Annotated in this window: 94 protein-coding genes, 1 tRNA gene and 5 pseudogenes (1 of these 100 only partly in view); 46 read left to right on the top strand and 54 right to left on the bottom strand. The window is 71.7% G+C overall.

The genetic code is table 11. The features are described from left to right. Positions 1-1,378: the 3' portion of a PAS domain-containing sensor histidine kinase gene (locus ACFYYH_RS03995; protein WP_388546315.1), read on the top strand. 116 nt of this gene lie to the left of the window's left edge; only the last 1,378 of its 1,494 coding nucleotides appear in the window; its start codon lies beyond the left edge, outside the window; it ends in the stop codon at positions 1,376-1,378. A 278-nt stretch (positions 1,379-1,656) separates the two neighbouring features. Here ACFYYH_RS03995 and ACFYYH_RS03990 read toward each other — a convergent pair whose 3' ends face one another. Together ACFYYH_RS03990 and ACFYYH_RS03985 are read right to left on the bottom strand one after the other, a co-directional pair. After that, positions 1,657-1,914, bottom strand: coding sequence for a WhiB family transcriptional regulator (locus ACFYYH_RS03990; protein WP_004937597.1), 258 nt, complete (start codon positions 1,912-1,914; stop codon positions 1,657-1,659). 316 nt (positions 1,915-2,230) lie between these two features. Beyond that, positions 2,231-3,199 (bottom strand): diacylglycerol/lipid kinase family protein, encoded by a 969-nt coding sequence (locus ACFYYH_RS03985; RefSeq protein ID WP_388545564.1) that lies wholly within the window; start codon positions 3,197-3,199, stop codon positions 2,231-2,233. A 94-nt stretch (positions 3,200-3,293) separates the two neighbouring features. Here ACFYYH_RS03985 and ACFYYH_RS03980 point away from each other — a divergent pair, with 94 nt between their 5' ends. Further along, entirely contained in the window at positions 3,294-3,728 is a 435-nt protein-coding gene (locus ACFYYH_RS03980; RefSeq protein ID WP_388545563.1) for a hypothetical protein, read from the top strand. Positions 3,729-4,011: 283 nt separating this feature from the next. On the opposite strand, the gene ACFYYH_RS03975 is transcribed toward ACFYYH_RS03980, so the two are convergent. The 3 genes from ACFYYH_RS03975 to ACFYYH_RS03965 form a co-directional block, all read right to left on the bottom strand. Continuing rightward, complete coding sequence (locus tag ACFYYH_RS03975) at positions 4,012-4,995, bottom strand: RNA polymerase sigma factor SigF (RefSeq protein ID WP_388545560.1); 984 nt, start codon at positions 4,993-4,995, stop codon at positions 4,012-4,014. Next, positions 4,992-5,405 (bottom strand): anti-sigma regulatory factor, encoded by a 414-nt coding sequence (locus ACFYYH_RS03970; RefSeq protein ID WP_066950067.1) that lies wholly within the window; start codon positions 5,403-5,405, stop codon positions 4,992-4,994. Before ACFYYH_RS03970 ends, ACFYYH_RS03975 begins: the two co-directional genes overlap by 4 nt. A gap of 246 nt (positions 5,406-5,651) precedes the next feature. Next, the gene (locus tag ACFYYH_RS03965; RefSeq protein ID WP_388545557.1) at positions 5,652-5,912 is read right to left on the bottom strand and encodes a UBP-type zinc finger domain-containing protein; all 261 of its coding nucleotides are present in this window, start codon (positions 5,910-5,912) and stop codon (positions 5,652-5,654) included. Between the two features lie 35 nt (positions 5,913-5,947). On the opposite strand from ACFYYH_RS03965, the gene ACFYYH_RS03960 reads away from it, so the two are divergent. Further along, positions 5,948-7,549, top strand: coding sequence for a Na+/H+ antiporter (locus ACFYYH_RS03960; RefSeq protein WP_388545555.1), 1,602 nt, complete (start codon positions 5,948-5,950; stop codon positions 7,547-7,549). 116 nt (positions 7,550-7,665) lie between these two features. Here the strand turns inward: ACFYYH_RS03960 and ACFYYH_RS03955 are convergent, their stop codons facing one another. Both ACFYYH_RS03955 and ACFYYH_RS03950 read right to left on the bottom strand, forming a co-directional pair. Further along, positions 7,666-8,685: a 1-aminocyclopropane-1-carboxylate deaminase/D-cysteine desulfhydrase gene (locus tag ACFYYH_RS03955; protein ID WP_388545553.1), complete on the bottom strand. Its 1,020-nt coding sequence runs from the start codon at positions 8,683-8,685 to the stop codon at positions 7,666-7,668. Positions 8,686-8,719: 34 nt separating this feature from the next. Continuing rightward, positions 8,720-9,310 (bottom strand): N-acetylmuramoyl-L-alanine amidase, encoded by a 591-nt coding sequence (locus ACFYYH_RS03950; protein ID WP_388545550.1) that lies wholly within the window; start codon positions 9,308-9,310, stop codon positions 8,720-8,722. A 450-nt stretch (positions 9,311-9,760) separates the two neighbouring features. On the opposite strand from ACFYYH_RS03950, the gene ACFYYH_RS03945 reads away from it, so the two are divergent. The 4 genes from ACFYYH_RS03945 (at position 9,761) to ACFYYH_RS03930 (ending at position 13,629) form a co-directional block, all read left to right on the top strand. Next, positions 9,761-11,167 carry a family 2B encapsulin nanocompartment shell protein gene (locus ACFYYH_RS03945; protein WP_388545547.1) on the top strand — a complete coding sequence of 469 codons (1,407 nt, stop codon included), beginning with the start codon at positions 9,761-9,763 and terminating at the stop codon, positions 11,165-11,167. A 129-nt stretch (positions 11,168-11,296) separates the two neighbouring features. Beyond that, positions 11,297-12,361 carry a family 2 encapsulin nanocompartment cargo protein polyprenyl transferase gene (locus ACFYYH_RS03940; protein ID WP_388545544.1) on the top strand — a complete coding sequence of 355 codons (1,065 nt, stop codon included), beginning with the start codon at positions 11,297-11,299 and terminating at the stop codon, positions 12,359-12,361. Positions 12,362-12,434: 73 nt separating this feature from the next. Continuing rightward, complete coding sequence (locus ACFYYH_RS03935; protein WP_388545542.1) at positions 12,435-13,031, top strand: GNAT family N-acetyltransferase; 597 nt, start codon at positions 12,435-12,437, stop codon at positions 13,029-13,031. A 151-nt stretch (positions 13,032-13,182) separates the two neighbouring features. Then, a complete protein-coding gene (locus ACFYYH_RS03930; RefSeq protein WP_388545540.1) occupies positions 13,183-13,629 on the top strand; it encodes a DUF6304 family protein in 447 nt (148 codons plus the stop codon). Positions 13,630-14,357: 728 nt separating this feature from the next. On the opposite strand, the gene ACFYYH_RS03925 is transcribed toward ACFYYH_RS03930, so the two are convergent. Both ACFYYH_RS03925 and snpA read right to left on the bottom strand, forming a co-directional pair. After that, a complete protein-coding gene (locus ACFYYH_RS03925) occupies positions 14,358-15,053 on the bottom strand; it encodes a hypothetical protein (RefSeq protein WP_388545537.1) in 696 nt (231 codons plus the stop codon). Positions 15,054-15,180: 127 nt separating this feature from the next. After that, complete coding sequence (snpA, locus tag ACFYYH_RS03920; RefSeq protein WP_388545534.1) at positions 15,181-15,840, bottom strand: snapalysin; 660 nt, start codon at positions 15,838-15,840, stop codon at positions 15,181-15,183. A 191-nt stretch (positions 15,841-16,031) separates the two neighbouring features. Here snpA and ACFYYH_RS03915 point away from each other — a divergent pair, with 191 nt between their 5' ends. From ACFYYH_RS03915 to ACFYYH_RS03895, 5 genes are all read left to right on the top strand, one after another. Then, positions 16,032-17,201, top strand: a complete 1,170-nt coding sequence (locus ACFYYH_RS03915; protein ID WP_388545532.1) for a LysR family transcriptional regulator — start codon at positions 16,032-16,034, stop codon at positions 17,199-17,201. A 374-nt stretch (positions 17,202-17,575) separates the two neighbouring features. Then, positions 17,576-17,974 carry a RidA family protein gene (locus ACFYYH_RS03910; RefSeq protein ID WP_388545530.1) on the top strand — a complete coding sequence of 133 codons (399 nt, stop codon included), beginning with the start codon at positions 17,576-17,578 and terminating at the stop codon, positions 17,972-17,974. Positions 17,975-18,080: 106 nt separating this feature from the next. Beyond that, complete coding sequence (locus ACFYYH_RS03905) at positions 18,081-18,863, top strand: metallophosphoesterase family protein (protein WP_388545528.1); 783 nt, start codon at positions 18,081-18,083, stop codon at positions 18,861-18,863. Positions 18,864-18,922: 59 nt separating this feature from the next. Continuing rightward, on the top strand, positions 18,923-19,255 hold the full coding sequence (locus ACFYYH_RS03900; RefSeq protein ID WP_388545525.1) for a hypothetical protein: 333 nt from the start codon (positions 18,923-18,925) through the stop codon (positions 19,253-19,255). Between the two features lie 698 nt (positions 19,256-19,953). Continuing rightward, the gene (locus ACFYYH_RS03895) at positions 19,954-24,771 is read left to right on the top strand and encodes a hypothetical protein (RefSeq protein ID WP_388545523.1); all 4,818 of its coding nucleotides are present in this window, start codon (positions 19,954-19,956) and stop codon (positions 24,769-24,771) included. A 154-nt stretch (positions 24,772-24,925) separates the two neighbouring features. On the opposite strand, the gene ACFYYH_RS03890 is transcribed toward ACFYYH_RS03895, so the two are convergent. Continuing rightward, positions 24,926-25,456, bottom strand: coding sequence for an NUDIX domain-containing protein (locus ACFYYH_RS03890; RefSeq protein WP_388545520.1), 531 nt, complete (start codon positions 25,454-25,456; stop codon positions 24,926-24,928). A 1-nt stretch (position 25,457) separates the two neighbouring features. Beyond that, a pseudogene (locus ACFYYH_RS03885) lies at positions 25,458-26,230 on the bottom strand (tetratricopeptide repeat protein); the annotation flags it as partial. A gap of 54 nt (positions 26,231-26,284) precedes the next feature. Between ACFYYH_RS03885 and ACFYYH_RS03880 the strand changes: the two are divergent. Beyond that, positions 26,285-26,453 (top strand): annotated as a pseudogene (locus ACFYYH_RS03880) (site-specific integrase); the annotation flags it as partial. A gap of 7 nt (positions 26,454-26,460) precedes the next feature. Here the strand turns inward: ACFYYH_RS03880 and sodN are convergent. Further along, positions 26,461-26,856 carry a superoxide dismutase, Ni gene (sodN, locus tag ACFYYH_RS03875; protein WP_388545518.1) on the bottom strand — a complete coding sequence of 132 codons (396 nt, stop codon included), beginning with the start codon at positions 26,854-26,856 and terminating at the stop codon, positions 26,461-26,463. 161 nt (positions 26,857-27,017) lie between these two features. On the opposite strand from sodN, the gene sodX reads away from it, so the two are divergent. Then, positions 27,018-27,434 carry a nickel-type superoxide dismutase maturation protease gene (sodX, locus tag ACFYYH_RS03870; RefSeq protein WP_388545516.1) on the top strand — a complete coding sequence of 139 codons (417 nt, stop codon included), beginning with the start codon at positions 27,018-27,020 and terminating at the stop codon, positions 27,432-27,434. Here sodX and ACFYYH_RS03865 read toward each other — a convergent pair. Continuing rightward, positions 27,338-27,967: a CGNR zinc finger domain-containing protein gene (locus ACFYYH_RS03865; RefSeq protein WP_388545514.1), complete on the bottom strand. Its 630-nt coding sequence runs from the start codon at positions 27,965-27,967 to the stop codon at positions 27,338-27,340. The two genes, sodX and ACFYYH_RS03865, sit on opposite strands and share 97 nt — an antisense overlap. Before the next feature lie 89 nt (positions 27,968-28,056). Here ACFYYH_RS03865 and ACFYYH_RS03860 point away from each other — a divergent pair, with 89 nt between their 5' ends. Next, positions 28,057-28,818: a class I SAM-dependent methyltransferase gene (locus tag ACFYYH_RS03860; protein ID WP_388545512.1), complete on the top strand. Its 762-nt coding sequence runs from the start codon at positions 28,057-28,059 to the stop codon at positions 28,816-28,818. A gap of 523 nt (positions 28,819-29,341) precedes the next feature. Here ACFYYH_RS03860 and ACFYYH_RS03855 read toward each other — a convergent pair. The 3 genes from ACFYYH_RS03855 to ACFYYH_RS03845 all read right to left on the bottom strand — a co-directional run bounded on the left by ACFYYH_RS03855 (position 29,342) and on the right by ACFYYH_RS03845 (position 32,161). Further along, entirely contained in the window at positions 29,342-30,103 is a 762-nt protein-coding gene (locus ACFYYH_RS03855; protein ID WP_388545509.1) for an amino acid ABC transporter ATP-binding protein, read from the bottom strand. Beyond that, positions 30,100-31,014: an amino acid ABC transporter permease gene (locus tag ACFYYH_RS03850; RefSeq protein ID WP_388546313.1), complete on the bottom strand. Its 915-nt coding sequence runs from the start codon at positions 31,012-31,014 to the stop codon at positions 30,100-30,102. Before ACFYYH_RS03850 ends, ACFYYH_RS03855 begins: the two co-directional genes overlap by 4 nt. 181 nt (positions 31,015-31,195) lie before the next feature. Then, on the bottom strand, positions 31,196-32,161 hold the full coding sequence (locus ACFYYH_RS03845) for an ABC transporter substrate-binding protein (protein ID WP_388545506.1): 966 nt from the start codon (positions 32,159-32,161) through the stop codon (positions 31,196-31,198). 529 nt (positions 32,162-32,690) lie between these two features. On the opposite strand from ACFYYH_RS03845, the gene ACFYYH_RS03840 reads away from it, so the two are divergent. The 4 genes from ACFYYH_RS03840 to ACFYYH_RS03825 all read left to right on the top strand — a co-directional run bounded on the left by ACFYYH_RS03840 (position 32,691) and on the right by ACFYYH_RS03825 (position 36,021). After that, on the top strand, positions 32,691-34,055 hold the full coding sequence (locus tag ACFYYH_RS03840; protein WP_388545505.1) for an NADP-dependent malic enzyme: 1,365 nt from the start codon (positions 32,691-32,693) through the stop codon (positions 34,053-34,055). 140 nt (positions 34,056-34,195) lie between these two features. Further along, positions 34,196-35,158, top strand: a complete 963-nt coding sequence (locus ACFYYH_RS03835; protein WP_388545503.1) for a zinc-binding dehydrogenase — start codon at positions 34,196-34,198, stop codon at positions 35,156-35,158. Positions 35,159-35,242: 84 nt separating this feature from the next. Next, positions 35,243-35,452 carry a helix-turn-helix domain-containing protein gene (locus ACFYYH_RS03830; protein WP_388545500.1) on the top strand — a complete coding sequence of 70 codons (210 nt, stop codon included), beginning with the start codon at positions 35,243-35,245 and terminating at the stop codon, positions 35,450-35,452. Then, entirely contained in the window at positions 35,452-36,021 is a 570-nt protein-coding gene (locus ACFYYH_RS03825; protein ID WP_388545497.1) for a Clp protease N-terminal domain-containing protein, read from the top strand. Before ACFYYH_RS03830 ends, ACFYYH_RS03825 begins: the two co-directional genes overlap by 1 nt. A 28-nt stretch (positions 36,022-36,049) precedes the next feature. Here the strand turns inward: ACFYYH_RS03825 and ACFYYH_RS03820 are convergent, their stop codons facing one another. Continuing rightward, a complete protein-coding gene (locus ACFYYH_RS03820; protein WP_388545494.1) occupies positions 36,050-37,009 on the bottom strand; it encodes an NAD(P)-dependent alcohol dehydrogenase in 960 nt (319 codons plus the stop codon). A 103-nt stretch (positions 37,010-37,112) separates the two neighbouring features. Here ACFYYH_RS03820 and ACFYYH_RS03815 point away from each other — a divergent pair, with 103 nt between their 5' ends. Further along, a complete protein-coding gene (locus ACFYYH_RS03815; protein ID WP_388545492.1) occupies positions 37,113-37,784 on the top strand; it encodes a TetR/AcrR family transcriptional regulator in 672 nt (223 codons plus the stop codon). A gap of 288 nt (positions 37,785-38,072) precedes the next feature. Then, the gene (locus tag ACFYYH_RS03810) at positions 38,073-39,983 is read left to right on the top strand and encodes a DUF305 domain-containing protein (RefSeq protein WP_388545491.1); all 1,911 of its coding nucleotides are present in this window, start codon (positions 38,073-38,075) and stop codon (positions 39,981-39,983) included. A 55-nt stretch (positions 39,984-40,038) separates the two neighbouring features. On the opposite strand, the gene ACFYYH_RS03805 is transcribed toward ACFYYH_RS03810, so the two are convergent. Next, complete coding sequence (locus ACFYYH_RS03805; RefSeq protein WP_388545488.1) at positions 40,039-41,073, bottom strand: helix-turn-helix transcriptional regulator; 1,035 nt, start codon at positions 41,071-41,073, stop codon at positions 40,039-40,041. 1 nt (position 41,074) lies between these two features. Beyond that, complete coding sequence (locus ACFYYH_RS03800) at positions 41,075-41,953, bottom strand: DUF4097 domain-containing protein (RefSeq protein WP_388545485.1); 879 nt, start codon at positions 41,951-41,953, stop codon at positions 41,075-41,077. 182 nt (positions 41,954-42,135) lie between these two features. Between ACFYYH_RS03800 and ACFYYH_RS03795 the strand changes: the two genes are divergently transcribed. Then, positions 42,136-43,026 (top strand): hypothetical protein, encoded by an 891-nt coding sequence (locus ACFYYH_RS03795; RefSeq protein ID WP_388545483.1) that lies wholly within the window; start codon positions 42,136-42,138, stop codon positions 43,024-43,026. On the opposite strand, the gene ACFYYH_RS03790 is transcribed toward ACFYYH_RS03795, so the two are convergent. Beyond that, complete coding sequence (locus tag ACFYYH_RS03790; protein ID WP_014048295.1) at positions 42,950-43,129, bottom strand: DUF6104 family protein; 180 nt, start codon at positions 43,127-43,129, stop codon at positions 42,950-42,952. The genes ACFYYH_RS03795 and ACFYYH_RS03790 overlap by 77 nt on opposite strands. Positions 43,130-43,300: 171 nt before the next feature. Between ACFYYH_RS03790 and ACFYYH_RS03785 the strand changes: the two genes are divergently transcribed. The 13 genes and pseudogenes from ACFYYH_RS03785 (at position 43,301) to fxsT (ACFYYH_RS03725) (ending at position 65,877) form a co-directional block, all read left to right on the top strand. Beyond that, positions 43,301-43,840 carry a CU044_2847 family protein gene (locus tag ACFYYH_RS03785; RefSeq protein WP_388545480.1) on the top strand — a complete coding sequence of 180 codons (540 nt, stop codon included), beginning with the start codon at positions 43,301-43,303 and terminating at the stop codon, positions 43,838-43,840. Continuing rightward, positions 43,837-45,936 carry a trypsin-like peptidase domain-containing protein gene (locus ACFYYH_RS03780; protein ID WP_388545478.1) on the top strand — a complete coding sequence of 700 codons (2,100 nt, stop codon included), beginning with the start codon at positions 43,837-43,839 and terminating at the stop codon, positions 45,934-45,936. Before ACFYYH_RS03785 ends, ACFYYH_RS03780 begins: the two co-directional genes overlap by 4 nt. 151 nt (positions 45,937-46,087) lie before the next feature. Continuing rightward, positions 46,088-47,113 (top strand): AAA family ATPase, encoded by a 1,026-nt coding sequence (locus ACFYYH_RS03775; protein WP_388545476.1) that lies wholly within the window; start codon positions 46,088-46,090, stop codon positions 47,111-47,113. A 7-nt stretch (positions 47,114-47,120) separates the two neighbouring features. Beyond that, positions 47,121-50,543: an SAV_2336 N-terminal domain-related protein gene (locus tag ACFYYH_RS03770; RefSeq protein ID WP_388545473.1), complete on the top strand. Its 3,423-nt coding sequence runs from the start codon at positions 47,121-47,123 to the stop codon at positions 50,541-50,543. A 37-nt stretch (positions 50,544-50,580) separates the two neighbouring features. Then, positions 50,581-50,772, top strand: a complete 192-nt coding sequence (gene fxsA / locus ACFYYH_RS03765; protein ID WP_388545470.1) for an FxSxx-COOH cyclophane-containing RiPP peptide — start codon at positions 50,581-50,583, stop codon at positions 50,770-50,772. 362 nt (positions 50,773-51,134) lie between these two features. Continuing rightward, positions 51,135-52,337, top strand: a pseudogene (locus tag ACFYYH_RS03760) (FxsB family cyclophane-forming radical SAM/SPASM peptide maturase); the annotation flags it as partial. 197 nt (positions 52,338-52,534) lie between these two features. Then, positions 52,535-53,920 (top strand): aKG-HExxH-type peptide beta-hydroxylase, encoded by a 1,386-nt coding sequence (locus ACFYYH_RS03755; protein ID WP_388545467.1) that lies wholly within the window; start codon positions 52,535-52,537, stop codon positions 53,918-53,920. Positions 53,921-53,998: 78 nt separating this feature from the next. After that, the gene (gene fxsT, locus ACFYYH_RS03750) at positions 53,999-57,019 is read left to right on the top strand and encodes an FxSxx-COOH system tetratricopeptide repeat protein (protein WP_388545465.1); all 3,021 of its coding nucleotides are present in this window, start codon (positions 53,999-54,001) and stop codon (positions 57,017-57,019) included. 119 nt (positions 57,020-57,138) lie between these two features. After that, positions 57,139-57,633 carry a CU044_2847 family protein gene (locus tag ACFYYH_RS03745; protein WP_388545462.1) on the top strand — a complete coding sequence of 165 codons (495 nt, stop codon included), beginning with the start codon at positions 57,139-57,141 and terminating at the stop codon, positions 57,631-57,633. A gap of 140 nt (positions 57,634-57,773) precedes the next feature. Next, positions 57,774-58,730, top strand: coding sequence for an AAA family ATPase (locus ACFYYH_RS03740; protein WP_388545460.1), 957 nt, complete (start codon positions 57,774-57,776; stop codon positions 58,728-58,730). Between the two features lie 7 nt (positions 58,731-58,737). Beyond that, on the top strand, positions 58,738-60,675 hold the full coding sequence (locus ACFYYH_RS03735; RefSeq protein WP_388545458.1) for a hypothetical protein: 1,938 nt from the start codon (positions 58,738-58,740) through the stop codon (positions 60,673-60,675). Continuing rightward, positions 60,656-62,023, top strand: a complete 1,368-nt coding sequence (locus ACFYYH_RS03730) for a CHAT domain-containing protein (protein WP_388545456.1) — start codon at positions 60,656-60,658, stop codon at positions 62,021-62,023. The genes ACFYYH_RS03735 and ACFYYH_RS03730 overlap by 20 nt, the downstream gene beginning before the upstream one ends. A gap of 875 nt (positions 62,024-62,898) precedes the next feature. Further along, positions 62,899-65,877, top strand: a complete 2,979-nt coding sequence (gene fxsT, locus ACFYYH_RS03725) for an FxSxx-COOH system tetratricopeptide repeat protein (protein WP_388546310.1) — start codon at positions 62,899-62,901, stop codon at positions 65,875-65,877. A 138-nt stretch (positions 65,878-66,015) separates the two neighbouring features. Here fxsT (ACFYYH_RS03725) and ACFYYH_RS03720 read toward each other — a convergent pair whose 3' ends face one another. From ACFYYH_RS03720 to ACFYYH_RS03675, 10 genes are all read right to left on the bottom strand, one after another. Further along, entirely contained in the window at positions 66,016-69,888 is a 3,873-nt protein-coding gene (locus ACFYYH_RS03720; RefSeq protein ID WP_388545454.1) for a multifunctional oxoglutarate decarboxylase/oxoglutarate dehydrogenase thiamine pyrophosphate-binding subunit/dihydrolipoyllysine-residue succinyltransferase subunit, read from the bottom strand. Positions 69,889-70,241: 353 nt separating this feature from the next. After that, on the bottom strand, positions 70,242-71,297 hold the full coding sequence (locus ACFYYH_RS03715) for an ATP-binding protein (protein WP_388546307.1): 1,056 nt from the start codon (positions 71,295-71,297) through the stop codon (positions 70,242-70,244). Positions 71,298-71,572: 275 nt separating this feature from the next. After that, on the bottom strand, positions 71,573-72,310 hold the full coding sequence (locus ACFYYH_RS03710; RefSeq protein WP_388545451.1) for a response regulator transcription factor: 738 nt from the start codon (positions 72,308-72,310) through the stop codon (positions 71,573-71,575). 105 nt (positions 72,311-72,415) lie between these two features. Further along, complete coding sequence (locus ACFYYH_RS03705) at positions 72,416-73,237, bottom strand: spermidine synthase (RefSeq protein ID WP_388545449.1); 822 nt, start codon at positions 73,235-73,237, stop codon at positions 72,416-72,418. Positions 73,238-73,418: 181 nt separating this feature from the next. Continuing rightward, the gene (locus ACFYYH_RS03700) at positions 73,419-74,084 is read right to left on the bottom strand and encodes a hypothetical protein (RefSeq protein WP_388545446.1); all 666 of its coding nucleotides are present in this window, start codon (positions 74,082-74,084) and stop codon (positions 73,419-73,421) included. Further along, positions 74,081-75,478, bottom strand: a complete 1,398-nt coding sequence (locus ACFYYH_RS03695; protein WP_388545445.1) for a hypothetical protein — start codon at positions 75,476-75,478, stop codon at positions 74,081-74,083. Before ACFYYH_RS03695 ends, ACFYYH_RS03700 begins: the two co-directional genes overlap by 4 nt. After that, positions 75,475-76,371 carry an ABC transporter ATP-binding protein gene (locus tag ACFYYH_RS03690; RefSeq protein ID WP_388545442.1) on the bottom strand — a complete coding sequence of 299 codons (897 nt, stop codon included), beginning with the start codon at positions 76,369-76,371 and terminating at the stop codon, positions 75,475-75,477. Before ACFYYH_RS03690 ends, ACFYYH_RS03695 begins: the two co-directional genes overlap by 4 nt. A 139-nt stretch (positions 76,372-76,510) precedes the next feature. Further along, positions 76,511-77,527 (bottom strand): zf-HC2 domain-containing protein, encoded by a 1,017-nt coding sequence (locus tag ACFYYH_RS03685; RefSeq protein ID WP_388545440.1) that lies wholly within the window; start codon positions 77,525-77,527, stop codon positions 76,511-76,513. Continuing rightward, positions 77,524-78,108, bottom strand: coding sequence for an RNA polymerase sigma factor (locus ACFYYH_RS03680; protein ID WP_388545437.1), 585 nt, complete (start codon positions 78,106-78,108; stop codon positions 77,524-77,526). The genes ACFYYH_RS03685 and ACFYYH_RS03680 overlap by 4 nt, the downstream gene beginning before the upstream one ends. 156 nt (positions 78,109-78,264) lie before the next feature. Beyond that, complete coding sequence (locus ACFYYH_RS03675) at positions 78,265-78,837, bottom strand: hypothetical protein (protein ID WP_388545436.1); 573 nt, start codon at positions 78,835-78,837, stop codon at positions 78,265-78,267. Between the two features lie 398 nt (positions 78,838-79,235). On the opposite strand from ACFYYH_RS03675, the gene lon reads away from it, so the two are divergent. Beyond that, positions 79,236-81,653 (top strand): endopeptidase La, encoded by a 2,418-nt coding sequence (gene lon / locus ACFYYH_RS03670; protein ID WP_388545433.1) that lies wholly within the window; start codon positions 79,236-79,238, stop codon positions 81,651-81,653. Positions 81,654-81,919: 266 nt separating this feature from the next. On the opposite strand, the gene ACFYYH_RS03665 is transcribed toward lon, so the two are convergent. After that, positions 81,920-82,771 carry a lysozyme gene (locus tag ACFYYH_RS03665; RefSeq protein WP_388545431.1) on the bottom strand — a complete coding sequence of 284 codons (852 nt, stop codon included), beginning with the start codon at positions 82,769-82,771 and terminating at the stop codon, positions 81,920-81,922. A gap of 220 nt (positions 82,772-82,991) precedes the next feature. On the opposite strand from ACFYYH_RS03665, the gene ACFYYH_RS03660 reads away from it, so the two are divergent. Next, positions 82,992-83,486 (top strand): MarR family winged helix-turn-helix transcriptional regulator, encoded by a 495-nt coding sequence (locus tag ACFYYH_RS03660; RefSeq protein ID WP_388545429.1) that lies wholly within the window; start codon positions 82,992-82,994, stop codon positions 83,484-83,486. 85 nt (positions 83,487-83,571) lie between these two features. Here ACFYYH_RS03660 and ACFYYH_RS03655 read toward each other — a convergent pair whose 3' ends face one another. Then, the gene (locus tag ACFYYH_RS03655; RefSeq protein ID WP_388545426.1) at positions 83,572-84,354 is read right to left on the bottom strand and encodes a hypothetical protein; all 783 of its coding nucleotides are present in this window, start codon (positions 84,352-84,354) and stop codon (positions 83,572-83,574) included. Between the two features lie 406 nt (positions 84,355-84,760). Between ACFYYH_RS03655 and ACFYYH_RS03650 the strand changes: the two genes are divergently transcribed. The 5 genes from ACFYYH_RS03650 to ACFYYH_RS03630 all read left to right on the top strand — a co-directional run bounded on the left by ACFYYH_RS03650 (position 84,761) and on the right by ACFYYH_RS03630 (position 91,027). Further along, positions 84,761-88,147 (top strand): nitrate- and nitrite sensing domain-containing protein, encoded by a 3,387-nt coding sequence (locus tag ACFYYH_RS03650; protein ID WP_388545424.1) that lies wholly within the window; start codon positions 84,761-84,763, stop codon positions 88,145-88,147. Then, the gene (locus ACFYYH_RS03645) at positions 88,144-88,626 is read left to right on the top strand and encodes a roadblock/LC7 domain-containing protein (RefSeq protein ID WP_388545423.1); all 483 of its coding nucleotides are present in this window, start codon (positions 88,144-88,146) and stop codon (positions 88,624-88,626) included. The genes ACFYYH_RS03650 and ACFYYH_RS03645 overlap by 4 nt, the downstream gene beginning before the upstream one ends. Then, positions 88,623-89,039, top strand: a complete 417-nt coding sequence (locus ACFYYH_RS03640; protein WP_388545421.1) for a DUF742 domain-containing protein — start codon at positions 88,623-88,625, stop codon at positions 89,037-89,039. Before ACFYYH_RS03645 ends, ACFYYH_RS03640 begins: the two co-directional genes overlap by 4 nt. Positions 89,040-89,130: 91 nt before the next feature. Beyond that, positions 89,131-89,742 carry an ATP/GTP-binding protein gene (locus ACFYYH_RS03635; protein WP_388545419.1) on the top strand — a complete coding sequence of 204 codons (612 nt, stop codon included), beginning with the start codon at positions 89,131-89,133 and terminating at the stop codon, positions 89,740-89,742. A 43-nt stretch (positions 89,743-89,785) separates the two neighbouring features. After that, positions 89,786-91,027 carry a styrene monooxygenase/indole monooxygenase family protein gene (locus tag ACFYYH_RS03630; protein WP_388545417.1) on the top strand — a complete coding sequence of 414 codons (1,242 nt, stop codon included), beginning with the start codon at positions 89,786-89,788 and terminating at the stop codon, positions 91,025-91,027. A 280-nt stretch (positions 91,028-91,307) separates the two neighbouring features. Here the strand turns inward: ACFYYH_RS03630 and ACFYYH_RS03625 are convergent, their stop codons facing one another. From ACFYYH_RS03625 to ACFYYH_RS03585, 9 genes and pseudogenes are all read right to left on the bottom strand, one after another. Continuing rightward, positions 91,308-92,858, bottom strand: a complete 1,551-nt coding sequence (locus ACFYYH_RS03625) for an NlpC/P60 family protein (protein WP_388545415.1) — start codon at positions 92,856-92,858, stop codon at positions 91,308-91,310. 160 nt (positions 92,859-93,018) lie between these two features. Beyond that, on the bottom strand, positions 93,019-93,297 hold the full coding sequence (locus ACFYYH_RS03620; RefSeq protein ID WP_388545413.1) for a hypothetical protein: 279 nt from the start codon (positions 93,295-93,297) through the stop codon (positions 93,019-93,021). A 157-nt stretch (positions 93,298-93,454) separates the two neighbouring features. After that, positions 93,455-94,192: a TetR/AcrR family transcriptional regulator gene (locus ACFYYH_RS03615; RefSeq protein ID WP_388545410.1), complete on the bottom strand. Its 738-nt coding sequence runs from the start codon at positions 94,190-94,192 to the stop codon at positions 93,455-93,457. A gap of 209 nt (positions 94,193-94,401) precedes the next feature. Then, positions 94,402-94,788 (bottom strand): annotated as a pseudogene (locus ACFYYH_RS03610) (amidase family protein); the annotation flags it as partial. A 153-nt stretch (positions 94,789-94,941) separates the two neighbouring features. Further along, positions 94,942-95,885: pseudogene (locus ACFYYH_RS03605) on the bottom strand (amidase family protein); the annotation flags it as partial. A 19-nt stretch (positions 95,886-95,904) separates the two neighbouring features. Next, on the bottom strand, positions 95,905-97,362 hold the full coding sequence (locus tag ACFYYH_RS03600) for a penicillin-binding transpeptidase domain-containing protein (RefSeq protein ID WP_388545407.1): 1,458 nt from the start codon (positions 97,360-97,362) through the stop codon (positions 95,905-95,907). Further along, entirely contained in the window at positions 97,359-98,744 is a 1,386-nt protein-coding gene (locus ACFYYH_RS03595; protein WP_388545405.1) for an FtsW/RodA/SpoVE family cell cycle protein, read from the bottom strand. Before ACFYYH_RS03595 ends, ACFYYH_RS03600 begins: the two co-directional genes overlap by 4 nt. Positions 98,745-99,065: 321 nt before the next feature. Further along, complete coding sequence (locus ACFYYH_RS03590) at positions 99,066-99,497, bottom strand: SH3 domain-containing protein (protein WP_388545402.1); 432 nt, start codon at positions 99,495-99,497, stop codon at positions 99,066-99,068. A gap of 154 nt (positions 99,498-99,651) precedes the next feature. Then, a complete protein-coding gene (locus ACFYYH_RS03585) occupies positions 99,652-99,948 on the bottom strand; it encodes a zinc-ribbon domain-containing protein (protein WP_388545400.1) in 297 nt (98 codons plus the stop codon). A 461-nt stretch (positions 99,949-100,409) separates the two neighbouring features. Here ACFYYH_RS03585 and ACFYYH_RS03580 point away from each other — a divergent pair, with 461 nt between their 5' ends. Further along, a complete protein-coding gene (locus tag ACFYYH_RS03580) occupies positions 100,410-101,420 on the top strand; it encodes an NERD domain-containing protein (RefSeq protein WP_388545397.1) in 1,011 nt (336 codons plus the stop codon). Positions 101,421-101,490: 70 nt separating this feature from the next. On the opposite strand, the gene ligD is transcribed toward ACFYYH_RS03580, so the two are convergent. Further along, positions 101,491-102,381: a non-homologous end-joining DNA ligase gene (gene ligD / locus ACFYYH_RS03575; protein ID WP_388545395.1), complete on the bottom strand. Its 891-nt coding sequence runs from the start codon at positions 102,379-102,381 to the stop codon at positions 101,491-101,493. 50 nt (positions 102,382-102,431) lie between these two features. Between ligD and ACFYYH_RS03570 the strand changes: the two genes are divergently transcribed. Both ACFYYH_RS03570 and ACFYYH_RS03565 read left to right on the top strand, forming a co-directional pair. Continuing rightward, positions 102,432-103,388 carry a Ku protein gene (locus tag ACFYYH_RS03570; protein ID WP_388545393.1) on the top strand — a complete coding sequence of 319 codons (957 nt, stop codon included), beginning with the start codon at positions 102,432-102,434 and terminating at the stop codon, positions 103,386-103,388. Positions 103,389-103,485: 97 nt separating this feature from the next. Next, a tRNA-Arg gene (locus ACFYYH_RS03565) sits at positions 103,486-103,557 on the top strand. A gap of 210 nt (positions 103,558-103,767) precedes the next feature. Here ACFYYH_RS03565 and ACFYYH_RS03560 read toward each other — a convergent pair. From ACFYYH_RS03560 to ACFYYH_RS03510, 11 genes are all read right to left on the bottom strand, one after another. Then, complete coding sequence (locus tag ACFYYH_RS03560) at positions 103,768-105,153, bottom strand: tyrosine-type recombinase/integrase (RefSeq protein WP_388545390.1); 1,386 nt, start codon at positions 105,151-105,153, stop codon at positions 103,768-103,770. Continuing rightward, complete coding sequence (locus tag ACFYYH_RS03555) at positions 105,150-105,320, bottom strand: helix-turn-helix transcriptional regulator (protein WP_388546304.1); 171 nt, start codon at positions 105,318-105,320, stop codon at positions 105,150-105,152. Before ACFYYH_RS03555 ends, ACFYYH_RS03560 begins: the two co-directional genes overlap by 4 nt. Next, on the bottom strand, positions 105,320-106,738 hold the full coding sequence (gene repSA, locus ACFYYH_RS03550; RefSeq protein WP_388545387.1) for a replication initiator protein RepSA: 1,419 nt from the start codon (positions 106,736-106,738) through the stop codon (positions 105,320-105,322). The genes ACFYYH_RS03555 and repSA overlap by 1 nt, the downstream gene beginning before the upstream one ends. Positions 106,739-106,901: 163 nt before the next feature. Then, on the bottom strand, positions 106,902-107,132 hold the full coding sequence (locus ACFYYH_RS03545; RefSeq protein ID WP_388545384.1) for a hypothetical protein: 231 nt from the start codon (positions 107,130-107,132) through the stop codon (positions 106,902-106,904). Next, positions 107,132-107,311 carry a hypothetical protein gene (locus ACFYYH_RS03540; RefSeq protein ID WP_388545381.1) on the bottom strand — a complete coding sequence of 60 codons (180 nt, stop codon included), beginning with the start codon at positions 107,309-107,311 and terminating at the stop codon, positions 107,132-107,134. The genes ACFYYH_RS03545 and ACFYYH_RS03540 overlap by 1 nt, the downstream gene beginning before the upstream one ends. 93 nt (positions 107,312-107,404) lie before the next feature. After that, complete coding sequence (locus tag ACFYYH_RS03535; protein ID WP_388545379.1) at positions 107,405-107,689, bottom strand: hypothetical protein; 285 nt, start codon at positions 107,687-107,689, stop codon at positions 107,405-107,407. Positions 107,690-107,694: 5 nt separating this feature from the next. Beyond that, a complete protein-coding gene (locus ACFYYH_RS03530; protein WP_388545378.1) occupies positions 107,695-107,892 on the bottom strand; it encodes a mobile element transfer protein in 198 nt (65 codons plus the stop codon). A gap of 21 nt (positions 107,893-107,913) precedes the next feature. Then, the gene (locus ACFYYH_RS03525) at positions 107,914-108,645 is read right to left on the bottom strand and encodes a DUF2637 domain-containing protein (RefSeq protein WP_388545375.1); all 732 of its coding nucleotides are present in this window, start codon (positions 108,643-108,645) and stop codon (positions 107,914-107,916) included. Between the two features lie 72 nt (positions 108,646-108,717). Continuing rightward, a complete protein-coding gene (locus ACFYYH_RS03520) occupies positions 108,718-108,918 on the bottom strand; it encodes a hypothetical protein (protein ID WP_388545373.1) in 201 nt (66 codons plus the stop codon). 85 nt (positions 108,919-109,003) lie between these two features. After that, on the bottom strand, positions 109,004-110,368 hold the full coding sequence (locus ACFYYH_RS03515) for an FtsK/SpoIIIE domain-containing protein (protein ID WP_388545372.1): 1,365 nt from the start codon (positions 110,366-110,368) through the stop codon (positions 109,004-109,006). Positions 110,369-110,372: 4 nt separating this feature from the next. Further along, complete coding sequence (locus ACFYYH_RS03510) at positions 110,373-110,702, bottom strand: hypothetical protein (RefSeq protein WP_388545369.1); 330 nt, start codon at positions 110,700-110,702, stop codon at positions 110,373-110,375. A gap of 234 nt (positions 110,703-110,936) precedes the next feature. On the opposite strand from ACFYYH_RS03510, the gene ACFYYH_RS03505 reads away from it, so the two are divergent. Then, the gene (locus ACFYYH_RS03505; RefSeq protein WP_388545366.1) at positions 110,937-111,695 is read left to right on the top strand and encodes a GntR family transcriptional regulator; all 759 of its coding nucleotides are present in this window, start codon (positions 110,937-110,939) and stop codon (positions 111,693-111,695) included. Between the two features lie 6 nt (positions 111,696-111,701). Here the strand turns inward: ACFYYH_RS03505 and ACFYYH_RS03500 are convergent, their stop codons facing one another. Further along, positions 111,702-112,334 (bottom strand): nuclease-related domain-containing protein, encoded by a 633-nt coding sequence (locus ACFYYH_RS03500; RefSeq protein ID WP_388545364.1) that lies wholly within the window; start codon positions 112,332-112,334, stop codon positions 111,702-111,704. Positions 112,335-113,940 lie beyond the last annotated feature (1,606 nt).

Raw genomic sequence — 113,940 nt, 5'->3', positions numbered from 1 at the left:
CTGGGTCCCCACCCGGGACGGCACCCGCTATGTGTCCGTCGCCCAGATGCGCCCCAACACCGGTCCCACCTCCTACCAGGACGACATGGTCGGCCATCTCGTCCCCCGGGGCCGCAGACCGCTGCTGGACGCCGCGCTGGACGAGGGGCGCATCGTCAGGGAGGGCGACCCCGAGTGGCGCGAGGAGGTGCCGGTACGGGTCGAGTCCATCCCCGTACGGCGGGAGGGCCGGGTCCTCGGAGTCATCGCCCGCAACACGAACCTGCTCACGGTCCGCACGCCCAGCCGGCTGGAGCTGACCTATCTCCAGTCCGCCTCAGACCTGGCCCAGATGATCGCTGCCGGATCGTTTCCCTTCCCCGGCCAGCAGGTCGACATGGACGCCTCCCCGCGGGTGGGCGACGGACTGATCCGGCTCGACGCCGAGGGCGTCGTCCAGTACGCGAGCCCCAACGCCCTCTCCGCGTACCACCGGCTGGGGCTCGCCTCCGACCTGGTCGGCCATCACCTCGGCAGGACCACCGACGAACTGGCCCCGGCGCGCGGCCCGGTGGACGAGGCGATGGTCAAGCTCGCCAGCGGTTACGCGCCCCGGGAGACCGAGGTCGAGGGCAGCGGCGGGGTCATCCAGCTCCGCGCGATCCCGCTCAAGCCCAAGGGCGTCCGGATCGGCTCGCTGGTGCTGCTCCGGGACGTCACGGAACTCCGGCGCCGCGAGCGTGAGTTGATCACCAAGGACGCCACCATCCGGGAGATCCACCACCGGGTCAAGAACAACCTCCAGACGGTCGCGGCGCTGCTGCGCCTCCAGGCCCGGCGGATGGACTCGGAGCAGGGCCGCGAGGCCCTCAACGAGGCCGTACGGCGCGTCGGTTCCATCGCGATCGTGCATGAGACGCTGTCCCAGAATCTGGACGAGCGGGTGGAGTTCGACGAGATCGCCGACCGGGTGCTGGCGATGGTCGCCGAGATCTCACCCGGCACGATCGCCTGCCGCCGCACCGGCCGGTTCGGCATTCTCGACGCCGAAGTGGCCACCCCGCTCTCGATGGTGCTCACGGAGATTCTCCAGAACGCGCTGGAACACGCTTTCGCGCCGGGGGAGCAGGGCCGGGTCGATGTCTCGGTGGTCCGCAACGGCGAACCGCGGAAGAAGCGGGGCGACGGGCCGCGTTCGGACGCCCGGCTGCTGATCACGGTCCAGGACGACGGACGCGGGCTGCCCGAGGGATTCGATCCGCGGCGGGGCGGCAATCTGGGGCTCCAGATCGTACGGACCCTGGTGGAGGGCGAGTTGGGCGGCGGTTTCAATATGGTGCCGGCGCCGGTGCGCGGCACCCGGGTGGTGCTCGACATCCCGGTGGAGCCGCAGAAGTAGCCGTACGGATGGTGGGCGGGGCGCCGCATTGACATATCCGGCGGCGAGTTGACGCGGACCGCGGGGCGCGGGCCGCGGGCCGCGGGCCCGGACCGCGGGGCGCGGGCCGCGGGCCGCGGGCCGGACAGCAGCGAGCCCCGGACCGTGGTGACGGTCCGGGGCTCGGTTCGAAGCTCACTGTGCGATGCGCATCGGGGGGTACTGCGCGCTGCGGTTCGGGGGCGGGGCTATGCGTACACGCTGTACGCTCCGCCGGGCTCAGGCTCGTGCAGGGTGCTTCAGGCGGTCGCGTTACGCGCCCGGTTGCGAGCGGCGCGGCGCTTCATAGCGCGGCGCTCGTCCTCGCTGAGGCCACCCCAGACACCCGAGTCCTGGCCGGACTCGAGCGCCCACTGCAGGCACTGCTCCATGACGGGGCAGCGACGGCAGACGGCCTTGGCTTCCTCGATCTGCAGCAGCGCAGGACCGGTGTTGCCGATGGGGAAGAACAGCTCGGGGTCTTCCTCGCGGCAAACGGCGTTGTGACGCCAGTCCATGGCTGCTACCTCTCTTGGTATTACGTGCAGATTGCTTGTGAATGTGAACGCTTTCACGAATCCCTCGACAAGGGAAGGGCCGACCGCCAGATGGACTGGTGTGGTCCTTGGAATGAGGAGGGGTTCTGGTTCTCAGGGAGGCCGATGTTGCGGGCCGTCCCGATCGCCATGTAGAGATTCGCAAACCTCGGCGGCGGATACAACCCCTTCTGGAAAGTTTTTTTTGATTCCTCGGTGTCGACTAGGTCACAGCCGTACTTCCATGGGGTGGATCCCAGCCTAAACGTTCGAGTGAAAGGACTTTGGCCCCTTCTACTCACACAATCACACGCAGTGCACGGCGTACGCCTGTGAACGTCACGCTCGTGCGCAGTCCGAGGTGGTCTCCGTCCATCTGGAGTGGGAGGGGTGCCTTGGAATGCAAGGTGAAGTCGGTCAGATCATGAAGAGACACCGCATGCCGTCCGTGAGGCCCCCGATCGGGGCTCGACGTGAGCAATTGCGTCGCATATCTGGCCACCGCCGTTGTCGACAATCTGGTCAGCCCGAGAATGTCCAGGGCCGCGTCGAAGGATGCCTCCGGAGACGCGTACAGCGGACGATTGCCCAGGTAGGTCCAGGGGGCGGTGTTGCAGACTATGGAGAGCACGAGATCCTCGACCGGGTCCGCGCCGGGGCGTTCCAGTGTGATGAGCCCCTGTCTGCGATGGGGCTCCTCCAGGAACTGGCGGACCACCTGCCGCACATACAGGGCGTGTGTCGAACGCTTTCCGCGTTCCCGTTGCTGTTCGACCCGGCCGATCACGCCGGCGTCGAAACCGAAACCGGCGCAGAAGGTGAACCAGCGGGACGGCACGGCCTCGTCCTCGGTCCCCGGAGTTCCGGCCGCCAGTCCCAGACCGACCGTACGTTCGCTCCGCAGGGCCAGCGCGTCCAGGATCGCGCCCGTCGCCTCCACCGCGTCATTGGGCAGCCCCAGCGCGCGGGCGAAGACATTGGTCGAGCCGCCCGGGACCACCGCGAGGCGCGGCAGCCGGTCCGGATCCGGGCCGTTGTGCAGCAGGCCGTTGACGACCTCGTTGACGGTGCCGTCCCCGCCGAGGGCCACGACCAGCTCGATGCTGTCCGAGTCGGCGGCCCGTCTGCCCAGGTCACGGGCGTGCCCGCGATACTCCGTGGTCACCACTTCGAGCTTCATCTCGCTGGCGAGCGCGTGCATGAGTACGTCGCGGGTGCGTGCACTGGTGGTGGTTGCTGCCGGATTGACCACAAGGAGTGCGCGCATGCCCAGCAGATTACCGGCCGGACGCGGAGGGGTCGTCTCCGGGACGTCCGGCCTACCGGGGAGTACGCGGGACGCCAGTGGTTACCCTGCAGGGGTGAGCAGCAGTGAAGAGACCACCGCCCCCGCGTCGTCCCCGCGCCCCGCGCGCCTGACCGCGGCGGCCGCCGTCTGTGGGCTCGAAGCCCTGGCGCTGGTCGTCGGCGGTGTGTATCTGCTGGTCATGGGCGTGCTCGGGCGGCCGGACAGCCCCCAGCAGGCGGAGATGGGGGGCATCACCCTGGTCGTCCTCGGGGTCATCCCGCTGCTCGCGGCCCGTGGGCTGCTGCTGCGCAGAGGCTGGAGCCGGGGGCCGGCGCTGATCACCCAGATCATGGCCCTGCCGGTCGCCTGGACCCTGCTGCGGGCCTCGGGGGGACTGATCCCGGCCGGGATCGCGCTCGCGGTGGTCGCCATCACGGGACTGGTCCTGATCGTCAACCCGACGACCACGGAGGCCCTCGGTATCCGGGGCCCGGCCCGCGACGCCTGAGCGGAACGGCACCGCGGCGGAACGCGGCAACACGGCACGTACACACTCCGTGCGATTCCGCACACACGTCGTGTGCGTTTCACACGTACGGTGTGCGCGTCCGGACAACCCGGACGGCAGTGCTCGGGACGGCAGTGCTCGGGACGGCAGTGCTCGAAACGACAACGCATCCGGACGACAACGCATCGGGGCGGCGCACCCGGACAAGCGCATCCGTCAACACGTCCGCGCGGTGTCCCGGCGACAGCAGAGCCCGTCCACCCCGGGCTCCCGGCCGGTGCGTCTACTCCTCCACCAGCAGCCGCTCGCGAAGCTGCGCCAGCGTACGGGCCAGCAGGCGCGAGACATGCATCTGTGAGATGCCGACCTCCTGCGCGATCTGTGACTGCGTCATATTGCCGAAGAAGCGGAGCAGCAGAATCCGCTTCTCTCTCGGCGGCAGGTCCTCCAGCAGCGGCTTGAGCGACTCGCGGTACTCGACACCCTCCAGTGCCTCGTCCTCCGCGCCCAGTGTGTCCGCCACCGCCGGGGACTCGTCGTCCGTGTCCGGGACGTCCAGCGAGAGTGTGGAGTACGCGTTGGCGGACTCCAGCCCCTCCAGGACCTCCTCCTCCGAGATGCCGAGCCGCTCCGCCAGTTCATGGACCGTGGGCGAACGGCCGTGCTGCTGGGAGAGTTCGGCCGTGGCCGTCGTCAGCGAGAGCCGCAGCTCCTGGAGCCGGCGCGGCACCCGCACCGCCCAGCCCTTGTCCCGGAAGTGCCGCTTGATCTCCCCGACCACCGTCGGGGTCGCGTACGTCGAGAACTCGACGCCGCGCTCCGGGTCGAACCGGTCCACCGACTTGATCAGGCCGATGGTCGCGACCTGGGTCAGATCGTCCAGCGGCTCGCCGCGGTTGCGGAACCGTCTCGCCAGATGCTCGACCAGCGGCAGATGCATCCGTACGAGCTGGTTCCTGAGGTCCGCCCGCTCGGGCGAGCCGTCGGGCAGCTCGCGCAGCTCGACGAACATCGCCCGTGCGCCGCTGCGGTCATGTGGATCGTGGTGCTTGTCGTTGTGCTGCTCGCTCATAAAGGCCGCCCGCTCTGCCTGCGCCTGCTCCGCCGCGGCCGTCTGGCCGTCAAGTCCGTCCTCCGGGTGGGGACGGGCCTGCTGCTCCGGGATGCCCGCGGGGGCGGGCACCAGCTCCTCCGGAGCTTCGTGCCCTCCCCGCGGTTCCCGTGGGATGCGCCCCTCGTCACGCACCGGACCGTCCCCGTTCCTCACGCCGGCCCGGGTCCCGCGCCGCGCTGTTTGTAGAGGCTGATGGTGACCGTACGGTCCTCCGCCACCGTCGAGTCGACCTTGCCGGCCAGCGCCGAGAGCACCGTCCAGGCGAAGGTGTCACGCTCCGGCGCGCGCCCGTCGGTGGTGGGAGCCGAGACGGTCACTTCGAGCGCGTCCTCGACAAGGCGGAAGACACAGCTCAGAACGGAGCCCGGTACGGCCTGCTGGAGCAGGATCGCGCAGGCCTCGTCCACCGCGATGCGCAGGTCCTCGATCTCGTCGAGGGTGAAGTCCAAGCGCGCCGCGAGGCCGGCCGTGGCCGTACGCAGCACGGACAGGTAGGCACCCGCAGCGGGCAGCCGGACTTCCACGAAGTCCTGGGTCCCGGGCTCGCCTGCGATCTGGGACACCCTCACCTCCAAGGTGGCACAAGCTCTTCAGGGCTCCGGGACGGGGGATGTCCCGGAGCCTCGCGGTACGTAGTCGGTACGTAGCCGGTCTGGACTGGCGACGCTATCGCGATTCCGTGGTGCCGTGTCGCCGGGGACCCCCGTCCGGCGACTGTCACTCATGGTAAGCACATGGGCACGGAAAGTGCCTAGAGGTCTACGGTGCTCAATTGCGAGCAACCGGCGGAGGGTTGACGTACCCAGCCCTCAGACGATCGAACCGTCGACATAGCACCAGCGCCAGCTCTCACCGGGCTCGAAGCTCCGCATCACCGGATGCCCCGTTTCCTTGAAGTGCGCCGTGGCGTGCTGGTACGGGGAGGAGTCGCAGCATCCGACCACTCCGCAGACCAGGCAGAGCCGCAACTGGACGGGGTGGCCGCCGACCGCGAGGCACTCCGCGCAGGTCTCACCCCGTGGGGCGGGCTCGGGGCGCGGCAGTACCGCTACATGGGGGCACTCACTCATGATGACCAGGTTACGACGTGTGTGAGGACGGTGGGATGGACGTATTGCCCCTGGTGGCACTGGTGGCGGTGAGCGCGGCGATCGCGGGGGCCGCGCGCAGGACACCGGTCGCGGCGCCGCTGCTGCTGGTGACCGTGGGACTGATCGCCTCGTATGTGCCGGGCGTACCCAGTTACTCGCTCGATCCGCATATCGTGCTGCCCCTGCTGCTGCCGCCCCTGCTCTACACGGCGGCGGTGGACAGTTCGTATCTCGATCTGCGGGCGAACATCAGGCCCGTGGCCCTCCTCTCGGTCGGCTATGTCCTCTTCGCCACGGTCGCGGTGGGCTGGCTCGCCTATCTGCTGGTGCCCGATCTGCCGCTGACCGCCGCCCTGGTGCTGGGCGCGGTCGTCGCGCCGCCGGACGCGGTGGCGGCCACCGCCATCGCCCGCAGGCTGCGGCTGCCGAACCGGATCACCACCATCCTCCAGGGCGAGTCGCTCGTGAACGACGCCACCGCGATCACCGCGTTCAAGGTGGCGCTGGGCGCGGCGGTCGGCGCGGGCGCCACCTGGGCGGGCGGGCTCCGGGAGTTCGCGCTGGCGTCGCTCGGCGGCATCGGGGTCGGTCTGGTGCTGATGGTGCCGCTGCACTGGCTGCGGACGCATCTGAGGGACGCCCTGCTCCAGAACACCCTCTCGCTGCTCATCCCCTTCGTCGCCTACGCGCTGGCCGAGCAGGTGGGCGCCTCGGGCGTGTTGGCCGTCGTGGTCGTCGCGCTCTATCTGGGGCACCGCTCCTGGCAGGTGGACTTCGCGACCCGGCTCCAGGAGCACGCGGTGTGGAAGATGATCGCGTTCGTCCTGGAGTCCACGGTCTTCGCGCTGATCGGACTCCAGTTGCCGTTCGTCCTGGAGGGGCTCGGCGCGTACGGGGTCGGGGAGTCGCTCCTCTACGCCGTCGGGGTCTTCGTGGCGGTGGTGGTGGTCCGGTTCCTGTGGGTCTACCCGGCGACCTTCCTGCCGCGCGTGATGTTCCGGCGGATCAGGGAGCGTGAGCCGGACACCAACTGGACCGCGCCGCTGATCGTCGGCTGGGCGGGGATGCGCGGAGTGGTGTCGCTGGCGATCGCCTTCTCGATCCCGGTGGCGCTCGACGACGGCCGGCCGTTCCCCGGGCGCAATCTCGTGCTGTTCCTGACCTTCACGACGGTGATCGGCACCCTGGTCGTCCAGGGGCTCACCCTGCCGGTGCTGATCCGGATGCTGAGACTGCCGGCCCGCGACCGCCACGCCGAGACCCTGGCCGAGGCGCAGGCGCAGAGCGAGGCGTCCGCGGCGGCCGAGCGGCGGCTCGCCGATCTGCTGGCCGACGAGCGCAACGCGCTGCCCGCGCCGCTGGCCGAGCGGCTGCGCGCGGTCCTGGACCGCCGCCGCAACGCGGTCTGGGAACGGCTCGGCGCGGTCAACGCGGTGACCGGGGAGTCGGCCGACGAGACATACCGGCGGCTGTCCGGAGAGATGATCGAGGCGGAGCGCGCGGTCTTCGTGGAGCTGCGGGACCTGCGGCGCATCGACGACGAGATGATGCGGACGCTGCTGCGCAGGCTGGACCTGGAGGAGGCGGCGGCGTACCGGGAGGACGGCACGCCCTGACCGGCTCGGGGAGGAGGCCGGCGGGGGAGGATGTCCGCGCGGAACGGGAGCGGGGTCGGGGACGGTGCGGGGGCGGCACGGGGTGCGGGGTGCGGTCGGGGCGTCGGCCCCGGCGGCTAGGGTCCCGGCCGCCGCCCCGACTGCGGCCCAGGCTCAGGCTCAGGCCCCGGCTGTGACCCTGGCCCCCGCTGGGGCGGCGGCGCCGGGGTTTCGCGGGGTTCCGGGCCGCCGGTGATGACGGCGGCCACCGTCGTACCGCGCGGGAAGTGGCCCTCCTCCGCGAGGACCGTCAGCCCGTACAGCATTTTGGCGACATAGAGACGTTCCACCGCGAACCCGTGCCGGTCCTCGAAGTCCTCGGCGAACGCGTCGAGGGCCGGTGACGTACGGGCGAAGCCGCCGAAGTGGAAGCGGTCGTCCAGCCGCCACTCCCCGGCGGGCCCGCCGAACGCGGCGCGCTGGAGCTCCCGTATCTCACGCTCCAGGAACCCGCCCCTCAGGACGGGGAACCCCAGCGCCCGCTGCCCGCTGCCGAGCCCCGCCGCCAGCCCCGCCAGTGTGCCGCCGGTACCGCAGGCGACCGCGACGGTCCCGGCCGCGCCGCGCAGCTCCCGGCCGAGGTCCGCGCATCCCCCTACGGCGAGCGCGTTGCTGCCGCCCTCGGGCACGACCTGGACGGAGCCGGGCTCCAGCCCCTCCCGCGCGAGCAGGGCACGGACGGCCGCGGGGTCGGCCTTGTCGCGGTAGGCCGCGCGGTCCACGAAGCACAGCCGCATCCCGTCGGCCGCGCACCGGGCGAGCGACGGGTTGAGCGGACGGCCCGCCAGCTCCTCGCCCCGTACGACACCGACGGTGTCGAAGCCCAGCAGGCGTCCGGCCGCCGCGGTCGCGCGCAGATGGTTGGAGTAGGCGCCGCCGAAGGTCACCAGGGTGCGCCGGCCGGCGGCAGCGGCGGCGCGCAGATTCGGCATCAGCTTGCGCCACTTGTTGCCCACCAGTTCGGGGTGGATCAGATCGTCCCGCTTGAGGAGCAGCCGTACGCCATGACGGGTGAAGCGCTCGTCCGCGGCAGGCCGCAGCGGCGACGGGAGCCGTGGCCGCAGGTCCCCGGGATCGAGTGCTTCGTAGGAGGTCACCCCGCCATTGTCCGACGCGCGGCCGGGCCGGGCCTCACGTGAGCCGGTCGTGGACACGGTCCCGCAGGGAGGCCATCGTGAAGCCCCGGGGATCGATCTTGCCCGGCTGCCACTCCAGATGGCCGATCACCGAGGCGGCGGTCCAGCCGTGGTACCGGCAGACGGCCGCGGCGGCCCGCTCGGCGGCCTCCAACTGGACATCGGGCCAGGGGTCCTCGCCGTCGCCGAGGTTCTCGCACTCGAAGCCGTAGAAGTAGCGGTTCCCGTCGGTGTTGGCCTCGCGGCCCGGGGGCAGCCGCCGCTCCGCGATCACGGCCCGCAGCACGTCCACATCGCCGAGCCCCGCGTGATTGGCCCGGCCGTGGCCGACCAGATGGACCGCGCCGTCCTTGGCGATCACACCGTGGCACAGCGGTCCGGGCAGGGCGGTATGGCCGTCCTTGCAGAGCCGTACGGTGGCGTCGGTGCCCCGGGTGACGGTGTGATGGACCATCACCCCGTGGACGGGCCCCCAGGGGCCCTTGTGGTCCCGGTTGTGGGTACTCCAGTCGCCGACTTCGACGACCGTCAGGCCCTCGCTCGTGAGCGCGTCGAGAAAGCGTTCCGCGGACATGGGTCGGGCCATGGCCGACTCCTTCCGGTTGGCGAGCGGAATGTCTCGTACCGCGGCTTGTTACCCGAAGGCCCGTGGTGTTACGGGCCGTTCGGACGGTGTGCGAGCCGATCCGGACAGACCGGGGTGGTGCGGAAGCCGCCGGACGAGTCACCGGGGGCCGCCGGCGCGTTCGCCGGTGTGTCGCCGGTGTCGGCCGGTGCGTCGGCCGGTGTGTCGCCGGTGTCGGCCGGTGCGTCGGCCGGTGTGTCGCCGGTGTGCCCGTGGGGGCCGCCGTACGGGCGATCGCCTGGCGCGGACACGCCACCCAGCGGCCCTGGCTCTGGGCCGTCAGGATGAAATTCGGTGTGTTCTGCCCCGTCGGGAGTGATCCAGTCCCACTCTTTTGTGTAATGGCGCGCTCACTCGCCGTGCTGGAAGCTTTCTGCTTGCAGGTCAGCACATGATCGAGAGGGAGACTTCATGTCGGTTGGTGACGAGGTCCGCGCAGCGCAGCCGTCGGCCCAGCAGAGTCTGGGAACGGCCGCCGCCCGGAACCTGGCGACCACCACCAAGTCCGCACCGCAGATGCAGGAGATCACCTCGCGGTGGCTGCTGCGGATGCTGCCGTGGGTCCAGGTGCAGGGCGGTACCTATCGGGTGAACCGCCGGCTCAGCTACGCCGTGGGTGACGGCCGCGTGACCTTTGTGCAGACAGGGGACCGGGTGACGGTCATCCCCGCGGAACTGGGGGAGCTGCCGGCGCTGCGCGGGTACGGTGACGAGGACGTGCTCACCGAGCTGGCGCGCCGCTGCGAGCAGCGGGAGTACGCGGCGGGAGAGGTCCTGGCGACCACCGGTGACGCGGCGGATCAGGTCTTTCTCCTGGCGCACGGCAGGGTCGAGAAGGTGGGGGCGGGTCCCTACGGGGACGAGGCGGTGCTCGAAGTCCTCGCCGACGGCGCGTACTTCGGCGACCAGGCCCTGGTGGACGGGGAGGCCATCTGGGGATACACGGCACGCGCGGCGACCGCCTGCACCGTACTGGTGCTGCGCAGGGGCGACGTACTGAACCTCGCGCACCGCGAGGAGTCCCTGAGCGGGCATCTGGCGTCGCTGGCCTTCGTACCGCACCAGCGGACCAACAAGTACGGCGAGGCCGAGATCGAACTGTCCGCCGGGCATGTCGGCGAGGCGGTCGTGCCGCACACGTTCGTGGACTACGACGCGTCGCCGCGCGAGTACGAACTGAGCGTCGCGCAGACCGTGCTGAAGGTCCACAGCCGGGTCGCCGATCTCTACAACCAGCCGATGAACCAGACCGAGCAGCAGTTGCGGCTCACGGTCGAGGCGCTGCGCGAGCGCCAGGAGCACGAGCTGATCAACAACCGCGAGTTCGGGCTGCTGCACAACTGCGACTACGGCCAGCGGCTCCAGCCGCACGACGGCGGGCCGAGCCCGGACGACATGGACGAGCTGCTCTCGCGCCGCCGGGGCTCGAAGCTCTTCCTCGCGCATCCGCGTGCCATCGCCGCCTTCGGGCGCGAGTGCAACAAGCGCGGGATCTACCCGGACAGCGTGGAGGTCGGGGGCCACCATGTCCCGGCGTGGCGCGGTGTGCCGATCTTCCCGTCGAACAAGATCCCGATCTCCGACGCCCGGACGACCTCGATCATCTGTATGCGTACGGGCGAGGCCGAGCAGGGAGTCATCGGGCTCCAGCAGAGCGGTATCCCGGACGAGATCGAGCCCAGCATGTCGGTCCGCTTCATGGGCATCGACGAGCAGGCGATCATCTCGTACCTGGTCACGGCCTACTACTCGGCCGCCGTTCTGGTGCCGGACGCCCTCGGTGTGCTGGAGAACGTGGAAGTGGGCCGCTGGAGCTGAGGCGACCGCCCCGGGTGGGTCGGCCGTGCCGTCCGCACGGCCGGCCCACCCGGGCCCGGGCACCGCACCCGGTGTCCGGGCCCCGGTTCCCGTCCGGCCCCATCTGCCGCAGAGGAAGTGACCGTGACCATGACCAGCACGGATGCCGCCGTCGAGAGCGGTGCCGACCCCGCGACCGAGGGCGAGGAGGCCGTCGCCCTCCTGGAACGCACCCGTATCGCCGTCCATCCCGAACTGCGTTCCACCGTCGAGTCGTTGCCCGTCTCCTTACGACGGATCGCGATGTACCACTTCGGCTGGGAGCACGCCGACGGAACCCCCGCCTCCGGGCGGGCGGGGAAGTCGATCAGACCCGCGCTCGTCCTCGCCGCCGCCCGCGCGCTCGGCGGCGACCAGCGCCAGGCCGTCCGCGCGGCCGTCGCCGTGGAACTCGCCCACAACTTCACCCTGCTCCACGACGATGTGATCGACGAGGACCCGACCAGAAGGCACCGCGACACCGCCTGGAAGGTCTTCGGCACGGCGGACGCCATCGTCGCGGGCGACGCCATGATGGCCCTCGCCCTGCGGCTGGTCGCCGAGGACCCGCATCCGGCCTCGGGCGCCGCCGCGGCCCGGCTGGCGGCCTGTGTGGTCGAGCTGTGCGCGGGCCAGCAGGCGGACTGCGCCTTCGAGCGGCGCGATCCGCACGATGTCTCCCTGGACGAGTGCGTCACCATGGCGACCGCCAAGACGGGAGCCCTGCTGGGCACGTCGTGCGCGCTGGGCGCGCTGTACGCGGGCGCGGGGGAGGAGCAGGTCGCCGCGCTCGACGCCTTCGGCCGGGAGGCGGGGCTCGCCTTCCAGCTCATCGACGATCTGATCGGGATCTGGGGCGACCCCGACCGTACGGGCAAACCGGCCGGTGCCGATCTGGTCGCCCACAAGAAGTCACTGCCGGTGGTCGCGGCCCTGTCCTCGGGCACTCCGGCGGCCGAGGAGCTGGCCGAGCTGTACCGCGGCCCGATGGACGCCGACGCGGTGCGGCGCGCGGCGGTGGCCGTCGAGCGGGCCGGCGGGCGTGACTGGGCACAGCACCAGGCGGCGGACCGGATGTCCAGGGCGGTCCACCAGCTCTCCCTGGCGGTCCCCGATCTGGCGGCGGCGGGCGATCTGCTGGCTCTCGCGGAGTTCGTCACGCGCCGTACTCGCTGAGCGCGCCGGGCGATCCGGGCCTACGATCGGCAACGTCGGATCGACGAGTCGGATCGACGAGAAGGGCCGTGAGATGGGCACAGGCATCAGACGGGCGGGGCAGAGCGACCGGGCGGCCCTGGTACGGCTGCTCGAAGAAGCCTTCGACGACGATCCCGTGAGCCACTGGATCTTTCCCGACGTGGACCACCGCCACCGGGCGCTCGGCCTCTTCCTCGGGGCGTTCACCGATATCGCGCTCGCCGAAGGGCGGGTCGACCTCATGGAGGACGGGACGGCCATGGCCCTCTGGCTCCAGGTGCCGTCGGGCAGGCCCGAGGAGGAGGACGACACCCCGGCCCGGATGAGGGCCCTGGCCGATCCGGACAATGAACGGGTCGAACTGGTCGGCCGGCTGACGGGGGCGATCCATCCGCACGACCGGGCGCACGAGTATCTGCTGATGATCGCGGTGTCGCCGGAGCACCAGGGGAGGGGCCGGGGCCGGGCACTGATCGAACCGGTGCTGGAGCGCTGTGACCGGGAGGGCGTCCCGGCCTATCTGGAGGCGAGCAGCACCCGCAGCCGGGGGCTGTACGAGCGGCTCGGGTTCATCTTCACCGGGACGACGGTCGATCTGCCCGGCGGACCGCACTTGTGGCCGATGTGGCGTGAACCCCGGGGCTTCTGAGCCCCGGCCCCGCACCATCACCGCCCGGAGCAGGGCGAGTTGGGATCTCGCCCCGCACGGGCGCGGGGAAACGCCGTAAGTGTCCGGAAGTACGACAGGAAGCGGTGACCCGTGCTGCGGGAGAAGATCGGCTAACGCTACAGTCCGCGCCATGACAGCGGAGTCGACGGACACATGGGCGGGTTGGTACCGGGACCGCCAGGGGGCGGAAGCGATCACCCTCACCGCGGGTGGGCGGCAAGTGCGCACCCGAATAAGGGGAGTTGAGTACGAAGGAGCGGATTTCGCCGCACTGGAAGCGGTAGGGGCGGGCGAGGCGCTGTCGTCGTGCGTCATGGAGTGGGACATACCGCTGCCCGTCAGCTCGGAGGGCACGGTCCAGCAGGCCACGCTGAGCTGTCTGCTGGCGCTCAACGAGAAGGGCGCCGAGGCGTCGGGCGGCCGGGGCGCCGAGCTGAGCCTCACCCTGCACTTCGGCGGGGCGGCCTATGCGTCGGGTATCGCCGGGGGCGGCTTCGAGGAGGCCCTGGACCGTATCCGGCGTCAGCTTCCGGACGGTATGGAGCTGGGCGGCAAGTCACTGGTGGGCGCGGCCTGACGCCACCGTCGAGACCGGCCGTGCCGACCCGGCCCCTGCCCCGGCTCGACCGGGACGAACGGCCCCGGCCCGATGGGCCGGGCAGCCCCTGATCCGGTGGGACGCCCGGCCCCCGGCCCGGCGGGCGGAGACTCCCCGGCCGGCAGGGCGGGCGGAGCCCCTGATTCGGCGGGGCGGGGCGGAGATCCTGGCCCGGTGGGGCGGACGGTCCGTTGCCCCATGGGGCGGCCAGACCGGCCCGGGGGCGGGCTGACCCCGGCCCGAGGGGCGGGCCGAGACCGGTCCGGTGGGGCGGGCGGAGCCCTGGTCCGGCGGGGCGGAAACCCCGGTCCGGTGGGGCGGGCAGTCCCCCGTCCGGGGGGACGGGGCGGACATCCCGGCCTGGTGGGAGGGCAGTCCGTTGCCCCGTGGGGGCAGCGACCGGCCCGTGGGACGGACAGTCCCCGCCCAGTGGGGCGGGCCGAGACCGGTCCGGGGAGCGGGCAGAGACCGGTCCGGGCGGGCGGGGGCAGAAATCCCGGCCTGGTGGGACGGACAGTCCCGCGCCCAGTGAGGCGGGCCGACCGCAGCCCGGGGAGCGGGCCGAGACCGGTCCGGGCGGGCGGGGCGGAGATCCTGGCCCGGTGGGGCGGACAGCCCCTTGCCCCCTGGGGCAACGAGACCGGTCCGGGGGCGGGCAGGGAACGTGCCCGCCCCGTGGCTGCGCCGCCTTCCGGCGGGCGGGGCCGTCAGTCGGCCGACTGGGCCGGCGACTCCTCGATCCAGCCGCCGTCGACCGCCGGATTGTCGTCATGGAGGACGAACTCCTCCTCGATGTCGACGGGTTGGAAGCCGGCCATGAGGAGCCCGTCGAGCAGCGCGTCCAGCCGGGCGCGTGCCACCGGTCGGCCGACACCGCGCGCACGCTGGGTCACGAAGCGTTCCTGGACCCCGCCCGGCAGCACACGCCGGGCATTGCGCGAGATATGCGCGGAGTGCCCCTCGACGACCGCGGCCAGCCGCTTGGTGTCGTAGGGGATCGGCAGCCGTAACTTGATGTGGTGTTCGAAGTGGCACTGCGCGGGCAGCGTCGCGGCCTCGGCGTCGGTCTGCGGTACGCCCGCGTTCCACGGCGCCGCCTCTATCTTCGTCCGTACGACGGTGAATCCGGCCCGGACCAGGCGCTCCGCACACTGTTCGGCGGCGCGGCGCTGCTCGTCCAGGCTGCCCGTGCCGTGCAGGGTGAGCATCGGCTGGGAGGGGGTGCGCCCACGGTCCAGCACGATATGGGTCAGTTTGACGCCGTGGGCCGCCGCCCACGCGCCGAGCGCCGCGACCGTGTCCGGCCGGTCGGCCCGTACCGTCACATGCGTTTCGAAATCGCCTTCGATGGCCCGGCCGAACGCGCTGCCGCGCGGTGCGCCGGTGTCCGTACTGAAGTCCACCGAGAGACGTTACCAAGGGGGACACGGCGAGGGGCGCCCCTGGACCGTGTTGCGGTCCGGGGCGCCCCTGTCGGGCGGTTCGGTGCCCGGGGCGGTCCTGCCCGTGGGAGGAGGCAGGACCCGGGGGTCAGGACACCTTGGCCATCGCGGCCGCGAGGCCGTTCACCCAGAGCTGGTTCACCCGGGAGCGCTCAGCCGCGTTCGGCTGGGCGTTCTGGCAGGACGTGCCGGGGCCGCCGCCCGACATCAGCTCGCTGCACGGGCCGGAGTAGTGGTCCGGGAGCCCGAGGACGTGCCCGGTCTCGTGCGCCGTCACACGGGTGGAGTTGTACTGCTGGTTCTGGCGGTAGTCCAGGAAGATATATCCCCGGCCATGACCGTCGGTGCTCGCGTACGAACCCCGTGAGTCATTGCCCTCGTAGTACGTGAAGTCGGCGTTGCTGCCGGCCTGGAGCTTCACATTGCTGACCGCGCTGTTCCAGATCGAGGTGCTGCTGGCTATCTGGCTTGCGAAACTCGGGGCGTTCGAGGCGTTGTAGACCACGGTGACGGCCTGCACGCCGGGGTTCGCGGCGCGCTTCTCGGCGACCGACTTCAGGACGGCGTCGAAGAAGGCCTTGTTGGCGGTGGCCTCGGCCTTCGAGCCCGCGTAGGCGGCGTACGAACCGGTGCCCGCGGGCGCGGCGGCGGTGTCGGCGGCGGTGGCCGTGGGCGCGACGGTGAACGCCGTCGCGAATGCCAGACCAATTCCGCAGATTGCGGAAATCGCCGTCTTGGGGTGCTTCATGTGGGGGGCTCCCTACTCGTCCGTTGAACGGGTTCGGTACGGGAAGTCTCGGGGAGCCCGGCGCTGTGCGGATGATGTCAATTCCCGATAACACCAGCGCATCACCCTGGCCGACTTTCAGTGAATGCGCCGCCAATTACTGCGTTTTGGACACCTGGTGCGGCTCATGCGGCCGTTCTACTCTCGGGGACATGGAGCTGGAGGTGAGGCACTTGCGGGCCCTGTGCGCCATTGCCGATGCCGGCAGTCTGCACAAGGCGGCACGACAACTCGGCATGAGCCAGCCGTCCCTGACGACCCAACTGCGGCGTATCGAGAACTCCCTGGGCGCCGAGCTGTTCTCGCGTGAGCGCACCGGCTGCCGGCCCACTCCGCTGGGCCGCTCCGTGGTGAGCCGGGCCCGGCCGCTGCTCTCCGGGATGGCCGCGCTGGTCGCCGAGGCGCGGGCGGCGGCCGATCTGACCGGCGGCCCGCGGCTGCGGATCGGCTCGACCGCGAGCCGCGCGCTGGTGGGCTGGCTGCGCCGGCTCAGGCGGCGGCTGCCCGGTACGGACATCTCGCTCCAGATGGACGTCTCGGCCAACGCGCTGCTGCGGACGGTCGCCGCGGGGCAGCTCGATGTGGCGTTCGTGCACGAGGTGGAGGGCTGTCCGCTGACGGTTCCCGAGGGGCTGGAGATGCGGGTACTGGTCGAGCGGGAGCCGCAGTTCATCTCCCTGGCCCGTGACCATCCGGCGGCGGCCAGCGCGGTGGTGGAACTCGCCGATCTCGCCGGGGACCGCTGGATGGTCGACCCCACGGTGGACGGGGAATGGGACGGGGTGCGCCGGGTGCTCGGCGCGGCCGGGCTCAACCCGCCTGTACTGCACGGGGATTATCAGACGGCCGCGTCGCTCATCGCGGTCGGCGGGGCGGTCGCGCCCTGCCAGCCCACCTCGCGCCCGCGCGAGGACATGGTGATCAGACCCCTGAGGGACGATCCGCTGGCGGTGCGGCTGCTGCTGTTCTCGCGGCCGGGGACGGGCGGGGAGCACAGACCCGGCGCCGCCGCCGAACGGGGCACGGGCCGTGGATCCGGCTCGGAGGACGGACCGGCCTCGGACGGCGGACCCGGCCCGGAGGACAGAGCGGGATCCGAGAACAGACCGGGCTCAGAGGGCAGATCCGGCTCGGAGGGCAGATCCGACGCGCCCGCCGGATCCTCCGCCGAGCTGCCCGTCCTGGACGAACGGGTCTCCATCGGCGCGGAGGTGTTCCCGGACCTGGAGGAGGCCTATCGGGAGGCGGCCCTGGGCGCGGTCGACTACCGCCTCTGGCTGATGCGCAACAAGAGCCCCCTGCTCCACGCCCCCGCCGCCTGAGCCCGCCGCCTGAGCCCGCCGCCTGAGCCGGCCGCGGGGGCCGGCTGCTGGTTCCGGCTCCGGAGCCCGCCACCGGGCCTCGCCCGACCCCGCCGGGCCCGCCGCCCGACCCCGCCGGGCCCGCCGCCCGACCCCGCCGGGTCCGCCGCCCGACCCCGCCGGGTCCGCCGCCCGGCCCGCGACCGGGCCCGCCCGACCCCGCGGGGACAGCCCGCCCCCGTCCCGTCGTTGGCACTCTGCCGCCCTGCTGCTCCGCCATCCCCCCACCCCGCCGCCGCGCTGCGCGTGGTCCATCCTGCACAGTGGACCGAGGCCCGCGCCCGGACGGGGCTCACGGGGCGACGCGCCCCCGGCAGAGTCGAAGGAGCGATGAGATGGCCCACCGTATGACCGTCCCCGGACTTTTTCCGCCGCCGGACTACGCGCACACCGCCGTCGTCGAGACGGACCGCCGGCTCGCCTTCCTGGCCGGGGCCGTGCCCCTCGACTCCGACGGCAAGCTCGTCGGGCGCGGCGACCTCGTCGCCCAGACGGAGCAGGTTCTCGCCAATCTCGACACCGCGCTCGGCGCCCTCGGATGCGGTACCGCCGATGTCGTCGCCACCACGGTGTATGTCGTCGCGACGGATCCGGCGGATCTCAGCCGGGTCTGGGAGGTGGTCCGCGCGGGCGGGCTCTCCCTCGGCCCGCACACCTCCACGCTCCTCGGCGTCTCCTGCCTGGGCTACTCCGGCCAGCTCGTCGAGATCACGGCCGTGGCGGAGGTGCCCTGAGCACGCCCGCGCCCGGCTGGCTTTCCGCGGCGATTTTCCGCGGTGACTTTCCGCGCCGGGCGAACGGTGTTCCCGACACCGGCCGGGCCGGGGAAGGGTGGGACCCATGCCGATCTCCAGGGACCGTGTTCCCCGTACAGCCGTACTCTCCGACATCCACGGTGTCCTGCCCGCTCTGGACGCGGTGCTCGCCGAACCCGACGTCCGGGCCGCCGAGCGCATCGTGGTGACCGGTGACATCGCCGCGGGACCGCAGCCGGCCGAGGTGCTCGACCGGCTCGCCGAGCTGGGTGGGCGGGCCGTACTGATCGGCGGCAACGCCGACCGCGAACTGGTCGAGGAGCGCCGGGGCCGGCCCCCGGCGATCCCGGACGAGATCGCCTCCTGGGCCGCTGGCCGGCTGCGCGACGACCAACTCGCCCTGCTGTCCGGGCTGCCGCTGACGCGACGGCTGCCCGTGCCCGGACTCGGCGAGGTCCTGTTCTGCCACGCGACCCCGCGCGACGACGAGGAGGTGGTCCTGGTCGACTCGCGCCCCGCCCGCTGGGCGGAGGTCTTCGACGGGCTGGACGAGGGGATCCGTACCGTCGTGTGCGGCCACACCCATATGCCCTTCGTACGGCTCGCGCACGGCCGTCAGGTCGTCAACCCGGGCAGTGTCGGCATGCCGTACGGACGGCCGGGCGCGCACTGGGCCCTGCTCGGCCCCGGCGTCGAACTGCGCGTCACCCGGTTCGACATCGACGCCGCCGTCACCGAGCTGACGGAGCGGTCCGCCTTTCCCGGCATCGCCGAGTGGGCCGACTACTTCCTCCGCGCCCGCGCGAGCGACCTCGACGCGCTGGAGGCCTTCGGGCCCAGGGACGGCCGTAGCGGCCCGCACCTCTGAGATGCTGCCCAGCGGAACGGGTACGACAGCACGGCACGCGGACGGGCGGGAGACAACCGGTGGGCTACACGGACGAGGTCTGGCGCGTCGTGGCACGCGAGGACGGGCGGACGGTCGGGCACATCGCCATCGAGGTGGCCGACTTCCCCTGGCTCAGCGGCCGTTTCACCCCGGGCCCCGCCTTCGCATCGGTACGGCCGCTCTTCGACCACGAGCTGGCGCTGCTCGACCGTATCGACGAGGAGTACCAGGCCTGGGAGGCCGCGTACGACGACGTCGTGCGCGCGGTCTCCCTCCACTCCCCGGACGGCCCCGTCGCGGAGTTCCTGCTCCACATCAAGGGCGACCGCGCCTGGTTCCGCTGGAGCGACACCCCGTTCCCGCAGACCTGATCCCCCGCGGTTCCGCACGGGAGGCCGAGCCGGCCGGGGGTCCGCCCGTACCAGCGGCCCGGAAAAGTGACCGCACCCGGTCCCGCGTGGGCTCCCTAGGGAGCGTGCTGCGGGCCGGGTGCGGTCAGGTAGCCGCTGCGGAAGTGGAAACCGCAGGTCAGATGCGCTGATCGAAGATCGGGCCTTCTTCGTCTCCTAGTAATGGGCCAGGTCGGTGACCTGCGGGGATTTGCCCTGTGGGGCGCTGGCCTGGCCTTTTGCTGACGGCTGGCGATGGGGTACGCCGGTCTTGAGCGGGTGTCCTGCGGACTGTGTGCGGACTGGGCAGGGACTGATGCGATATGACTTCACGGCTCTCGACGCACCGTTACGGTGAGCGGTGCGGCCACTGATAGCACGATGCCACCGAGGAACACATGAACGAGTCTGTTGCACCGGATGCTGCTGCTCGGTCCGAGGGCGAGACAATATCTGGATCTGCCACTGTTCCCCAGGATGCGACCGCCGGGGGCGCCACCGCCGCGGCTGGCGAAACTGAGCGAGGATCGAGCACCTACGCCACCGGCGGTGGCGGCGTTTCGTTCGCCCACCGCGTCGCGGCCGTCTATCTCGCCGTCATGTTGACCGGTGCACGACGGGCGGAGGTATCTGAGCTGCCGGTTCGGAGGATCTCATTCCAAACCGGTCCGACTCACCCGGTGGATGACCTTCTGGTTGAGTGCGGTGATGAGGCAGCCGAAGTCGTCCTTGCCGTGGCATGCCGGGCAACGCCAAGCTTCGTTCAGAGCCATGACGATACGGTGAAGCTTGTCGGGTCGCTGCTCGCCGAGGTCGAGAGGTTCGACACCGATGCTCACCAGGTCGCTGTCGCGACCGCCGGTCGGCGCAATCAGTGGGACGAACTCGAAACGCTCTGCGCCATCGCGCGTGCTCATGCCGACCCGGAAGCGTTCCAAGCGTCCATGGGCGTAGATGGCCGCTGGTCGAAGCAGGTGCGCGAGCGACATGAGCATTTCCTGAAAATGGTCAAGAAGGCGGTCGAAGCCGACACCACGCCGAAAGAGGCCCTGCGCCTGGCGTGGCGGCTGCTTGGTCGGCTACACATCCTCGGATTCGCGGTTCAGAGCCCGGATGAAGGTGACCGTGCGGCGGCCGCGACGTCGCTGGATGTTGTGGCTTCGGCTGCAGCCGACGGGGTGGAGGTCCGGAACCAGCTAGAGATCGAGGCAACCCGCTACGACGCGACGGGCGCCGTGGTGGACCTCAAGATGCTTCGCCGTGACATTCACGTGGTCCTGGATGCGGCCGCGACTCGAAGCCGACACGCGTGGTCGGTGCTCGCTGATCAACGCAAGCTGGCTTTCGCCGGCGTTCGGACCACTATCGGTGATGCGTCATCCGGCGGCCCGGTCGAGATCTCGTTCGCCGACCGCCGCGAGCAACTCGCTGAGGCCCTGCGCGAGGCCGGTACTCGTGCATCGGCTCTGTTGGTATCTGGCGAGTCGGGCATCGGCAAGAGTGCGCTGGCGCTGTCGGCCGTTACAGAGTTGGAAGCCGCAGACCCCGCCGGGTTCCAGGGAGTGGTGGTGAACTTCCGGGGACTGCCGCAGTCGAGCTTGGAGCTGCGAGCTGTCCTTGGGATGTCGCTGGAGGACGTGCTCGCGGAGACATCGGCACCGTCTCGGGTCCTGGTCATCGACGCAGCTGATGCTGCTCTGGAGCGGTCCGCCGGCCTCCTGAGTGATCTGGTACTGGCAGCAGCTGCGGCGGGCATTGGGCTTGTTGCGGTTTCATCTGACGTGGCCCTGGGTTTCGTACGGGAGCAGGTGGAATTGGGGTTCACGAAGTCCGTGTCGTCTTTCACGATGCGACCGTTGGGCGATGAGGACATCTCGGTCGTCTCAGGCCACTTTCCGCTCTTGCGTGCGGTCTTGCGAGACCTACCCGTGAACTCGCTGCTGCGTAGACCCGTTGTGCTGGACCTTCTGGCTAGGACCGGTGCGGAGCCGGATAGGTCACTGGGTGAGTGGGAGTGCCTTAATCTGGTGTGGAGCAGGATTGTTCGGGGCGATGGGCGGCCCGGTGTCGGCTCGGCGGAGGCGCGCGAACAGACATTGCTTGCGGTAGCCGCAGCAATCATGGAGCTGCCCGAGGGCCGTCGACCCAGCACAGGCATCGATGCTGCAGCGGTCGACGCACTGCGTCGGGATCACCTGCTTGCGCCACCGAGCCCATATCAGAGCCAGCCGGATTTTGCACATGATGAAGTCCGACGGTATGCGACTGCCATCCTTCTCGTCCGTAGCCAGAGCCCGACTGAGTTGCTGCAGGCAGCGGGGGCGCCCCGGTGGGCACTGTCAGCGGCCACTCTTGCGTGCAAGGGGCTGCTGAGAGCACCGGGTGCTCGGCCCGTCCGGAAGTTCATCGAACTGCGCTCGCAGTTTGCTGAGTTCGCTGCTGCGCGCGGAATCCGGTGGAGTGATGTCCCAGTGGAGGCGGTACTGGAGACGCCATTCGCGTACGAATGCCTGAAGTCAGCATGCAAGGATCAGTCTGTCGACTTGGTGCTCAGCGACGTGGTTCGGGTTGTTCAGCAAAGGCATAAGGTCAACGGGCTGATCGACCGGTCAAACGCGAACCCCATTGTGCGGATTCTCCTTGATTCTGAGCAACCGTGGGACGTTTCGAAAGAGTCCTTCGAGCTGCTCGCGGATTGGCTGCAAGCCCTGTCCTTGGCAAACGTTCCTGCTGGTGACGAACTGCGAATCCGTCTGCGGGAACGTCTACTGGCGCACTGGAAATCCTTTCCTCTACGCAAGGCCCAAGGGGACGTGCCGTCCGGACGGATGCTGCAACGTCGTCGACGTCGGCGCGAGTTGGATCGCCACCTGACTGGAAAGGAGTTCGTCGAAACGCTGGCGCTGCTCGGTCCGGACATTGATGATGCCGTCGAAGCTTGCCTTCGGGCTATCGGGGAAGACGCGCCAGCATTCCTGGCCCCGGCAGCAGACGCGCCGCTTAGCGCCCGCGCCTTGACGCAGAGGGATCCGGAGCTATTGGCGACGCTGATGGCGGCCTACTACGTTGACGACGAGCGAATCTGGCATCGACATGAGGGTGTTCGACGGCACCAGGGTCGGTGGAAGGGGGTCGGAGTACCTTTCTCGCAGTACTATTTTGGTGGGTTCTGGCAGCTATTTCAGGCGGCGTCTCCAACGACTTCGGCGCGGGTGTTGAACGCTGTCTTGAATAGTGGCGCGAAGGCGCGAGTGAAAACGCTTTCGCGACTTAGTCCGCCTTTTGCGTTGAGTGATTCATTTGATGACGAGGGTGGGGATGTTGGTGGCGAGACGGAGAAGCCGCTGGGTGACCGCGGTGCCATTCTGAACATTGACGGCACTGCCCGCTTGTACGTCGGCGACAGTCATGTATGGAGTTGGTACCGGGGCGCGTCGGTCGGCCCCCACTCGGCGATGAGTGCGCTTCAGGCAATGGAACGGATTGCCGACATGTGGTTGAGTCGAGGCGTAGCCCCGAAAAGGATCATTGAGGTACTCCTAAATGACTGTGAGAACTTAGCAATTCCGGGTATGCTGTTCGGGCTGCTCGCACGCCACGTGCAGAACGTCGAAACCGAACTTGACCTGTTCCTCGCCGAACCGATCGTCTGGGAGTTGGAATTCGGTCGTGCAACGAGAGAGTATTCAAGGCTGAGTGTAAAAACCGAGGGGCTTGCGAACCTCGAACGTCGCCAATGGACACCGCGTGAGGTAGCCATGCAACTGATGGTGCACGGCGGGCAGGAGCGTTTCCCAGCTTTGAAGGAGGTCGGCCACAAGCTTGTCGAAAATGGCGACCGGCTCGGTATAAGCCAGGAGCTTACGAAGAACTGGGCCGCCAGTCTGGACGCGGACCAATATCGACTCAAGCGGCATGGCAATGAGGTATATATCGAGGTCGAACCGCCATCTGAGCTGCGAGCTGGCCTAGAGAAGGAAGCGGCCCACCAGGAGACTGTGCAGACTAGCTTGCGGCTGCAGAATCGGTACTGGGGATCGGCCAAGACTAGCGCCAAGCACATGCCTCCTCCGTCGGAGGAGATCGCCGCGGACCTGGCGGCGGGCCGTGCCCTGCTGGAAGACGACGAAGCTGTGAGCCCGAGCCGGTATGTGAATTCCGTTTCTCACGTCGTCCGGGCAGCGGTGGAACGAGCTGCCACTGGGGATACAGGGGCGCTGGGCAACGAAGCGAAGTTCGTAACGGAATTTGTCGTCGGCATCGCGTCGTCCTTCCAGGAGGCCGAGGAGCAACGTCACGAGGACCAGTTTTTCGATCTTGGTGCCGACCGAGCCGTGGCACAAGCCGTGCCGGCGTTCCTAACACCCGCACTGGCTGCGCCGCTGGGAGCGGCCGACGGCTCGATCGAAGATGTAGCCGAGGCTGGTCTTGCGATGGCAGGTAAGGCGTCCCTGGAGACTCGGCTATACCTCGCACGTGGATGCGATGTCGTCTGGAGATCCCCATGTCACTCCGATCCCTGCACCCATCGGACCGCGTTGAACTGGTTGCTTGAGACCGCCCGTGGCGCGGAAATCGGTCCGTGGGACCAGGAGGGCCAGCGACGGTCGAGAGTCCGAATTACCGGCGATGTTGCCCGACGCCTCCAGGAACTACCGGGTGACTCCGTCGACATCGCGGTTCTCGACGCAGCCATTCGCGGACTCGGCGCAGCTGCGTCGCTAGGTCATTGTTGTACCGACGACGCTGCCGTGCTGCTCACCGTGTTCCTCCACGTCGAGCGGCGCGCCATGGTCGTGCAGGCAAACGAGGGCTGGTCTGCGGACGACCGCGGGACGCACACTCTGGCCGCCGCACGAGCCCTGCTCGGATGCTTCGCAACGGGCGGTGACGCCGGACCGATCATCGAGCACCTCGATGCTCTTCGCGCAGATGCGGGACTGATGACGAACTTTCTTCACGGTCTTGCCGCAGCAGGTGCAGAGAACGAACGGCTGGCCGAAGCTGCCCGAGGTGTCTGGCCATCTTTGCTGCGCCACGCCGTTGGCTACGTGAGTGACGCCCTGAATCCCTACCGCGACCGTCACTGGGGTGCCTGGGCCGCTGCTGCGCTTCTACCGGACCCTCTTCCGTGGGTGGAAGGTCTATACAACGAGGTCGTCGGTCTCCCCATCGACTGGGTTCGTGCTGAAGACCTCGTTGGGTCTATCGAGGATTGGCTGTCGACCGCTCCCGGGGAGGTCAAGCCTGTCGACGCGCTCATCGGCATCCTGCGAAAGCTCCCGAAGGAAGTGCAAGCCACCCGCGGCATTTCGTGGGTCTCCGACCTGTGCATTCAAGATGGACGTGTCACAGTCAAGCAGTCGTGGTTTTCGGATAGCTGGCTCAAGGACATTCGCAGAGCGGCCGAGGAGCTCGGCGAGTTGGATAAATGGCAGATGCTTGTCGACTCCTTGGTGGTCGCCGGAAATGAGACGCTGGCGCCGTACAGCAGGTGATGCCTCAGGGACCCGTCAGATCTCTTACGACACTTCCGGATCGCTGGGGGAGGAGGAGACGGGCTTGATGCCTTGACGACGTGCGAACGACCGTGGCGCGCGTCCGCCTGTTGCGAACGGTCGCCCTGGCAATAGTCGGGGCCGGTTCGTACTGCTATCGCCAGCCGTCAAGGGAGACCTCTGAGTCTCCCCCTAGATAATGGTGGAGGGCGCTTGAGGTGGTGTCCACGAAGTCCTTGGGGATGGAATTGGCGTCGACCCATCGGACCTGGGAGTGCTTGCGGGGTTCGCGGTTTTCGGGGTCGCCGGTCCATTCGTGGGCGGCGAAGACGACCGTGAGGAAGCCGTTGGGGGCCTCGACGCCCCAGGCGCCGTGGATGATGTGGGCGACCTTGAGGGACTCGGCCTTCACCGTGAGGCCGGTCTCCTCGTAGAGCTCGCGGACCGCTGTCTCCGTGATGGGTTCGCCGGGTTCGCTCTTGCCGACGGGGAGGTCCCACATGCCTTGGGCGAACTTGGCGTTTTCGCTGCGCTGGAGGAGGACGACGCGGTTGGTCGCCTTGTCGTGGACGATGACGGCCGCGACCAGCAGGGTCATCGATTCGAGCGCCGGCTTGAGGGCCTTCGGCTGGTCGTCGGTCTGCTGGGGCACGGTGTTCCCTTCGTCGGGCGGGTTGTTGGGCATGTTAGGCGAGAGCTTCGCGGGCGCGCCGGGCAAGTTCTGCCGCGCCGGGGACCTTGCGACGCTGGTAGACCGCGAGCGTGGAGCGGATCGAGGTGATTGCCTTACGGGTCCGGTCGGAGGTCATGCCCTCCATGAGGGCCAGGGCCTGGGTCCAGGCGGCGACGGCCTCGTCGGCGCGGGCCTGGGCGGCGAGGCTGTCGCCGAGGTCGGCGTGGGTGAGGGCGTGGACGCGCTTGTACTTCGCAGGATCCCAGCGGGTGAGGGCGTCGCGGTGCTGCTGCTCGGTACCGATGTGGTCGGCGAGATCGGTCAGGGTGCGGGCGGTGTGGCTGGCCACGGTGCCGGCGGCGGGGCCACTCACGCGGGAGTAGCTGGGTTGAGGGACGTCGTTCCGTAAGAGGGCGTCCTCGGCGGCGAGCAGGGCGCGTGCGGCCGACGAACTCTCCTCCCTGGCCGCGTAGGCGCGGGCATGGGTGGTGTGGAGGAGGGCTTCCGTCTGACCGCCGACGTGGCCGAGGCCCCGCCGTAGAGCACCTTCGACGAGGTCTACGCAGTGGTGGGGCTGCTTCAGGCTCAACGCTTGGTGAGCTAGAGCGCGCATCATCCCAGCGGCGTGACCATGGGGGTCGGCTTCGCAGGCGAGCTGACCTGGTAGTAGCGCTGGGCGGCGCCTTCCTGGCCGAGGTCGTGGTGCTTCCACCCTGCGAGGTAGGCAAGTTCGGAGACGGCTCCGAAGACGGCCCGGCGTAAGGCTTCGCTGGGGAAGAGTGCGCGGTGGGGTGCACCGACGACTGGGAAGGCGCGATCCCGGAATGGGAGCGGGTGCAGGTCCTCGGGCACGCGTCCGCCGTGATCACGCTGCGGATCTACGCGCACCTGTGGCCCGGCGAAGAAGACCGCACCCGGACCGTCATGGACGCCGTTCTCGGCGGCCTGCGGACCGGGTGCGGACCCGGAAGACCAAGCGACCAAGGAAATCGCAGGTCAAACGGCATGATCGAAGATCAGGCCTTCTTCGTCTCCCAGAAGATGCGGTCGATCTCGGCGATGAGTTCCAGCGCCTTCTCGCCCGTCTTCGGGTCGGTCGAGGCCTTCGCGGTGGAGAGCGCCTTGAGGGTGTCGTTGACGAGCTGGTGGAGCTGGGGGTACTTCTCGAAGTGCGGGGGCTTGAAGTAGTCGCTCCACAGCACTGAGACATGGTGCTTGGCGAGCTCGGCGCGCTGCTCCTTGATGACCGTCGCGCGTGCCTGGAAGTGGGCGTCGTCGTTGCCCTGCATCTTTTCCTGGACGGCCTTGACCGACTCGGCCTCGATGCGGGCCTGGGCGGGGTCGTACACACCGCAGGGGAGGTCGCAGTGGGCGCTGACCTTCACCTTCGGGGCAAACAGGCGGGAAAGCATGGAGCTGTCCTTCCTCGTGATCGTCTTCTCAGGTGCGACATTACTCGGTGAGAAGCGTGATTTCGCGAGTGCCCCCTAGGGCTTAGGACAAAAGTCCGGGGCGGATCCGGGGTGGATGGGGGACCGGTGGTGGCACGTACCGTGGGACCGGGAGGTGCCGGATGACGGAGCACGGGCGGCAGCCGAGGGCGCAGTTGGGGATCGCCGAGGTGAGGGGGCCGTCCATGTATCCGACGCTCAAACACGGCGATCAGCTCCTGGTGCACTACCGCGCCCCGGTGAAGGCGGGCGCTGTGGCGGTGCTCAGACACCCGTTGCAGCAGGACCTGCTCATCGTGAAACGGCTGGTCGAGCGGCGCGACGGCGGATGGTGGGTGCTGGGGGACAATCCCGGCGCCGAGGGCGACAGCCGGGTGTTCGGCGCCGTGCCCGAGGAACTGCTGCTGGGGCGGGTCAGGGCCCGGTACCGCCCGCCGGCCGGTCAGCGGTCCGTACGCGCGGTGGCCTCCTGGCTGTTCTCGGCGCTGCGGCCGGTGCCGGCGGTGCGCTCGGTCTCCAGGCGTTTGCGGGCCCGGTAGGCGGCGACATTGGCCCGGGTCGCGCAGCGGTCCGAGCAGTAGCGGCGCGACCGGTTGGTGGAGGTGTCCAGATAGGCGTTGCGGCACGGCGCCGCCTGGCAGAGCCCCAGCCGGTCGACCCCGTACTCGGTGAGGTGGAAGGCGAGCCCCATCGCCGCCGTCGCCGCGTATCCCGCCGTCGCGTTCGAGGGATGGTCCGCGAGATGCATGTGCCAGCGCGGACGGCCCTCGTCGTCGAGGAAGTCATGGCCGGAGATCTGCGGGCTGACGGGGAACTCCAGCAGCAGTGAGTTGAGCAGATCCACCGCCTGGGTGGCCTCGCCCGCGTCGGCGGCGGCGAAGACCGCGCGCAGCCGGGCCCGTACCGAGCGGAAGCGGGTGACATCCGCGTCGGTGGCGCGGCGCGCCGCCTGGGAGCTGGGGCCGAAGAGGGCGCGTACGGCCTCGACCGAGGTCAGGGAGTCCGTGCCGCGGGCCGGTTCCTCGGTGTTGACCAGGCGTACGGCGGAGTCCGAGTAAGAGGCCAGTTCCACTTGTAGTCCTTACGGAAGCGGTCTAGAGTCGGGTCGAGCGTGGATGTAATAGATGCTTATGGCTATAGGGTATTACAGAGGAGAGGTCGATGACCGAGACGGCAGCCGGGACCGACTGGAGGGCCTGGCAGGAGAGCTGGGATCGCCAGCAGGAGTGGTACATGCCGGACCGTGAGGAGCGGTTCCGGGTGATGCTGGACATGGTCGAGGCCGTGGCGGGCCCCGAGCCGAGGGTGCTCGACCTCGCCTGCGGGACGGGGAGCATCACGGACCGGCTGCTGCGCCGGTTCCCGGGCGCCACCAGCATCGGTGTCGATCTCGACCCGGCCCTTCTCGCCATCGCCCGCGGCACCTTCGCCGGGGACGACCGGGTCGCCTTCGTGACCGCGGATCTCACGGACCCCGGCTGGACGCGGCTGCTGCCCCACGGCTCGTACGACGCCGTCCTGACCGCGACCGCGCTGCACTGGCTGCACGCCGGGCCGCTGGCCGCGCTGTACGGGCAGCTCGCGGGGCTGGTCAGGGACGGCGGTGTCTTCATGAACGCGGACCATATGACCGATCCGGGCACCCCCCGGATCAATGCCGCCGAGCGCGCGCACCGGCACGCGGGCATGGACCGGGCCAAGGCCGCCGGTGCCCTCGACTGGGCCGAGTGGTGGGACCTCGCCCGCGAGGATCCCGTCCTGGCCGCGCCGACCGCCGAGCGTTTCGAGATCTACGGGGAACACGCCGACGGCGACACCCCGTCCCTGGACTGGCACGCCAGGACGCTCAGGGAGGCGGGCTTCGGTGAGGCGCGCGCGGTGTGGGCCTCGCCCTCCGACACCCTCGTCCTCGCGCTGAAGTAGCCGCTGAAGCAGCCCTTCAGGCAGCGGCCGGAGCGGCCGAGGCGGCGTCCGGAGCGGGCGGCGGGGGAGCCGGCACGCGGGCGGCCGGAGTAATCGCCGGGGGGCGCCCGGCCCGGCGGTCAGCACCCGGGGAGCGCCCGGCCCGGCGGTCAGCACCCGGTGCCCGTGCCGCCCCGGTGCCTGCCGGCTCTGCCCGTGCCGCCCCGCTCCATACGGTCCTCCAGCCTGCCGCCCCGCTCCGTACGGCGTCCCCGCGTGCGAGGTCCTTCCGTACGGACGGAGCGCGCGCGGCCGTGCACCGTCCCGCGCCACGTCCCCGCGCCCCACGCCGTCCCGCCCCCGCTGTCCCGCTCCACGCCCGGCCGCCGTCGGCCCGGCCCGTACCCACACCGGCGCCGCCTCCCCCGTCGGAGGCGGACGTACGGCGCTGCCGCCCGGGGACGGTAAGGATGTGCGGGGGCGGTACGGACTGGTCCGTACCGCCCCCGTGCCCGCCCCGGCAGTCGCTCTCGCTACGGCACGTTCACAGCACCTTCGACAGGAACGACTTCGTCCGGTCGTGCTGCGGATTCGTCAGGACATCGCGGGGATGGCCGGATTCGACCACCACACCGTCGTCCATGAAGACCAGGGCGTCACCGACCTCACGGGCGAAGCCCATCTCATGGGTGACCACGATCATCGTCATGCCGTCCTGGGCCAGATCGCGCATCACGTCGAGGACATCGCCCACCAGCTCCGGGTCGAGCGCCGAGGTCGGCTCGTCGAAGAGCATCAGCTTCGGCTCCATGGCCAGCGCGCGGGCGATCGCCACGCGCTGCTGCTGGCCGCCGGAGAGCTGGGACGGGTAGTTCCCCGCCTTGTCGGCCAGGCCGACCCGGTCGAGCAGCCGCTCGGCGCGGGCGCGGGCCACGGCCTTCGTCACCCCGGCGACCTGGACCGGCGCCTCCATGATGTTCTCGATCGCCGTCATGTGCGGAAAGAGATTGAAGCGCTGGAAGACCATGCCGATGTCCCGGCGCTTCCTGGCGACCTCGCTGTCCTTCAGCTCATGCAGCTTGTCGCCCTTCTCGCGGTAGCCGACCAGCTCGCCGTCGACCGAGAGCCGGCCGGCGTTGATCTTCTCCAGATGGTTGATGCACCGGAGGAAGGTCGACTTGCCCGAGCCCGAGGGCCCGATCAGACAGAAGACCTCCTGCGGGGCGACCTCCAGGTCTATGCCCTTGAGGATGTGCGCGGTACCGAAGGACTTGTGGACGCCCTCGGCCTTGACCATGGCTGTCACTGGGCACCCTCCGAGGGGCGGTTGCTGAAGGACGCGAGGTTCGCCCTGAGCCGCTGCCACGGCGTGGGCGGCAGGCTCCGCTGCGAGCCGCGGGCGAAACGGCGCTCCAGGTAGTACTGGCCCACGCTGAAGACACTGGTCATCACGATGTACCAGATCGACGCGACGAAGAGCATCTCCATCACGGCGTACGAGGTGGAACCGATCTGGGACGTCGAGCGCAGCAGTTCGTTGTAGGTGACCGCGTACACCAGTGACGATGTCTTGAGCATGTTGATGAACTCGTTGCCGGTCGGCGGAATGATCACGCGCAGCGCCTGGGGCAGCACGATACGGCGCATGGTCTTCGCCTGGGTCATGCCGAGCGCGTGCGACGCCTCGGTCTGGCCCTCGTCCACCGACTGGATGCCGGCCCGGCAGATCTCCGCCATGTACGCCGCCTCGTTCAGTCCCAGCCCCAGCAGGGCGCACATGAACGGGGTCATGACGTCCGTCATCTCGTCCTTGTAGATGAACGGGATGTTCAGGATCGGGAAGATCAGCGCCAGGTTGAACCAGAGCAGGAGCTGCACATAGACGGGTGTGCCGCGGAAGAACCAGATGTAGAGCCAGGACACCCAGCTCGTCACCGGGTTCTTGGAGAGCCGCATGACGGCCAGCACCACACCCAGCACCACGCCGAGCACCATCGCGAGCACGCTGATCAGCAGGGTCCGGCCGGCGCCGGTCAGCACGCTGCTGTCGAAGAGGGTGTCCGAGACCGCGCTCCACTGGATGTTGCCCTGGGAGAACGCGTAGGCCAGCGCGACCAGCAGCAGGACCACGACCACGCCGCTGACCCAGCGGCCGTAGTGCCGTACCGGGACGGCCCTGATGAGATCCGGCGGCGAGGCCGGGGCCGGATCCTTCACGACGGAGACGGTGGAGGTGGCGGGGACGCCGGAGGCGGTGGAGGCGGTGGGGACGCCGGAGGCGGTGGAGGCCGCGGTGGCACCCGCGGCGTCGGCCGCCCCGGGTGTCCGCCGCACCTCGTCAGACTTGTCAGTCACGTCGACTGCCCTTCAACAGCTTCAGCTTCAGCGGGGGTCGCGGTCACTTGCCGCTGTTGATCGCGGCCTTGTCGATCGCCCCGCTGGTCGCGCCCCACTTCTCCAGGATCTTCTGGTACGAGCCGTCCTCGATGATGGCGTCCACCGCGGCCTTGAGCGCGTCACGCAGGCCGGTGTTGTCCTTGTTCACCGCGATACCGAACGGGCCGGCGTCGACCTGCTCGCCCACGACCTCGAACGCGTTGCCGCCGTCCGCCTTGCGGGCCAGGTCGAGCGCCACCGGGTAGTCGTTCACTCCGGCGGCGGCGCCGCCCGACTTCACCCGGGTCTGGGCCTCGGTGTCGTTCTCGAAGGGCTCGATGGTGACGGCCTTCTTGCCGCTGTCCTTGCAGACCTTCGACTGGTTCTGGAGCGCCTTCTCGTATGTGGTGCCGCGCTGGACGGCCGCCGTCAGACCGCACAGGTCCTCGATGGACTTGAGGCCCTTCGGGTTGCCCTTCTGGGTGTAGACCGCGGTACCGGCGAGGAAGTAGTCGACGAAGTCGACGCCCTTGCCGAGCTTCTTGCCGCTGTCGTCGAGCCCTTCCTGGCGCTGCTTGGTGTCCGTGATGGAGGACATGGCGATGTCGTGGCGGCCCGTGTTGAGGGCCGTGATCAGGCCGTCGAACGAGCCCGAGGTGAACTCGAACTTCACGCCGAGCTGCTTGCCGAGCGCCGCGGCGATATCGGGGTCGACACCGATGATCTTGCCGTTCTCGACGGACTCCATCGGGGCGTACTCGGCGTTCGTGCCCACCTTGATCACGCCGGACTTCTGGTACTGGGCGGGAAGCTGGTCGAACAGCGGCGCGTCGGACGTCTTGGTGCTCGTGCCGCCGTCCGCCGAGCCCTCGTTCGTCTGGTCGCCGCAGGCGGTCAGCAGCAGTGCGCCCGCGACCGCGATCGCGCCGGCCGCGGCGATCCGGGACCTCGCGGCGGTCGTACAGCGGCGGGTGATGCGTGCGGTCATGATCAGGTCCTCCGGCGGTGAGGGAAGCTGCCAAGTGGCCGAGCACGCGTCTTCGAGTGTCGCGACCGTTTGTGATTAGGGCATCTTGCCATTCGGACTGGCCCATTCAGGGGGCCGGGCATGTCAAAATCGGATAACGGGACACCCCCCACCCCCAACATGGCGGTACCTCAAGACCGGACCTTCTGTTGGAATGCCTTCTTCCGGCCGGAGGATCTCCGGTTCCTCGCCGTTCCCGCATATGATCCATGCCGAACCCTTCGGTATGCCGACATGTCCGGCAGTTCGGCCATGAGTCGTGATGCCGCGTCTTTATGGAGTCGTGGCCGCCGAGGTCCGTCGGGTAAGAAGGACGATTACACCCCTCATCCGGGGCCCAGGGCGCGTGTGCGGCGCGCCCGCGCGTCCGTACGACCCCCTGCCGGGCGGGCCAACCGACCTCGTGGGGCACGGACGCGGTGCCCACCCACCCCTCCTCAACCAGGAGTGGCCACCCTCAACCGATGAAGAAGTAAGGGGTCACCAACACATGGCAGCGGAGATCGTCAATCCTCGCAGCACCGGCGCCGGGGCCGGCCGCGATGACGGCGGCGACGGCGGCAGTGGCCGTGGCGGCGGCGCGGAGTCCGGCCGGGGCGGTACGGGCCGGGGCGTTACGGGGAGCGTTCGCGGCGCGGGGAGTGCTCAGGGCGCGGGGGGTGTTCGCGGTACGGAGCGTGCCCAGGACGAGCCGTTCGATCAGGCTTTCGATCCGGCCTTCGCCCTGCACCGCGGCGGCAAGATGGCCATCCGGGCGACCGTGCCGATCCGTGACAAGGACGACCTGTCCCTCGCGTACACCCCCGGCGTCGCCAAGGTGTGCAGCGCCATCGCCGACCGGCCCGAGCTGGTCCATGACTACACCTGGAAGTCGCAGGTCGTCGCCGTCGTGACGGACGGTACGGCGGTGCTGGGACTCGGCGACATCGGGCCCGAGGCCTCGCTCCCCGTGATGGAGGGCAAGGCGATCCTGTTCAAGCAGTTCGGCGGGGTGGACGCGGTGCCGCTGGCGCTCGCCACCACCGACACGGACGAGATCGTCGAGACCGTCGTGCGGCTCGCGCCCTCCTTCGGCGGCGTCAATCTGGAGGACATCTCGGCGCCGCGCTGCTTCGAGATCGAGCGCAGGCTCCAGGAGCGGCTGGACATCCCGGTCTTCCACGACGACCAGCACGGCACGGCCGTGGTGACGCTCGCCGCCCTGCGGAACGCGGCGAAGCTGACCGGGCGCGTCCTGGGCGACCTGCGCGCCGTCATCTCGGGCGCGGGCGCGGCCGGTGTCGCCATCGCGAGGTTCCTGCTGGAGGCGGGCATCGGCGATGTCGCCGTGGCCGACCGCAAGGGCCTCGTCAGCCCGGACCGCGGCGATCTGAACGACGTCAAGCGCGAACTGGCCGGGCTGACCAACCGCGCCCGGCTCTCCGGCTCGCTGGAGTCGGCGCTCTCCGGCGCGGATGTCTTCATCGGCGTGTCCGGCGGTACGGTGCCGGAGCCGGCGATCGCCTCGATGGCGCCGGGGGCGTTCGTCTTCGCGATGGCCAACCCGAACCCCGAGGTCCACCCCGACATCGCGCACCAGTACGCGTCGGTCGTGGCCACCGGGCGCAGCGACTACCCGAACCAGATCAACAATGTGCTGGCCTTCCCGGGGATCTTCGCGGGGGCGCTCCAGGTGCGGGCGTCCAGGATCACCGAGGGCATGAAGATCGCGGCGGCCGACGCGCTGGCGGATGTCGTCGGTGACGAGCTCGCGGCGGACTATGTGATCCCGTCGCCGTTCGACGAGCGGGTCGCCCCGGCCGTGACGGCGGCGGTGGCCGCGGCGGCGCGGGCGGAGGGCGTGGCCCGGCGCTGACCGCACGGGACGCCGGCCGGGCCGCACCGTCCCCCGGGGCAGGCCTGGCCAGGCACTGTCCGGGGGGACGGCGCGGCCCGGGTCGTCTCTCCGTTCTCCGTACGGTTCCTTCGCCCGGCCGGGCCCTTAGGGTCGGGGTCATGTTCGCCGCCTACGCAGCCCGTACCGACGTCAACGATCCCCTCAACGGCCTTGAGCTGGGCGAGCGCCCGGCCCCCGAGGCGCGACCCGGCTGGACCACCGTCACGGTGAAGGCCGCCTCCCTCAACCACCACGATCTCTGGTCGCTGCGGGGGGTGGGGCTGCCCGACGGCAAGCTCCCGATGATCCTCGGCTGTGACGCGGCCGGGCTGGACGAGGACGGCAACGAGGTCGTCGTCCACTCCGTCATCGGGCAGACCGGCCATGGGGTCGGCCCGCGCGAGACCGCCACGATCCTCACCGAGCACTACCAGGGCACCTTCGCCGAGCGGGTCACCGTGCCCGTGTGGAACGTCCTGCCCAAGCCCGCCGCGCTCTCCTTCGAGGAGGCCGCCTGTCTGCCCACCGCCTGGCTCACCGCGTACCGGATGCTCTTCACCAACGCCGGTGTGCGGCCGGGCGATTCGGTGCTCGTCCAGGGCGCGGGCGGCGGGGTGGCCACCGCCGCGATCGTGCTCGGCAGCGCGGCGGGGCTGCGGGTGTACGCCACCAGCCGTGACGCGGCCAAGCGGGCGCGTGCGGTCGAACTGGGCGCGCTGGAGGCGTTCGAGCCCGGCGCGAGGCTGCCGCAGCGGGTGGACGCGGTCATCGAGACGGTCGGAGCGGCGACCTGGTCGCACTCCGTCAAGTGTCTTCGGCGCGGCGGCACGCTGGTGATCTCGGGCGCGACGAGCGGCGACCGGCCGGCGCACGCCGAACTGACCCGGATCTTCTTCCTGGAGCTGAAGGTGGTCGGCTCGACGATGGGGAGCAAGGACGAGCTGGAGGATCTGCTCGCGTTCTGCGCGACGACGGGGGTGCGGCCGGTGATCGACGCGGTGCTGCCGCTGGACCGGGCGCGTGAGGGCTTCGAACGGATGGCGGCGGGCGACCTGTTCGGGAAGGTGGTGCTGAAGCCCTGAAGCCCTGAAGCCCTGAAGGTCTGAAGTCCGACGTGGATGTCAACGTGGGTTGACGCTTCTCTAGTGTCAACGTAGATTGACACCATGACCGAAGCGACGGATCTCGCCGAACGGGCGGGCGACCACGACCCCCGGGTCGGGCTGAGGGCGGTCGCCGCGCTGCGGCGGCTGCTGGAGCGGCTCGAAGCCGTGCAGGTGCGCAACGCCCGTAACCAGGGCTGGTCGTGGCAGGAGATCGCGGATGTGCTGGGCGTCAGCCGGCAGGCCGCGCACAAGAAGTACGGGAGGCAGTGATGTTCGAACGTTTCTCGGAAGGCGCCCGTGCCGTGGTCACCGGGGCCGTCGGCCACGCGGAGCGCCTGGACGCCGGCCCGGTCACCGACGAGCACATGCTGCTCGCGCTGCTCGACCAGGAGGGAACGCGCGCGTCCTTCGCGTTCGCCTCCCTCGGGATACGGGACCGGCGCGCCTCCGTCGAGGGCGCTCTCGCGCAAGCGCGCCGGCAGGGCGGCCTGTCGAAGGCGGACACGGAGGCGCTGGCCGACCTGGGGATCGACGTGGACCGGATCGTCTCGGCGGTCGAGGCGGCGCACGGCGAGGGCGCGATGCGGGCCGGCGCGGCCGGCGGCGGGTCCGGGCGGTGGCGCCCGGTCCGCAAGGGCTTCAGTCCGGCCGCGAAGGGCGCGCTGGCGAAATCCCTGCGGATCGCGGCGGGCCGGCGCGACCGGCGCATCGACGACGCGCACATCCTGCTGGCCCTGAGCGCGCGGCCGGGTGTGGTGGCGGAGGTCCTGGCGGACCACGGTGCCACGTATCTCACGCTGGAACGGGCCATGTTCGGCGGTACGGGCCCGTCGGAGTGACCGGTGCGGGCGGCGCCTCGCCCGTACCTCACACGATCTGGATGATGTGCTTTCCCCGGACGCCTCCGGCCTCCAGCGCGCGGTGCGCGGCGGCGATCTCGGCGAGGGGACGCACGGTGTCCACCACGGGGCGGATCGCCCCGCTCTCCGCGTACCGGGTCAGCTCGGCGAACAGCTCGTGCCGTGGGTTGCCGCTGAAGAAGCGCACCCTGCGCGGCCCGTGGACGGCGGAGGCGAGCAGATAGAAGCCGCTGGCGGCGATGTGTTCGACGTCGAAGGCGATGGCCACCATGCGTCCGCCCGGGGACAGAAGCCGCCGGAAGGCGCGGTGGTCGGTGCCGACGGTGTCCAGGACGACATCGAAGGCGCCCAGGTCGGACGGTCCTGTCGTGGTGTAGCTGAGGACCTCGTCCGCCCCCAGGTCCTGGACGAAGCCGAGGTTCTTCGGGCCCGCCAGCGCGGTGACATGGGCGCCCAGCGCCTTGCCGAGCTGGACGGCGACACTGCCGACCCCGCCGCTGGCGCCCCGTACGAGAAGACGTTCGCCGGGCCGGAGCCGCGCCTTGGCGCGCAGGGCGGTGATGGCGGTGGTGCCGACGGGCAGGGAGGCGGCCTCCACCAGGGTCAGATTGGCGGGGGCCGGGGAGATCTGCCGGGGGCGGACGGCGACGTACTCGGCGGCGCTGCCGAACCGGCGCGGCAGGATCCCCCACACCCGGTCGCCCTCCCGCAGGCCCGTTCCGGCCACCGAGGCGTCCACCTCGGCGATCTCGCCCGCGAAGTCGATCCCCGTGCGCTGGGGGAAGCGGCGCCCGGTCACCAGCCGCACGCGCCCCGCCCGGCCGTGCAGTTCGCCGCCGTTGACACTGGCCGCGTGGACCCGGACCAGGACCTCGCCCCGTGCGAGGGCCGGTACGGGGACCCGGCCCTCGTAGAGCACCTCGGGAGGGCCGTACCGGTCGTAGAGCGCCGCGCGCATATCGGTCATGTCGTCTGTCCCGTTCTTGTAAGTGGTGGGGGTCCTCCACTTGGTTCTCCCAGGCTAACGGCGTAACCGGACGGCTCCTTCCACTTGGGCTAAAGTGAGAGACATGCCTGCTCAGCCCTCTCACAAGGACAGCGAGCCGGACGGGGACGCGGGGACGAGGGAGCTGCGCGCCGACGCCCGGCACAACCGCGACCGCATCCTCAGAGCCGCGCGCGAGGCCTATGCCGCTCAGGGGCTCGACGTCCCCGTCACCACGATCGCCCGCCGGGCCGGGGTCGGGGTCGCCACCCTCTACCGCCGGTTCCCGACCCGCGCCTCACTCGTGACCGAGGCCTTCGCCGAGCAGTTCTCGCTCTGTGTGTCGGTGCTCGACGAGGCGCTGGGGGACCCCGATCCCTGGCACGGATTCTGCTCCGCCGTCGAGAAGGTGTGCGCGATGCAGGCCGCCGACCGGGGCTTCACCGGCGCGTTCCTCTCCGAGTTCCCCGACAACGCCGGCTATCACCAGGAACGCACCCGCGCGGAGGAGGGCCTGGACGAGCTGGTGCGACGCGCGAAGGCATCCGGACAACTGCGCCAGGACTTCGACCGCAGCGACATCGCGCTGCTGCTCCTGGCCAACAGCGGCTTGGGGGGAGCGCCCACCGAGGCCTCGGCGGCCGCGTCGCGACGCCTGGTCGCCTATCTGCTCCAGTCCTTCCGGGCGGAGGGCGCCCGGCCGCTGCCCGCTCCCGCGCCGCTGGAACTGGCGCAGGTCCACGAGCCCGCGCCCTAGGGTCTGGCTGCCGGCGGGCCCGCGCCGGGGGTCCGGCCGTCAGTCTGGCCGTCTGTCCGCCGGACGCCTCCGGCACCACCGTCGGGGGCGCTCATCGGCCGCTTGTCCGGCGGGACTTGGCGATTCACTCCATTGCGTGTCTTGACAGGACATTTGTTCGTCATCTGCGAAGACTGGGCTCACCACTCGGTGGAGCAGCCATGACGGACGGCTGCCGAGGCGGAGCCACGATCGGGGGACGTCAGACATGTCGACCCGGCCCTGCCGGGCAGAGATGGAAGAGGTCCGATGAAAGTCAGCGTATTGCGCCGGCTGGGCGTGACCGGGACCGCCGGATGCCTCGCCCTGAGTCTGGTCGCGTGTCAGTCCGAGGGACAGCGGACGGCCGCGACACCGCGCGACCGTCCGTCCCACGCGAGCGCCCACGGCTCCTTCGCGCGGAAGATGGACGCGAGCATGAGAGCCATGATGGAAGCGATGGCGGTCCCCAGGACCGGCGACGCCGACCAGGACTTCGCGGCCATGATGATGCCGCACCACCAGGCCGCCGTCGACATGGCCAAGGCGGTCCTGGAACACGGCAAGGACCCCGTCCTGCGGCGGCTGGCCCACGAGATCATCGTCACGCAGCAGCAGGAGATCGGCGTGCTGAGAAGCCGCGTACCGAGCCGCGTGCCCGTGAAGCCTCCGCCCGGTGCGCGGCCCTCGCCGCGCGAGCCGATACGCGAGGGCGAGGAGTCCTCCGCGCACGGGGCCGGGACGGGGGCGGACGGGGTGATCCCGATCTCCAGCCAGGACCGGGTGTACACGTCCGACCAGACGTCCAACACCGTCTCCGTGATCGATCCCGCCGCCAACCGGCTGCTGGGCACGATCCGTCTCGGGGACCCCGTGCCCGGTGCGCTCAGCCCGCTGTACAGGAACCAACTGCTGGTGCACGGAGGGGGATTCTCGCCCGACCACAAGACCCTCGCCGTCGTCTCCATCGGGTCCAACTCGGTCTCGCTGATCGACACGGAGACGAACAAGGTCAAGGGCGTCGTCTATGTCGGACGCTCGCCGCACGAGACGTTCTTCACCCCCGACGGCAGGGAACTGTGGGCGACCGTACGGGGGGAGGACTACGTATCGGTGATCGACCCCGTGAAGATGACGGAGAAGCGCCGCGTCACCACGGCGAACGGCCCCGGAATGGTGCTGTTCCGGCCGGACGGCCGCTACGCCTTCGTCCCCTCCAGCTTCACCCCCGAGGTGGATGTGGTGGACACCCGGACGTACCGGGTCGTCGCCCGCGTCCCCCAGGCCAGCCCCTTCTCGCCCAACCTGGCCGTGAGCCGGGACGGCACCGAGGTCTGGTTCACGCTGAAGGACTCCGGCAAGACCCAGGTGATGAGCGCCCGGCCGCCCTTCCGCATCCTCTCGACGATCGACAGCGGGCCGATCACCAACCACGTCACGCTCGTCGACAACGCCAAGGGGAAGTTCGGCTATGTGACGGTGGGCGGGGAGAACCTGGTGAAGGTCTACCGGCGGGGCAGGACGCCGACCCTGGCGGCCACCATCCGCACCGGGGACCTGCCGCACGGCATCTGGGTGTCCGGTGACGGCACCCGGGTCTATGTCGGGCTGGAGAACCAGGACGCCGTGATCGCCGTCGACACGCTGGAGAACAAGGTGATCGCCACGATTCCGGTCGGGCAGCAGCCGCAGCAGTTGCTCTATGTCCCCCGGGCCGTCACCTCCGGCACGGGGACGGCCAACCTCCAGCCCCTCGGGGTCGCGGGCCAGGCCGGCCACCTCACACTGAGGGCGCCGAAGGGCAGCGGCGGCCGGGCGCACGCGACCGTGTCCGTGAACGCGCTCGGGGCCCTGGACCTGCTCCAGGTCGCGGCGACCGGCCTGGAGCCCGGCAAGGACTACACGCTCTGGCTCACGGAGAACCGGACGGCGCCGTTCGGCCGCAAGGAGGCACTCACCATGTTCACCACGAATGTGGCGGGTGCTCAGGTCAGCCAGGCGATCGGGCTGTTGCGCGAGGTGCTGACCCCGCCGGAGCCGGCGAAGTCCGCCGCACGGGAGCGGTTCCTGATCATCACACCGAAGGGCGGCGATGTCCCGCTGGCGGTCCAGGACCGCTACACCCCGATGCCGTTCCCGCCGGGCCCGTCGCCGGACCCGGCCCCCGCCGCGGGCCGCTGAAGGACACGCGGCGGGAAGCCCCGTGCCGGGACGACCGGCACGGGGCCTGCGCCCGTCAGCTCCCGGGCGTCCGCAGCACCGCGCCGATATGGGCCGCCGCCGTGGACAGATGGCGGCGGGCGTCGGCGAGCTGGGCAGGGGTGACGCCGTGGTCCCGCGCCGCGTCGCGGATGTCGTCCCGGAAGCGGTCCAGCAGACGCTCCAGATCCCGGGCCGGGTCGCCCGTCCCGGGGGTGTCCTCGGCCCACGCGGAGTCATACGCCCGCTCCCCGGGCCCCGTCCGCGCGGTGCCCTCCGCGGATTCCGCGGATTCCGCAGTCTCCGCGGACGCCGCGGATTCCGTGGGCTTCGTGTGTTCCGCCGGCCCGGACTTGGCGCCGCGGGCCAGCCCGCCCAGTTGCCCGGCCAGTTCCGAGAGGCCCTCGCGCACGCCTGTGGGCCAGTCACCGCGCAGGAAGTGGTCCTGCACCTGGTCCTGGACCTGCTTCGCGATGCGCTGCATCTCCTGACGGGCCGTCTCCTGGGCCTCCTTGGCCTGACGGCGCGCCTGCTGCGCGTCCTCGCGGGCCCGGCGGGACTCGTCCTTGGCGCGGCGGGCCTGCTCCTTCCACTCCTGCTTCGCGCGCTTCAGCTCCTCCTTGGCCGCGCGCCACGACTCGCTGTCCGCGAACGCCGTGTCCCAGTCCGTCCGCGTACCGCCCTTGCGGGTCTCCGAGGCCGCCGCGCGCATCTCGCTGCGCAGTTGTCCCGCCGCGCCGCGTACGTCGGCGCGTATCTCCGCGGCCAGTTCGGAGACCGACTCACGGATCTCCAGCTCCAGATCGGCCAGTTCGCCGCCGCGGCCCGCCAGTTCGGCACGGCCCGCGTCGGTGATCGAGTACACCTTGCGGCCGCCCTCGGTGGCATGGGTGACCAGACCCTCGGCCTCCAGCTTGGCGAGCCGGGGATAGACGGTGCCGGCGGACGGCGCGTACAGGCCCTGGAAACGCTCCTCCAGCAGCCGGATCACCTCGTACCCGTGGCGTGGCGCCTCGTCGAGGAGCTTGAGCAGATAGAGCCGGAGTCGGCCATGGGCGAAGACCGGGGGCATGTCAGAACTCCTTCGCGTCGGTCGGCATCGCGTCGGCCGGTCCGTACTCCGCCGGCGGCCTTCTCAGCAGCGCGATCGAACCCGACACCGTCGTCGCCCTGAGTGTGCCCGTGCCCGCCCCCAGTGTGCCGGTGATCCGCTTCGCCCCCCACTGCCCGCTGACCCGGAGATCCTCGAACGCGTTGGCCACCCGCCCGCTCGCCGTGTTCGCCTCGACCCGCGCGTCCGCGGGATGCGGCAGCCGGATCGCGACCCCGCCCGAGACCGAGGCCAGCTTGATGTCCGTGGGCCGGTCCGCCGGTTCGAGATCGATGACCATGTCGCCGCTGACGGACTCCGCGCGTACGGAGGACCCGGCGCCCTCGACCACCGTCAGATCGCCCGAGACCGAGGTGAAGCGGAGGTCCCCGGTGACGGCCTGCGCCTCCAGGCTTCCGGAGACGGTGTCGGCGCGCACCTCGCCGGACAGCCCGACGAGTGTGGTGTCGCCGCTGACCCCGCGGACATCGGTGCGGCCCCGCATCCCGGAGACCACGGCCCCCGCGCCGACCACTCCGACCTCGACCGCCGTGCCCGACGGGACGGTGAGGGAGACCACGGCGCTGCGGTGCCGGCCCTTGCCGTCGAGCCACTTGAGGAAGCCCTGCCAAGGCAGGTCCCCATAGGCCACGGTGAGGGTGGAGCCGCTGCGGGTCACCGTCAGCGGCGGTCCCTCGACACCGGAGATCTCCAGCCGGGCGCCGCCCCGGCCGTGCGGCGCGGCCTCGTCGGAGCCGACGACATTGACCGTCCCGTTGACGATACGCACATGGAGCGCCGTCACCGGGTCGTCGAAGGTGAGCTTCGTCGGCTCGGCGACTTCCCAGGTCGACTCGGGCATGGTGCTGACCTCCCAGGGCCTGCCTCGACGCAACATATCGCGTCTCTTGGGTGAACACGATATATCGCGGTTTTGGGAAGTCAAGGCCGGGTGGCCGAACCCCCGGGGGAAGCCAGGGGAACCCGGAGGCACTTGGCAGACATAGCGCTCATATCCGAGCGAAGTGGCCTAGCGTAAGGGTCATGAACGCGACTTCCGTGGGGGCTCTGCTGCTCTGCCGGGCCGAGCCGGCGGTGGTACGGCCCGCCGCCCATCTGCTCCGTGAACGGATGCTGCTCGCCCCGGCGGGCCCCGGCTGGAGCGTGCTGGTGCCCGAGGGGAAACCCTGGCGGGACGGGGGTGAACCGGTCGACCGCGTCGTCGCCGGCTGGGCCTCCGCGCTCGCCGTCGGCGCCGACTGGCCGGTGCTCGCGCTGTGGTGGGACGCGGACCGCGCCGGGTTCACGCTGGCGGCCGGCTTCCGCCGTACGGTCGGCTACGTCTGGCTGGCGGACGGCACCCCGGTGGGCGAGGACGAGGCGATGCGCACGTTCACGGCCCGGCTCGACCTCGATCCCGTACTGGACCTCCCGGCCCTGGAACCGCTGACCCGTCAGGACCCGGCGGCCGACTCCCGTGACCGGCTCCTCACGTTCACCGCGTATCTCTCCCGGGCCGGGATCGTGCTCCCCGTTGGGCTCAGCCCGGGGGAACCGGCCGACCGGCTGCGCGAGGTGGCGCGGATCCAGCCGGGCGCCGAGCAGGTGGAGTGGGCGGGCTGGCGCGACACCGTACGGGCCGAACTGGACACCGTCGAGGAGGGGCCGCTCGGGCCCTGGCTGCGCGGCCCCCGGGCCCGGCTGGCGGGTACGTGCCAGCTCGCCGCCGGTGTTCCGCTGGTGCTCTGGGCGGCCCGCCACCGCAGCACGGGATGGGCCTTCGCCGGAGCCCTGCTGATGGCGCAGGGGATGGTGGTCCTCGCGTACGACAGCCTGCGCGCCGGAACCGTGCGGACGGTCACTCGTCCTCGTCGTCGTCCAGCCGGGCCAGCCAGGTCGCCAGCCTTTCGACCGGTACCTCGAAGTCGGGATTGAGGTCGACGAACGTACGGAGCTGCTCGGCCAGCCACTCGAACGTGACCTCCTCCTCGCCGCGCCGCTTCTCCAGTTCCTCGATCCCACGGTCGGTGAAGTACATGGCGAACAGCCTAGTGCCTGGTGAAGGGCGGTGCCGTGGCCGCGGGCCCGGCCCCGGGCCCGGCCGGGGCCGCCGGGAACCGCCCGGGGCCGAATCGCCGTCCTCCCCCATTGCCTCGCTTCGGCTGTGTACTGCCGTTAACCTGCGGGGAATTGGGGGAACGGGGGCGTCATGGACGACGGAGAAGTCCGTATCACCCGCATCGAGATGCCTGACGGCACGCCCGTATGGGCCCGGATCTCCGGTGCCGAGGAGCTGGGGCGGCCCTCCGGGGGCCTGACCTACTCGGACACCGGATTCGCCGATCAGGTGCAGGCGCGGGTGGAGAGTCTGCAAGGGGTGGTCACCAGCGTCGCGCGGTCGCTGGTGGGACCGCTGAGGGCGGTGCGGCCCGACGAGGTCAGCATCGAGTTCGGCATCGAACTGACCGCCAAGTCCGGCAAGGTCGTGGGACTGCTCGCGGACGGTGAGGCGAAGGGGGCGATCAAGGTGACCCTCACCTGGAACAACGGCGGACCGCCCGCCGATCTGTCGGCGCCGCCCCTCGTGCCTCCCCAGGCCGTGGCAGGGGCGGCGGGCACTCCACCGGCGGGCATCCAGCCGGGGGGCGCACCCTCCGTGACACCGCCCGGTTCCGCGCCCGGGGGCGCACCACCCGGCGCACCGGCGCATCCCGGCGGGCCCACGCCTCCGGCCGGGAACGGACCATGATCGACGGGTACGGCCGGGGTGCGCCGGGCGCCTCGGACGAGACCCGGCGTGCGCTCATGGACCTCGTCATGGCGGCCACCGTGCGCATCCATGACCCGGCGCACGGGTATGCCCCTGAGGGACCGGGCGGCGGCTTCCTGGGGAGCGGCTTCTTCATCGCCCCGAGCTGGGTTCTCACATGTGCCCATGTGGCGATGCAGGGGGAGGGGCGGGACGTGACGGTGGTGTTCGAGATCGGTCCCGGCAGTGGTGAGTCCTCGGTGGCGGGCTCCGTGGTCGCGGCGCTGCCCGAGCCGCCGCGCGACGCGCTCTCGGCCCGCTCGTTCGGCTCGCCGGGCTCCTGGCCGGGCCCCGATCTGGCGCTCATCCGGCTCGGCAGACCCGTCGAACACCCCTGTGTTTATGTCACCGAGCGGCCCGCGGCCTTCTTCGGCGGCGGCCAGGTGTTCTACTCCGGCTGGACGGAAGTGGGCGGGCGGCTGAAGCGGCTCTACGGACAGTGTGCCGTGCAGGGTACGGTCGGCGGCTGGGCCGATCCGGACGAGCAGATGCGGCTCGGCGGGGACATACTGCCGCCGGGGGTCTCCGGGGGACCCACCGTCGACCCGGCCCGCGGCGAGGTGGTCGGGGTCCTCAAGTCGCAGCTCGTCGGCGGCCTCGGCGGCACATCGATCGGTGTCGAGCGGCTGCGTTCGCTGCCGGTGCCCGCCGCGATGGCCGGAGCCGAGTCCGACGACGACTACCAGGCCCTGTTCCACGCCCATGACCGCTATCACGCGGACCGGCACACCAGCCGGGTGGGCACCGGCCGCACCTGGGCCGATGTGCAGAGCGGACTCGGCGCGGGCGCCGACCGCGCGCTCACCCCCCAGCAGCGCATCCTCCTGCTCGGCCGGCTCGCCGAGCTGCCGCCGCCGGTCTCCACCCACAGCCTGCTCGATCTGCTCGTCCGGCTGCCGAACGTCCACTCGGTCGACCGCTATCCGGCGCCGCGGAGCTGGCGGGACGGGCTCGGCGCGCTGTACGAGACCCGGGGCGGGGAGGCCGCCCTCGAACTCGTCCTGCGGTACTGCATGAGCGTCATCTCCGCCGAGCGTCCCTATGTCACCCACTCCACACCGGCGGCCGAGGAGGCGCTCTGGGACTGGGTGAAGCGGATGGCCGACGACCGGCTCTCCCGGGAGTTCCGCAACGAGATCACCCGGCTCTGGTCCGCCGCGCGCCACCGCACCGACCGCGCGCAGCGGCGCGCGTCCCCGGCGTACGGGGAGCGGCCGGTGGACGGCGAGGGCCCGTTCGTCCTGCTGGAGCTGGAGCCGCGCGGCTGGGAGCGGGACAGCTACGACTGGCGGGTCGGCGTCGCCCGGCACACCGGCGAGGTGCTGCCCGTCAGGGAGGACAGCAGGGGCACCCCGGGCCAGGAGCTGCCGGTCCGGCTCGCCGCCGCGCTGACCGAGGCGTTCCGCCGCTGCGACGAACCGGACAACCCCGCGGTGCTCCAGGTCGCCGTCGTCCAGGCGCAGCTCGGTCTGGAGGTCGACCGCTGGCAGTTGTCGCCGGACGAGCCGCCGCTCGGCACCGTACGCCCGGTGGTGGTCCGCTCCTCGAACCAGGAGCCGCCGCTCTCCGAGGACGAGGCGCGCGAGCGCAGGGCGCGGTGGAACCGCACCTGGAGCGTGGCGATGCGGGCCGAGGTCCTCGACTGCGAGGACGGACTGCGGGTACCCGTACCGACGGAGGAGGATCTGCGGGCGCTGGCCCACGAGACCGTGCCCGTGCTCTGCCGCTACGGGGACCGGCCCGACGGCGAGACCGCGGCCGGGCTGGGGCGGGTGGTGCGCGGGGGCTTCCACATCGCGCTGCTGCGCCGTGGCGAGGACCGGCCGGACATCGTCTGCGCGGACTTCCACCGCCGGGCCGTGGACACCGTCGCCGAGGCCGGGACGGCCGATCAGCTCCCGCGCAGGATCCAGGAGCTGAGACGCGGAGTGCGCGCCGGCCGGGCGGAGATGTACTGGTCGGACGGCGTGGCGCTCTACTACGACGACCCGCACCACCCCCTGCCCGGCTCGGGACAGTTGCTGGAGGCGCCGTGAACGGGCCCGCGCCGCGGCCTCTTACGGGGCCGACGCCGGATCGCTACGGTGATGCACGGTGTCCCCGCGGCCCTGCCCGGGGCGACGCGCGTCCGGCTCTTCCGACTGCCCCAGACCGCCCCGGCGGACGAGTGACGATGAGGAACACGTGATGAGTGAACCCGGCGAGTGGCTCATCTACCGAGGGGCGGGCGAACCGCACGGAGGCATCACCCAGCTTCCGCCGCCGCCGCCCTGGCGGGACTTCGCGGGCAGGGACGACACCGCGTCGGACGGTTCCGCCGACCGCAGGCTCGGCGGCTACCGGCACGAGGCGGAGCTGCACCGGCCGGGCGCGGAGGAGCTGGAGATGATCAACGCCGCGCTCTATCTGCGGCGCCCGCTGCTGGTCACCGGGAGTCCCGGCGCGGGCAAGAGCACCCTGGCCCACTCCGTCGCCCATGAGCTGGGGCTCGGCCGGGTGCTGCGCTGGCCCATCGTCAGCCGCTCCACGCTGCTGGAGGGGCTCTACCACTACGACGCGATCGCCCGGCTCCAGGATGTGCAGATCGCCGCGCATCACGCCGCGTCGGGGCCGGACGGCGCGGAGCGCCAGGACCCGTCGGCGGACATCGGCAGCTATATCCGGCTCGGCCCCCTCGGCACCGCCCTGCTCCCCTCCGAGCTGCCCCGCGTGCTGCTCATCGACGAGCTGGACAAGAGCGACATCGATCTGCCGAACGACCTGCTCAATGTGCTGGAGGAGGGCGAGTTCGGCATACCGGAACTGGAGCGCATCGCCGACCGGCTGCCCGACGGCGAGGCCGAGGTGCTCACCGACGACGGCACGAAGGTGAAGGTGAGGGGCGGCCGGGTGCAGTGCCGGGCCTTCCCCTTCGTCGTCCTCACCAGCAACGGCGAGCGCGACTTCCCGGCGCCGCTGATGCGCCGCTGTATCCATCTGGAGCTGGGCCGCCCCGACCACCAGCGGCTCGCCACCTTCGTACGGGCCCATCTCGGTGACGAGGCGGCCCGCGCGGGCGACGATCTCATCGCCCACTTCCTGGAGCGCTCACGCAGCGAGCTGATCTCCACCGACCAGCTCCTGAACGCGATCTATCTCACCGACGCCGCCGCCCCGGCCGGCCGGGACCGGCTCGCCGACCTGCTCATCCAGCGACTCGACCGGCCGAGGTGATGCGCTGATGCCCGACGTCACGGCACGGCACGGCCCGGACAGCGAGCCGGGACCGGGACGAGGGCATGCCCCGGAGCGGCTTCACGCGGACGGCCGGCCGCCCTACGACGGCGCCCTGCTGACCGCGCTCGTCGTCCGGCTGCGCGAAGCGGGTCTCGACCCCGACGCCGAACAGCTCTGCGACGCCATCTGGCTGGCCGGCCAGACCGGCGGCGGCCGGCCGGGACAGCCGTCCGGCGAGGAGGGCGTGGGGGGCGAGGCACGTTCCGGTCCCGGTGCCGCGGACCCGTCGGCGCCGTCCGTCACCCGGCCGGGCGAGCCGGGCCCCACGGGCGAGGACGGCCCGGTGGACGAGCCGTTCGCGCGGCCCGACCCGCCGGACCCCGACCGCCGGATCGCGCTCTATCCCGTACCGCGCGACCACGGGCCGGGGACGCGTTCCGGCGGCGCGTCCGCCGCGCTCACCCTCGGTGTGCCCGCGGCGCCCGCGCTGCCCGCGCCGCTCGAACTCCAGCGTGCCCTGCGCCCGCTCCAGCGGTACCGTCCCGCCGTGCCGCCATTGCGCCGTACCCTAGACGAGGTGGCGACCGTTGAACTCAGCGCCCGTGCCGGCGGGCTGATCATCCCGGTGTTCCGCGGGGTGTCCCGGGCGGACGCGCTCCTCCAGTTCGTCATGGACACCTCGTCGTCCATGCGGGTGTGGGAGCGGCTCTTCGGCGAACTCCAGCAGATCTTCGGCCAGTTGGGTGCCTTCCGGGATGTGCAGGTGCGCTATCTGCACCAGGGCCCCGACGGAGCGCCCGCCGTCAGCAGGAGCCCCGACCCGGCCGCCGCGCCCCTCAGCTCCGCCGACCGGCTCAGCGATCCGACCGGACGCCGGGTCACCGTGGTCGTCAGCGACTGCGCGGGACCGCTCTGGCACAGCGGACGCGCCCACCGGCTGCTGCACCAGCTCGGCCGCCAGGCCCCCACCGCCGTACTGCAACCGCTACCGCAGCGCATGTGGAACCGCACCCGGCTGCCCGTCACCTACGGGGTGCTCTCCCGGGGCGAAGGGCTCGCCGGAGCCGCCGTCCTGAAGGTCAGTGACGAGACGGCGGCGGGCCCCGCGGCCCACCCCGGCGCCCTCGCCATCCCCGTACTGCCGCCGGTCGCGGGCGCGCTCGGCGCCTGGGCCCGGCTGCTGTCGGGCACCGGCGCGGGCCGGATCTCCGGCGCCGTCGGCTGGGTGCGCGCCGACCATCCCGCCGCGCCCCCGCCGCGCCCCGGCGACCGCATGTCCTCGCTCCAGCTCGTCAGCCGGTTCCGCTCGGCGGCCTCCCCGGTCGCCGGACAGCTCGCCGTCTATCTCGCGGCGGCCCCGCTCTACCTCCCGGTGATGCAGCTCGTCCAGCGGACGATGCTGCCCGACTCCGGTCCCTCCGAACTCGCCGAGGTGCTGCTCAGCGGGCTGCTCTCGCGCAGCAAGAGCGACAGCGCCGAGGACGGGCCCTGGTACGAGTTCGCCCCCGGCGTGCAGGAGGCGCTGCTGGGACCGCTGGGACGCGACGAGGCGATGCTCGTCCTCAAGCACTGCTCGGAGTACATAGAGCAGCGGTTCGGCAGAGGCGGCCCGAACTTCCCGGCGCTGGCGCTCGCCCAGCTCGGTGACGGCAGCCATGGACCGCTCTTCCCGCGCGGCAGCCTCGACGACGACGGCGCGTTCGCCGCCGACGGCGCCGATGGCGCGGACGCCGGGGACGGCGCGGAAGCGGGCGGCGACGGACAGCGTGCCCCGCATCCCTTCGCCGAGGTGGCGGCGCGGGTGCTGGAGCGCTTCATGCCGCTGCCCGAGCAGTTCGACGGCGACCCGGGCGGAGCCGGTCCCGAGGACCGGACCACGAACGCCGCCGTGGAGAGCGCCCGTGAACTGCTGCGCCAGTTCGAGTCGGACGGCATGGTGCAGTATCTGATCGACGCCGTGCAGCAGCTCCGCGGCGCCACCGAGCGCGAGGCGCCGGGCGCCGCCGACCCCGAGCTGTGGGCCGAGTCCGCCCGCTGTCTGCTGCGGCTGTGGGAGGTGCAGGGCGGCGGGGAACTGCTGCGTGAGGCGGTACGGGCGGCCGAACGGGCCGCCGCCCACCCCCGGGCCGTAAGGGAACGGGCCGTACTGGCCCAGGTGCTGCACGCGGCGGCCGACGACCGGCGCCGGCGCGGCGACCGGCGGGGCGCGCTGGAACTGCTGCGCCGCGCCGACCGCGAGTACACCGTCGCCTGCGCGGCACCCGGTCTGGAGCCCGGCGAGGCGCTGCGGCTCACCCTGGAGCGGGTGCGCGCCCTGGAGGCGCAGTGGCGCCTCGGCGGTGACAGCGCGCTCCTCCAGGGCGCGATCGGCATGCTGGAGGCGTTCGCCGACGTCTGGCCCGACCAGGAGAACCGCCCGGCCGGACTGCCCCTGGCGCACGGCCGCACCCTGCTGCGGCTGTCCGGGGCGACCGGCGACACCGAACAGGCCCAGGTGTACGCGACCCAGGCCGCGCGCTCGCTGCGCAAGGCCCTGGCCCCCGGCTCGGGAGCGCACACCGTGTCCACCCAGGCCAGGATCCTGCTCGACCTGGTGGACGCCCTGCTGCGGTCGGGCGAAGGGCTGGAGGAGGCCGGAACCTTGATCGAACAGTCGCTGGCGACGGTCCGGGACGAGCGGCTGCTCGCCTCGCTCAGGGCGCGCGCGGGCCGGGTGGGCATCGCGCGGTACGAACGCTCCGGCGACCCCGGGGACCTGGAGGAGGCCGCCGAGTGCTTCGCCCGCGCGGTCCGCGGCACCGCCCGTGACTCCCGCGCCCACGCGGATCTCCTCGCCGAATGGGGCGCCACCCTGCTGCGCCGCGCCGAACTGCCGGACGGCGCCCCGTACACCGGAGCCGCGGTACGGGTGCTGCGCGACTGCCGTACGGAGACGGCGACGGGCACCGCGCGCCAGGCCGAACGGCTGCTGATGCTGGGACAGGCGCTGATGCTGCGCCACCGGATCAACGACGACCGGGTGGATCTGCGGGAGGCCGAGCATCTCTTCGGTCTCGCGGCCCAGGAGGCGAACGAGCCGCTGACCGAGGCCCGTTGCTGGCTGGAGCTGGGACGCTCCCATCTCGACGCGTACCGCACCCTGCGCCGGCCGGCCCGGCTGGACGACGCGGCCGAGGCGTTCCGGGACGCGGCGGACGCGGCCAGGACGGCGGAGGAGGAACTGGAGAGTCCGCAACAGCGGCTGCGTGCCGTCGGATTGCGTGCTGAAGCGAACCACTGGCGGGGTATGACATACGAGAGAGCGGGACGGCCCCGGGCCGCGCGTGAGGCATACCGGGCGGCCCGTACGGAATGGCGCAAGCTGCCGGACGGCGGTGGTGTGACGGCCAGGTCGACCATGGAGCGGCTGGCCGAGCTGGAGCGCTGAGCCGGGCGCTCCACGACAGGGGTTACGGGGAGATGTGATGAGCGAGATGACGCACGGCGCGGGGGCCGCGACGCCGGACGGCGGTGGCGGCCTGCCCGACCTGCTGGCACTGGACCTGGAGACGCTGCGGACCCTCGACCACCCGGTGCTCGCCGAGGTGGTGGCGGATCTGCGGGGCAGGGAGGACCAGCCCCGGGAAATGCTGTGGGGCTTCAACAACGCCTTCTGAGAAGGCACTTCGTACACCGTTTCGGTCCGGGACACCGCTGAACCGGTCAACCTCGCCACGGTGGGTTTGTCTCCCCGGTCATCCTGGGAACCACGCCCCGGCCAGGCGACAGCGGCTGCCCCGGACAGGCGGCCACGGCTGCCCAGACGCCGTACATCATGGGGGTTCCGGACGTGTCTCGACGGGGGATGCCGCGCGCGGGTGCGGGCCCGTATCCCGTGACAGGGGCGCCCGTTGCCGGGACCGCCACGGCCAGGGCTCCCGCACCGGGCCCACCGGGCCGCCCCGCGGTCCGGGAGCCCGCGCCGGGTACGCCCGTGCCGGGTACGCCTGTGCCGGGTATGCCTGTGCCGGGTACGCCTGTGCCGGGTACGGCCGTGCCGGGTACGCCGCCCGTGGGCCGGGAGCCCGTGCCCTTCGGGCAGTTCATCGTCAAGGTGCACGGCCGGTGCAATCTCGCCTGCCGCTACTGCTATCTGTACGAGGGCCCCGACCGGACCTGGCGCGACCGCCCGGCCGCCGCCCCGCCCGAGGTCCTGGACCACGCCGCCACCCGGATCGCCGAGCACGCGGACGCGCACGGGCTGGACGAACTCGCCCTCGTCCTGCACGGCGGTGAGCCGCTGCTCGCCGGCGCCGCCCGGCTGGCCTCCTTCACCGGTCTCGTCCGCGAGCGCGCGGGCCCCGGGCGTACGGTCCACGCCACCGTGCAGACCAACGCCACCCTGCTCACCGAGCGCAGGATCGCCACCCTCGCCCGGCACGCGATCCGCGTCGGCGTCAGTCTCGACGGCGGTCTGCCCGCGCACAACACGCTCCGCACCGACCACGCGGGGCGCCCCTCCTGGCCCGCCGCCGCGCGCGGCGCGCGTCTCCTCGCGGCGCACCACCCCGAGGCGTACGCGGGCATCCTCACCGTGGTCGACCCGCGGACCGACCCGGTCGAGATGTACGAATCCCTGCTGGAGCTGCGCCCGCCCGCGCTCGATCTGCTGCTGCCGCACGGCAACTGGACCACGCCGCCGCCCGGTCTGCCCGCCATGGACCCGGGGCGCCAGGGTCCCGGCGCCGGCCGTCCCACCCCGTACGGCGACTGGCTGAGCACGGTCTTCGACCGCTGGTGGTCGGCGGGCCGCAGGGAGACCAGGATCCGGCTCTTCGAGGAGTGCCTCGCGCTGCTGCTGGGGCTGCCCGCCGCCACCGAGTCCCTCGGACTCGATCCGGTCAACGCCGTCGTGGTCGAGACCGACGGCGCCATCGAACAGGTCGACTCGCTCAAGTCCGCCTACGACACCGCCGCCGCCACCGGGCTCGACGTCTTCCGCCACTCCTTCGACGACGCCCTGCGCCACCCCGGGGTCGCCGCCCGGCAGGCGGGCGCGGCGGCGCTCGCGGCCGGCTGCCTGAGCTGCCCCCTGCTCACCGTGTGCGGCGGCGGCCACTACGCCCACCGCTACCGTGCGGGCGACGGCTTCAGCCACCCCTCCGTCTACTGCGCCGATCTGGAGCGCCTGATCCGCCATGTGGCGGCCAGGCTCACCGAAGCGGCCACGGGGGCGGCGAGGACCGCCCCGGCCCCCGCCGCCACCCCGGCCTTCGGTCCCGCCGCCTCCGCCGCCACCCCGGCCTTCGGTCCCGCCGCCTCCGCCGCCATCCCGGCCGTTGCCTCCGCCGCCATCCCGGCCGTTGCCTCCGCCGCCACTCCGGCCGTCGCCCCCGCCGCCATCCCGGCCCCGGCCGCGTCGATCGCGGGAGGTTCCCGGTGAGCCCCGCCGTACCGGAGACCGTGCTGCGCGAACTCGGCCGTACCGAAGGCGGATCCGAGGCCCTCGGACTGCTCGTGCGCGACCAGCACACCCGCCGTCTCGTCCTGCTGCGCGCCCTGCTCGACGCCGCCGGGGCCGCGTCCTCCGCCGTCTGTCCGCCCGGGGCACTCGACCGGCTGCGCCGGGACTGGACGCTGCTGGAGGCCGCGGAACGGGCCGACCGGGCCGCCGTGCGGACCGTTCTGCTCTATCCGCTGGCCGGTCCCTGGGCGCAGCGCTGTCTGCGGGGTCTCACCGCCGCCGGGCCCACCCCCGAACTCGCCGCCGATCTCGCCCACTTCAGCGCGCTCGCGGCCGCCGCCGCCATCCGCGCCCGACTGCCCTTCACCGCGCGCCTGACGGCTTATGACGGGCTGCTCGCGCTGCCGACCCTGGGCGCGCTGCGCACCGAACCGGGACCGCCCGTACCGGTCGAAACGGAGCTGTCCGAGGACCGGGTGACGTTCCGTCAGGCCGGTGCCGGGCCCGTCACCGTACGGCTCACCCCCGACGGCGCGCGCGCCGGTGACCCGCGCTGGCTGCCCGTGCTCACGCTGGCCGCCGTACGTCCCGGTGCCGCGCCCGTACCGCTGGACGACCTCGATCCGTACCGTACGGCGGGCACCCGGCTGGAGCGGTTCGGGCTGTCCGCCGTCACCAGCCTCAACAGCACCCACCGCTCGGCGTGGGAGCGGTCCTGGGCACAGGTGGAGCCGCTGCTGAGGATCGGCGGCCCGCACCGCGCCGAGGAGACCGCCACCCTGCTGCACTGTCTGGTCCCGCTCTCGCCGCCGCCCGGCTCCGCGCCCTCCGGCGACGGGTCCGCGCAGTGCAGCGGCACCCGGCGCGAGGCGTTCGGCGCGGTCCTCACCAGCCGGCCCGCCACCCCCGCCTTCTTCGCCTCGACCCTGGTGCACGAGCTCCAGCACACCAAGCTCGCCGCGCTCGCCACCCTCGTCCCGCTCCACCACGAGGACGCCTCACCACGGCACTTCGCCCCCTGGCGCTCCGATCCACGGCCCTTCGACGGGCTCCTCCAGGGCGCGTTCTCCCATATCGCGCTCGCCGACTTCTGGCAGCGCGTCGCCCTGGGCGCGGAGCGCCTCGCCGTCCGCGACCAGGCGTGGGCCGAGCACGCGCGCTGCCGTGAACAGGTCGGCGCGGTGCTGCCGGTGCTGGCCGCCTCCGGGGCGCTCACCCCCGAGGGGCGCGTCCTCGTCAACGAGATGATCACGGTGTACCACCGGCTGGCGGACACCCCTCCGCCGCCGGGACACCTCACCCGGGCCATGGCATATGTCCGTACGGCCCGCACGATCTGGCGCCAAAGGAACGGAACGTGAAGCGGCGCGCCCGAGGATGGGATCCGGGGGCTCCGGGGTATGTTAAAAGGGCGTATGACGATGCAGGGAGACGGTCGAATGCCCGCAGTGCGTAAGCCAGTTGGCGCAACCGGGCCGCAGGCTGTCACCATCAGTTTCGCCGGTTTCAACCGGGCCTGGGCGGCCTGGATCGGGGACCGTCTCGAACGGCGCGGACTGGCGGTCGTCTACCAGCGCTGGGACCCGCCGGACGAGATCCCGCTCGCGGAGTGCCTGCGGGATCTGCTGCTCGCGCCCGGCCCCGTGCTCGTCGTGCTGAGCGAGTGGTACTTCCAGCTCGGCCCCCGGGGCCATGACGAGTGGAACGCCGCCCTGCGCGAGGTGGTGGCCGCCGAGCCCGGCCGCTTCGCCGCCGTCACCGTCACCACGGCCGCCCTGCCCAGCGCCACGGCCGCCTTCGCCGCCGCCGACCTGACCACCGTCGGGGAGCTGGAGGCCGAGCGACGGGTGCTGACCCGGCTGGGCCTGCCGGCCGAACCCCTGGGCGACCAGGGAGATCTGCGGCGCGGCCCCCGCTACCCGGCCGACTCGCCCGACATCTGGGGCGGGGTGCCCCGGCGCAACACCCGCTTCACGGGCCGGGAGCCGCTGCTCAACGAGGCCTATCACGCCCTCCAGGAGGCGGGACGCGGCGCCGGGGTGGTGACCCTGCACGGGATGTCGGGGGTCGGCAAGACCCAGCTCGCGGCGGAGTACGTGTACCGCTTCGGCGCGGAGTACGACGTGGTGTGGTGGGTCTCCGCCGACAAGCGGGTGACCTGCCGCCAGAAGCTGGCCGAACTGGCCCCGGCGCTCGGCCTGTCCACGGGGGTGGAGTACGGCGAGCGGCTGCGCGCGGCCCGGGACGCGCTGCGGCGCGGCGAACCGTACAGCCGCTGGCTGCTCGTCCTCGACGGGGCCGACGAGCCGGACCAGATCTGGGACCTGGTGCCCACAGGGCCCGGTCATGTGCTGATCACCGCGCGCAACCCCGAGTGGGGCGAGCACAACAGCACCCTGCTGGAGGTCCCCGTCTACGACCGGGTGGAGTCGGTGGCGTTCGTACGCCGTCGTGCCCCGCGTCTGACGTACGAGGAGGCCGGCCAGCTCGCGGAGGCGCTGGAGGACCTGCCGCTGCTGCTGGACCAGACGGCCGGCTGGCTCAACGACTCCGACATGTCCGTCGACGAGTACATCACGCTCCTCGAGGACGGCATCGACCAGGACGTGGTCAAGGTCTCCGCGGACTTCCCGCTCGCCTTCCAGACCGGCTGGTCGATACTGCTCAACAAACTCCGCGAGACCGTTCCCGAATCGGTCGACCTGCTCCGGCTCTGCACGTTCTTCGCGCCGGGCGCCATCCCCGTACGGCTGGTGCGCGACCTGCCGCCGGAGGATCTTCCGGAGAAGCTCCGCGGCCTGGTGGACGACCCGGTGCGCTGGGCGCGGGCGATCAACAAGCTGCGGCAGTACGCGGTCGTGCGCGCCGCCGGGGTCGGTGAGCGCGAGGTCCACGACTCGGTGAACGGGGAGGGCCTCTCCGGCACCGCGGGCGACGCGCTCTACATGCACCGGATGGTCCACCAGATCGTCCACCAGGACATGCCCGCGCAGGACCACAAGGAATTCATCGAGGTCGTACGGCGGGCCCTGGTCCAGGCCGACCCGGGCCGGCCCACCGACACCCGGCTCTGGCCCCGGTACGCGGAGATCACCCCGCACCTCAAGTGGGCCGACGTGCTCAAGAGCACCGACCCCGCGATGCACACCCTGATCCTCAACTGCCTGCGCTACATGTACCTCTCCGGTGAGTACCGGGCGGGCATCAACCTCGGCGGGCGGGCACTGGAGGCCTGGCGCGACCTCCTCGGCGAGACCCATCCGAGGATCTGGGACCTCAGCTACCACTACGCGAATCTGATGCGCGCCGTGGGCGACTACGCCGGTACGGAGGCCATCGAGCGGGCCGCGGTCGACCATCTGCGCGAGGAGAAGGGCCCCCAGGACCTGGAGCATCTGCGGGCCGCGGGCGGGCTCGCCGCCGATCTGCGCGGTCTCGGCCGCTACCAGGAGGCGTTCGAGATCTCCGGCTGGATCCTCACGTCCTTCCGCGAACTCCTCGGCGAGCAGGACTCCCGCACCCTCAACGCCCAGAACAACCTGGCCATCTCGCTGCGGCTGCTCGGCCGGTACGAGGAGGCACTGGACCTCAACCGGCGCACCCTGGAGGCCCGTCGACAGCTTCTGCGGCCCCGCCACAGCTGGACGCTCTACTCGGAGATCAACTACGCCACGGACCTGCGGCTCCTCGGCCGCTACAGCGAGGCCGAGTCGCTCCAGTCGCAGAGTGTCCGGGTGCACCGGATGGTCCTCGGCCGGGACAATCCGCAGACCCTGCGCGCCGAGTTCAATCTCGCGCTGTGCCTGTACCGCTCCGGCGACCGCGGCAGGGCCGGGGAGCTGTTCACCCAGGTCCTGGAGAGCTGCGAGCGGGTGCTGGGCGAGAGAGACCCGCTGACCATGATGTTCGCGGCCGGACAGAGCTGCTTCGCCCGTGAGCACGGCGACATCGACCGGGCCATGGACATAAGCGGCCGTGTGGTCGACGGCTATGTGGCGATGCTCGGGGAGGGCCACCCCTATGTGGCGGGGACCCGCTCCAACCACGCCCTGATCCTGCGCAACGTCGGCGAGCGCGACCAGTCGCTGGACCTCACCGAGAACGCCCTCGCCGATATGACCAGGGCCGTGGGGGAGGCGCACCCGTGGACACTGGGCTGCGCCATCAACGCCTCCGCGCTGCGCAACATCACCGGCGACGCGGAGGGCGCGGCGGCCCTCAGCGGCGACACCATCACCCGGGCCACCGATGTGCTCGGCCGTACCCACCCGCTGACGCTCTCCGCCCGGATCGCCCACGCGGCGGACCTGCGGGGGCTGCGGGACGCGCGGCGCGCCGAGAAGTTCGAACAGGAGGCCCTGGGCGACCTGGTGGCGACGCTCGGCGCCCAGCATGTGCACACGGTGGCGGCCCGGTCCCGTATCCGGCCGTACTGGGACTTCGAGCCACCGCTCACCTGACCGCGGCCGCGCCCGCGCCGGGCGCGGTTGAGCGGGGGCCGTACGGGGGAAAGTGCGGAGACACCGTCAGCAGGGTGACGGACGGGCGCACCGGGGCCCGGGGTACGAGGGGGGACGCAATGACGGTCATCGTGGGGCCCGTGGCGCCGGGGGAGGACGGGCCCATTCCCGTGGTGGTGGGCCCGGCCGACCACTTATCGGACCCCTTACCGGGGCCGGGCGGCGGTTTCGACTCCGTGTACGAGGACGAGGAGACGCGGGACGGGGCGGCCCGGCGCGTCATCCGGGTGGCCACGGACACCTACGGCGAGGGTCTCGACCTGGCCCGGCGCTGCGCGTCCCAGGCCATGCGCAGACTCGGCGATCTGGGCGGGGGGCTGCGGCCCGACGAGATCGAGTTACAGGTCTCGATCACGCTGGACGCGGGGCTGGCGGCGGTGGTGAAGGCGGGGGCGGAGGCACAGCTCCAGGTGACGTTCCGCTGGCAGCCGGGCGGGGCGGAGGCCCCGGCGGTCCTTCAGGCCGGCGGCCCGGGGGACGGCCCCGGGGCCGGTCCTGAGAGCCGTCCCGTGGTGGACCCGGCCCCGGGCACGGCGGCGGGAGCGACTCCGTGACGGAGGAGACCGACGGCGCGGTCCGGCCGGCGGCCCCGGTGCCCGCACCGGATTCCGCGCCCGCGCCCGCGCCCGCGCCCGTACCCGTACCCGCACCCGCACCTGTACCCGAGCCCGGGTCCGTACCGGATTCCGCGCCCGTGCCCCCATCCGTAGCCGCGCCCGCGTCCGTGCCGGCCATTCCGATCCTTCCGTACAGCCGCGTCGTCGGGCAGGACGACCTCAAGCTGGCGCTGGAGCTGAACTTCATCGCGCCCGGCATCGGCGGCGTCCTGATCACCGGCAGGCGTGGCACCGCCAAGTCCACGATCGTCCGGGCGTTCGCGCTGATGGCCCGCGGTGAACTGCCCGTCACCCTCCCGATCAACGCGACCGACGACCGGGTGCTCGGCGGCTGGGAACTGGACGCGCTGATGCGCGGGGAGGCCAGGGAACAGTCCGGACTCCTCGAAGAGGCCCATGAGAAGGGCCTGTTGTACATCGACGAGGTCAATCTCCTGGACGACCATCTCGTCAACATCATCCTGGACGTCGTCTCCACCGGTGTGCTCTCCGTCCAGCGCGAGGGCATCGCCACGGCCAGGCATCTCTCCTTCGGGCTCGTCGGCACGATGAACCCCGAGGAGGGCGGGCTGCGCCCCCAACTGCTCGACCGCTTCGGCCTCATGGTGACCGCCGCCGAGCTGGACACGGAGGCACGCCATCGCATGATCATGACGGTACTGGCCTTCGACGAGGAGCTGGCCAGGAGCGAGTCGCCCTGGCGGGCCGAGGCCGAGCAGGAGAACGCCGCCCTGCGGAGCGCCCTGCTCGCCGCCAGGGCCGCCCTTCCCCGGGTCGACGTGCCCGAGGCGGTCAGCATGCTCTGCGCCGAGTGCGCGGGACGGTTCTCCGCCGTCGGACACCGGGGCGAACTCGTCACCGCGCAGGCCGCCCGCGCCCTCGCCGCGCTGGAGGGCGCGGAACGGACCGAGCCCCGGCACGTCCGGCAGGTCCTGCCGTTCGCGCTGCGCCACCGACGCCCCGAGGCCACACACGGGGGCACCTTCGCGTGGGGGCCGGACGACGACGCCCGTGTCGACGACCTCTTCGGCTGAGCGGGCCATGGCCGCGCGTTCCTCCGCGAAGGATCCGGCGCGGGTCCCCGGTGAGCCGCACCGGCGGCTGCTGACCGCCCTGGTCTGCGCCGCCGTCGAACCGGGGCTGCCCGGTGTGCTGCTGTTCGACCTGCCGCCGGACCTCGTCGCCCCCGTCACCGAGGTGTTCGCCGGGCTCCTCGGCCGTACCGCCGGGCATCCCGGCCGTACCGCCGGCGACTCCGGCGCACCCGCCGTGCCCCGTACCACCCTCGGAGCGGCCACCCGGGACGAAGACCTCTGGGTGCGCCCCCGGCTGACGCGCGGACCCGACGGCATCCGCTTCTCCCTCGCACCCGGTCCGCTCACCGAGTCCGCCGCCGGGCCCTCCCTGGTCGTCGTGCCCGATCTCGCCCGGCTGAGCGTGTCCGGTACACGGGCCACGGTCCAGCTCCTCGGCGCCGACGCCGCCACCGTCGAGCACTCCGGGCTGCGCCGCCGCTGGCAGCCCCGCGCCCGCTGGCTGGCCGTGTGCCGGGCCGAGGACACCGAGCGTGTCTCGCCGCATCTGCTCGACCGGTTCCCGGTCAGGCTCTCCGTCGCCGGACTGTGGTCGCTCCCGGCCACCGAGCCCCTCGGCCCGCTCCCCGGGACCTGGCGTACGGCTCTGGACCGGGCGGCTGCCCTGCCGGCGGACCGGCCGGCGCTCACCCTCGCCGACGAACTGGCCCCACGGGTGCTGGAACTCCTCGGGCCCGACGCCGGTCACCGCCGGGCCCTCGCGCTCGCCCGGATCGCCCGCGCCCTGACCAGGCTCGACGGTGCCACCGAGGTCACGGCGGCCCGCGCCGACGAGGCCGCCCGGCTGATCGGGCTGCCGTCCGCCCCGAGGGCGCCCGACGACGGCCCTCCCGTGCCCGGCACCGGCAGCGGCCCGGGGACCGCCGCACCGCGCCCGCCGGCACCGCTCCCCGGACCCCGCCGTACCCCGCGCCGTACGGTCCGGGGCTCCGAAGGCCGCCACCGCGCGCCCGCGGAGCGCCCGGTGCTCGCGCCCGAGCCCGCCGAGAGCATCGGGCCCGGAGCCGCCCCCGGCGCCTCGGCGCCCGCCACCCCCTATCCCGAGGACGAGGCCGCGCCGCTGCCCGAGTTCGCGTCCCTGCGCACCCCCTGGCGGCGCACGGCGGGACCCGGGGCGGCGCGCGGTCCGGTGGTGGGGGTACGCAGGTCCCACGATCTGCGGGACCTCGCGCCGGTCCGTACGGCCATGGAGGCCGCCAAGTACCAGGCGGTGCGCGGGCGTCCCGACCGGCTGGCGATCGCACCGAGCGATCTGCGCGGGTACGCCCGCGCCCCCGAGCCGGAACGGCTGCTCACCCTGGTCCTCGACCACACCTGCCGGGCCGGCTGGAACTGGCACGACGCGCTCGAACCGTTCCTCCAGTGGGCCTATGTGGGCCGGGCGTCCGCGCAGATCGTCGAAGTGGGCTCCCGGGGCGCGGCGAGCGAACTGCGCGCGGAGTCGTTCACCGCGCGCAGTGTCCTCGACCCCCGGATCGGGGCCGCGCTCGCCCGCGCGCCCGGCCGCGCCACCCCGCTGGCCCACGGACTCGAACAGGCCGGACAGGCACTGCGCCGCGCCTTCCAGCACCACCGGGCGGGACTGGTGGAGGCCTGGCTGGTCGTGGTCACCGACGGCCGCGGCAATGTGCCGCTGGAGGCCAGCCACCGGGGTGAGCCGGCGGGCGGTCCGGTCGGCCGCGCGGGGATCGACGACGCGCTCGCGGTCGCCGCCCGGATCAGCGGTATGGACCGCACCCGGCTGCACACCGTCGTCCTGGACCCGCTGCGCCAGCCGTACGCCGACCTTCCCCATCTGCTCGCGGACGCCCTCGGCGGCACGGTGATCGAGGGGCGGTCCACGGAGTCGGTGAGCGGGACGGGGGGTGACGGGATTGGGCGGTGAACCGCACCGGCTGGCCCGGTGGCTCTCCGGCTCCGGTACGGCGGGCGCACGGCTGCCCGGACCGGCCCGGCGGCCGCTGCCGACCCCCGTACCCGCGCATGCCGAGCGGGGTGAGCCCGAGGCCCTGGGCGCGGCCCCGGTGGATCCCGGCGCCCGCCTCCCGGACTCCATGGCCGTGATCAAGGTCGTACGGGGGCGGCACGCGAGCGGCCGGGAGGCGTTCGGGTTCAGCGCGCGCTGCGAGGGGCTCGCCCCGCTGCCGTACACCACGGGCCCCACCCAGTTGCGGCCCGCGTCGATCGGTCTCGGCAACGCCCGCGCGGGTGGTGAGGCACCGTCCGAACTGCTGCGTGCCATCCGGCGCTGGTCGGCCAACCAGCGTCTGCTCGCCGACTGGATCAACCGCGCCCGCGCGGAGCACGGCGCCGCGCTGCATCTGCTGGTCTGGGACGACACGGGATACGAGCTTCCCTGGGAGACCCTCTGGCTGCCGGCCGACCCGGAACACGGGCTGGCCGAAGGGCTGCTCGGCGCGCTGGTCGTGATGTCCCGCTGGACGACCATCCATGAGCTGGACCAGGATCTGCCGCAGGACCCGGGCGCCTGCAACGGCCGGGTGCTCGGCTACTTCCACCGCGAGATGCGGCACGACATGGCGGCCTTCCAGCCCTACGCCCACCAGGCCCATCTGACGATGAGCGGTTTTCTCGACGCCCTGGAGGAGCACCCGGGCGAACCGACCGGACTCGTCTATCTGGCCGCCCATGGCACCTACGACGAACGGCTGAGCGCCCTTTCCCTCGCCGAGGTGACCTGGGCGGAGCTGGACGAGCGGCCCATGGCCGTACTCCACGAGGACCGCTCACTGGTCTGTCTCAACGCCTGTCACTCCGGACGGTTCGTGGACAACGGCGCCGGGGGCGAGGACGCCCTGCGCGGCTTCGCCGAACTCTTCCTCCGCAAGGGCGCGGGCGGCGCCATCGTCACCGCGGGCAAGGTCGGCGACACCGAGGCGCGCGATCTCATCGGGCGGCTGGTACGGGAGGTGACGGCGTCGCCCGAGCGGCCCGTCACGCACTCCCTGCGCGCCTTCCGGGCCCGCGCACTGGAGGACTTCGGGCCCCTGACGGACATCCCCCGGACCCGTCATGATGACGGTGAGGTCGACAGGGACGGTCAGAAGCGGGTGCTGCGCCTGCTGTACAGCTTCATGTTCCAGTACTACGGCCATCCCCTCACCACCCTCCTGCTCTCCGGCCGGCACGACGGCGACGGTGGCGACGGTGGCGGTGGCGACAGCGCTGACGGCGCCGAGGGCGGCGAGGGACCGGAAGGGGGCGGACCGTGAGCGGCGCGGAACAGCCCCTGCTGATCGAGCCCGTCGTCAGCCGGCCGCGTGAGGCGGAGGCGGGCCGCGCCTATCTGGTCACGGTGGACCTGCGCGGCCCGCTCGGCCCCGGCGGCGCCGACGGCACGCCCGACTGGCCCTACCGGGAAGAGGAGTTCACCTTCACCGTGGGGCTCGACGGCTCCCCGTCCTTCGTCTGTGAGGTGCTGGACGACCCCGGAGTCGTGCTGCACCGCTTCGGAGGCACCTACGGACCGGCGCGCTTCGTGGTGACGGCGGGACGGACGGCGGGCCCCGCCTCGCTGTGGCTGACCATCAGCAACCAGTGGGGCATGCCGGTGCGCAAGGCCGAACTGCCGTGCCACATCAGGGAACCGGGGAGCGGGGAGGGACGGCCGCAGGCGCCGGTCGTGGGGTATGTGGCCCATACGGCCGACGCCCTCGACGCCCTCGACGCCTCGGACACACCGGAGCCCCTGGACACACCCGGGCCCACGGACGCGCCCCAGCCCACGGACAGTCCCGGGTCCACGGACAGTCCCGGGTCCACGGACAGTCCCGCTCCCGGCGACGGCTCGGACCCCGGCGACGGCCAGGACCGTAGCCCCGGTGCCGGCGGCCACGACGGCGGCGCGGCCGGCGCCGACGGTTCCGGCGTCGCATCCGCGCCCGGCGCCCCGCCACCCCGGGCGGGCCGGCTCCGCGCCTTCCTGGACCGGACGGTCCGCCCCCGGCCGCAGGCCGGGGAACCGCCCCGCGGGCCCGGCCGCCCCGGACCGGGCGCCGCCGGACCGGGCAGCACCGGACCGGACGCCGCCGTCCGCCGTGAGCGGCCGGGCCCGGAGGGGGCCGGGCCCCCGGGCCCCGGCCGCCCCGTGCTGATCGTCTCCGCCGGTGTCGACCGGGCCTGGGCGGCCTGGATCGGGGACCGCCTCGAACGGCGCGGCCTGGCGGTGGTCCACCACCGCTGGGATCCGCCGGACGGGACGCCGCTCGTGGAGTGCCTGCGCGAGCTGCTGCTCGCGCCCGGTCCCGTGCTCGTCGTGCTCAGCGAGTGGTTCTTCCGGCTCGGCCCCCGTGACGACGACGAGTGGGACACCGCGCTGCGCGAGGTGGTGGCCGCCGAGCCCGGCCGTATCGTCGCGGTCGCCGTCACCCCGTCCGGTCTGCCCGCCGCCGCCTCGCTGCTCTCCCCGCTGTCCCTGACGGATCTCGGCGCCGCCGAGGCCGAACGGCGGCTGCTCCCGGCCTTCGGTCTGGCGGCGCCGGCCGAGGCGGCGCGGACGGGCCTGGGCCCCCGCTATCCGGCGGACCCACCGGCGGTCTGGGGCGGGGTGCCCGCCAGGAACGCCCGGTTCACCGGCCGGGAGCCGCTGCTCAACGCGGCGTACCGGGCGTTCCAGGAGACGGGGCGCCGCGCCGGGGTGGTGACCCTGCACGGGATGTCGGGGGTCGGCAAGACCCAGCTCGCGGCGGAGTATGTGTACCGCTTCGGGGCGGAGTACGACGTGGTGTGGTGGGTGCCGGCGGACAAGCGGGTGACCTGCCGGCAGAAGCTGGCCGAACTGGCCCCGGCGCTGGGCCTGTCGACCGGGGTGGAGTACGGCGAGCGGGTGCGCGCGGCCCGGGACGCGCTGCGGCGCGGTGAACCGTACAGCCGCTGGCTGCTCGTCCTCGACGGGGCCGACGAACCGGACCAGCTCCGTGATCTCGTGCCGGCGGGGCCCGGCCATGTCCTGATCACCTCCCGCAACCGCGAGTGGGCCGAGCACAGCGGCACCCTGCTGGAGGTCCCCGTCTACGACCGCGAGGAGTCGGTGGCGTTCGTACGCCGCCGGGCGCCCCGCCTGACGGACGGGGAAGCGCGTCAGCTCGCCGAGGCGCTGGAGGACCTGCCGCTGCTGCTGGACCAGACGGCCGGCTGGCTCAACGACTCGGAGATGTCGGTCGGCCAGTACATCGAGGTGCTCCAGGACCGCATGGACCAGGACGTCGTCAGCGTCTCGGCCGATTTCCCGGTCGCCTTCCAGACGGCCTGGGCGATCCTGCTCGGCACCCTGCGCGAGACCGTTCCCGAGTCGGTCGACCTGCTCCGGCTCTGCACGTTCTTCGCGCCCGCCGCCATCCCCGTACGGCTGATCCGCGACCTTCCGCCGGACGCGCTCCCCGACCGGCTCCGATGGCTGGTCGAGGACCCCGTGCGCTGGGCACGGGCGCTCGGCAAGCTGCGGGAGTACGCGGTGGTGCGCGTGATGGGCACCGATGAGCGCGAGGCCTCCGGGGCCCCCGGACCGGAGACCGTCCCGGGCCCCCACGGCGGCGGGGGCGACCTGCTGACCATGCATCGGATGGTCCACCACGCCGTCCGGCTCAGCATGCCGGCGCAGGACCACGAGGAGTTCCTCGGGGTCGCGCGCCGCGCCCTGACCGCCGCGGATCCCGGCGACCCCACGAAGGTCGCGCACTGGCCCCGGTACGCGGAGATCACTCCCCATCTGATCTGGGCCGACGCGCTGATGAGCACCGATCCCGCGACACACACCCTGGTCCTCAACTGCCTGCGCCACATGTACCTCTCCGGTGAGTACGCCGAGGGCATCGACCTCGGCGGGCACGCCCTGGAGGCCTGGCGCGGACTGCTCGGCGAGACCCATCCGAGGATCTGGGACCTCAGCCACCACTACGCCAATCTGATGCGCGCGGTCGGCGACTACGCGGGCACCGAGGCGATCGACCGCGCCGCCGCCGCGCATCTGCTCGCGGAACGGGGCGGGGCGGACCTGGAGCATCTGCGGGCCGCGAGCGGGCTCGCCGCCGATCTGCGCGGTCTCGGCCGGTACGAGGAGGCCTTCGAGCTCTCCGGCTGGATCCTCGCCTCCTACCGCGAACTCCTCGGCCCTGAGGACTCCCGTACCCTCAACGCCCGGAACAATCTGGCCGTCTCACTGCGGCTGCTCGGCCGGTACGAGGAGTCCAGGAGCCTCAACCGGAGCACGCTGGAGATACGGCGCAGGGTGCTGGGCCCCGCGCACCGCTGGACCCTCTACTCCGAACTCCACCACGCGGTCGATCTGCGGCTGCTGGGCCGCTACCGGGAGGCGGAGACCCTTCAGGCGGAGAGCCTGCGGGTCCATCAGCGCGAGCTGGGGCCGGACAACCCGCAGACCCTGCGGGCCGGGCACAACCTGGCGCTCTGCCGCTATCTGGCGGGCGATCCGGCCGGTGCCAGGCCGCTGTTCGCGCAGACGCTGGAGCGCTGCGAACGGGTGCTGGGGGAGAGCGATCCGCTCACCCTGATGATCGCGACGAGCTGTGCCTGGCTGGAGCGCGAGACGGGCGACCCGCTGAGGGCGCTGCGCCGGCACACCGCGGTGGAGGAGCGCTATACGGCGATGCTGGGGCCCGGCCACCCCTTCACCGCGGGCGTTCTGGGGAACAGGGGACTGACGCTGCTGGCGCTCGGTGAGCGGCGCGCCGGGGACGAGGCGCTCGGACGGGCCCACCGCGCGATGCGGGACGCGGTCGGCCCGGACCATCCCTGGACCGTCGGCTGCGCGCTCAACGCGGCGGCGGCCCGGCTGATGACGGGCGACGCGCACGGCGCCCTGGAGCTGAGCCGGGACAGCGTCGCGAGCGCGTCGCGCGCCCTCGGACCGGAGCATCCGCTCACCCTCGTCTGCCAGGTGGGGCTCGCCGCCGCGCTGCGGGCGGTACGGCGCGCGGAGGAGGCGGCGCGCACGGAGGAGGCGGCGCTGAGCGGGCTGTCGGCCACGCTGGGGCCGCGGCATCCCCTGACGGTCCGGGCGCGCGGCCGGTCCCGTACGCACTGGGACTTCGAGTCGCAGACCATCTGACGCCCCCGGACCGCCCCGGTGCGTCCCGGTCCGCCGTGGCGACGGGCCGCACGGCCGTGGCGACGGGCCGGACAGCCCGGGGGCCCGGCCCCGCGACGATCGCGGGACCGGGCCCCCGGGTGTGTACCGGCGTGCGGGTCAGGCGTCGAAGACCTCGCTGACGAGCTGCTGCTGCTCCGCCTGGTGGCGCTTGGCCGAGCCGACCGCGGGGGACGAGGAGTGCGGGCGCGAGATGCGCCGCAGCCGCTCGCCGTGCGGGATGTCGGCGCCGACCGCCAGGTCCAGGTGGTCGATCAGGTTGAGCGCGATGAACGGCCAGGCACCCTGGTTCGCCGGCTCCTCCTGCGCCCACAGGTACTTCGCGGCGTTCGGGAACTTGGCGATCTCGGCCTGGAGTTCCGCGCCCGGCAGCGGGTACAGCCGCTCCAGACGCAGGATCGCGGTGTCCGTGATGCCGCGCTTCTGCCGCTCGGCGTCCAGGTCGTAGTAGACCTTGCCCGCGCAGAAGACGACCTTGCGCACCGCGTTCGGGTCCACGCTCGTGTCACCGATCACCGGGCGGAAGCCGCCGCTGGTGAACTCCTCCGCCTTGGAGGCCGCGGCCTTCAGACGCAGCATCGACTTCGGGGTGAAGACGACGAGCGGCTTGTGGTGCGGGTTGTGGACCTGCCAGCGCAGCAGGTGGAAGTAGTTCGACGGCAGGGTCGGCATGGCGACCGTCATGTTGTTCTGGCCGCACATCTGGAGGAAGCGCTCCGGGCGCGCGGACGAGTGGTCCGGGCCCTGGCCCTCGTAGCCGTGCGGCAGCAGCAGCGTGACGCCGGAGGTCTGGCCCCACTTCTGCTCGGCCGAGGAGATGAACTCGTCCACGACCGTCTGCGCGCCGTTGACGAAGTCACCGAACTGGGCCTCCCACATCACCAGCGCGTCCGGCCTGGCCAGCGAGTAGCCGTACTCGAAGCCCATCGCCGCGTACTCGCTGAGCAGCGAGTCGTAGACGTTGTAACGGGCCTGCTCGCCGGTGAGGTACTGGAGCGGGGTGTAGTCCTCGCCGGTCTCCTGGTCGACCAGGACCGCGTGGCGCTGGCCGAACGTGCCGCGGCGGGTGTCCTGGCCGGAGAGCCGGACCGGGGTGCCCTCCATCAGCAGCGAGCCGATGGCGAGGGTCTCGCCCATGCCCCAGTCGATCGTGCCGTCGTCCACCGAGGAGGCGCGGCGCTGGAGCTGCGGCAGCAGCCGGGGGTGGACGGTGACCGTCTCCGGGATGCTGACCTGCGACTCGGCGATCCGCTTGACGACCTCCTGCGAGACCCCGGTCGTGACGGAGACCGGGAACTCGGCCTGGACGCCGGGGACCTGGGCCGGGGCGGGCTGCGAGGTGGCCTCGCGGACCTCCGCGAAGACCTTCTCCAACTGGCCCTGGAAGTCCTGGAGCGCCTGCTCCGCCTCTTCCAGCGTGATGTCGCCGCGGCCGATCAGCGACTCGGTGTAGAGCTTGCGCACCGAGCGCTTCTTGTCGATCAGCCGGACCATCTGCGGGTTGGTGAACTGCGGGTTGTCGCCCTCGTTGTGACCGCGGCGGCGGTAGCAGATGAGGTCGATCACGACGTCCTTGTTGAACGTCTGGCGGAACTCGAAGGCGAGCCGCGCGACCCGGACCACGGCCTCGGGGTCGTCGCCGTTCACATGGATGATCGGCGCCTCGATCATGCGGGCGACATCGGTCGCGTACATGGAGGAGCGCGAGGACTCCGGGGCGGCGGTGAAGCCGACCTGGTTGTTGATGACGATGTGCACCGTGCCGCCGGTGCGGTAGCCGCGGAGCTGCGACATGTTGAGCGTCTCCGCCACCACGCCCTGGCCGGCGAAGGCCGCGTCGCCGTGGAGCGCGAGCGGCAGCACGGTGAAGTCCGTACCGCCCTTGTTGATGATGTCCTGCTTGGCGCGGACCACACCCTCCAGGACCGGGTCGACCGCCTCCAGGTGCGAGGGGTTGGCGGTGAGCGAGACCTTGATCTGCTCGCCGTCCAGACCGGTGAAGGTGCCCTCGGCGCCCAGGTGGTACTTGACGTCGCCGGAGCCGTGCATCGACTTCGGGTCGAGGTTGCCCTCGAACTCCCGGAAGATCTGGGCGTACGACTTGCCCACGATGTTGGCGAGGACGTTCAGCCGGCCGCGGTGGGCCATACCGATGACGACCTCGTCGAGCCGCGACTCGGCCGCGGCGTCCAGGACGGCGTCCAGCAGCGGGATGACGGACTCGCCGCCCTCCAGCGAGAACCGCTTCTGGCCGACGTACTTGGTCTGGAGGAACGTCTCGAACGCCTCGGCCGCGTTCAGCCGGCGCAGGATGCGGAGCTGCTCCTCGCGCTCCGGCTTGGCGTGCGGGCGCTCCACCCGGTCCTGGATCCACTTGCGCTGCTTCGGGTCCTGGATGTGCATGAACTCGATGCCGGTGGTGCGGCAGTACGAGTCGCGCAGCACGCCCAGGATGTCGCGCAGCTTCATCATCGACTTGCCGGCGAAGCCGCCGACCGCGAACTCCCGCTCCAGGTCCCACAGCGTGAGCCCGTGCTCGGTGATGTCCAGGTCGGGGTGCTTGCGCTGGAGGTAGTCCAACGGGTCGGTGTCGGCCATGACATGGCCGCGCACCCGGTAGGAGTGGATCAGCTCGAAGACCCGCGCGGGCTTGGTGACGTCCTCGTCGTGCGAGGCGTCGATGTCCTTGAGCCAGCGGACCGGCTCGTAGGGGATGCGCAGCGCCTGGAAGATCTCGTCGTAGAAGTCGTTCTCGCCGAGCAGGAGCTGACTGACGATCCGCAGGAACTCGCCGGAGGCGGCGCCCTGGATGACCCGGTGGTCGTAGGTCGAGGTCAGCGTCATGACCTTGGAGATGCCCAGCTTGTTCAGGGTGTCCTGCGAGGTGCCCTGGAACTCGGCCGGGTAGTCCATCGAGCCGACGCCCATGATGACCGACTGACCGGGCATCAGACGCGGCACGGAGTGGACCGTGCCGAGACCCCCCGGGTTGGTCAGCGAGACGGTGACACCGGTGAAGTCGTCCATCGTCAGCTTGTTGCCGCGGGCGCGGCGGACGATGTCCTCGTACGCCTGCCAGAACTCGAAGAAGTTGAGCGTCTCGGCCTTCTTGATGCCGGCGACGACGAGCTGGCGGTCGCCGTTCGGCTTCACCAGGTCGATGGCCAGACCGAAGTTGATGTGCTCGGGCTTGACCAGGGTCGGCTTGCCGTCGCGCTCCGCGAAGGAGTAGTTCATCGACGGCATCGCCTTGAGCGCCTGCACCATCGCGTACCCGATGAGGTGCGTGAAGGAGATCTTGCCGCCGCGTGCGCGCTTGAGGTGGTTGTTGATGACGATGCGGTTGTCGAAGAGCAGCTTCACCGGGACGGCGCGCACGGAGGTGGCCGTGGGCAGTTCCAGCGAGGCGCTCATGTTCTTCGCGACGGCGGCCGAGGGGCCGCGCAGCGTCACGTACTCCGGGCCCTCGTGCGCCTCGGCGGGCTTCGCCGGGGCCGCGGGCGCGGCCTTGGCGGCCGGCGCGGCGGCCGGAGCCGCGGGGGCGGCGGGCGCGGCGGGGGCCGCCGGGGCGGCGGGAGCCGCGGGCGGGGCCGTCCGCACCGGAGCGGGAGCGGGAGCCGAGGCCGCGGGGGCCGCCGGAGCCTGCGCCGCCGGGGCCGGGGCCGGGGTGGCGGGCTTGGCCGGGGCCGCGGGCGCGGCCTGGGCCGGCGCGGCCTGGGCCGTGGTCACCGAGGCACCCGCGACCGAGGTCACGGCTCCCTCCGTGGGATCGCCCGCCGTGCCGGACGTGCCCGGCTTGTAGTCGGCGAAGAAGTCCCACCAGGCACGGTCGACCGAATTCGGGTCCTGGAGGTACTGCTGGTAGATCTCGTCGACGAGCCATTCATTGGCTCCGAAGGCAGCGGCAGGGTTCTTGCCCTGCCCGTCTTCGTCGGTCGAGATGCTCGCGTTACTGGGGGACTGAGACGACACGGCGTGAACCGCCCTCTTCCGCTTCACAAGGTGATGGACAGCGGGAATCAAGGCTACGCCTACCAGGCCTTCAGGTGCAGGCCGGGCGTGCCATCGTCGCGCAAGTCACATCCGAAGGCGGGTTTCGGTGGCTGAAATGGCGGGAAACAAGCGGGGTTCCGCACCGGCGGGGCCGCGTCGGGGCAGCGTCGGGCCGGCGGAGGAGCACACGGCGTCGCGGCGAGGGCCGGGCCGCGGCGCGGTGGCTCCCCTGCCGGGGCTCCCTCGGCTGCTGCCGGGCCCTCCCCGGGCCCTCCCCGGGCCCTCCGCGGGACGTATCCCGAAGATCATGCGCCAACAGTTCGAAGCGTACGTCAACCGTGCGCCCGGGATGTTCCCGGAAGAGTGACGCGTATCAGGCATCCGCGAGCCGATTCGGCCACCCCGATCCGGCCGCCGTGCAGATCCACCGCCCAGCGCGCGATCGCCAGCCCCAGACCCGTACCGCCGTCGCTGCCGGGGCCGTGCGGGGACGGCGCGGTACCCCGGTTGAACCGCTCGAAGACCCGGTGCCGCTCCTGCTCCGGAATCCCGGGACCCTCGTCCTGGACCTCCAGATCGAGCGAATCGGGCCCGCTGCCGCGCCGGGCCCGTACGGTCACGCGGCCGTGCTGCGGGCTGTGTTTGACGGCGTTGTCGATGAGGTTGGCGACGACCTGGTGCAGCCGCTCCGTGTCGGCGTGCGCGGTCAGTTCGGGCGGCGAGACATCCAGATGCAGATGCACGTCCGTACGCGAGTGGTTGCCCGAGCCGGAACTCGTCGCGCGCTGCGAGGCGGCCAGATTGGCCTCCTTGAGCACTCCGGAGAGATACGGCCACACCTCGAAGCGATGGGCCTTCAGCGGTACGACGCCGTTGTCCAGCCGGGACAGGTCGAGCAGGGTCTCCGTCAGCCGGCCGAGCCGCTCCGTCTGCCGCAGCGCTGTGAGCATCGTCTCGGGATCGGCGGCCGACACCCCGTCGACCACGTTCTCCAGCACGGCGCGCAGGGCCGCGATGGGCGTGCGCAGTTCGTGCGAGACATTGGCTATCAGCTCCTTGCGGTGCCGGTCCTCCGCCTCCAGGTCGTCGGCCATGCGGTTGATCGTGGAGGCGAGGTCGCCCAGTTCGTCCTTGCGGTCGGCGCCGCTCACCCGGCGGGTGTAGTCGCCGTGCGAGATGCCCTTGGCGACGGTGTTCATCTCGTCGAGGGGCGCGGTCAGCCCGTGGGCCACGAACTGGGTGATCAGCAGGGTGGCGATCACCGAGAAGACCGTGATGAAGCGCAGCTCCGTCTCGGTGCGCAGGGCCACCATCAGCAGACCGGTGGTGATGAAGACGGAGACAACGACCAGGGTGCCGAGCTTGGCCTTGATGGAGAACGGCCGCAGGCCCGTGCTCTCCGGAGCGCCGGCGGCCGGCGGACGGGGATGCCGGGCCCGCTCGGCCGCGCGCCGGCCCGTCCGGTCGTACGCCCCGGCCCCGGCACGCACGTCCCTGCCGGGGCCGTCGCCGCCGTGTCCATACCCGCCGTACCCGCCGGATCCGTCCGCGCCGTCTCCGTACCCGCCGGATCCGTGTGCGCCGTGTCTCTCCGCGCCCGGTGTGCCGTGGCCGTGTCTGTCCCCGCCGGAGCCGCCGCCGGGGCCGCCGGACCCTGACGGGCTCATGGCGCGGGGGTCTCCAGCGCGTACCCGACACCGTGCACCGTACGGATCCGCTCGGCACCGATCTTCCGGCGCAGCGCCTTGATGTGGCTGTCGACCGTACGGGTGCCCGAGGCGTCCGCCCAGTCCCACACCTCGGCGAGGAGCTGCTCCCGCGAGAGCACGGCCCGCGGGGTGTTCGCCAGACAGACCAGCAGATCGAACTCGGTGGGGGTGAGATGCACATCCTCACCGCGCACCCGCACCCGGCGCTGCGCGTGGTCGATCTCCAGCTCGCCCAGGCGCAGGATGCCGCTGCGCGGTGTCACCGCGGCGAGCGCCGCGCGCTCCACCCGGCGCAGCAGCACATGGACCCGCGCGGCCAGTTCGCGCATGGAGAACGGCTTGGTCATGTAGTCGTCGGCGCCGACCCCGAGGCCGACCAGCATGTCGGTCTCGTCGTCGCGTGCCGTCAGCATCAGCACGGGCACCGGGCGCTGGGACTGGACCCGGCGGCAGACCTCCAGGCCGTCGAAGCCGGGCAGCATCACATCGAGGACCATCAGGTCCGGCTGCCAGGCCTCGGCCGCGTCGACGGCCGCCGGGCCGTCCACCGCCGTCTGCACCAGAAATCCCTCGGCCCTCAGCCGTGCTGCGATGGCGTCCACGATCGTCGCGTCGTCCTCGACGACCAGAACCCGGCGCTGGGCGCCGGGCGTGGCCGCGACTCCGTTGTGGCTGGTGTGTGTCTGCTCCATCGCCCCGCCCCTGGTACGCGTTCCGCGATCCTTGATCCACGATCCGCGCGGAGACGCGGATCGATGTGTGTGTGGTGCAGCGTAGAGGCAGCGGGAGCTTTCCGGCTACGCAGTGCGAACAGCGAGATGGACCACGTCGGGTACGCCTCGGGCAACCCGGATCTCTTCCTCCCGTACCCCGGTGAAACCGGCATTCCGCAACGCATCGCCGAAGGCGGGGGAGGGCTGGGCCGACCATACGGCGAGCACACCGCCGGGTTTCAGCCGCGCGCGGCAGGCGGCCAGTCCGTCCGCCGCGTACAGATTCCCGTTGCCTTCGGTCACGGTCCAGTCCGGGCCGTTGTCGATGTCCAGGCAGAGGGCGTCGTAACGCTCCGTGGCGGTGCGCACGTACTCCACCAGATCGGCGCGGACGATCGCCGTGCGCGGATCGGCCAGCGCCGAGGACGAGATCCGGCCGAGCGGACCCTCCCGGTGCCAGTCGATGACGGCCTGCTCACGCTCGACGACCACGATCCGGCCCCAGCGGGGATCGGCGGCGGCGTGCGCGAGGGAGAACCCCACCCCGAGGCCGCCGACGAGGACGGACGGCCGCGGGGAGGGCGGTCCGGGGCGCGGGGCGGGCGGTTCCGGTCGCGGTCCGGAACGGGTGGCGAGGAGCGTGGCCAGCGCGGCGTCGATCAGCAGCCGCTCGGAACGGCCGTCCGAGGTGTCCATCAGGAAGCACCCGTTGGCGATGATTTCCAGCCGTTCGCCGTGCTGTCGCAGCACGATCTCGCCGTAGGGGCCGTCACGGCGGTCGAGGGTGACGGGAGCGGAGTCCGGGGCGGGAGCCGGGGCGGAGGCGGGGGCCGGGGCGGGGACGGGGACGGGGCTCGGGACGGGGACCGAGGGGGGTACGGATTCGGATGTGGCGGGTGCGGGCATGCGGACCTCTCCGTCGCTGGACGTCGTGGCCGACATCCTGGTGCGCGGGGCCGGAGAGGGACAAATCCGCGTACGGGGGGCGGCGAGCGGGGCGGGAGATTCGCGTTCGGGGGCGGCGAGCGGCGCGTGCGGTGCCGCGCGTGGTGCCCCTCCGGCCGGGCGTCCGCCCGGTGGAGGTGCCTCAGTGTCCTTCCGGCCGGGCGCCGCGCCACGCGTACAGCGCCGCGCCGACCCCGTACGCGACGGCCGCGACCGCCCACGCCGCGCCCTGCGGCCCCGGCTGCATCGGCCAGGCCCATACGGCGCCGACGCCGCCCGGCGTCCTCGGCGCCGACAGATACGCGGCGCTCAGATAGAGCGTCATCGGCAGCCAGCTCAGCCGCGCCCCGAGCAGGGCCGCCGCCGCGGCCGTGACCCCGGCGGCGCCGAGGAGATTGCGCACCATCGCCGGGGCGCCGAACTCGTCGGGACGGCCGGGGACGGCGAGCGCGAGCAGCCCGGCCGCGAGCACGGTCAGCACGACGAGATGGACCAGCCGCCGGGGCCACCAGGGGCGTACGGCCGTACGGTCCAGCTCGTCGCTGTGGGTGTACAGCCCGGTGCCGATCGCCCCGGCGGCGATCAGTGGAGCGAGCACGACCACCGGGACCCGGGCGCTGTGATCGAAGTGCGGCTGCGCCTGGAGCCAGTGCGCGGCCCACGCGGCGGTGAGCGCGGTGCCGACGAGCGTGCCGAGGGTGGCGGGCAGGACACGCGAGCGGGCATAGAGGACCGCGGCGAGGCGGGCGGGGGTGGTGACGGGGGCAGTGACGGGGGTCGTCCCGGGGGCGCCGGAGGCCATGGTCATGGGAGCGGCACCTCGTCGGCGCGGCAGCGGCCGGTTGCCAGGTAGCGGGTGAGAAAGGCACGGCTCTGCTCGGCGTTCATGGCTTCCAGCCGCTTGAGGTGCGCCGTGGCCTCCGGCCATGAGGGGGCGCCGGAGTCGGGCCGGGGAGCGAGCCATTGGTGTACGGCGGCGCTGACGGCGGTGGCCCGCTCCCGGGCGGCGGCGTCGGACGCGGTCTGATCGCAGTCCTCGTCGAAGAGCCCGCCGACCGCCCAGTTCGCGTAGAGGGCGGGATCGGGGAGCCTGTTGCGTACGGCCAGGCCGGCGGGGCTCAGCAGGCGCGCCTCCCCCCGACGGAGCGTGTGCGGGTGGTCGACCCAGCGCACGGGCGCGCCCGGTACACCGCGCAGTCTCGCGTTGACACCGGCGAGCGCGGACGAGGTCGCGGGCAGCAGTTTCCGGTCGACGGCCGTCACGCACACCTGCGGTGTGCCGTCGTCGCAGACCAGCCGGGCCGCCTCCGGATCCGGCCGCCACACGGCGTCACCGGTCCGCGCGATCGGTACGGCGGCGGCGACGGCGAGGACCAGGGGCACCAGCGCGACGAGGCGGGACCGGGCCGCGTACGCCAGGAGCGCCGTCGCCGCGAGACCGCCCGTCCACACCGCGCTCGCGGGTCCGAACCACCACACCGGCCGGTCCCAGGAGTACGTGTGGTCGATGCCCGGATCCAGCCAGCGGGCGTCCGCGCCGCTGTACACCGGAACGGCCAGACCGACATAGGCGACGAGTGCGAGCCCGGGTGCGGCCAGACGCCACGGGATGAGCCGCCCGGCGACGAAGCCCAGCACACCGAGGGAGGCGAGGGCCACCAGATCGGCGGCGATCAGTGACACGAACGGATGGCCATCGCTCGCGTACGGCCAGGTCGCGAGGAGACAGGCGCCCGTGCCGACGAGATAGCCGGCGGGCGGCCAGAGCGCCGCCGGCGCCAGCGCGTGGAGTGCCCGGCGCAGCGGGGTACGGGCGAGCGAGGACCACAGCTCGTCGGTGCGGCGCCGCCGCTCCCGTCCGCCCTGCCAGCACCCGGCGGCGACGGCGAGGGGTCCGCAGAGCAGTACGGCCGCGACGCGGGCCAGATCGGTGGTCTCCGTCCAGCGCCCCTGCCAGCGGTCGGCGCTGGAGAAGAGGGTGACCGCGATGATCACGGCGGCCGCCGCCCCGGTCCAGGGGCCGATGCCCCGCAGCAGCTCGGCGCGGAGGGGGCGTGCGGCCCGGAGGCGCGTGGGGCCGTGGTCGTTCCGGGGGCCGGGACCGGGGCCGTGGCCGGGGTTGTGGTCGGGGTTGTTGCTGGGGTTGTGGTCGTGCGGCGTGCCGGGGGTGTCCGTCGCACCGGACATGCCGAGGGCGCTCATCGCCCGGCATCCGGGGTGTTCCCGGACGGGGTGGTCCCGGACGGTGCGGTTTTGGACGGGGTGGTGTTGGGCGGGGCGGTCCCGGGCGAGGTCCCGGACGCCGCGCGGTGCGACCGTATCGCCCGGACCGCCGCCGTGTAGCCGCGCTCGATCGGGTTGTCGCCCGCCTCGCCCGCGCCGGATCCCAGCGCGGTCAGCTCCGCCGTCGTACCCCGGAACGCGACCCGGCCGGATTCCAGCAGCGTCACCTCGGAGCAGGCCGCCGCGACATCCTCCACCAGGTGTGTGGAGACGATCACGGTGGAGGCCGCCCCCACCTCCCTGAGCAACTCCCTGAACTCGACGCGCTGTTCCGGATCGAGACCGGCGGTCGGCTCGTCGAGCAGCAGCAGATCCGGCTCGTTGACGATCGCCTGGGCGATCCCGACCCTGCGCACCATGCCTCCCGACAGGGTCTTCACCTTGGCGTCGATACGGTCCGCCAGCCCCACCCGGCCGACCGCGCGCTCCACGGCCCCCGGTACGCGCGGCGCGGGCATCTCCTTGAGCCAGGCCACGTACGAGACGAACTCGCGGACCGTGAAGCCCGGGTAGTAGCCGAACTCCTGCGGGAGATAGCCGAGCCGCCGCCGTACCGCCGCGCGGGCCCGGTGCTCGGAGACATCCCGGCCCAGCAGCTCCACCCGCCCCTCGGCGGGCGCGGCGACCGTTGCCAGCACCCGGATCAGGGAGGTCTTGCCCGCGCCGTTGGGGCCGAGCAGTCCGTGCACGCCGGTGCCCAGGCCGAGTTCGACCGTGTCGAGCGCGACCGTCCGGCGGTGTCTGACGGTCAGTCCCCGTACCGCCACCGCCACCGCGTCCGTTGCCGTCACGCGCGTTCCCCTCTCACTCATGTCAGTCGTGTCTCACTCATGTCAGTCGTGCGTGCCAGTCGTGCTGTTCTTCCGCGGCGGCTGTTCTTCCGTGGCGTTCGCTTGCGTGGTGTTCGTCCGTGGGGCGCGCGTCCGTGCGGCGCGCGTCCTTTCCCGTGTCTCATGCGCGCCCCGGAGCGCCGAAGGACGGACGGTCGAACGAGCGCCGCCGCAGCACCAGCAGCCCCGCGCACACCACGGCCCCGGCGGCCCAGCCGCCCTGCGCCGCCGCCCCGGCCAGGAAGCGCGTCAGATACGCCGACAGCTCGGCCGCCGGCAGCGGCGAGATCCCCGTACCGCCACCCCGGCGCGCCGCTCCCAGCAGCGATACGGCGATCGCCACCGTCCACAGCGCCGCCACCGCCCCGGCCGCCGTACGACAGCCCACATACGAACCGAGCACCAGCGTGGCCAGCGTCAGCGCCAGGGCCGGGAGCAGCCAGGCCGCCGCGCCGGGCACATCCGCCGAGGACGGCAGCAGCGCCCCGGCCAGGGTCAGCAGCGGCAGGCTCACGGCCAGCACCGCCGTCGTACGGGTCAGCAGCAGCCGCAGTCCGCCGCCCGGTGTGGACGCGCCGATCTCGTGCATCGGGTCGACGTGCTCCCCGTACGACACGGCCACCCCGGCCAGCGGCAGCACCGGCGCCAGTGCCAGCAGCAGCGGGCGCGCCCCGGTGAAACCGGCGCCGTACGCCAGACCGACCGCCCCCGCCGCCACCAGCACCAGGGCCACCAGCCAGGAACCGCGCAGCGCCGGTCCCGCCGCCCACAGGACCCGGGCCGTCAGCCCGAGCCCGGGGGCAGTCGGCGCGGACAGCCCCGCCGTGGGCCGCACCGCCGTCGACCGGCCCGCCGCCGTCGCCGTCGCCAGCACCGCGTCCCGCACCTCGGCGAGCACGGGACCCGCGGCTCCCCCGCGTACCGCCGCGGACACCCGGACCGCGCACGCGCCGCACGACTCGACGTGCTTCTCCAGCGACCAGGCGTCGGGCTCCGGCGCCGAGCCCGCGGCGTAGCGGACGGCCAGCGCGTCCTCCACATGCCAGGCGCCCGTGCCCCGCTGCGCACCATGCGCCGTGCCCTGTTCCAGGCCGTGCCCCGCGCCGTGCCCCGTGCCCTGCTTCCCGTTGTGCTTCATGCCGTGCCTTCCGTCGGCGCGATCCGTTCCGGAGCGGCGATCCGTTCCAGAGCGGCCCGCAGCTCCTTGCGGGCCCGCATCGCACGGGTCTTGACCGTGCCTTCCGGTATGCCGAGGAGCTGTGCGGTCTCCCGGGTGGTCAGTCCGTCGACGACCGTGGCGCGCAGCACCTCGCGCAGCTCCGGGGAGATCCGGTCGAGGGCCGCGCCGACGTCTCCGTACTCCAGCCCGGCCAGCACCCGTTCCTCGGCGGAGGGCGTGACGGGGCGCGGTTCGTACGCCACTTCCGCCCGGTCGTTCCGCTCGGTCCGTGCCCGTGCGCGCTGGGCATCGACCAGCCGCCGTGCGGCGATCACCCACAGCCAGCCGCCCGCCTCGCCGCCCTGGTGGGTCGCGGCCGAGCGCCATACGGTCACGAAGGTGTCCTGGAGCACTTCCCGTACGGTCTCGGGGTCGGGGCACCGACGCGTCAGCCGGGCCAGCAGCCAGCCGGCGTGCCGGTCGTACAGCAGGGCGAGTGCCTCCGCGTCCCCCTTGGCCACGGCGCGCAGCAGCGTGCCGTCGTCGCGGTCACCCCTCATGGGGCGGAACAGTCTCACGCCTCTCTATCGCCGCCACCCGCGGCGGCGGTTCACGGGGGTCCGCCGGGCCGCCCGGTCGTGGATTGCCGGGTCCGCCGGGTCCGTCGGGTCCGCCGTTGCGCCGGGTCAGGAGGGTCCGCCGGGTCAGGAGGGCAGTCAGGAGGGCAGGGGGACCGCGGCGATGACGCGCTGGAGCGCGGGTACGGGCTCCGCGTCGGAGACCGCGACCTCGTGGCCCGCGTGGTTGACGGCGTAGACGAAGGCGTCGGGGGCGGGCCGGTCGAACATCACACGGGGGAGCCGCTCGATACCCGACGCGGCCAGGGCCTCGCGCAACGCGCCCAGCTCGGCGGGGCGCATCCGTCCCGCTCCGGCCGTACGGCCGGAGGACAGGACGGTGTAGGCGCCGTCGTTGTTCACCACCACGCTGTCGCGCCGGCCCGCGATACCGCCGGACCTGGTGACGACGACGAGGGTCGCGTCGCGCGGCGGGCGCGGGGAGGCCGGCCCGGTGGGCCCGCCAGGGGCGGACGCGGCAGTCGAGGCGGACGGGCCGGACGGGACGGCTGTACCGGACGGGGCGGCTGGGCCGGGCGGGACGGTTGTGCCGACGCGCGGCGTATCCGTACCGCTTCCCCTCGCGCTTCCGCTTCCGTCGCACCCCACCAGCAGCAGCACCGGCACCAGCACCGCCAGCAGCGCTCCACCCGCGGACCCTAGTGATCGCATCTCGCCGACTCCCCCTCCGTGGCCGTGCCCGTGTCCGGCCCCGAGCATGCCGCTCGACGCCTCGTGGCGACAGAGGCCCGCGGGGCGTCGCGCCGCGATGCCGGGGCGCGCGGGCCGATGCGAGCGAGGTGCGAGGCGGCGGATCGTCACCCGCTCACCAGGGACGACGGAGGGTGGCGCGCCCGTCTTCGTCCCGATGTCGATCGGCCCCGATTCCCCCGGCCGGGAAGCCATCAGGGGCGCGGCGCGTTGACCGCACACCGCCCTTTCGCCGGGGCGGGTTCCGGAGGGCCGACCCGGCCGACATGATCGCTCAGAGCGAACGCGGCCCGGGGAACATCCAGGGGCTCACAAGCATTGAGTCGGTATAGCTCAACTTGACTGCCGAAGGGGAGATCATGGCTGCCATGTCCACACCGCTCACGCTTCCCGTGCTGCCGCTCGACGACGAGGTCGTGCTGCCCGGCATGGTGGTGCCTCTCGACCTGTCCGACACCGAGGTCCGCGCCGCGGTGGAGGCCGCCCAGGCCGCCGCCAGGATCGGCGACGGAGGGACGGGCAAGCCGAAGGTGCTGCTCGTGCCGCGCATCGACGGGACCTACGCCGGGACCGGCGTGCTGGGGACCGTCGAGCAGGTCGGCCGGCTCTCCGACGGCGACCCGGGAGCGCTGATCCGCGGCCGTGGCCGCGTGCGGATCGGTGCCGGTACGACAGGGCCCGGCGCGGCCCTGTGGGTCGAGGGCGTGAGCGTCGACGAGACCGCTCCCGAGCCGCTGCCCGGCTCGGTCACCGAGCTGGTCAAGGAGTACAAGGCGCTCGCCACCGACTGGCTGAAGAAGCGTGGCGCCTGGCAGGTCGTGGACCGCGTCCAGCAGATCGAGGACGTGTCCGCGCTCGCCGACAATTCCGGTTATTCGCCCTTCCTCTCCACCGCTCAGAAGGTGGCGCTGCTGGAGACCACCGACCCGGTGGCCCGGCTGAAGCTCGCCACCGAGCAGCTCCGTCATCATCTGGCCGAACAGGACGTGGCCGAGTCCATCGCCAAGGACGTCCAGGAGGGCGTCGACAAGCAGCAGCGCGAGTTCCTGCTCCGGCGCCAGCTCGACGCCGTACGCAAGGAGCTGCGCGAGCTGAACGGCGAGGGGGACGAGGACGAGTCCGGGGACTACCGCACGCGCGTCGAGGCGGCCGACCTGCCCGAGAAGGTGCGGGAGGCCGCGCTCAAGGAGGTCGAGAAGCTGGAGCGCGCCTCCGACCAGAGCCCGGAGGGCTCCTGGATCCGCACCTGGCTGGACACGGTGCTGGAGCTGCCGTGGAACGAGCGGACCGACGACACCGCCGCGTTCGACATCCGGGGCGCGCGGGCGGTCCTCGACGCCGAGCACGCGGGCCTGGACGATGTGAAGGAACGGATCACCGAGTATCTGGCCGTGCGCAAGCGGCGCGCGGACCGTGGGCTCGGCGTGGTCGGCGGCCGTCGCGGCGGCGCCGTGCTGGCCCTGGTCGGGCCGCCCGGTGTCGGCAAGACCTCGCTCGGCGAGAGCGTGGCGCACGCGATGGGCCGGAAGTTCGTCCGGGTCGCGCTCGGCGGCGTACGGGACGAGGCGGAGATCCGCGGACACCGGCGCACGTACGTCGGCGCGCTGCCGGGCCGTATCGTCCGGGCGATCAAGGAGGCCGGTTCGATGAACCCGGTCGTCCTGCTCGACGAGATCGACAAGGTCGGCTCCGACTTCCGCGGCGATCCGGCCGCGGCGCTCCTCGAAGTCCTGGACCCGGCGCAGAACCACACCTTCCGCGACCACTATCTGGAGGTCGAACTCGACCTGTCCGACGTGGTGTTCCTCGCGACGGCGAACGTCCTGGAGGCGATCCCGGAGGCGCTGCTCGACCGGATGGAGCTGGTCAGGCTCGACGGCTACACCGAGGACGAGAAGATCGTCATCGCCCGGGACCATCTGCTGCCCAGGCAGTTGGAGCGCGCGGGGCTGGAGCCCGGCGAGGTCACCCTGGAGGAGGACGCGCTGCGCAAGCTGGCCGGGGAGTACACCCGGGAGGCCGGCGTACGGAACCTGGAGCGGGCCATCGCCCGGCTGCTGCGCAAGGTCGCGGCCGAGCACGAGCTGGGCGACCGTGAGCTGCCGTTCACCCTCGGCGCCGAGCATCTGCGGAAGCTGATCGGACGGCCGCACCATGTGCCCGAGTCCGCGCAGGACCCGGCGGAGCGCCGTACGGCGGTGCCGGGCGTGGCCACGGGCCTCGCGGTGACCGGCGCGGGCGGTGACGTCCTCTATGTGGAGGCGTCGCTGGCCGACCCCGAGACCGGCGGGTCGGGGCTGACCCTGACCGGACAGCTCGGTGATGTGATGAAGGAGTCGGCACAGATCGCGCTCTCCTTCCTGCGCTCGCGCGGCGCGGAACTGGAGCTGCCGGTCGCCGATCTCAAGGACCGGGGCGTGCACATCCACTTCCCGGCGGGCGCGGTCCCGAAGGACGGACCGAGCGCGGGCATCACGATGACGACGGCACTCGCCTCGCTGCTGAGCGGGCGCCTGGTCCGTACGGATGTCGCCATGACCGGCGAGGTCTCGCTGACCGGTCGCGTGCTGCCCATCGGCGGCCTCAAGCAGAAGCTGCTGGCCGCCCACCGCGCGGGCATCACGACGGTCGTGATCCCGAAGCGCAACGAGGCCGACCTGGACGACGTCCCGGCCGAGATCCTCGACAAGCTGGACGTCCACCCGGTGACGGACGTCCGCCAGGTCCTGGACCTGGCGCTGTCCCCGGCGGAAGTACCGCTCCCGGCAGCGGCCTGACCCCCGGTAGACCCGCCCTCCACGCACAACCCACGACCGCGGCCGGCCCCCCACCGGGGCCCGGCCGCGGCCGCGTCCACCCACGAGCGGCAGCGGCGGTTCGGACGCTCGCCCGGACCGGGGGTGCGCTGGTGCCGGGTGCGGGGCGGGCTGACCGGTGGGCGGGTGCTGGCGGGTGGGTCATGACAGCGGGGCCGGCGGGGTGTCGCGGTCCCGGCCGGCCTTCCGTTCCGGGCGGGACCGCGCGTGGGTGGGGTGGCGGGGAGTCAGCCGTTCGCCAGGGCCTGGACGCGTTCCAGGGAGCCGTTGAACCTGTTGTGGTCGCCGACGATCGGGCCCTTGGAGGTGTACTGCCAGATCGTGTGGAAGCCCCAGCCCGCGGGCAGTTCACCGACCGTGGTGGTGTAACGCGGGATCCACAGCGGGTTCGTGGCGCCGAAGCCCGTGTAGTTGCCGGTGCAGGCCTTCCACCAACTCGTGGACGTGTAGATCACGGCGTCCCGGCCGGTGCGGGACCGGTAGGTGTCCAGGAAGTCGCCGATCCAGTCGATCATCTGGCCCTGTGTCTTGCCGTAGCAGGCCGCGCCGTACGGGTTCCCCTCGATGTCCAGCACCCCCGGCAGGGTCTTGCCGTCGCGCGACCAGCCGCCGCCGCTGTCGACGAAGTAGTCGGCCTGGCCCGCGCCGCTGGAGTCGTTGGGGGTGGCGAAGTGGTACGCCCCGCGGATCAGGCCCACGTTGTAGGCGCCGTTGTACTGCTGTGCGAAATAGGGGTTCTTGTAGTAGTTCCCCTCCGTCGCCTTGGTGTAGGCCCAGTCCACTCCGCTGCTCCACAGGGCCGTCCAGTCGACATTGCCCTGGTGTCCTGAGACGTCCACGCCCTCGGTCTGCGGGACCCGGTCCGCACGGGGCGGAAGGCCCCGGTCGTCCTGCTCGACGACGCCCATGCCCATATGGGCCGTACCTCGTGCGGGGGGCTCGGCCGGCGGATCCGCCGGCCCGTCGGTCGCGCCCGCCCCACCCGGCAGGGTGAGGAGAAGCGCGGGAGTGGTGAGGAGCGCGGCGACCGCGGCGATGAGTGAGCGGCGGCCGGTCGTTCCGGATCTCTGCACGGACATCTCGTGCCTCCGAAGACCTGGTGGGGGGAGCGCGTGAAGCGGCGCATAGAGAGCGGTCCACAGGAGAAGATTGTGGACAAATCACCCATAACGCTACGCAAATGGACCAGTTGACGGAAGCGCGCCACGCGGCTCTCGTCGGGATAAACCTGCGAAATACTGTCCGAGCTGCGGCAACAGCCGTGGGCGAAGGAAACCTTCAGGGGCGGAAAAGCGCGCGATGGGTGCTGACGTGCACGGGACCGGTACGGGAAATGAGCCGGAGCACACCCGGTGGAAGGGTGTGGACCAGGAATTCCTGGCTCTGGAACGGGAACTGGCTGTCTTTCTGCGCCGGGCCCGCGCCAATTCCGGCGAGGTGGCTCGTGAGGTCCATCCCGAGCTGGAGCCCGCGGCGTACGGACTGCTCGTACGGCTGGAGGAGACCGGCAGTCAGCGGGCCACCGAACTGGCCGCGTACTTCGGGGTCGGCAAGGCGACGATGAGCCGCCAGCTCCGCGCCCTGGAGGTGCTGGGCCTGGTGACGCGCGAGCCCGATCCGGCCGACGGCCGCGCCTGGCTCATCCGTATCACCGAGGAGGGCACGACCCGCTTCCGGCGGGTCAGGAACGCGCGCCGGGAGCTGTACGTACAGAAGCTCGCCGACTGGGACCGCGCGGAGATCGCCGAGCTGGCCCGGCTGCTCCACCATCTCAACGAGCGCGCCGAGAGCTGACGCACCGACGGGCCGGGGAGCCGGTCCGCGCGGCGGGGCGCGGCGGCTCCAGCCGTCCGCCGTCCGCCGTCCGCCGTCAGCCGCCTCACAGCTCCACGAACGCCACCGTCGCGTCGTCGCTCGGCTTGCCCCTGCGGAACGCCAGCCCGTCCGGGTCCGCCCACTCCGCCGCCCGGACCCGGTCGATCAGCTCCTGCGGACCGTTCTTACGCACCAGCGCCAGGCAGTCCGCCCAGCCGCCCTCGCCGAAGACATCCACCCAGCGGGCCGCGCCGTCCGTCAGCGCCAGCAGGGACCGCACCTCCGCCAGCGGTGTACGGCCCGTCACCGCCTTCGCCGCGACCGCCGGGTCGGCCGCCGCCGTGAAGAAGCCGCCGTCCGCGTTGCGCAGCGCGTCCGCGGAGGCGGCCGACCGCAGCGCCTCGCGCGGTACGCGGTCCAGACGGTCGTCCAGCACCGCCCGCACCGCGCCGTCCGGCGACTCCAGGAGCAGTGTCGAGTCGGAGAGGACCAGATGTTCGAACTCGTCCGCGCCCCAGCGCGCCAGGACCACCGTGGCCTGAGGGGTACGTACGTGAGAAAGGTCACATGTTTCGCGATGTGCGTCCGCCGTACGTGTGATCGATACGCCGAGGACCTCTGCCAGCGTCATATCCCGGCGGGAACCGGACAGTTCGGTGAGCGCTCCGCCCAGCCTGGCGGTGAACCAGGGCACGCCATGCACACAACCGTCGTCCCCGGCCGGAGGCGTCACCCCGTCCAGGACGACCAGCGTTCCGCCCCGGCCGGCGGCGGGCAGAGCCACGGATGTCCAGTCCTCATTGGGCCTCGCGGCGGCCCCCGGCACGCTGGCCAGTTCGATGCGCATGATGTCCAGTCTGCACGATTCCACCGAGGGCCCGCATGAGTCCTTCACGGTCTCTGCACGCACGCCCCGTGGACTCGTAGGGCCAGGTCAACCACTGTCATTCGGTCAGAATCAACGTGCGGCGGGGCCGGGGCCGGAAGAGGAAGGGGGTGCCGGGGAAGCTGCGGGCGCGCATCCTGCCAAAGCCCGCCCGGAAGGTCCACCCGGCACACCAGGTTCCGGCTGGGCCCCGGCTGGGAAGAGTTGTTCGCCAACTCCTTCGTGATGTTCACTCGTTCAGGTGGCGGAGCGGCCGACGCGTGCCTCCCTCCCATATGCGCTGGAATGGTCGGAAGCCGTGCCAGGGGTGGGGGATTCCTACGTGTGACCGGTCGTCACCTCTGCTTCATGGGCGGACGAATCAAGAATGCGAGCACCGGTGCAGAAGAAGCGGCCTCGGGGTAACGGTGTCACGCGCGGCGGGACGACCAAGGCTGAGACCGGCACGGCCACGGTAGGCACGGCCGGCACGAGCGGTAAGGGCAAGAAGCCCGGCAAGGGCGCGAGCGGCACGGGCGCCCCCGGTACTGACAGGCCTACGACCGGTACGGCCGGGCTCGGGTCCGGCACGGACGGGCCCACTACCGGTACGGCCGGGCTCGGGTCCGGTGCGGCCGGGCCCGCGAGCGGTACGGACGCAAGCGGCGCGGTCCGGGAAGGACGGCGCGTGCGGGTACGCAGCCGGCTGGTCGCCGGGGTCGCCGTCCTCGGCATCACCGTCGTCGCGGCGGGCACCCCCGCCGTACTCACCGCCTCCGCCGAACTGAACGACGCCCAGCGTCTGGTCACCCTCGCCGGGCTCAACCAGCAGGCCGCGGTCCTCGCCCACTCCCTCGCGGACGAACGCGACGAGGTGGTCGTCTTCATCGCCGCCGGGCGGGAGGAACAGCCGGGCGGCGCGGACTCCGGCGACGCGGCGGGCTCCGACAGCGGCACGGGCACAGGTACCGGTACGGGCTCGGGCTCCGGCAGCGGTGGCAAGGGCAAGCACACGATCTCGGACACCCGCAGCACGCGGGTCGACCGGCAGATCGACGAGATACGCACCACCGCCTCGGCCGCTCCCGGACTGCTGCACGACCTCTCCACCGTCCCCTCCATCCGCCGTACCGCGCTCACCGGCAAGGGCTCGGCGCTGGAGGCGTACCGCGCGTACTCCGACGTCATCGCCAAGCTCCAGGCGCTCGCGGACGAACTGGCCGAGAAGACCCCGGCCGAGGCCGCCGACGGCACCCGCGCCCCCGGCGCGCTCGGCCGCGCCGTCGAGCAGGCGTCCGCCACCCGCGGACTGCTGCTGGCCGCGCTCGCCGTGCCCGCGCCCACGGACACCGCCCCGCAGTACGACCCGATCACCGGACTGCCCATCGAGTCCTCGGCCGACGCGGACAGCGAGAAGAACGACCAGTTGCGCGACGAGCTGAGCGCCGCCGCCCAGCAGTCACGTGTCCGTGAACTCGCCGCCCTCGCCGACTTCGACCAGACCGCCGACAGCGAGGCACGCGAGTCCCTGACGGCCACCGTCACCGGACCCGACGTCAAGACCGCCGAGGGGTATCTGACCCGGCTCACCGACCGGCCCGAGCTCTCCGACGCCGACCGCGAGGCCAACCAGAAGAAGGTCGAGTCGGCGCTCTCCGCCAGGATCGACCAGATGCGCGGCGTCGAGTCCGGACTCGGCACCAGCCAGTTGGAACGTCTCGAAACGCTCCGCGACGACGCCGTCACCGGCCTCGAACTGCGGATCGCGCTGCTCGGCGGCTGTCTGCTGATCGCCGTCGGGGTGTCCACCGCCGTCGCCCGTACGCTCACCAGGCCGCTCGCCGTCGTACGGATCGGCGCGGCCCGGCTCGCGGCGGCGCCGGAGACCGAGGAACCGGTCAGGTTCACCGGGCGCAACGACGAGTTCGCCCAGGTCGTACGGTCCCTCAACGGCCTGCACGGCAAGCTGCTCGATCTCTCCGCCCGCGCCGAGACGCTCGACGGCGACCGCGCGGGTCTGATCGCCGCGCGCGAGAAGGTCGTCGCGCAGCGCGCCGAACTCCAGGAGCGCACGGCCGAGATCGGCGCCGAACTCCAGCGGCTGCGGCACACGGTCCACCACACCTTCGTCAATCTCTCCCTGCGCACACTCGGCCTGGTGGAGCGTCAGCTCGCCGTGATCGAGACGCTGGAGGAGCGCGAGCAGGAGCCGGATCAGCTCGACACGCTCTACAAGCTCGACCACATGGCCACGGTCATGCGCCGGCACAGCGAGAACCTGCTGGTGCTCGCCGGCCACGACCACGGCCACGGCTCCAACGGACCCGTCCCGCTCGTGGACGTCCTGCGCGCCGCCGTCAGCGAGATCGAGCGGTACGAACGGGTCACGATCCATTCGCTGCCGCCGCACGCGCAGGTGGCCGGCTTCGCCGCGGACGACCTCAGCCATCTCGTGGCCGAGCTGCTGGAGAACGCCACCTCCTTCTCGCCGCCGGACGCCGAAGTGCAGCTCTCCGGCTGGCTGCTGGAGGGCGGAGAGGTGATGCTCTCCGTCCAGGACCAGGGCATCGGCATGTCCGCGGACCGGCTCGCCGAGCTGAACGCCCGCCTCGCCGAGCCCCAGGACGCCAAGGGCCCCGCCAAGGACACCGACTCCCAGGACGCCGGAGGCCGGGCGGCCAGAAAGCGCTACGGCGGCGAGATCGAGGGCGAGGGGCTCGGACTGCGGGTCGCCGCGCTGCTCGCGGCGCGCCATGGCGTACGGATCGAGCTGCGCGAACACCAGCAGGGCGGCGTGGCCGCGGTCATCGTCCTCCCGCAGGCGCTGCTGCCGTCCTCACCGCCGGCCGGAGCGCCGCACCAGGCACGGACGGCGGGGGCGGCGCCCGCGCTGCATCTGCCGGGATCGGTGGCGGAGGCCAACTCCAACGCGCTTCCCGGACGTCCGGCGGCCGATCCGCTGGTGGCCGCGGCGGAGGAGGCGATCCGCAAGGCGGAATCCGCCGGGACGGGGACGGACGGTGCCGGGGCGCAGCTCGTGTCCGACACCGAGACCGACACCGAGGCCAGCACCGAGAGCGAAGCCGCTCCCGATGCCGACATCGCGACCGGGCGTGATTCCGCCGCCGTGCCGGACGAGGTCACGGCGCCGGAGTCCGCTCCCGATGCCGGATCCACGGGCGAACCCGAGCCCGAGCCCGAACCCGAGCGTGAGCGTGGCTTCGAGCCCGAGCCCGAGCGTGAGCGCGGGTTCGACCCGGCCGAGGCCGTCGCCGCGCCCGGGACCGCCCCGCTGCCCGGCCCGTACGCCATCGGCCCCGAGCGTCATGAGCGGGTCGCCGACGGCGAGCCGACGGGCGACGGCGCCGACCAGGACACCTTCACGATGCGGCTGCCGCGCCGGACCGGCGCGCCCGCCACCGCCCTCCCGGACCCGGCGGCCTCCCCGGCCCCCGGAGCCGAACCGGAGGTTGGTCCGGACGCGGGCACCGGCTCCGCCCCGGACGAGTTCCCCGCTCCCCGACGGGAACGCGTCACGGGCAAGGGACTGCCCAAGCGCACCCCCAGGATCGTCGCACCCGCCGCCGCGCCCAGCGGGCGCTCCGGCAGTGTCGACGCGGAAGCCCTGCGCCGCAGGCTCGGCGGCTTCCACCAGGGCGCGAAGGAAGGCCGGCGCGATGTCGAGGCCGAGTTCACGGACCCGGCAGCGCCCACCGCGCGGACCGAGACACATACCGATGAGACGGGGGAGACAGTCGAGGAGGCACGCAGTTGACTGCGACCGGCACATTCGGACTGAGCAGCGAAGCCCGCAACCTGCACTGGCTGTTGAGCAACCTCGTCGAGGAGGTGCCAGGAGTGCACTCGGTCGCTGTCGTCTCGTCCGACGGACTCCTGCTGCTCTCCTCGGATCCGGGGCAGAACGCCGAGGCGGCCACCACCGAGCGCAAGGAGGGCCCCCGGGGCTCCAGCGCGGATCTGGCCACGATCGTCTCCGGCATCGGCAGCCTGACCGTGGGAGCGGCGAAGCTGATGGACGGCGGCGGGGTCAAACAGACCATGGTCGCCATGGAGGAGGGCAGCGTTTTCGTCATGGCGATCAGCGACGGCTCGCTCCTGGGCGTGCACGCCACACCCGACTGCGACATGAGTGTGGTCGCGTACCACATGGCGCTCTTCGTCGGCCGCGCCGGACATGTACTGACCCCGGAACTCCGCGACGAGCTGCGCAAGTCGAGGGAGAGCGCCACATGACGCCGCCCTCCTCCGAGCCCGGCCGCCGGCTGCCCGTACGCGGAGGGGACCGCAGACCCGCCCGCGTCCGTCCGTACTCCCTGACCGGGGGACGGACCCGCTTCGGGCATGTCCTGCTCGTCGAGACCTTCGTCGCCGCGCTCGAACCGGCCGAGGAGCGCAAGGAGTTGACGGACGGCGGCGCGTCCTCCCGGATCATGCCGGAGATGCGGGCGATCGTCGAGCTGTGCCGGCGCATGCGTACAGTGGCCGAGGTATCGGCCTTGCTCAAGATGCCGCTCGGGGTGGTCCGGGTGCTGCTCAGCGACCTGGCCGACCAGGGAAAGATCCGTGTGTACGGGACCGGGTACGGAACCGGGCAGCCCGACCACGCGCTGCTGGAAAGGGTGCTGAGTGGACTCCGCCGTCTCTGACGCCACAGCTACCGCTGGCGTCACCTCCACCGCCACCGGGGTGACGGGCGCCGCCGGCGCCACGGCCGCCGGTGCGAACGCTTCGGGTGTCATGCCCGCGCCGTTCCTGACCGAGCCCGAAGAGGGGCTCCAGGCATGGCAGTTGGACCGCACCCGTGCGCCCATCGCCACCAAGATCGTGGTCGCGGGCGGCTTCGGTGTCGGCAAGACGACCTTCGTCGGCGCGGTCTCGGAGATCCCTCCGCTCCAGACCGAGGCCCTGATGACCCAGGCCAGCGCGGAGACCGACGATCTCAGCGCCACGCCCGACAAGGTCACCACGACCGTGGCGATGGACTACGGCCGGATCACCCTCGACAACGACCTGGTGCTGTACGTCTTCGGCACACCGGGCCAGCAGCGCTTCTGGTTCATGTGGGACGACCTGGTGCGCGGCGCGATCGGGGCCGTCGTCCTGGCCGACACCCGGCGGATCGACGACTGCTTCCCGGCGCTCGACTACTTCGAGAGCTGCGGACTGCCGTACGTCGTCGCGGTCAACCACTTCGACGGCTCGGAACCGTTCGACATCGAGGACGTACGGGACGCGCTGACGATCCCCGACGAGATCCCCGTACTGATCATGGACGCGCGCAAACGGATCACGGTCGTCGAGTCGCTGCTCACACTGGTGCGCCACGCGCTCCAGGCCACCCCCGAGTAGCGCCCGCGAACCCCGCACCACGTAGGCAAACGGAGAACCCGCCATGCGGAGAATACTCGTCGTCGGAGCCGGTCAGTCCGGGCTTCAGCTCGCCCTCGGCCTCCAGTCGCGGGGGTACGAGATCACCCTGATGTCCAACCGCACGGCGGACGAGATCCGGTCCGGCCGGGTCATGTCCACGCAGTGCATGTTCCACACCGCGCTCCAGCACGAGCGCGATCTCCAGCTCGGCTTCTGGGAGTCCCAGGCGCCCCGAATAGAGGGCGTGGGCGTGTCGGTGGCCGCGCCCGACTCCTCCCGCGCCGTGGACTGGGTCGGCCGGCTCGACGGCTACGCCCAGTCCGTCGACCAGCGGGTCAAGATGGCAGGCTGGATGGAGACCTTCGCCCAGCGCGGCGGCCAGCTCGTGATCCACGGCGCGGCCGTCTCCGACCTGGACTACTTCTCCCGCACCTACGATCTGGTGCTGGTCTCGGCGGGCAAGGGCGAGTTGGTCTCGATGTTCGGCCGTGACGCCTCCCGCTCCCCGTTCGAGACCCCGCAGCGCGCGCTCGCGGTCGCGTACGTCCACGGTCTCGGCCCGCGCCCCGAGCACCCGGACCATGAGGCCGTGCGCTGCAATCTGGTGCCGGGCGTCGGCGAACTGTTCGTGATGCCCACCCTCACCACCTCGGGTCGCGCGGACATCCTCTTCTGGGAGGGCGTGCCCGGCGGCCCGCTCGATGTCTTCCGGGGCGTCAAGGACCCCGCCGAGCACCTCTCGCTCATCCTGGAGCTGATGGAGCGGTTCACGCCCTGGGAGTACGCGCGTGCCACCAAGGTCGAACTGACGGACGCCAACGGCACGCTCGCCGGCCGGTACACGCCGACCGTGCGCCACCCGGTCGGCCGGCTGCCCGGCGGCGGTCTGGTCCTCGGGGTCGCCGATGTGGTCGTCGCCAACGACCCGATCACCGGACAGGGCTCCAACTCGGCGTCCAAGTGCGCCGCTTCGTATCTGGAGTCGATCGTGGCACGGGGCGACCTGCCCTTCGACGAGGAGTGGATGCGCTCGGCGTTCGACCGGTACTGGGAGACCGCGCGGCATGTCACCAAGTGGACCAACGCCATGCTGGGTGTCCCGCCGGAGCATGTCCTCAACCTGATCGGCGCGGCGGGACAGCTCCCGCCGGTCGCCGACCGGTTCGCGAACGGCTTCGACAACCCGGCCGACTTCGAGAACTTCTTCTACGAGCCCGAGAAGACGAACGCGTATCTGGCGGAGGCCGCGGGCGCGGTCGCGTAGCCCGGCGAGGCCCGCGCCCGCGCGTCTGAGCGCCCACGCCCGCGCGCCGGGCCGTCCGCACGCCGGGCCGTTCGAGCGTCGTGCCGTCCGCGCGCCGGGCCGTTCGCGCGTCGTGCCGTTCGCGCGCCGGGCCGTTTGAACGCCGGGCCGTCCGCACGCCGGACCGGGCGTCTGCCGAGTCGGCCGCCTGTCGGGGCCGGCCGTTTGCCGGGTCGGCCGTCTGCCGGGGCCGGGCCCCGGGCCGGCCGGCCGCTCTGCCCGTCGGGCCCCCGCCCGTGCTTCAGACCTGGTTGTAGCCGGTGTCGGCGCCGTCCATCGCGCCCTCGGGCAGCTCCGGCGCCATATAGGCCCCGGGGGCCAGGGAACGGGCCTCGGGATCCGGCCGTACGGCCCCCAGCAGCGGGTTCGCCGCGATCGGGGAGACCTTCACCCGGGCGCCGGGACGCGGTGCCTGGATCACCATTCCCTCGCCGAGATAGATCGCCACATGGGTGGCCTCCGGGAAGTAGATCACCAGATCGCCGGGGCGCAGCTCGGCCAGGGAGACCCGGGGGAGTTCGTCCCACTGCTCCTGGCTGGTACGGGGGATGCTCACCCCGGCACGCTCCCAGGCCCGCTGGGTCAGCCCGGAGCAGTCGAACGTGTCCGGCCCCTCGGCGCCCCACTCGTACGGCTTGCCGATCTGGTCGACGGCGTACCGCAGCGCCTCGCCGCCCCGCGCCGAGGGCGCTCTGCCCGACGGTCCTCCGGGTGCTCCCGCCGCTCCCGCCGCGCCGGCTCCCGCGCCCTCGCCCGTCCCGGCCGCCCCGCCGAGCGCGCCCGAGGCGAGCAGCTCGCGCTGGGCCTCGTCCGTACCGGCCTTCTCCAGCGCGGCCACCGCGGCGATCTGCGCGTCGCTGAGCGAGGCGAGCAGCTTCTCGACGTCCAGGAGCCTGGACTTGACCATGTCCCGCTGCTTGCGCTGCTTGGTGGCGAGCGCCTGCTGTCTGCCGAGGGCCTCGCGGGACGCCGTGGCCAGGGCGGCGGCACGCTTCTCGGTGGCGGCGAGCCGTGCCACCGTATGGGCCCTGTTACGGGCGGTCCGCCTCAGCAGATAGCCCTCGTCCAGGGCGTGTTGCGGGTCGTCGGCGAGCAGCAGCCGCAGATAGCCGGAGAGTTCGGACTGCCCCTGGTATTGCCGGCGGGCCAGCCGGCCCGCGTCACCGCGGCTGAGCGACAGCGCGGTACGCGCCCGTGCGAGGGCGGCGGAGAGCCTCTTGGTCTCGGCGCGCTGCCGGGCCAGTTCGCCCTCGGTGGCGTTGAACGCCTCCGTGGCCTGCTCGGCCTGCCGGTAGAGGAGCTGGAGCCGGCTGAGCATCTCCGCGACGGTCCGCGGCGGGGCGGCGTCCAGGGCGTCCAGGGCGGCCATGCCCGCGGTGGCGTCGGCACCGGCGTCGGGACCGGCGTCGGGACCGGCCGCCCCGTCCTCGGCGGACGTCGGCTCCTCGTCCTCCGACGCGGTCCCGGACCCCGGGCCGTCCTCGCCGTCCGGCGCGTCGGAACCGTCCTCGTCGGACGCGTCCCCGGCGGTGGCTCCGGCCTCCGCGCCCGTCTCCGCCCCCGTGCCCGCGTCCGTGCCCGCGTCCGTGCCCGCGTCCGTGTCCGGACCGCCGCTTTTCCCCTTCCCCTTGTCCTTGTTCCGGGAGGGGGCCGGGGGCGCGGACGCGGAGGTGCCCGGCGCCGGGTCATCCCCCGGCTCGGCCACGGCGTACGACGCGAAGGGCACCGCGGCGAGGACCGTCGCGGTGGCCAGCGCCGCCGTACAGGCCGCTCGCACCACTCTTCCTGACATGTCATCACCTCTGGTCGCGGGATGGCGGGATGGCGGGATGGAGAGTCCAGCCCGTCCAGCCCTAGGCGATGATGAGGTGAGAGTACGTACGAATACCCCATAAATGGGCGGGGTGGCGCAACAGCATCACCCCTCTGGGCGACCACGGCGGGGCCGTTGTCTACGGCGCCCCGCCACCCGGCTTCGACCAGGGCCACTTCAGCGTGCGGCGCTCACGGCCCGTGGAGACGTACTCGTACTTCCACCCCCGCTGGAGCCCGAGCCGCTTGCTGTAGCTCGCCGGTGCGCGCCGGTAGGTGTGCACGGTGGGCGGCCCGCCGTCCGCGTCGGGCACCGGGATCTCGTACCACTTGGGCGGATGTCCGGTCGGTCCCGTCAGTACGGGCAGTACGCGCCCGTCCATCGGGCCTCCGACGAAAAGGGTGTCTTCGCTTCTCACCGGCCCAGTCTCGCTCAGCCCCGGACTCAGTCTCGCTCGGTCCCGGGCCCAGTCTCGCTCAGTCCGGGCTCAGTCTCGCTCGGTCCGGGACCGGTCCCGCTCGGTCCCGGAGCCCGGTCCCGCCCGGTCCCGGTGGCGAGGCGCCCGTCGGCGGGCGCTACAGCAGGTGTGCCGCGCCGCCGACCCTGGGGGCCACCCGGCGCGCCAGCGTGGCCACGGGGCCGTCGACGCGCTCCTGGGACACGAGCGCGTCGACGGCCCCGGCGGTCTCCTCGTCGGTGGCCGCGGTGGCCACCAGGAGGGCGATGAGATGGTCGACCAGCCAGTCGCGCAGTTCACCGGCGGGCGGCCGCTTCCCTTCGTCCAGCCATATCAGCGACGCCGATTCCACGGCCGCGATCCAGGTGCGCACCATCATCCGCAGCCGCGCTCCCGGCGGGTCCTGCGCCGTCCGGCCCGTCCCGATGTGCCGCAGGATCTGTCCGGCCGCCGCCCGCCGTACCTCGTCCACGATCGCCGTCGTCCGGGACGTCTCGCAGACGCTGCCGCCCTGGAGCAACGCGCTGAATCCGGCGTCGTGCTGGTCCACGAAGGCGAGATAGCGGTCGAGCACACGCCCCAGCCGCTCGGTCGGCGGACCGGCCTGCGGTTCGGTGAAGCACCGCTCCAGCTCGTCGGCGGCGGAGCGGAGCGCCGCCTCGTACAACTCCTGTTTGCCGCCCCGGAAGTAGCGGTAGACGAGCGGCCGTGACACCCCGGCCGCCGCCGCGACATCGTCGAGGGAGACCTCCTCGGGGGCCCGGTGCGCGAACAGCGTGAGCGCGGCGTCGAGGAGCTGCGCGCGGCGCTCCTCGACACTGAGCCGTCGGTACGCGGGTGTTGCGGGCGCGGTCATGCCGGCAGCGTAACCGCACCCGCCGACCGGTCAGGCGAGAAGTCCCGACGACCTCCGGAGCCCGCGTCCGGAGCCCGCGTCCGGGGCGGCTTCCGCGGCTCGGTGAAGCGGAGGGAGAACACCCGGGCCGCCCGGCCGGGAAGCTGAGCCGGGTCAACTCCCGTTCCCGCGCGCCCCGTTCCCACGAGCTTTGCTCCCGCGCGGCGTGGTCACCGTCCGCCGCGGCCGACGGTGCCCGCCCGGTGCTCCGCCGCGACCGCGATGTCGAGCAGCGAGGCGTCCGCCCTCCGTGCCGTGACCAGTTGCAGTCCGACGGGGCAGCCGTCCGCCGTGAAACCGGCGGGGATGCTCGCCGCCGGATGCCCGCTCAGATTGAACGCCCAGGTCAGCGCCGTCGAGTAGCGCGTCCCCGGCCCCTCGTGGCCATGCGGCCGGTTCGGCGTGACCGGGGTGAGCAGCAGCGGCACACGGGAGAACAGGGCGTCGAGCCTCAGGTCGTTCTCCGCCCGCACCTCAGCCGCCCGTGCCCCCGCGTCACCCGACAGATCGCCCCCGCGCACGGTCGTCCAGGCCTCACGCGGATCGAGGAGCGCGAACGGGGCGAGGCGCTGCCCGGGATCGCCGGGGCCAGGGCCGGGGCTAGGGCCAGGGCCGGGCTGCCGCCGCTCGTGGTGCGGCCGCCGTTCGTGGGGCGCGGACGGTTCGTGGAGCGCGGACGGTGCCTCGGGGCCTCGCGCGCCCCCCGGGCTTACCAGCCGCACCACCCCCGCCGCCACCAGCCGCTCCACCGCCGCCCGCACCACGCCCACGACCTCCGGGTCGGGCTGTGCGAAGCCCAGATCGGGGGAGAAGACCGCGGGCACCGGAAGCGGAACGGCGGACGGGGCAGCCGGGGCGGGGGACGCGTCGTACACGACGGCCGGGTCGAACGCGCCGATGGACGGGCCGATGGACAGGTCGTCCAGGGCGGGCGGGTCATAGGGGGCGAGGGACGGATCGTGTGGGGCGAGCACATACCGCAGATACGCCCGTGCCTCCACCGCCGACCGTGCCAGCACACCCGCCGAGGCCAGCCCCGTCGGTCCGGCGACGGCAGCAGCCCGTTCGTCGTCTTCAGTCCGAACACCCCGCACCAGGCCGCCGGGATCCGCACCGAGCCCGCCCCGTCGCTGCCCGTGGCCAGCGGCACCATGTCCGCCGCGACCGCCACCGCGGAGCCCGCGGAGGAGCCGCCGGGGGTACGGTCGGCGCGGTACGGATTGACCGTACGGCCGTACCGCCCCTGCCCCCAGGTCTGCCAGTACGTACCGGGCCCCGGCACCGCCGTCGAGCCGACCGGCACCGCCCCCGCCGCGATCAGGCGTCCCGCCGCGTACGAGCGGATCCCGTACGGTCCCTTCACCGCGAAAGGCACCCCGGCCAGCGGCAGCCGCCGGTCCACCGCGCGGGCCCGGTCCAGCGCTTCGTCGCCCCACACCTCGGTGAAGGCGCAGAGCTCCGGATCGAGCCGTTCGATCCGCGCCAGCGACTCCGCGACCCTCTCCGTCGTCGGAGCCGCGGGCTCCGGGGGCTCCGTGGGCCCGGTGGGCGCGCTGTGTCTCGTTGGCGTCGTAGGCGGCGTAGGCGGCGTAGGCGGCGTAGGCGGCGTAGGCGGCGTAGGCCTCGTAGGCGTCGTAGGTCTCGTAGGCTCCATCGGTCCCCTCCCGCTCTCCTCAGTCTCGCAGCGCCTCCCGCATCACCGCCCGCGCGATCGGCGCCGCGTTCCCGCCGCCGCTGATCTCCGTACGGCCGGCCGCCGCGTCCTCGACCACCACCGCGACCGCCACCGCCGGACGGACCGTGTCCTCGGCCTGGGCCCAGGCGATGAACCAGGCGTACGGCAGCCCGGAGTTGTCCACCCCGTGCTGGGCCGTACCCGACTTCCCGCCGACCGTCACCCCGGGAATGCCCGCCTTCTTCCCCGTACCGTCCCTGACCGTGTCGATCATCATCTGCCGCAACTGCTGCGCCGTGGCCGGGGTCATCGGCCGCCGGTACGTCCGCTCGCCCGTACGGGACACGGTGTCACCGTCGGCGGTGGTGATCCGGTCCACCAGATAGGGGTGTCTGAGATCCCCGCCGTTGGCGACCGCCGCCGTGACCATCGCCATCTGGAGCGGGGTGGCCCGGGTGTCGAACTGTCCGATGGAGGAGAGCGCCAGCTCGTCGTCGCTCATCTCCCTGTCGAAGTGGGACGCGGCGACCCGGGACGGGATCCTCAGCCCGGCGTCGTTGAAGCCGAAGCTCTCCGCCGTACGGACCATCCCGGCCAGCCCGACCTTCACCGAGAGCCCGGCCAGCACCGTGTTGCAGGACCATCTGATCGCGTACGCGAGCGACGCCCTGCCACAGCCCTTCACCTCGTTGGGAAGGACGGTCCTCGTGCCCGGCAGGACGAACGGCTCCGCGATGCCGGTCGGGGCGCCGGCGTCCCCGACCGTCCCGGACTCCAGCGCGGCGGCCGCCGTGACGATCTTGAAGGCCGAGCCGGGCGGATAGGTCTGCCGGATCGCCCGGTTGAGCATCGGCTGGCTGTCCTCCCCGGTCAGCCGGGTCCAGGCGCCGGTCACCCGGCTGCCGGTGCCCGACAGCCGCCCCGGGTCGTACGACGGACTGCTGACCAGCGCCAGGATCCGGCCCGTCGTCGGCTCGATCGCCGCGACCGCGCCCCGCCGTCCGGCGAGTCCCTCGTACGCGGCCCGCTGCATCGACGCCCTGATGGTGGTGACGACCGTGCCGCCGGGCTGCCGGCTGCGGGTGAGGTCGTTCCAGAAGGGGAGAGGGGCGAGCATCGGCTCCGTACCGGAGAGGACCTCGTCCTCGGCGCTCTCCAGCAGCGTCGTGCCGTACGTCTGGGAGGCGTAGCCCGTGACGGGCGCGTACAGCGGCCCCTGGGTGTACCCCTGCTCGTAGCGCAGCAGCTCCCGGGTGTCCGTGGAGCGGGTGACCGCCTTGCCGTCGACGAGGATGTCACCGCGCGGCTGGGCGTAACGGAGCACGGAGTCACGGCGGTTGGCGGGGTTGTCGTTGAGGGAGTCCGCGTCGATGATCTGGATTCTGACGGCGTTGAGCAGCAGCGCGATGAGGAGCAGCAGACAGAAGAGGGCGGTGCGCCGGATATAGCGGATCACCGGTCGTCCTCCAGTACGGCGGGTGTGACGACTCCCGTCTCCGCGGTCTCGGGGCGCGGGCTGCGGGCGGAGTCGCTGAGCCGGATCAGCAGGGCCACGATCACCCAGTTGGTGACCACGGACGAGCCGCCCTGCGCGAGGAAGGGCATGGCCATACCGGTGAGCGGGATCAGGCCCATCACCCCGCCCGCGATGACGAACACCTGGAGGGCGACGATCGAGGCGAGCCCGGTGGCGAGCAGCCTGCCGAAGGGGTCGAGCAGCGTCAGACCGGCCCGGTAGCCGCGGGCGACCAGCAGCGCGTACAGCATGAAGAGGGCGGCCAGCCCGACGAAGCCCAGCTCCTCGCCCGCGGTGGCGAGGATGAAGTCCGACTTGGCGGCGAAACCGATCAGGATGGACTGGCCCTGCCCCAGGCCGGTGCCGAGCAGTCCGCCGGCCGCGAACGCGAAGAGGGACTGGGCGAGCTGACCGGGCCCGCGCCCCTCGTCGATGGAGGCGAACGGATGCAGCCAGTCCTGGACCCTGCCGTGCACATGCGGCTCCAGCGAACCGACGGCGAAGGCGCCGACCGCCGCGAGCAGCAGGCCGACGGCGATCCAGCCGGTGCGTCCCGTCGCCACGTACAGCATGATCACGAAGAGCCCGAAGAAGAGCAGCGAGGTGCCGAGATCCCGTTCGAGGACAAGGACGATCACGCTGATCAGCCAGATGGCGACGATCGGTCCGAGGACCCGTCCGGTGGGCAGTTGGAGCCGGCTGATCCTGCGGCCGGTGTAGGCGAGGGCGTTGTGGTTGGCGGCGAGATACGCGGCGAAGTAGACCGCGAGCAGGATCTTGGCGAACTCGCCGGGCTGGAAGGAGAGTCCGCCGAACCTGATCCAGATCTTGGCCCCGTTCACGGCGGGATAGAAGATCGGCACGATGAGCAGCACCAGGGCGGCGGCGACCGAGAGATACGCGTACCGCTGGAGCGCGCGATGGTCGCGCAGCAACGCGATGACACCGATGAACAGCGCGACGCCGAACGTGGACCACACCAACTGGGTCGGCGCCGCGATGCCGTTCGGGGTCTCCAGGTCCAGCCGGTAGATCAGCACCAGCCCGAGACCGTTCAGGAGCACGACGATGGGGAGCAGCAGGGGATCCGCGTACGGGGCACGAAGACGGACCGCGAGATGGGCGAGCAGGGCGAGCATGCCCAGCCCGGCGCCGTATCCGGCCGCGCCGGGCGGCAGGGCGCCGTACTTGCCGAGACCCACACTGACATAGCCGAAGACGGAGATGAGGACGGCGCAGACGAGGAGGGAGAGTTCGACGCCGCGGCGCTTGCGCGGGCCGGCGGGCTCGGGCGGCGGAGTGTCCGCCGTCGTTGCGGTCATGGATCGAAACGTAGCAAGGCGGCATGCCTTATGTCCGTTTATGTGGAGCCGTAAAGCATGCCGGACTCGCTTCGAACGGATATCGGCGTCACCGCGGGGCGCGGGGTGACGCCGGGGCCGCTGAGGGGCGCGGCACCGGGGGTGACGCCGGGTGCGCGGGCGGGTGGTGTGAGGGCAGGTGGTGAGCGGGCGGGTGGTGAGCGGGCGAGTGCAGCACGGGCAGGCGGTGCGCGGGCGGGTGCACGGGCGGCGGCGCCGGGGGTGTTGGCGGGTGCGGCGCCGGGGCCGGGGCCGGGGTCGGCGCCGGGGCCCGGCGGAGCGTCAGCACCAGTGCGGCAGCTCGCCGATGCTGCGGATGTACCGGGCCGAGCTCCAGGCGTAGCTGCCGTCGGCGAGGAGATACCAGCGGTTGTTCCCGTCCACGTTGTCGCCCACGACCCGGCAGAAGATACGCACGATGTCGCCGTATCCGAGTTCGCCGACCACCCTGCTGCTGCGTGTGGGCTTGTCCCGGAGCAGCAGGCCGGTCCTGGCGGTGACCTGGCCCCTGAATCTGTTGGGGGCCTGGACGCCGGCCTGTGTCTTCGAGGGCGCGTTGTCCTCCGGTGCGCCGGCCGCCGGTTCCGCGGGCCACGGCGCGGGGACCGCGGGTGAGGCGGCCGCGGGGGCGACGCAGACGGTGGCGAGAGTCGCGGCGGCGACCGCGGAGACGGTGAGCGCGGCGGCGGTGCGGCCGAGCGAACGCACGGGCATGGTGACTCCTGGGGCCTGAGGGCGAGGAGCCGGTGATTCCGGCATATGACTCGCGTGGTTCACGCTAGGTTCGCTACTCAATGTCCGCAATTTGTGACGGTGGGTGTTCCCCGGGCCCTCTCCCGGACGGTCCCGTTCTCTTCACTCCATGGGCTCACCGCTGGTAGGGGTTCTGCTGCTCCGTCTGGTTGTACGCCGGACTGCCACCGGCCTGCCCGGTGCTCTGGGCGAGCAATCGGTCGGCCTGCTCCTTGGTCACCCGCTGCTCCGCGCCGCAGAACGTGCACTGGGTGGCGTACTTGGTGGAGAAGGCGAAGAGCGGCACGAAGAACAGCGTGAACTTGGTGACGCGCTTCTTGAGCGTGTGGGCGGAGGGGTTGCCGCAGCGACCGCAGACCAGCGTCAGTATCGCCAGTTGGTGGAGATACGCCTTGCTGCCGAAGATGATCATTTGAGCGATTCCTTCCATGGGGCGTGTGCCCGGGGCGGGAGTGTCGGGGGAGAGTCCGCTTCCTCTCGCCTTCTTTCCCTCTCTCTCCCTTCCAGACTGCCGTACGGAGAGGAGAGAGAGGGAAGAGGGGACAGCGGAAGAGAAGAGGGGACGGGGAGGGGAGCGGGGGCGGCGGGGACGGGGCGCGGGGCCGGACGGCCGGACGGCCCGGGGGCCGGGCGATTGCGGGGCGCGGGGCTGGGACGGGGCGCGGGGCTGGACGGCGAGGCGGAGACAGTAGTGGGGCGGGGCCGGGCGTGGGCGACCTGGCCGTGGTCCGGATGGCGGGACGGGACCAGGGCGTGGGGCGGGGGATGGGGCGCTCCCGGGGTGGGGTGGGGTGGGGTGGGGCGGGGACTTCGTGACCTCTTGCCTCCGTGGCTCCATGGCTGTTCCCATGGGGGAACTGGGGGTGAGGTGCCATGGCGACCCGATTACGTGTCACGCCGGTACGCGTGGGCGGCCGGGACCGGCTCTTCGTGACCCTGCCGGACGGCACGACCGTCGCCTGGTACGACAGCGGCACGGACACCGACACCGACACCGACACTCGCGGTATTGGTGCGTCCGGCGGACGGATCAGCGTGCTCCCCGGCGCGCCGCGCGAGGACATACTGGCCGCGCTCGCGCCGTATCTCACCGGTGAGGTGGCCGTGGGCCCACCGCCGATCCCCACGCCGGCCGACCTCGACCGTCTCTCGCTCCACCCCGACGACGACCTCGCCCCCAACCGTCCGGGCGAGGCGCTCCACATGGAGCTGGACGCGCCCCCGGGACCGGGAGCCGGGCCTCCCGTACGGTACGGCCGGCTCCGCCGGGGCACCTGGCGTACGGGTCCATGGGGCGGGGCCACATGGCGTCAGGCCGGATGGGGCCGGACCATATGGCCGACGCATCCACGTCGTAAAGAACCACGGCACGGGGATCCACAGCACGGGAACCCACGGCACGGGGACCCGCGATACGGGGACCTCCGCGCCCAGCAGCTTCTCGGCGACCTGCTCGACGGGCTGGAGGGCGCGGGCTGGCGGGTGCTGCACTCGGTACCGCTCCCCGGGGCCGGCGCCCGTATCGACCATCTCGCGATCGGTCCGGCCGGGGTGCTGGCCGTCCGTACCCTGGCCGCAGGCGGACGGCGGGTCCGTATCGCCGACCCCATGGTCCGTACGGGCCGTGCCGCACCGCTTCCCCAGCTCCGCTGGGCCCGTCGCGCCGCCGAACGCGCCTCGTTCGCCCTGGCCACCGCCGTACGCCCCGTTCTCGCGGTGGTCGAAGCGTCCCGCCTGGACACGCGGGCGTCCGCACCGGACGTACGGATCCTCCGCGACACCGAGGCCTCGGCGCTGGCGTCCCTCGGGGGCGTACTGAAACCGGCGGACATCGAGGCCTTGTACGCGGTGGCCCGGGACCGCCGCACCTGGCTGTCGGTCTGACGGCGGCGAGCGGCCGGGGCAGCCCGACCCCGAGACAGGACCGCGCCTCTGCCCCGCCTCCCGCCTCCGCCTATGTCCGGGGCAGCGGCGCCGCGCGGTCCGGGTCGAGGAGCGGGGCGAGGAGGTCTCCGTACCGTTCCAGTCGCCCCGCGAGGTCCGCCGACCGGAAGACCAGCTCCTCGGCGGCCGTGCAGCCGGCGATCTCGTCCCACGTCACGGGCGTGGAGACGGTGGGTTCCCGCCGCGCGCGCAGGGTGTAGGGAGCGGCGGTCGTCTTCGCCGCGGCGTTCTGGCTGTGGTCGACGAAGACCTTCCCCGGGCGCAGCGCGCGGCTCATCCGGTGGACCACCTGCTTCGGCAGCGCCGCCTCGGCCTCGACGGCCAGGCTCTTCGCGTACGCCGAGACGTCCGACGAGGGGGCGCGTTCCAGCGGCACGAGAAGATGGAGTCCCTTGGAGCCGGACGTCTTCACATAGGTCTCCAGGCCGTCCTCGCCCAGCCGCTCACGCAGCCAGCGCGCCACCGCGCAGCACTCCACGACCGTGGCGGGCGCCCCCGGGTCCAGGTCGAAGATCAGCCGGTCGGCGTGGCCGGGTGTGTCGGCCTGCCACTGGTGCGTATGGAACTCCACGACAAGATTTGCCGCCCACATCAGGGCCGGCAGATCCTCCACCACCACCTGCTTGCCGCTGTCCGCCGTCTTTCTGGGCACCTCGGCGATCCGTACCCAGTCGGGAGTGCCCGGTGGTGGGTTCTTGGTGAAGAAGACCTGGCCGTCGGGCCCGTCGGGGTAGCGCAGGAAGGAGACGGGGCGGTTGGTGAGATGGGCCAGGAGAGGGCCCGCCGTCCGGGCGTAATAGTGCAGGACCTCGCCCTTGGTGGTGCCGGTCGCGCCGTACAGCACCTTGTCCAGATTGCTGAGCGACAGGCTCCGCCCCTCCACCACGGTGATCTGCGTCATACGATGAGAATCCCATAGATCTGACGCTTAACGGATGAAAGGGATGGAACGTGCGATCCATATGGAACGGCGCGATCTCCTTCGGACTGGTCAGCATCCCGATCAAGCTGGTGAACGCCACCGAGAACCACTCCATCTCCTTCCGCCAGGTCCACAAGGAGGACGGTGGCCGTATCCGCTACCGCAAGGTCTGCGAACTGGACGGGCAGGAGCTGACGGCGCCGGAGATCGGCAAGGGGTACGAGGCCGCGGACGGTTCCATCATCCCGATCACGGACGACGACCTGGCCTCCCTGCCGCTGCCGACGGCGAAGACGATCGAGATCGTGGCGTTCGTCCCGGCGGACTCGATCGATCCGCTCCAGATGGACACGGCGTACTACCTCGCCGCGAGCGGTGTGCCCGCCGCCAAGCCGTACACCCTGCTGCGCGAGGCACTGAAACGCAGCAAGAAGGTCGCCGTCGCCAAGTTCGCCCTGCGGGGACGCGAGCGGCTCGGCATGCTGCGGGTGGTCGACGATGTGATCGCGATGCACGGTCTGCTCTGGCCGGACGAGGTCCGGGTACCCGAGGGCGTCGCGCCCGAGACCGATGTGACCGTACGGGACGCCGAACTCGACCTGGCCGACGCCCTGATGGACACCCTCGGCACGGTCGAACTCACCTCGCTGCACGACGACTACCGCGAGGCGGTCGAGGAGATGATCGCGGCGAAGGCGGAGGGCGAGCCGATCCCGGAACGCGAGCCGGCGGGCGGCGGCGGAGGCCGCGTCATCGACCTGATGGCGGCCCTGGAGAACAGCGTGCGGGCGGCGAAGGAGGCACGCGGCGAGAACGGGGAGGTCGCGGAGGTGACCCAGTTGCAGACGAAGAAGGCCGCGGCGAAGAAGACCGCCCCCGCGAAGAAGACGGCGGCCAAGAAGACCGCGACGAAGAAGACGGCCGCGAAGAAGACCACCCAGGCGAAGAAGACCGCCTCCCCCAGACCCAAACGCTCCTCAGCCTGACCCGCCCCCACCCCCGTGCCCCGCGCTCCGGAAATACCTGTTCACGGCCACCCCACGGAAGCTGGTAGGGTTTCACCCGTCGCCACCACAGCGATACGCCCCCGTAGCTCAGGGGATAGAGCAACGGCCTCCGGAGCCGTGTGCGCAGGTTCGAATCCTGCCGGGGGCACCCTTCATGAGGTGCCCAAAGACCCCGTGACCAGCCTGAACGCTGGGTACGGGGTCTTCTGCGTGTGTAACCGTGTGTCGCCGTGAGCAAGCCCATGCCGCTGGCCACGGCCTATTCGCGGCCAGACCGACCGTGCCATTCGCGCAGGTCAGCACCGGAAAACACGAAGACCCCCGGACAGATCCAGGGGCTTCATGATGGCGCAGGTCGTCAGCCGTCGTCACCGTCGAGAAGGCTCTCGATCCGGCGGTTGGCTACGTGCTGGCGGCCGTCGAGGCACTTCGCGTACCGGGATAGCAGCACCTCGATGCTGTTGCCCGCCCGCTGGGCCACCTCTGTGGGATCGACGCCCGCGTTGAGCCAGGTAGACAGGGCCGCGTGCCTCAGATCGTATGGACGTTTGGCCAGCGGCGAATCAACCTGTTCCGGAGTGAGCGCGAGCCGCCGGGCTTCATCCCAGACGCGCCAGTATGCCGTTGAGCCGAGTACACCGCCCCGCTCGTTGCGGAAGACCCGTCCATCCTTCGCCGTTCCGAACTCGGCAAGATGAGCTTGCAGGACCGCGACCAGACCCGGGGGGATCGGGACGCGTCGGGTCTCTTCGGCGGCCCGATTCTTGAGACCCCGATGGTCGTGCACCTCACGCGTGTCAGTCCACCGTGTTCCAGCAGTCGGCCGGGTCTTGCGGAGAATCAGGAGCCCCCAGCCCTCATCCGGCAATGTGCAGTCCGCACGGCGGAGCCCGACCGCTTCCGCTGGCCGCAGCCCGCCGTAGTAGATCGTGGCGAAGAAAGCCACCTGACGCCGCCCTCGGGCCCGCTGGTAGTTGCCAACGTAGGAGACCGCCGTCAGGAGCTCCCGCGCCTGCCGGGGATTGACGACGACGCCGGGGTCTACGGTCTCGGCAACCTTGGGCGGGGTCCACTGAACAGCCGCCAACGGGTTCTCAGCGAACTCCCCCAGCTCGATCGCATACTTGACAGCGTTAGTCAGCACGCGCCTCTTTCGCCGGGTTGTCTCAGCACCCGCAGGGGTTCCATCGAGCTTCCGCTTGAGCCGATCGAGGACCCGCCGGGCCACTGTCGCGTCTTTGAGGGCGGCCAGGGGCATCGACGCCTTTCCGATCCAGTGCAGAGCGTTAGCGACCTCCTTCGACGGCTCCGGCTCATCATCTGCCCGGACCACAAAGGCCCAGTTCCGCAGAGCAGTCCGTAGGACCCTGTCTTCCGGGCGATCGGGCCTGTCTTCGCAGAGGACCAAGGTCACGTCCGTCAGCGTCTCGTTGATACTGTCGCGACTATTTGGCGCCGCGTCCGGCCACTTCATGACCAGGTAGGACGAAGCGAAGGCGAACCAAGACAAGGAGGGCAGCGCCTCCACCTGCTCCACAAGCGAGTCCGGCAACCCGGTTTCCGTATCGAAGGGCTCACCGGACTTGGCCGCCGCGACGAGCTTGGACCGCCGACCGTCTGCCAGTCCCTTCGTCCGGAAGGTCTCCGAGAAGGTCTCGCCCGACACCAGCCACCGCACCTCGTACGAAGGCTTCTTGGTCGGGCGCTTGCGAATCTCCCAGATCCGCACGTCAAAGGACCTCACGCGGCACGCTCCAACGTGTTCAGCCAGGCCCGGAAGTCGCTACGCCAGATCCTCAGTTCCCCGTTGGGCAGCTTGAAGGCGGCCGGGGCCTGGCCCATCTCGCGCCACCGGTAGAACGTGCGCCGGGAGACCCCTCCCAGTTCCGCAAGCACCTGCGGGACCGTCATCAGCTCATCAGTTCCGGCAGCCACGCGGCATCCCCTTCCTCGTCTCGGAGTTCGGCGCGGACTTGTCGGGCGGCTTCGCGGCTGGCTTGGATGTCCCGGGCGATGTTGGCGGCGAGCCAGGATTCGCCGGGGGTGTGACCGTGTCCTGCGTAGGCCCAGTGGGCGACCGTGAGTGTGGTGGCCTCGGGATGGTCGTCGGGGTCGGGCAGGCCGAGGGCAGCGCGTTGCTGGTTGGCGCGGTAGTCGGCGCGGACCTGCCGGAGGGCGCCGAGGGTGGTGGAGTAGCGGCGGGATTTGGTGGAGAAGTGGCCCCGGAAGCCGAGCATGTGAGCCCAGGCCCACAGCCGCCGGTCCGGGTAGGCGTCATCCAGGTCTTTGCACGCCTGGATGAGGCGGCGGGTGTGGTCGGGCAGGCCGGGCAGCTTGTCGAGTTCGGCCATCTCCCCGATGCGCCGGTCCACGGTCCCCGTCGCCTCCGCTGCCTTGGTGGCGTATTTGGCGACGTAGGAGGCGACGGCTTGTTCGGTGAGGTCTTCGCCGTTGCCGAAGGCTCCGATGGGTTGGACGTCGAGCTGTGTGCCCCAGCTCAGGACCCGGGCCGGGTACTCACCGGCGGCGGGCAGTGTGACCTCAGCGCGGGCGGCAGCGGCACGTAACGCGTCGGTGAGCAGGTCGATCGTGGCCCATGCCGGGGGTGGGGAGTCGGGCCCGTCCGGTCCGTCGAAGCGGATCACGGCATGGAAGTGGATCGCCCCGCGTTTCTGGTACTCGGCAACCTTGCCGTACGAGACCCGCAGATGTTCGCGTAGTTCGCGCTGGGTGATGCCGACGCGGGCGGCCAGCTCACGCGGGAGGTAGATGGTCACGTAGCGCCACAGGTGCCCGGCGTGGTTGTTCCACAGGACCGAGCCCGCGTAGTCGTACGTGGCGGGGTCGAGGGCGGTGCCGAGTTCGGGCGCGTCCTCGGGGTGGCGGGTGCCGCAGCGGCAGGGGCGGGTGCCGGGCCGGTTGTGGACCGGGCCGAAGCTGGGGGCGGTGAGGGTGGCGAAGACGCGGGGGTGTTCGCGCACGGTGTGCGGGGTGCCCTTGGCGGGGTCGCCGGTCAGTCCGGCGCGGATGAGGTGGTAGGTGTCTCCGGCGTAGGTCCAGGCGCAAGAGGGGCAGCGCGAGGCCCGCCGGTTGCCGCACGCAACCCGCAGCCGTCCGCCGGGCTCAGCGTCGGTGGAGTAGGTGTGGAAGACCGTGCCGGTGGCGGGGTCGAGGGTCTTGGTCGAGCCGGTCAGGTGGATGGGGTCGGAGCAACCTCCGGTGCGGCGGATCTGGTCTTGCCAGCGGTCGAAGCCGTCCGACCCGGCCACCCGGAGGAGGTCCCCCAGAGTGGTCGGGTCCAGGCCCGCCAGGGTGGCGGTGTCAGTCACTCGTCCTCCTGCTTCGGAGGGTGGGCGTCCAGCCAGGCTTCGGCGCACACCTTGTGCACGGGCTTGCCACGGTCGGAGCGGAGCGGGGTCGGTCCACCGCAGAGGACACAGGGCTTATCGCCGGAGTGGTCGAAATGGCGGGCATCACGCCAGTTCAGGAGGGTCACGAGAACCAGCCCCGCTTCTTCGGGGTGCTGGCCGACTTGCACGACGGGCCGGAGGCGCCCTGGCCTGTGCTCTTTTCCGGAACGGGACGGTCCTGGTCGAGCTTCTGGTGAGCAGCGCGGACTCGCAGCAGGTAACGGCCCTCGCGCTTGCCTCGCTCGATCTCCTCGATCTCCTCGATCTCCTCGGCTACTTCCTGATCAGACCGTTTGCGATCGAAGAGAGCCATTACGCGCCCACCGTCCGGCGAGCGGAGATCGCGCGACCGGTGCCGTCGCAGGTGCGGCAGGTGGCGGTGATGGTCTGGCGGTGGCCGGTGGAGGTGTGCTGGCCGGTGGTGATGGCGACGCGGGGGAAGCCGTCGCAGTCCGGGCAGATACGCGTCCGGACAGGGGTGTGCTGGGGCATGATGGGATCTCCCTTTCGGGTCCTCTGGATCTGGGATGGGGTTGGGCCCCCGGGGCGGCGGAAGTTTGGCGACCGAGGCCGCCCCGGGGGCTGTTACTTGCTGCGGTGCTGGGGGCGCTTGAGCGCGACGCCCACACCGCCGGTAGCCGAGAGAACAGCGACCGTCGCGGCGGCGGCAACGTGCAGCGTGACCGCGATCATCACGACAATCAGGGCGATTCCGCCCGTGATCGTGAGGGTGAGCAGGATGGGGCCGGTGTAGGAGCGGGGCGCGGCCTGGACGATGACGATCCGGCTGGGGTCGGTGCCCGGCGGGAGCTGTCCGAGCAGGTCGGCCGGGATGTGTCCGGCGTTGAGCTGGTCTTCGGGGTAGCGCATGGTGGTCACCTCTTTCCGGGGGTGCACTGGTGGGTGGTGGCGGCGAGTTCGGCGCCGGGCCGGTCGGTGTAGTCGGCGGAGAACCCGCAGCCCGGGGCGGTGCAGGCAGCGGCGTGCTTGGTGCGGCCCTGGCCGTCGGTGTGGGTGGCGACCTGGACGGGGCCGATGCGGATCACGTCGCGGAAGCGGTTCGGACGCGGCACGGTCGGTAACTTCCTTTCTTCTCAGGCGAGTTGGGCAGTGATGGCGTCGGCCAGGGGTGCCGGGATGCCGAGGCGGGTACGCAGGGTGTCCGCGTCGATCCGGTCGCCGGTGGTGGCGTGGTGGGTGTCGGCGAGCTTGCGCGCGTGATCGAGCAGCGCCGGAGGCACCGCCACAGCCGGAACCAGGACCGGGGCCGAGGCCGGAGCGGGCTCGGGGTCGGGTCCGGGGGCGGGCGGCAGTTCCGCAACGGGCTCGGGTGCGGGCTCGGGGGCCCGGTCCACTGTGATCTCAGCCGCCGGGACGGGTTCCGGTTCGATGGCGGGGGCCGGGGTGGTGTCGTCGGCCGGGGCCGCGACGAGGTGATGGACTTGCCGCATGAGTGCGCCGAAGGCGAGCAGGGCGGCGGACGGGGGCACGGCCGCGACGACGTAGTGCAGGCGGGGTGCGTCTGCGCCGACTCCGGCGACGTTGAGGCCGATCGAGCCGAGCGATCCGGCGACCGTGAGGCCGATGGCCCACCAGTCCGTCACACCGCGCAGGGCGGCCCGGAACATCAGCACTTCGCCGCCGACGATGAAAAGGTCGAGCGTCGCGGGCCAGGCCCACGAACGGGCCGGGGACGCGGCGAGGCCGTTGGCTTTGGCGACGTCGGCCAGGTGCGCGTAGGACAGCCAGAACGCCACGGCGGTCAGAGCGAGGATGACGACTCCGGCCGTGATGATCGCGGTGCGTTCGGCCTCCTGCTTGGTCATCCGAAGATCCCTTCTGTGTATGGAGAGCCGGGGCCGGGCGGGATTCGGGCCGCCCGGCGTCCGGAGCGGTCGTCAGTCGGAAGTGGCGTTGCCGGTGCCGAAGCAGGCGAGGCAAAAGCCCTCCTGCTGGCCGACGTTGCGGTGGCGGCGGCCGACGCGGACCGCCACGGCCACCAGGCCGGAGCCCTTACAGGTCGCGCACTTGTCCGGCTCAGCCGGGGCGGTGGTGGTCTTCTTGGTGGTGCGGGGGGTGGTGGTCCTCTTGGCGGCCATGGATCGCGTTCCTTTCGCGGTTTTGGCATGGGCGGGGTAGGGACCTGGCGTGAAGCGGTCACGCCGACCGAGAGAGCTAGGGGTGTCAGGCGGTCGCGGCGCCGGGCTCGGTCAGCGGCGGCTTGACCGGCGCCGGAGCCGGAGCGGCGACGGGAGTTGCGGCGGGGGTGGCGGGGCGGAAGGGGGCCAGGACCGGAATATCGGGGGTGAGGTGCGCGTACGCCCGGCAGACAGCCGCAGCCTGAGCGGCAGAGGTTTCAGGGGTGCGGATGCGGGACCATCCGCCGGAGGTGTCACCGGCCACCGCCAGGCCCGGCCGATCGGGGGCGATCAGCGTCGCGGCCGACACCGCGTCGGGAGCGATGTCCCCGAGACCCATCTCGGCAGTCTGCTTGTCGTTGACGCGGTGCACGACACGGCCGGTGAGCTGGGCACGGAGCATGGTGGCGCCCCTGCCGAGTTCGGAGCCGAAGCGCTGCCCGCAGATCTCCAGATAGATGCCGACCGCGCGGGACATCTGCCCGAGCCGGACCATCTGCATGACCGTCCGGTCCCGCCGCTCTTCATCCTTCTTCGCGCTGGTCAGGAACAGTTCCGCGATCTCGTCCACGAGTATCACCAGCGGCACCGGCCGTACGTGCTCCGGCAGCTCCCACAGGTCCGACACCTGATGGTCGGCCAGCAGGTTGAAACGGTCTTCCATCTCGCCCACCAGGACGTCGAGGAGGCTGGCCGCCTCATCGGGCGTGGTCGCCAGAGCAGAGAGGCGGGGGGTGAACCGGCCCTGTTCGACACCGCGTTTGCAGTCGATCCCGACCAGGCCCACCGGCAGCTTCGCCAGACCGGCGATGAGGTTGCGCTGATACATCGACTTGCCCGACTGATTCGCCCCCAGCGTCAGACCGTGAGGAACCTTCCGGTAGTCACGGACGAACGCCGAGCCGTCCTCGCGCAGCGCGACCGGGACGACCATCGGGCCGGACGGGAGGCGGCGCGGCATCCGCACCCGGCGCAGCACGTCGTAGCCGGTCATCCGCAGCTCCACCACACCGGGCTTCGTCTCCACGACGTTGACGGAGTGGACGCCCCAGGCGTGCCGCAGACGCTGCGAGGCGGCGGCGATGTCGGCGGGCTCCAGACCGGCGGGAAGCCGGAGCGAGACCCGCATCCCCGTCAACGAGCCCCGCACGCGGCGGACCTGCGGAGGGACCGGCTGCACATCCGGACGCCGGGCCACGTTGCGGACCATGAACGCCCGCAGACGGGACGGCTGCACCGTCAGCCCACACACATCCATCGTCGAGCGGTACGTGGCCTGGAAGCGGACCCGGGTGACCGGCAGACCCACCAGCGACCAGTACACGCGAGGCGCCCGGTACTTCGCGTAGCCGAGACCACCCGCACCGGCCAGCGGCACCCCGAGATCCAGCAGTATCGACAGGTCCGACATGGCGTCAGACCCCCGAGGTGATCGCGACCGCACGGAAGCTGATTCCGTGCCGCGTCTGCCCGTTGAAGGTGTTCTCCCAGTCCCGCGCCCGCAGGCCGATGACCGACACGGGCATGCCCGGGGTCAGGTTCTCCGGGAGACCCGTCTCCGGCACCGTCACCTGGTAGAGGTTCCCCTCACCCTCATCCGAGATCAGCAGACCCACCGTCGACAGTCCCGCACCGGTCTCCCGGTCCACAGCCCGCTCCCCGGTCTGCTTGCTCACGAGCTTCGGCGTCGGGGCCGTCGCCACGAACACCACAGCGGTCGAAACATCAATCTTGAAAGACGGCATGGAGATGTCCCCTTCTTGTGGGGTCGCCCTGGCGGGCAACCTCTCTAGACATCTCCAGTGAAGCGCGCCTCTCTAGAGATGTCAACACGTCTCTAGAGAAGTTCTTTGAGTTGAGGGAGGGTTGTCCCACGCGTGGAACGAAGTGGCGTTGAGCTGCCCGTTTGGGGCAGGCGGATGTTCCACGCGTGGAACGAAGCCTCTAAGCTGTCTAGAGAGGAGAGGGAGAGATCACTCATGGCCACCCAAGGCACCGGTCGGCAGCCGAAGTATCAGCGGATCGCTGACGCACTGAGGGACGCCATCCAGGCAGGTGAGTACGGCCCAGGTGATCGACTGCCGGGCGAGAACGACCTCATGGCCACCTTCGAGGTAGCGCGCATGACCGCAAGGCAGGCTCTCAGTGTTTTGCAGAGCGAGGGTCTGACGGAGTCCCGAAAGGGCGCCGGGGTCTTTGTACGCACCTTCCGCCCGCTCAGGCGCAAGGGCATCCAAAGGCTGGCCCAGTCCCAGTGGGGGGAAGGCCGCTCGATCTGGTCGGCAGATACCGACGATCGCACCTTGGTTGTTGATCAGATGAGGGTCACCGAGGAGGCCGCGCCGGAACGCATCGCCACAGTTCTGGGGATCGAGTCAGGCGAAGCCACATGGGTTCGAAGCCGCCGTTTTGTCTTGGACGGTAAACCAATACTGCTGGCCACGTCATACTTGCCCGCCAGTCTAGTTGCGGGATCACCTATCACCCAGGAAGACACCGGCCCGGGTGGTACTTACGCCCGCCTTGCCGAGTTGGGGTTCAAGCCCGTTCACTTCCGAGAGGAGATCCGTTCCCGAATGCCGTCTTCATCCGAAGCAGACCAGCTTGGCCTTGCTACAGGGACGCCGGTGATCCTGATCTGCCGCACTGCGTTCGCCGACGAGGGACGCGCCGTAGAAGTCAACGAGATGACCTTGGACTCTGCCTCGTACATCCTGGAGTACGACTTCGACGCGTGAGGGACATCAGCCGCCGTGCCAGTTGCGCGCATTGCGAGCGATGGCATAAACCGCTTCGACTTGAGCTGAACCAAGGGTCGGGGAGAGTCCCATCAATGCGCGGTCCACTTCTTTGGCCGGGACCACCAACACGGGTGGAGCGGCATTCTTCACCTTGATCGCGGCTGCGTGGACAACTGCGATGACGGGGCGAACCGGTACCGCGAACCCGCAGTGACGAGAGAGAAGCCGGGCCACGCGCCGCGCCTCGGACTGACTGATGGCGATGTGGGGAGTAGGGGTGCGGTTCACAGTGATGGCGTTGTCGCCGTACCAGACCGACTTGCCCTTGTGACGCTTGGAGTTGATGGTGAAGACGCCGGGTGGGCCGATGACCAGGTGGTCTATGTCTGATCCGCTAGGCCATTGAACCGCGTGGAGCACGTACCAGCCCCGTCGGCGAAGCCGGTTGACCCGTCTACCTGTGACGCGCTCCCCAATTAAGCCACTCGCCCAGCTACTCAGTTCTGAACTGGCTCGCCTACGCCCAAAGGCCCGCTTGAACGGGTTGGGCTGGAGTTCCACGAGCTTACGCCGCACGGCGTCTCCCGGCCGGTTCAGCGCTAGATCGTCCGTCGCGTTCACTCCGCCCCCCAACATCAGTAGCTATGCCCAGGGCACCACGGCGGAACGGCATTGCCAAGAAGGCGATCTAGCCATCGGGCTGTTACAGGTTTCTCTACCTCATCAAGCCCCACCCTTCGGGCGGGGAGGGGGAGGGGAAACCCCCTGGAAGCTCCCGCGTGAGGGGGCCCGCTACTTCCGGAACCTGTCGGGCATGGTGACGTCCCCTTCGGAGAAGTTCAGGCAGGGGCAGCGGTGGAACGCAGTTGTCCACAGGGCCGTTCCGGCGCACCGGAGAAGCCTTTGGCCGGGCGGGGGCGTTCGGCGGGTGGCCTTGTCTTCGTCGGCTCGGTGTCTCTTGCCCTTTCGGGCATTCGGCGCGGTTGGGCAATCGGCATCCTGCCGCCGCTACAGATCACACCCCGCCGGCCCGTCACACGGGCCGGCGCGGGCACGGGGGACTCGGGCGCCGCTCCTGCCTCCGGCCCGCTCCGCCCGGCCCCCCGGCCCCGCGCCACCTGATAGTCGCCACGGGATGATCCGTTTCACGCTTTGCCCCGCCCTCCGCTTCGCCGGACCGAGGACGACCACCGGCCGACAGCAGGGCCACAGCCACCACACCCCACCAATCCCGGCACCCCCAGCACGGGCGAGCCCGCAGACCAGCGGACCACGAGCCAGGCCCACCACCCGACGACCAGCCCCAGAACCCGCAAGGCGGGGTGGAGGTCAGGGCAGAGGAGTGGAGGAGCGATGAAGTGTGCAGGTCAGGGAGTGATGCCTCCGGCAGGGGGCTCCGGCTCCGGGATGGCGGGGGCTCGGCTGGCGGGTGCGGGTTGAGTGGGGTGGGGGTGGGTGGCTGCCATCCCGTCTGCCGTCGTCCCAGGCAGAGCCGAGCAGACGCGGCCCCTGGCGTCCAGGTCGTTCGTACAGTGGCGCGCTCCACCTGGACGCCAGGAACCACGCCCGCTCCACGGTGTGTGGGACGACGGCAGACGGGATGACAGCCGGGTCGAGGTGTGGCTCCGGCCGGAGGTGAGTGCGGTAGACCTCGGCCTATTTGCGGCCAGGGGAGATGAGCTTGGGCCCGACAAGGCCTATCACCTGCGACGATGCCTCAGGGGCGAACGCTCTCCGGAGCCGTGTGCGCAGGTTCGAATCCTGCCGGGGGCACTCCAGCTCGGACAGCGTGATCAACCCGCTGACCTGCTGAAGTGCCGAAGATGAAGGGCCGGACTCAGTCTCACTGAGTCCGGCCCTTCGTTGTTGTCTGTCACTGGTCGCGCGTGAGTGGCGCGTGGGGGCGCGGCCTCGCAGGAGAGGCAAACACAGCACCCTCCAGCGTGCGCAGTCGATGCCCGCGGTTCCAGATCCGCAACTGCGTGCCCACGGCTCCGCCGGCATCTTTCGGGCTGGCGGAGTTGTCCCCCGGCTTGAGGTCGAAGCCTTATGCCTTGAGATGTCAGTTCCAGATGGGAAGCTGATTCGATCGTGAGTGGGCTGGTACACGGGGCCGCCTCATAGCCGCGCTCGCCGCGAGTGAGCATCTAGGACTTGTCCGGTCGATCATGTGACTGCTTCGTGTGCGGGTCGTTGGTGTGGGCATGGGGCGGGGTGATCTGAGCGATGCTGAGTGGGAGCG

The organism is Streptomyces sp. NPDC002018, assembly GCF_042890865.1.
Classification (GTDB): domain Bacteria; phylum Actinomycetota; class Actinomycetes; order Streptomycetales; family Streptomycetaceae; genus Streptomyces.
The sequence above is the reverse complement of the archived record's forward strand: the minus strand, read 5'-3'. Positions and strand labels throughout refer to the sequence as shown.

Excerpts from the sequence above, each read along its gene's own strand:
- ACFYYH_RS03990 (WP_004937597.1), bottom strand. The coding sequence starts at position 1,914 with ATGGACTGGCGTCACAACGCCGTTTGCCGCGAGGAAGACCCCGAGCTG.
- ACFYYH_RS03985 (WP_388545564.1), bottom strand. The coding sequence starts at position 3,199 with ATGCGCGCACTCCTTGTGGTCAATCCGGCAGCAACCACCACCAGTGCA.
- ACFYYH_RS03965 (WP_388545557.1), bottom strand. The coding sequence starts at position 5,912 with ATGAGTGAGTGCCCCCATGTAGCGGTACTGCCGCGCCCCGAGCCCGCC.
- ACFYYH_RS03960 (WP_388545555.1), top strand. The coding sequence starts at position 5,948 with ATGGACGTATTGCCCCTGGTGGCACTGGTGGCGGTGAGCGCGGCGATC.
- ACFYYH_RS03950 (WP_388545550.1), bottom strand. The coding sequence starts at position 9,310 with ATGGCCCGACCCATGTCCGCGGAACGCTTTCTCGACGCGCTCACGAGC.
- ACFYYH_RS03945 (WP_388545547.1), top strand. The coding sequence starts at position 9,761 with ATGTCGGTTGGTGACGAGGTCCGCGCAGCGCAGCCGTCGGCCCAGCAG.
- ACFYYH_RS03940 (WP_388545544.1), top strand. The coding sequence starts at position 11,297 with ATGACCAGCACGGATGCCGCCGTCGAGAGCGGTGCCGACCCCGCGACC.
- ACFYYH_RS03935 (WP_388545542.1), top strand. The coding sequence starts at position 12,435 with ATGGGCACAGGCATCAGACGGGCGGGGCAGAGCGACCGGGCGGCCCTG.
- ACFYYH_RS03930 (WP_388545540.1), top strand. The coding sequence starts at position 13,183 with ATGACAGCGGAGTCGACGGACACATGGGCGGGTTGGTACCGGGACCGC.
- snpA (WP_388545534.1), bottom strand. The coding sequence starts at position 15,840 with ATGAAGCACCCCAAGACGGCGATTTCCGCAATCTGCGGAATTGGTCTG.
- ACFYYH_RS03915 (WP_388545532.1), top strand. The coding sequence starts at position 16,032 with ATGGAGCTGGAGGTGAGGCACTTGCGGGCCCTGTGCGCCATTGCCGAT.
- ACFYYH_RS03910 (WP_388545530.1), top strand. The coding sequence starts at position 17,576 with ATGGCCCACCGTATGACCGTCCCCGGACTTTTTCCGCCGCCGGACTAC.
- ACFYYH_RS03905 (WP_388545528.1), top strand. The coding sequence starts at position 18,081 with ATGCCGATCTCCAGGGACCGTGTTCCCCGTACAGCCGTACTCTCCGAC.
- ACFYYH_RS03890 (WP_388545520.1), bottom strand. The coding sequence starts at position 25,456 with ATGCCCAACAACCCGCCCGACGAAGGGAACACCGTGCCCCAGCAGACC.
- sodN (WP_388545518.1), bottom strand. The coding sequence starts at position 26,856 with ATGCTTTCCCGCCTGTTTGCCCCGAAGGTGAAGGTCAGCGCCCACTGC.
- sodX (WP_388545516.1), top strand. The coding sequence starts at position 27,018 with ATGACGGAGCACGGGCGGCAGCCGAGGGCGCAGTTGGGGATCGCCGAG.
- ACFYYH_RS03860 (WP_388545512.1), top strand. The coding sequence starts at position 28,057 with ATGACCGAGACGGCAGCCGGGACCGACTGGAGGGCCTGGCAGGAGAGC.
- ACFYYH_RS03845 (WP_388545506.1), bottom strand. The coding sequence starts at position 32,161 with ATGACCGCACGCATCACCCGCCGCTGTACGACCGCCGCGAGGTCCCGG.
- ACFYYH_RS03840 (WP_388545505.1), top strand. The coding sequence starts at position 32,691 with ATGGCAGCGGAGATCGTCAATCCTCGCAGCACCGGCGCCGGGGCCGGC.
- ACFYYH_RS03835 (WP_388545503.1), top strand. The coding sequence starts at position 34,196 with ATGTTCGCCGCCTACGCAGCCCGTACCGACGTCAACGATCCCCTCAAC.
- ACFYYH_RS03830 (WP_388545500.1), top strand. The coding sequence starts at position 35,243 with ATGACCGAAGCGACGGATCTCGCCGAACGGGCGGGCGACCACGACCCC.
- ACFYYH_RS03825 (WP_388545497.1), top strand. The coding sequence starts at position 35,452 with ATGTTCGAACGTTTCTCGGAAGGCGCCCGTGCCGTGGTCACCGGGGCC.
- ACFYYH_RS03820 (WP_388545494.1), bottom strand. The coding sequence starts at position 37,009 with ATGACCGATATGCGCGCGGCGCTCTACGACCGGTACGGCCCTCCCGAG.
- ACFYYH_RS03815 (WP_388545492.1), top strand. The coding sequence starts at position 37,113 with ATGCCTGCTCAGCCCTCTCACAAGGACAGCGAGCCGGACGGGGACGCG.
- ACFYYH_RS03810 (WP_388545491.1), top strand. The coding sequence starts at position 38,073 with ATGAAAGTCAGCGTATTGCGCCGGCTGGGCGTGACCGGGACCGCCGGA.
- ACFYYH_RS03805 (WP_388545488.1), bottom strand. The coding sequence starts at position 41,073 with ATGCCCCCGGTCTTCGCCCATGGCCGACTCCGGCTCTATCTGCTCAAG.
- ACFYYH_RS03800 (WP_388545485.1), bottom strand. The coding sequence starts at position 41,953 with ATGCCCGAGTCGACCTGGGAAGTCGCCGAGCCGACGAAGCTCACCTTC.
- ACFYYH_RS03795 (WP_388545483.1), top strand. The coding sequence starts at position 42,136 with ATGAACGCGACTTCCGTGGGGGCTCTGCTGCTCTGCCGGGCCGAGCCG.
- ACFYYH_RS03790 (WP_014048295.1), bottom strand. The coding sequence starts at position 43,129 with ATGTACTTCACCGACCGTGGGATCGAGGAACTGGAGAAGCGGCGCGGC.
- ACFYYH_RS03785 (WP_388545480.1), top strand. The coding sequence starts at position 43,301 with ATGGACGACGGAGAAGTCCGTATCACCCGCATCGAGATGCCTGACGGC.
- ACFYYH_RS03780 (WP_388545478.1), top strand. The coding sequence starts at position 43,837 with ATGATCGACGGGTACGGCCGGGGTGCGCCGGGCGCCTCGGACGAGACC.
- ACFYYH_RS03775 (WP_388545476.1), top strand. The coding sequence starts at position 46,088 with ATGAGTGAACCCGGCGAGTGGCTCATCTACCGAGGGGCGGGCGAACCG.
- ACFYYH_RS03770 (WP_388545473.1), top strand. The coding sequence starts at position 47,121 with ATGCCCGACGTCACGGCACGGCACGGCCCGGACAGCGAGCCGGGACCG.
- fxsA (WP_388545470.1), top strand. The coding sequence starts at position 50,581 with ATGAGCGAGATGACGCACGGCGCGGGGGCCGCGACGCCGGACGGCGGT.
- fxsT (WP_388545465.1), top strand. The coding sequence starts at position 53,999 with ATGCCCGCAGTGCGTAAGCCAGTTGGCGCAACCGGGCCGCAGGCTGTC.
- ACFYYH_RS03745 (WP_388545462.1), top strand. The coding sequence starts at position 57,139 with ATGACGGTCATCGTGGGGCCCGTGGCGCCGGGGGAGGACGGGCCCATT.
- ACFYYH_RS03735 (WP_388545458.1), top strand. The coding sequence starts at position 58,738 with ATGGCCGCGCGTTCCTCCGCGAAGGATCCGGCGCGGGTCCCCGGTGAG.
- ACFYYH_RS03710 (WP_388545451.1), bottom strand. The coding sequence starts at position 72,310 with ATGGAGCAGACACACACCAGCCACAACGGAGTCGCGGCCACGCCCGGC.
- ACFYYH_RS03705 (WP_388545449.1), bottom strand. The coding sequence starts at position 73,237 with ATGCCCGCACCCGCCACATCCGAATCCGTACCCCCCTCGGTCCCCGTC.
- ACFYYH_RS03700 (WP_388545446.1), bottom strand. The coding sequence starts at position 74,084 with ATGACCATGGCCTCCGGCGCCCCCGGGACGACCCCCGTCACTGCCCCC.
- ACFYYH_RS03695 (WP_388545445.1), bottom strand. The coding sequence starts at position 75,478 with ATGAGCGCCCTCGGCATGTCCGGTGCGACGGACACCCCCGGCACGCCG.
- ACFYYH_RS03690 (WP_388545442.1), bottom strand. The coding sequence starts at position 76,371 with ATGAGTGAGAGGGGAACGCGCGTGACGGCAACGGACGCGGTGGCGGTG.
- ACFYYH_RS03685 (WP_388545440.1), bottom strand. The coding sequence starts at position 77,527 with ATGAAGCACAACGGGAAGCAGGGCACGGGGCACGGCGCGGGGCACGGC.
- ACFYYH_RS03680 (WP_388545437.1), bottom strand. The coding sequence starts at position 78,108 with ATGAGGGGTGACCGCGACGACGGCACGCTGCTGCGCGCCGTGGCCAAG.
- ACFYYH_RS03675 (WP_388545436.1), bottom strand. The coding sequence starts at position 78,837 with ATGCGATCACTAGGGTCCGCGGGTGGAGCGCTGCTGGCGGTGCTGGTG.
- lon (WP_388545433.1), top strand. The coding sequence starts at position 79,236 with ATGGCTGCCATGTCCACACCGCTCACGCTTCCCGTGCTGCCGCTCGAC.
- ACFYYH_RS03665 (WP_388545431.1), bottom strand. The coding sequence starts at position 82,771 with ATGTCCGTGCAGAGATCCGGAACGACCGGCCGCCGCTCACTCATCGCC.
- ACFYYH_RS03660 (WP_388545429.1), top strand. The coding sequence starts at position 82,992 with ATGGGTGCTGACGTGCACGGGACCGGTACGGGAAATGAGCCGGAGCAC.
- ACFYYH_RS03655 (WP_388545426.1), bottom strand. The coding sequence starts at position 84,354 with ATGCGCATCGAACTGGCCAGCGTGCCGGGGGCCGCCGCGAGGCCCAAT.
- ACFYYH_RS03650 (WP_388545424.1), top strand. The coding sequence starts at position 84,761 with ATGCGAGCACCGGTGCAGAAGAAGCGGCCTCGGGGTAACGGTGTCACG.
- ACFYYH_RS03640 (WP_388545421.1), top strand. The coding sequence starts at position 88,623 with ATGACGCCGCCCTCCTCCGAGCCCGGCCGCCGGCTGCCCGTACGCGGA.
- ACFYYH_RS03635 (WP_388545419.1), top strand. The coding sequence starts at position 89,131 with ATGCCCGCGCCGTTCCTGACCGAGCCCGAAGAGGGGCTCCAGGCATGG.
- ACFYYH_RS03630 (WP_388545417.1), top strand. The coding sequence starts at position 89,786 with ATGCGGAGAATACTCGTCGTCGGAGCCGGTCAGTCCGGGCTTCAGCTC.
- ACFYYH_RS03625 (WP_388545415.1), bottom strand. The coding sequence starts at position 92,858 with ATGTCAGGAAGAGTGGTGCGAGCGGCCTGTACGGCGGCGCTGGCCACC.
- ACFYYH_RS03615 (WP_388545410.1), bottom strand. The coding sequence starts at position 94,192 with ATGACCGCGCCCGCAACACCCGCGTACCGACGGCTCAGTGTCGAGGAG.
- ACFYYH_RS03595 (WP_388545405.1), bottom strand. The coding sequence starts at position 98,744 with ATGACCGCAACGACGGCGGACACTCCGCCGCCCGAGCCCGCCGGCCCG.
- ACFYYH_RS03590 (WP_388545402.1), bottom strand. The coding sequence starts at position 99,497 with ATGCCCGTGCGTTCGCTCGGCCGCACCGCCGCCGCGCTCACCGTCTCC.
- ACFYYH_RS03585 (WP_388545400.1), bottom strand. The coding sequence starts at position 99,948 with ATGATCATCTTCGGCAGCAAGGCGTATCTCCACCAACTGGCGATACTG.
- ACFYYH_RS03580 (WP_388545397.1), top strand. The coding sequence starts at position 100,410 with ATGGCGACCCGATTACGTGTCACGCCGGTACGCGTGGGCGGCCGGGAC.
- ligD (WP_388545395.1), bottom strand. The coding sequence starts at position 102,381 with ATGACGCAGATCACCGTGGTGGAGGGGCGGAGCCTGTCGCTCAGCAAT.
- ACFYYH_RS03555 (WP_388546304.1), bottom strand. The coding sequence starts at position 105,320 with ATGACGGTCCCGCAGGTGCTTGCGGAACTGGGAGGGGTCTCCCGGCGC.
- ACFYYH_RS03545 (WP_388545384.1), bottom strand. The coding sequence starts at position 107,132 with ATGGCTCTCTTCGATCGCAAACGGTCTGATCAGGAAGTAGCCGAGGAG.
- ACFYYH_RS03540 (WP_388545381.1), bottom strand. The coding sequence starts at position 107,311 with ATGCCCCAGCACACCCCTGTCCGGACGCGTATCTGCCCGGACTGCGAC.
- ACFYYH_RS03535 (WP_388545379.1), bottom strand. The coding sequence starts at position 107,689 with ATGCGCTACCCCGAAGACCAGCTCAACGCCGGACACATCCCGGCCGAC.
- ACFYYH_RS03525 (WP_388545375.1), bottom strand. The coding sequence starts at position 108,645 with ATGACCAAGCAGGAGGCCGAACGCACCGCGATCATCACGGCCGGAGTC.
- ACFYYH_RS03520 (WP_388545373.1), bottom strand. The coding sequence starts at position 108,918 with ATGGCCGCCAAGAGGACCACCACCCCCCGCACCACCAAGAAGACCACC.
- ACFYYH_RS03515 (WP_388545372.1), bottom strand. The coding sequence starts at position 110,368 with ATGTCGGACCTGTCGATACTGCTGGATCTCGGGGTGCCGCTGGCCGGT.
- ACFYYH_RS03510 (WP_388545369.1), bottom strand. The coding sequence starts at position 110,702 with ATGCCGTCTTTCAAGATTGATGTTTCGACCGCTGTGGTGTTCGTGGCG.
- ACFYYH_RS03505 (WP_388545366.1), top strand. The coding sequence starts at position 110,937 with ATGGCCACCCAAGGCACCGGTCGGCAGCCGAAGTATCAGCGGATCGCT.
- ACFYYH_RS03500 (WP_388545364.1), bottom strand. The coding sequence starts at position 112,334 with ATGTTGGGGGGCGGAGTGAACGCGACGGACGATCTAGCGCTGAACCGG.